The 112,497-nt window shown below is 67.4% G+C and carries 108 protein-coding genes and 1 tRNA gene (1 of these 109 running past the window's edge); 49 read left to right on the top strand and 60 right to left on the bottom strand.

What is annotated here, in order from left to right; genetic code table 11:
* The first annotated feature begins 108 nt into the window (after nt 1-108).
* Complete coding sequence (gene rpmG / locus ABC419_RS12635; RefSeq protein WP_003164451.1) at nt 109-276, top strand: 50S ribosomal protein L33; 168 nt, start codon at nt 109-111, stop codon at nt 274-276.
* A 107-nt stretch (nt 277-383) separates the two neighbouring features.
* Here rpmG and ABC419_RS12640 read toward each other — a convergent pair whose 3' ends face one another.
* Together ABC419_RS12640 and ABC419_RS12645 are read right to left on the bottom strand one after the other, a co-directional pair.
* Entirely contained in the window at nt 384-1,745 is a 1,362-nt protein-coding gene (locus ABC419_RS12640; RefSeq protein WP_412877252.1) for a PleD family two-component system response regulator, read from the bottom strand.
* 3 nt (nt 1,746-1,748) lie between these two features.
* Nucleotides 1,749-2,114, bottom strand: a complete 366-nt coding sequence (locus tag ABC419_RS12645) for a response regulator (RefSeq protein ID WP_125901983.1) — start codon at nt 2,112-2,114, stop codon at nt 1,749-1,751.
* A 126-nt stretch (nt 2,115-2,240) separates the two neighbouring features.
* Here ABC419_RS12645 and ABC419_RS12650 point away from each other — a divergent pair, with 126 nt between their 5' ends.
* From ABC419_RS12650 to ABC419_RS12665, 4 genes are all read left to right on the top strand, one after another.
* On the top strand, nt 2,241-3,509 hold the full coding sequence (locus tag ABC419_RS12650; protein ID WP_412878006.1) for a DNA polymerase IV: 1,269 nt from the start codon (nt 2,241-2,243) through the stop codon (nt 3,507-3,509).
* A 54-nt stretch (nt 3,510-3,563) separates the two neighbouring features.
* Nucleotides 3,564-4,022 carry a RidA family protein gene (locus ABC419_RS12655; RefSeq protein ID WP_200166643.1) on the top strand — a complete coding sequence of 153 codons (459 nt, stop codon included), beginning with the start codon at nt 3,564-3,566 and terminating at the stop codon, nt 4,020-4,022.
* Nucleotides 4,019-5,164: a GNAT family N-acetyltransferase gene (locus ABC419_RS12660; RefSeq protein WP_412877251.1), complete on the top strand. Its 1,146-nt coding sequence runs from the start codon at nt 4,019-4,021 to the stop codon at nt 5,162-5,164. Before ABC419_RS12655 ends, ABC419_RS12660 begins: the two co-directional genes overlap by 4 nt.
* A 102-nt stretch (nt 5,165-5,266) precedes the next feature.
* Nucleotides 5,267-5,572 (top strand): CsbD family protein, encoded by a 306-nt coding sequence (locus tag ABC419_RS12665; RefSeq protein WP_200216085.1) that lies wholly within the window; start codon nt 5,267-5,269, stop codon nt 5,570-5,572.
* A gap of 157 nt (nt 5,573-5,729) precedes the next feature.
* Here the strand turns inward: ABC419_RS12665 and clpA are convergent, their stop codons facing one another.
* The 3 genes from clpA to ABC419_RS12680 form a co-directional block, all read right to left on the bottom strand.
* Nucleotides 5,730-8,033: an ATP-dependent Clp protease ATP-binding subunit ClpA gene (gene clpA / locus ABC419_RS12670; protein WP_412877250.1), complete on the bottom strand. Its 2,304-nt coding sequence runs from the start codon at nt 8,031-8,033 to the stop codon at nt 5,730-5,732.
* A gap of 12 nt (nt 8,034-8,045) precedes the next feature.
* On the bottom strand, nt 8,046-8,375 hold the full coding sequence (gene clpS / locus ABC419_RS12675) for an ATP-dependent Clp protease adapter ClpS (RefSeq protein WP_003164443.1): 330 nt from the start codon (nt 8,373-8,375) through the stop codon (nt 8,046-8,048).
* 173 nt (nt 8,376-8,548) lie between these two features.
* A complete protein-coding gene (locus ABC419_RS12680; protein ID WP_412877249.1) occupies nt 8,549-9,019 on the bottom strand; it encodes a phasin family protein in 471 nt (156 codons plus the stop codon).
* Between the two features lie 268 nt (nt 9,020-9,287).
* On the opposite strand from ABC419_RS12680, the gene ABC419_RS12685 reads away from it, so the two are divergent.
* Nucleotides 9,288-10,697 carry a serine hydrolase gene (locus ABC419_RS12685; protein WP_412877248.1) on the top strand — a complete coding sequence of 470 codons (1,410 nt, stop codon included), beginning with the start codon at nt 9,288-9,290 and terminating at the stop codon, nt 10,695-10,697.
* 18 nt (nt 10,698-10,715) lie between these two features.
* Here the strand turns inward: ABC419_RS12685 and ABC419_RS12690 are convergent, their stop codons facing one another.
* A complete protein-coding gene (locus ABC419_RS12690) occupies nt 10,716-11,288 on the bottom strand; it encodes a DUF2239 family protein (RefSeq protein WP_412877247.1) in 573 nt (190 codons plus the stop codon).
* A gap of 70 nt (nt 11,289-11,358) precedes the next feature.
* The gene (locus ABC419_RS12695) at nt 11,359-11,718 is read right to left on the bottom strand and encodes a phage holin family protein (protein ID WP_125901974.1); all 360 of its coding nucleotides are present in this window, start codon (nt 11,716-11,718) and stop codon (nt 11,359-11,361) included.
* A gap of 113 nt (nt 11,719-11,831) precedes the next feature.
* Between ABC419_RS12695 and ABC419_RS12700 the strand changes: the two genes are divergently transcribed.
* Nucleotides 11,832-12,269 (top strand): HIT family protein, encoded by a 438-nt coding sequence (locus ABC419_RS12700; protein ID WP_412877246.1) that lies wholly within the window; start codon nt 11,832-11,834, stop codon nt 12,267-12,269.
* Nucleotides 12,270-12,273: 4 nt separating this feature from the next.
* Here ABC419_RS12700 and ABC419_RS12705 read toward each other — a convergent pair whose 3' ends face one another.
* Nucleotides 12,274-12,624, bottom strand: coding sequence for a DMT family protein (locus tag ABC419_RS12705; protein WP_046653721.1), 351 nt, complete (start codon nt 12,622-12,624; stop codon nt 12,274-12,276).
* Between the two features lie 51 nt (nt 12,625-12,675).
* Here ABC419_RS12705 and ABC419_RS12710 point away from each other — a divergent pair.
* The 5 genes from ABC419_RS12710 to ABC419_RS12730 all read left to right on the top strand — a co-directional run bounded on the left by ABC419_RS12710 (nt 12,676) and on the right by ABC419_RS12730 (nt 15,179).
* Nucleotides 12,676-12,751 (top strand) — tRNA-Thr (locus ABC419_RS12710).
* A gap of 160 nt (nt 12,752-12,911) precedes the next feature.
* Complete coding sequence (locus ABC419_RS12715) at nt 12,912-13,235, top strand: hypothetical protein (protein ID WP_412877245.1); 324 nt, start codon at nt 12,912-12,914, stop codon at nt 13,233-13,235.
* A 121-nt stretch (nt 13,236-13,356) separates the two neighbouring features.
* A complete protein-coding gene (locus ABC419_RS12720) occupies nt 13,357-13,827 on the top strand; it encodes a GNAT family N-acetyltransferase (RefSeq protein WP_412877244.1) in 471 nt (156 codons plus the stop codon).
* 107 nt (nt 13,828-13,934) lie between these two features.
* Nucleotides 13,935-14,561 carry a TetR/AcrR family transcriptional regulator gene (locus tag ABC419_RS12725; RefSeq protein ID WP_412877243.1) on the top strand — a complete coding sequence of 209 codons (627 nt, stop codon included), beginning with the start codon at nt 13,935-13,937 and terminating at the stop codon, nt 14,559-14,561.
* A gap of 78 nt (nt 14,562-14,639) precedes the next feature.
* Nucleotides 14,640-15,179, top strand: coding sequence for a c-type cytochrome (locus ABC419_RS12730; protein WP_412877242.1), 540 nt, complete (start codon nt 14,640-14,642; stop codon nt 15,177-15,179).
* 79 nt (nt 15,180-15,258) lie between these two features.
* On the opposite strand, the gene ABC419_RS12735 is transcribed toward ABC419_RS12730, so the two are convergent.
* The 4 genes from ABC419_RS12735 to ABC419_RS12750 form a co-directional block, all read right to left on the bottom strand.
* Nucleotides 15,259-18,495, bottom strand: coding sequence for an efflux RND transporter permease subunit (locus tag ABC419_RS12735; RefSeq protein WP_412878005.1), 3,237 nt, complete (start codon nt 18,493-18,495; stop codon nt 15,259-15,261).
* Nucleotides 18,495-19,640 (bottom strand): efflux RND transporter periplasmic adaptor subunit, encoded by a 1,146-nt coding sequence (locus ABC419_RS12740; protein WP_412877241.1) that lies wholly within the window; start codon nt 19,638-19,640, stop codon nt 18,495-18,497. The genes ABC419_RS12735 and ABC419_RS12740 overlap by 1 nt, the downstream gene beginning before the upstream one ends.
* A gap of 109 nt (nt 19,641-19,749) precedes the next feature.
* Complete coding sequence (locus tag ABC419_RS12745; RefSeq protein WP_412877240.1) at nt 19,750-20,538, bottom strand: hypothetical protein; 789 nt, start codon at nt 20,536-20,538, stop codon at nt 19,750-19,752.
* Nucleotides 20,535-21,305 (bottom strand): class II aldolase/adducin family protein, encoded by a 771-nt coding sequence (locus tag ABC419_RS12750; protein ID WP_200166621.1) that lies wholly within the window; start codon nt 21,303-21,305, stop codon nt 20,535-20,537. The genes ABC419_RS12745 and ABC419_RS12750 overlap by 4 nt, the downstream gene beginning before the upstream one ends.
* On the opposite strand from ABC419_RS12750, the gene ABC419_RS12755 reads away from it, so the two are divergent.
* The 4 genes from ABC419_RS12755 to ABC419_RS12770 all read left to right on the top strand — a co-directional run bounded on the left by ABC419_RS12755 (nt 21,304) and on the right by ABC419_RS12770 (nt 23,910).
* Nucleotides 21,304-21,447, top strand: coding sequence for a PIN domain-containing protein (locus tag ABC419_RS12755; protein ID WP_412877239.1), 144 nt, complete (start codon nt 21,304-21,306; stop codon nt 21,445-21,447). The genes ABC419_RS12750 and ABC419_RS12755 overlap by 2 nt on opposite strands.
* 18 nt (nt 21,448-21,465) lie before the next feature.
* Entirely contained in the window at nt 21,466-22,560 is a 1,095-nt protein-coding gene (locus tag ABC419_RS12760) for a DUF2336 domain-containing protein (protein WP_368925016.1), read from the top strand.
* A 31-nt stretch (nt 22,561-22,591) separates the two neighbouring features.
* Nucleotides 22,592-23,371 (top strand): NAD kinase, encoded by a 780-nt coding sequence (locus ABC419_RS12765; protein WP_125901963.1) that lies wholly within the window; start codon nt 22,592-22,594, stop codon nt 23,369-23,371.
* Nucleotides 23,372-23,433: 62 nt separating this feature from the next.
* A complete protein-coding gene (locus tag ABC419_RS12770) occupies nt 23,434-23,910 on the top strand; it encodes an Hpt domain-containing protein (protein WP_125901962.1) in 477 nt (158 codons plus the stop codon).
* A 53-nt stretch (nt 23,911-23,963) separates the two neighbouring features.
* On the opposite strand, the gene spbR is transcribed toward ABC419_RS12770, so the two are convergent.
* On the bottom strand, nt 23,964-25,103 hold the full coding sequence (gene spbR / locus ABC419_RS12775) for a SpbR family protein (RefSeq protein WP_200166615.1): 1,140 nt from the start codon (nt 25,101-25,103) through the stop codon (nt 23,964-23,966).
* A gap of 89 nt (nt 25,104-25,192) precedes the next feature.
* Entirely contained in the window at nt 25,193-25,990 is a 798-nt protein-coding gene (locus ABC419_RS12780; RefSeq protein WP_200166613.1) for a transglycosylase SLT domain-containing protein, read from the bottom strand.
* A 149-nt stretch (nt 25,991-26,139) separates the two neighbouring features.
* Here ABC419_RS12780 and ABC419_RS12785 point away from each other — a divergent pair, with 149 nt between their 5' ends.
* On the top strand, nt 26,140-26,880 hold the full coding sequence (locus tag ABC419_RS12785; protein ID WP_412877238.1) for an energy transducer TonB family protein: 741 nt from the start codon (nt 26,140-26,142) through the stop codon (nt 26,878-26,880).
* Here ABC419_RS12785 and ABC419_RS12790 read toward each other — a convergent pair.
* Both ABC419_RS12790 and ABC419_RS12795 read right to left on the bottom strand, forming a co-directional pair.
* Complete coding sequence (locus tag ABC419_RS12790) at nt 26,877-27,899, bottom strand: NAD(P)/FAD-dependent oxidoreductase (RefSeq protein ID WP_412877237.1); 1,023 nt, start codon at nt 27,897-27,899, stop codon at nt 26,877-26,879. The two genes, ABC419_RS12785 and ABC419_RS12790, sit on opposite strands and share 4 nt — an antisense overlap.
* Nucleotides 27,900-27,951: 52 nt before the next feature.
* Complete coding sequence (locus ABC419_RS12795; protein WP_412877236.1) at nt 27,952-29,796, bottom strand: phosphoenolpyruvate carboxykinase (GTP); 1,845 nt, start codon at nt 29,794-29,796, stop codon at nt 27,952-27,954.
* Nucleotides 29,797-30,005: 209 nt separating this feature from the next.
* Here ABC419_RS12795 and ABC419_RS12800 point away from each other — a divergent pair, with 209 nt between their 5' ends.
* Nucleotides 30,006-30,641 (top strand): DUF938 domain-containing protein, encoded by a 636-nt coding sequence (locus ABC419_RS12800; RefSeq protein WP_412877235.1) that lies wholly within the window; start codon nt 30,006-30,008, stop codon nt 30,639-30,641.
* Here the strand turns inward: ABC419_RS12800 and ABC419_RS12805 are convergent.
* A complete protein-coding gene (locus ABC419_RS12805) occupies nt 30,638-31,129 on the bottom strand; it encodes a hypothetical protein (RefSeq protein ID WP_412877234.1) in 492 nt (163 codons plus the stop codon). The two genes, ABC419_RS12800 and ABC419_RS12805, sit on opposite strands and share 4 nt — an antisense overlap.
* Nucleotides 31,130-31,438: 309 nt before the next feature.
* Here ABC419_RS12805 and ABC419_RS12810 point away from each other — a divergent pair, with 309 nt between their 5' ends.
* Entirely contained in the window at nt 31,439-32,197 is a 759-nt protein-coding gene (locus ABC419_RS12810; protein ID WP_412877233.1) for a pseudouridine synthase, read from the top strand.
* Here ABC419_RS12810 and ABC419_RS12815 read toward each other — a convergent pair.
* From ABC419_RS12815 to crcB, 7 genes are all read right to left on the bottom strand, one after another.
* On the bottom strand, nt 32,187-32,489 hold the full coding sequence (locus tag ABC419_RS12815; RefSeq protein ID WP_412877232.1) for a winged helix-turn-helix domain-containing protein: 303 nt from the start codon (nt 32,487-32,489) through the stop codon (nt 32,187-32,189). The genes ABC419_RS12810 and ABC419_RS12815 overlap by 11 nt on opposite strands.
* Entirely contained in the window at nt 32,486-32,935 is a 450-nt protein-coding gene (locus ABC419_RS12820; RefSeq protein WP_200166605.1) for a hypothetical protein, read from the bottom strand. The genes ABC419_RS12815 and ABC419_RS12820 overlap by 4 nt, the downstream gene beginning before the upstream one ends.
* Nucleotides 32,936-33,014: 79 nt before the next feature.
* Nucleotides 33,015-33,776 (bottom strand): ATP12 family chaperone protein, encoded by a 762-nt coding sequence (locus ABC419_RS12825; RefSeq protein ID WP_200166603.1) that lies wholly within the window; start codon nt 33,774-33,776, stop codon nt 33,015-33,017.
* Nucleotides 33,777-33,785: 9 nt separating this feature from the next.
* Complete coding sequence (locus tag ABC419_RS12830) at nt 33,786-34,472, bottom strand: HAD-IA family hydrolase (RefSeq protein ID WP_200166601.1); 687 nt, start codon at nt 34,470-34,472, stop codon at nt 33,786-33,788.
* 1 nt (nt 34,473) lies between these two features.
* Nucleotides 34,474-35,949 (bottom strand): putative 2OG-Fe(II) oxygenase, encoded by a 1,476-nt coding sequence (locus ABC419_RS12835; protein ID WP_412877231.1) that lies wholly within the window; start codon nt 35,947-35,949, stop codon nt 34,474-34,476.
* Nucleotides 35,946-36,941, bottom strand: coding sequence for an RluA family pseudouridine synthase (locus ABC419_RS12840; protein WP_412877230.1), 996 nt, complete (start codon nt 36,939-36,941; stop codon nt 35,946-35,948). The genes ABC419_RS12835 and ABC419_RS12840 overlap by 4 nt, the downstream gene beginning before the upstream one ends.
* The gene (gene crcB, locus ABC419_RS12845) at nt 36,938-37,336 is read right to left on the bottom strand and encodes a fluoride efflux transporter CrcB (protein ID WP_003164407.1); all 399 of its coding nucleotides are present in this window, start codon (nt 37,334-37,336) and stop codon (nt 36,938-36,940) included. Before crcB ends, ABC419_RS12840 begins: the two co-directional genes overlap by 4 nt.
* A gap of 43 nt (nt 37,337-37,379) precedes the next feature.
* Here crcB and ABC419_RS12850 point away from each other — a divergent pair, with 43 nt between their 5' ends.
* Nucleotides 37,380-37,817 carry a DUF2214 family protein gene (locus tag ABC419_RS12850; protein WP_412877229.1) on the top strand — a complete coding sequence of 146 codons (438 nt, stop codon included), beginning with the start codon at nt 37,380-37,382 and terminating at the stop codon, nt 37,815-37,817.
* 3 nt (nt 37,818-37,820) lie between these two features.
* Here the strand turns inward: ABC419_RS12850 and ABC419_RS12855 are convergent, their stop codons facing one another.
* The 5 genes from ABC419_RS12855 to ABC419_RS12875 form a co-directional block, all read right to left on the bottom strand.
* Entirely contained in the window at nt 37,821-38,315 is a 495-nt protein-coding gene (locus tag ABC419_RS12855; RefSeq protein ID WP_412877228.1) for a CC0125/CC1285 family lipoprotein, read from the bottom strand.
* Nucleotides 38,316-38,393: 78 nt separating this feature from the next.
* Nucleotides 38,394-39,119, bottom strand: a complete 726-nt coding sequence (locus ABC419_RS12860; protein ID WP_003164404.1) for an RluA family pseudouridine synthase — start codon at nt 39,117-39,119, stop codon at nt 38,394-38,396.
* A gap of 57 nt (nt 39,120-39,176) precedes the next feature.
* Nucleotides 39,177-39,620: a hypothetical protein gene (locus ABC419_RS12865; protein ID WP_046653742.1), complete on the bottom strand. Its 444-nt coding sequence runs from the start codon at nt 39,618-39,620 to the stop codon at nt 39,177-39,179.
* Nucleotides 39,621-39,694: 74 nt separating this feature from the next.
* The gene (locus ABC419_RS12870; protein WP_368925037.1) at nt 39,695-40,135 is read right to left on the bottom strand and encodes a hypothetical protein; all 441 of its coding nucleotides are present in this window, start codon (nt 40,133-40,135) and stop codon (nt 39,695-39,697) included.
* A gap of 128 nt (nt 40,136-40,263) precedes the next feature.
* Nucleotides 40,264-41,568 (bottom strand): replication-associated recombination protein A, encoded by a 1,305-nt coding sequence (locus tag ABC419_RS12875; RefSeq protein ID WP_412877227.1) that lies wholly within the window; start codon nt 41,566-41,568, stop codon nt 40,264-40,266.
* 69 nt (nt 41,569-41,637) lie between these two features.
* Here ABC419_RS12875 and ABC419_RS12880 point away from each other — a divergent pair, with 69 nt between their 5' ends.
* A complete protein-coding gene (locus ABC419_RS12880; protein WP_003164400.1) occupies nt 41,638-42,057 on the top strand; it encodes a VOC family protein in 420 nt (139 codons plus the stop codon).
* Between the two features lie 27 nt (nt 42,058-42,084).
* On the opposite strand, the gene ABC419_RS12885 is transcribed toward ABC419_RS12880, so the two are convergent.
* From ABC419_RS12885 to ABC419_RS12895, 3 genes are all read right to left on the bottom strand, one after another.
* Nucleotides 42,085-43,473: a Do family serine endopeptidase gene (locus ABC419_RS12885; protein WP_125901583.1), complete on the bottom strand. Its 1,389-nt coding sequence runs from the start codon at nt 43,471-43,473 to the stop codon at nt 42,085-42,087.
* A gap of 95 nt (nt 43,474-43,568) precedes the next feature.
* Nucleotides 43,569-44,873, bottom strand: a complete 1,305-nt coding sequence (locus tag ABC419_RS12890; protein WP_412877226.1) for a TCR/Tet family MFS transporter — start codon at nt 44,871-44,873, stop codon at nt 43,569-43,571.
* Between the two features lie 94 nt (nt 44,874-44,967).
* Complete coding sequence (locus tag ABC419_RS12895) at nt 44,968-46,203, bottom strand: alkaline phosphatase family protein (RefSeq protein ID WP_412877225.1); 1,236 nt, start codon at nt 46,201-46,203, stop codon at nt 44,968-44,970.
* A 103-nt stretch (nt 46,204-46,306) separates the two neighbouring features.
* On the opposite strand from ABC419_RS12895, the gene ABC419_RS12900 reads away from it, so the two are divergent.
* Together ABC419_RS12900 and ABC419_RS12905 are read left to right on the top strand one after the other, a co-directional pair.
* Nucleotides 46,307-47,206, top strand: coding sequence for an ABC transporter ATP-binding protein (locus ABC419_RS12900; protein ID WP_412877224.1), 900 nt, complete (start codon nt 46,307-46,309; stop codon nt 47,204-47,206).
* Nucleotides 47,203-48,066 (top strand): hypothetical protein, encoded by an 864-nt coding sequence (locus ABC419_RS12905; protein WP_412877223.1) that lies wholly within the window; start codon nt 47,203-47,205, stop codon nt 48,064-48,066. The genes ABC419_RS12900 and ABC419_RS12905 overlap by 4 nt, the downstream gene beginning before the upstream one ends.
* A gap of 117 nt (nt 48,067-48,183) precedes the next feature.
* Here ABC419_RS12905 and ABC419_RS12910 read toward each other — a convergent pair whose 3' ends face one another.
* The 3 genes from ABC419_RS12910 to ABC419_RS12920 are packed head-to-tail and all read right to left on the bottom strand — an operon-like array spanning nt 48,184 to nt 50,179.
* On the bottom strand, nt 48,184-48,669 hold the full coding sequence (locus ABC419_RS12910) for a GNAT family N-acetyltransferase (protein WP_200166575.1): 486 nt from the start codon (nt 48,667-48,669) through the stop codon (nt 48,184-48,186).
* Nucleotides 48,666-49,223 (bottom strand): NADPH-dependent FMN reductase, encoded by a 558-nt coding sequence (locus ABC419_RS12915; RefSeq protein ID WP_200166573.1) that lies wholly within the window; start codon nt 49,221-49,223, stop codon nt 48,666-48,668. Before ABC419_RS12915 ends, ABC419_RS12910 begins: the two co-directional genes overlap by 4 nt.
* Nucleotides 49,223-50,179, bottom strand: coding sequence for a LysR substrate-binding domain-containing protein (locus ABC419_RS12920; RefSeq protein ID WP_125901590.1), 957 nt, complete (start codon nt 50,177-50,179; stop codon nt 49,223-49,225). Before ABC419_RS12920 ends, ABC419_RS12915 begins: the two co-directional genes overlap by 1 nt.
* Nucleotides 50,180-50,294: 115 nt before the next feature.
* Here ABC419_RS12920 and ABC419_RS12925 point away from each other — a divergent pair, with 115 nt between their 5' ends.
* The 8 genes from ABC419_RS12925 (at nt 50,295) to ABC419_RS12960 (ending at nt 55,843) form a co-directional block, all read left to right on the top strand.
* Nucleotides 50,295-51,164 carry a pirin family protein gene (locus tag ABC419_RS12925; protein WP_412877222.1) on the top strand — a complete coding sequence of 290 codons (870 nt, stop codon included), beginning with the start codon at nt 50,295-50,297 and terminating at the stop codon, nt 51,162-51,164.
* Nucleotides 51,165-51,271: 107 nt separating this feature from the next.
* Entirely contained in the window at nt 51,272-51,961 is a 690-nt protein-coding gene (locus ABC419_RS12930) for a hydrolase (RefSeq protein ID WP_412877221.1), read from the top strand.
* 98 nt (nt 51,962-52,059) lie between these two features.
* Entirely contained in the window at nt 52,060-52,701 is a 642-nt protein-coding gene (locus ABC419_RS12935; protein WP_412877220.1) for a hydrolase, read from the top strand.
* A 66-nt stretch (nt 52,702-52,767) separates the two neighbouring features.
* Nucleotides 52,768-53,403, top strand: a complete 636-nt coding sequence (locus tag ABC419_RS12940) for a hydrolase (RefSeq protein WP_412877219.1) — start codon at nt 52,768-52,770, stop codon at nt 53,401-53,403.
* 36 nt (nt 53,404-53,439) lie between these two features.
* The gene (locus ABC419_RS12945; RefSeq protein ID WP_412877218.1) at nt 53,440-54,111 is read left to right on the top strand and encodes a YceI family protein; all 672 of its coding nucleotides are present in this window, start codon (nt 53,440-53,442) and stop codon (nt 54,109-54,111) included.
* Nucleotides 54,108-54,488, top strand: a complete 381-nt coding sequence (locus ABC419_RS12950; protein ID WP_125901596.1) for a DoxX family protein — start codon at nt 54,108-54,110, stop codon at nt 54,486-54,488. Before ABC419_RS12945 ends, ABC419_RS12950 begins: the two co-directional genes overlap by 4 nt.
* Before the next feature lie 48 nt (nt 54,489-54,536).
* Nucleotides 54,537-55,433, top strand: coding sequence for a pirin family protein (locus ABC419_RS12955; protein WP_412877217.1), 897 nt, complete (start codon nt 54,537-54,539; stop codon nt 55,431-55,433).
* Between the two features lie 14 nt (nt 55,434-55,447).
* On the top strand, nt 55,448-55,843 hold the full coding sequence (locus ABC419_RS12960; protein ID WP_125901598.1) for an OsmC family protein: 396 nt from the start codon (nt 55,448-55,450) through the stop codon (nt 55,841-55,843).
* A gap of 28 nt (nt 55,844-55,871) precedes the next feature.
* Here ABC419_RS12960 and ABC419_RS12965 read toward each other — a convergent pair whose 3' ends face one another.
* Entirely contained in the window at nt 55,872-57,887 is a 2,016-nt protein-coding gene (locus ABC419_RS12965; RefSeq protein ID WP_412877216.1) for a TonB-dependent receptor, read from the bottom strand.
* Between the two features lie 279 nt (nt 57,888-58,166).
* Here ABC419_RS12965 and ABC419_RS12970 point away from each other — a divergent pair, with 279 nt between their 5' ends.
* Nucleotides 58,167-60,746: a TonB-dependent receptor gene (locus ABC419_RS12970; RefSeq protein WP_412877215.1), complete on the top strand. Its 2,580-nt coding sequence runs from the start codon at nt 58,167-58,169 to the stop codon at nt 60,744-60,746.
* Nucleotides 60,747-60,770: 24 nt separating this feature from the next.
* Nucleotides 60,771-63,377 (top strand): M14 family zinc carboxypeptidase, encoded by a 2,607-nt coding sequence (locus ABC419_RS12975; RefSeq protein WP_412877214.1) that lies wholly within the window; start codon nt 60,771-60,773, stop codon nt 63,375-63,377.
* Nucleotides 63,378-63,387: 10 nt separating this feature from the next.
* Here ABC419_RS12975 and ABC419_RS12980 read toward each other — a convergent pair whose 3' ends face one another.
* The 6 genes from ABC419_RS12980 to ABC419_RS13005 are packed head-to-tail and all read right to left on the bottom strand — an operon-like array spanning nt 63,388 to nt 71,831.
* On the bottom strand, nt 63,388-64,158 hold the full coding sequence (locus ABC419_RS12980; RefSeq protein ID WP_412877213.1) for a 2,3-dihydro-2,3-dihydroxybenzoate dehydrogenase: 771 nt from the start codon (nt 64,156-64,158) through the stop codon (nt 63,388-63,390).
* Nucleotides 64,155-68,045 carry a non-ribosomal peptide synthetase gene (locus ABC419_RS12985; RefSeq protein WP_412877212.1) on the bottom strand — a complete coding sequence of 1,297 codons (3,891 nt, stop codon included), beginning with the start codon at nt 68,043-68,045 and terminating at the stop codon, nt 64,155-64,157. The genes ABC419_RS12980 and ABC419_RS12985 overlap by 4 nt, the downstream gene beginning before the upstream one ends.
* Nucleotides 68,046-68,054: 9 nt before the next feature.
* A complete protein-coding gene (locus ABC419_RS12990) occupies nt 68,055-68,318 on the bottom strand; it encodes a phosphopantetheine-binding protein (protein WP_024353927.1) in 264 nt (87 codons plus the stop codon).
* The gene (locus ABC419_RS12995; protein ID WP_412877211.1) at nt 68,315-68,962 is read right to left on the bottom strand and encodes an isochorismatase family protein; all 648 of its coding nucleotides are present in this window, start codon (nt 68,960-68,962) and stop codon (nt 68,315-68,317) included. Before ABC419_RS12995 ends, ABC419_RS12990 begins: the two co-directional genes overlap by 4 nt.
* Complete coding sequence (locus tag ABC419_RS13000) at nt 68,959-70,587, bottom strand: (2,3-dihydroxybenzoyl)adenylate synthase (RefSeq protein ID WP_412877210.1); 1,629 nt, start codon at nt 70,585-70,587, stop codon at nt 68,959-68,961. Before ABC419_RS13000 ends, ABC419_RS12995 begins: the two co-directional genes overlap by 4 nt.
* Entirely contained in the window at nt 70,584-71,831 is a 1,248-nt protein-coding gene (locus ABC419_RS13005; protein WP_412877209.1) for an isochorismate synthase, read from the bottom strand. The genes ABC419_RS13000 and ABC419_RS13005 overlap by 4 nt, the downstream gene beginning before the upstream one ends.
* A gap of 140 nt (nt 71,832-71,971) precedes the next feature.
* On the opposite strand from ABC419_RS13005, the gene ABC419_RS13010 reads away from it, so the two are divergent.
* The 3 genes from ABC419_RS13010 to ABC419_RS13020 are packed head-to-tail and all read left to right on the top strand — an operon-like array spanning nt 71,972 to nt 75,293.
* A complete protein-coding gene (locus ABC419_RS13010; protein WP_459562595.1) occupies nt 71,972-72,649 on the top strand; it encodes a response regulator in 678 nt (225 codons plus the stop codon).
* Nucleotides 72,627-74,033 (top strand): HAMP domain-containing sensor histidine kinase, encoded by a 1,407-nt coding sequence (locus tag ABC419_RS13015; RefSeq protein ID WP_412877208.1) that lies wholly within the window; start codon nt 72,627-72,629, stop codon nt 74,031-74,033. Before ABC419_RS13010 ends, ABC419_RS13015 begins: the two co-directional genes overlap by 23 nt.
* A gap of 57 nt (nt 74,034-74,090) precedes the next feature.
* Nucleotides 74,091-75,293 (top strand): MFS transporter, encoded by a 1,203-nt coding sequence (locus ABC419_RS13020; protein ID WP_412877207.1) that lies wholly within the window; start codon nt 74,091-74,093, stop codon nt 75,291-75,293.
* Nucleotides 75,294-75,358: 65 nt separating this feature from the next.
* Here the strand turns inward: ABC419_RS13020 and ABC419_RS13025 are convergent, their stop codons facing one another.
* Nucleotides 75,359-76,276 (bottom strand): LysR family transcriptional regulator, encoded by a 918-nt coding sequence (locus ABC419_RS13025; RefSeq protein ID WP_412877206.1) that lies wholly within the window; start codon nt 76,274-76,276, stop codon nt 75,359-75,361.
* Nucleotides 76,277-76,545: 269 nt separating this feature from the next.
* On the opposite strand from ABC419_RS13025, the gene ABC419_RS13030 reads away from it, so the two are divergent.
* From ABC419_RS13030 to ABC419_RS13045, 4 genes are all read left to right on the top strand, one after another.
* A complete protein-coding gene (locus tag ABC419_RS13030) occupies nt 76,546-78,654 on the top strand; it encodes a TonB-dependent receptor domain-containing protein (protein ID WP_412877205.1) in 2,109 nt (702 codons plus the stop codon).
* 18 nt (nt 78,655-78,672) lie between these two features.
* Nucleotides 78,673-80,094 carry a YncE family protein gene (locus tag ABC419_RS13035; RefSeq protein ID WP_412877204.1) on the top strand — a complete coding sequence of 474 codons (1,422 nt, stop codon included), beginning with the start codon at nt 78,673-78,675 and terminating at the stop codon, nt 80,092-80,094.
* Between the two features lie 287 nt (nt 80,095-80,381).
* The gene (locus ABC419_RS13040; protein WP_412877203.1) at nt 80,382-81,125 is read left to right on the top strand and encodes a response regulator transcription factor family protein; all 744 of its coding nucleotides are present in this window, start codon (nt 80,382-80,384) and stop codon (nt 81,123-81,125) included.
* The gene (locus tag ABC419_RS13045; RefSeq protein ID WP_200166542.1) at nt 81,122-81,376 is read left to right on the top strand and encodes a hypothetical protein; all 255 of its coding nucleotides are present in this window, start codon (nt 81,122-81,124) and stop codon (nt 81,374-81,376) included. Before ABC419_RS13040 ends, ABC419_RS13045 begins: the two co-directional genes overlap by 4 nt.
* On the opposite strand, the gene ABC419_RS13050 is transcribed toward ABC419_RS13045, so the two are convergent.
* Nucleotides 81,373-81,789 carry a winged helix DNA-binding protein gene (locus ABC419_RS13050; protein ID WP_412877202.1) on the bottom strand — a complete coding sequence of 139 codons (417 nt, stop codon included), beginning with the start codon at nt 81,787-81,789 and terminating at the stop codon, nt 81,373-81,375. The genes ABC419_RS13045 and ABC419_RS13050 overlap by 4 nt on opposite strands.
* 197 nt (nt 81,790-81,986) lie before the next feature.
* Here ABC419_RS13050 and ABC419_RS13055 point away from each other — a divergent pair, with 197 nt between their 5' ends.
* From ABC419_RS13055 to ABC419_RS13065, 3 genes are all read left to right on the top strand, one after another.
* Nucleotides 81,987-83,093 carry a sensor histidine kinase gene (locus tag ABC419_RS13055; protein ID WP_412877201.1) on the top strand — a complete coding sequence of 369 codons (1,107 nt, stop codon included), beginning with the start codon at nt 81,987-81,989 and terminating at the stop codon, nt 83,091-83,093.
* Nucleotides 83,090-83,884 carry a LytR/AlgR family response regulator transcription factor gene (locus ABC419_RS13060; RefSeq protein WP_412877200.1) on the top strand — a complete coding sequence of 265 codons (795 nt, stop codon included), beginning with the start codon at nt 83,090-83,092 and terminating at the stop codon, nt 83,882-83,884. The genes ABC419_RS13055 and ABC419_RS13060 overlap by 4 nt, the downstream gene beginning before the upstream one ends.
* A 196-nt stretch (nt 83,885-84,080) precedes the next feature.
* Nucleotides 84,081-87,128: a TonB-dependent receptor plug domain-containing protein gene (locus tag ABC419_RS13065; protein ID WP_289648040.1), complete on the top strand. Its 3,048-nt coding sequence runs from the start codon at nt 84,081-84,083 to the stop codon at nt 87,126-87,128.
* Nucleotides 87,129-87,201: 73 nt separating this feature from the next.
* Here ABC419_RS13065 and ABC419_RS13070 read toward each other — a convergent pair whose 3' ends face one another.
* The 11 genes from ABC419_RS13070 to ABC419_RS13120 all read right to left on the bottom strand — a co-directional run bounded on the left by ABC419_RS13070 (nt 87,202) and on the right by ABC419_RS13120 (nt 101,975).
* Complete coding sequence (locus ABC419_RS13070) at nt 87,202-88,539, bottom strand: purple acid phosphatase family protein (protein WP_368924780.1); 1,338 nt, start codon at nt 88,537-88,539, stop codon at nt 87,202-87,204.
* Nucleotides 88,540-88,552: 13 nt separating this feature from the next.
* Nucleotides 88,553-91,705 (bottom strand): TonB-dependent receptor, encoded by a 3,153-nt coding sequence (locus ABC419_RS13075; RefSeq protein ID WP_412877199.1) that lies wholly within the window; start codon nt 91,703-91,705, stop codon nt 88,553-88,555.
* 97 nt (nt 91,706-91,802) lie between these two features.
* Complete coding sequence (locus ABC419_RS13080) at nt 91,803-92,774, bottom strand: FecR family protein (protein WP_412877198.1); 972 nt, start codon at nt 92,772-92,774, stop codon at nt 91,803-91,805.
* Nucleotides 92,764-93,273, bottom strand: coding sequence for an RNA polymerase sigma factor (locus ABC419_RS13085; protein WP_200166529.1), 510 nt, complete (start codon nt 93,271-93,273; stop codon nt 92,764-92,766). The genes ABC419_RS13080 and ABC419_RS13085 overlap by 11 nt, the downstream gene beginning before the upstream one ends.
* Nucleotides 93,274-93,346: 73 nt before the next feature.
* Nucleotides 93,347-94,036 (bottom strand): winged helix-turn-helix domain-containing protein, encoded by a 690-nt coding sequence (locus ABC419_RS13090; RefSeq protein WP_125901616.1) that lies wholly within the window; start codon nt 94,034-94,036, stop codon nt 93,347-93,349.
* A 10-nt stretch (nt 94,037-94,046) separates the two neighbouring features.
* The gene (locus tag ABC419_RS13095) at nt 94,047-96,716 is read right to left on the bottom strand and encodes a DUF4118 domain-containing protein (protein ID WP_412877197.1); all 2,670 of its coding nucleotides are present in this window, start codon (nt 96,714-96,716) and stop codon (nt 94,047-94,049) included.
* The gene (gene kdpC / locus ABC419_RS13100) at nt 96,713-97,303 is read right to left on the bottom strand and encodes a potassium-transporting ATPase subunit KdpC (RefSeq protein WP_412877196.1); all 591 of its coding nucleotides are present in this window, start codon (nt 97,301-97,303) and stop codon (nt 96,713-96,715) included. The genes ABC419_RS13095 and kdpC overlap by 4 nt, the downstream gene beginning before the upstream one ends.
* Nucleotides 97,303-98,025 carry a TorF family putative porin gene (locus ABC419_RS13105; RefSeq protein ID WP_412877195.1) on the bottom strand — a complete coding sequence of 241 codons (723 nt, stop codon included), beginning with the start codon at nt 98,023-98,025 and terminating at the stop codon, nt 97,303-97,305. The genes kdpC and ABC419_RS13105 overlap by 1 nt, the downstream gene beginning before the upstream one ends.
* Nucleotides 98,026-98,055: 30 nt before the next feature.
* On the bottom strand, nt 98,056-100,134 hold the full coding sequence (gene kdpB / locus ABC419_RS13110; protein ID WP_412877194.1) for a potassium-transporting ATPase subunit KdpB: 2,079 nt from the start codon (nt 100,132-100,134) through the stop codon (nt 98,056-98,058).
* A gap of 19 nt (nt 100,135-100,153) precedes the next feature.
* Nucleotides 100,154-101,866, bottom strand: coding sequence for a potassium-transporting ATPase subunit KdpA (gene kdpA / locus ABC419_RS13115; RefSeq protein ID WP_412877193.1), 1,713 nt, complete (start codon nt 101,864-101,866; stop codon nt 100,154-100,156).
* 16 nt (nt 101,867-101,882) lie between these two features.
* Nucleotides 101,883-101,975 (bottom strand): potassium-transporting ATPase subunit F, encoded by a 93-nt coding sequence (locus ABC419_RS13120; RefSeq protein WP_157677928.1) that lies wholly within the window; start codon nt 101,973-101,975, stop codon nt 101,883-101,885.
* 397 nt (nt 101,976-102,372) lie between these two features.
* On the opposite strand from ABC419_RS13120, the gene ABC419_RS13125 reads away from it, so the two are divergent.
* The 6 genes from ABC419_RS13125 to ABC419_RS13150 are packed head-to-tail and all read left to right on the top strand — an operon-like array spanning nt 102,373 to nt 108,350.
* A complete protein-coding gene (locus ABC419_RS13125) occupies nt 102,373-102,999 on the top strand; it encodes a DUF4129 domain-containing protein (RefSeq protein ID WP_200166517.1) in 627 nt (208 codons plus the stop codon).
* Nucleotides 102,996-104,222, top strand: coding sequence for a DUF4350 domain-containing protein (locus ABC419_RS13130; protein ID WP_412877192.1), 1,227 nt, complete (start codon nt 102,996-102,998; stop codon nt 104,220-104,222). The genes ABC419_RS13125 and ABC419_RS13130 overlap by 4 nt, the downstream gene beginning before the upstream one ends.
* Nucleotides 104,209-105,165, top strand: a complete 957-nt coding sequence (locus tag ABC419_RS13135) for an AAA family ATPase (RefSeq protein WP_200166515.1) — start codon at nt 104,209-104,211, stop codon at nt 105,163-105,165. The genes ABC419_RS13130 and ABC419_RS13135 overlap by 14 nt, the downstream gene beginning before the upstream one ends.
* Nucleotides 105,162-106,478, top strand: a complete 1,317-nt coding sequence (locus ABC419_RS13140) for a DUF58 domain-containing protein (RefSeq protein ID WP_412877191.1) — start codon at nt 105,162-105,164, stop codon at nt 106,476-106,478. Before ABC419_RS13135 ends, ABC419_RS13140 begins: the two co-directional genes overlap by 4 nt.
* A complete protein-coding gene (locus tag ABC419_RS13145; protein ID WP_412877190.1) occupies nt 106,475-107,479 on the top strand; it encodes a stage II sporulation protein M in 1,005 nt (334 codons plus the stop codon). The genes ABC419_RS13140 and ABC419_RS13145 overlap by 4 nt, the downstream gene beginning before the upstream one ends.
* Nucleotides 107,469-108,350 (top strand): RDD family protein, encoded by an 882-nt coding sequence (locus tag ABC419_RS13150; RefSeq protein WP_412877189.1) that lies wholly within the window; start codon nt 107,469-107,471, stop codon nt 108,348-108,350. Before ABC419_RS13145 ends, ABC419_RS13150 begins: the two co-directional genes overlap by 11 nt.
* A gap of 20 nt (nt 108,351-108,370) precedes the next feature.
* Here ABC419_RS13150 and ABC419_RS13155 read toward each other — a convergent pair whose 3' ends face one another.
* From ABC419_RS13155 to ABC419_RS13175, 5 genes are all read right to left on the bottom strand, one after another.
* Nucleotides 108,371-109,342, bottom strand: a complete 972-nt coding sequence (locus ABC419_RS13155; RefSeq protein ID WP_368924771.1) for a DUF7847 domain-containing protein — start codon at nt 109,340-109,342, stop codon at nt 108,371-108,373.
* Nucleotides 109,343-109,621: 279 nt separating this feature from the next.
* A complete protein-coding gene (locus ABC419_RS13160) occupies nt 109,622-110,371 on the bottom strand; it encodes a DUF6683 family protein (protein WP_412877188.1) in 750 nt (249 codons plus the stop codon).
* A gap of 169 nt (nt 110,372-110,540) precedes the next feature.
* Nucleotides 110,541-111,374, bottom strand: a complete 834-nt coding sequence (locus ABC419_RS13165) for a DUF6683 family protein (RefSeq protein ID WP_412877187.1) — start codon at nt 111,372-111,374, stop codon at nt 110,541-110,543.
* 18 nt (nt 111,375-111,392) lie between these two features.
* On the bottom strand, nt 111,393-112,055 hold the full coding sequence (locus ABC419_RS13170) for a hypothetical protein (RefSeq protein ID WP_125901630.1): 663 nt from the start codon (nt 112,053-112,055) through the stop codon (nt 111,393-111,395).
* Between the two features lie 89 nt (nt 112,056-112,144).
* Nucleotides 112,145-112,497, bottom strand: the 3' portion of a protein-coding gene (locus tag ABC419_RS13175; RefSeq protein ID WP_412877186.1) for a flagellar biosynthetic protein FliO. 46 nt of this gene lie beyond the right edge of the window; the window shows 353 of its 399 coding nt (coding positions 47-399); its start codon lies beyond the right edge, outside the window — the gene reads right to left on this strand; its stop codon occupies nt 112,145-112,147.

Below are 112,497 nucleotides of genomic sequence, written 5' to 3' on the forward strand. Positions count from 1 at the left end.
CTGCGACGCCGCTCAACGCGACATCGAAACCGTTGACTTTGAGCCCGTCCTGAGTATGTTCCGCGCCTCTCGTTTCATGCGGCTTTCGCCGTCGCAAAGGTACTTCCGATGGCCAAACCGGCTTCCATCAAGATCCGCCTGAACTCCACCGCCGACACCGGCTTCTTCTACGTCACCAAGAAGAACGCCCGTACGATGACCGAGAAAATGGTCGTCAAGAAGTACGACCCGGTCGTCCGCAAGCACGTCGAGTTCAAGGAAGGCAAGATCAAGTAAGGGCCAACGCGCCCCGGGCCTCTCGGTCCGCTTGATTGCTGGAAATGAAAAACGCCCGGTCCGCCGACCGGGCGTTTTTCTTCGTTTCAAACGACGTCTGCAACCGTTCAGGCCGCGCGTGCGACGACGCGGTTGCGCCCTTGGGCCTTGGCCTCATAGACGCCCTCGTCCGCGCGTTTGAGCAAGGCTTCCGGCGTGTCGTAGACGCCCACTGTAGCGGCCACGCCAACCGAGACAGTAACGCCTAGAAGATCGCCGCCGGCAATCCGGAACGGCGCAGCGCCCACGTCACGGCGAATACGCTCCGCAATGCGATGAGCGTCTTCCAGAGTGGTTCCAGGCATGACGACCACGAATTCCTCGCCGCCGAACCGGCAAGGCAGATCGACAGCGCGCACATTTGTCGCCAGCCGGACCGAGAACTCGCGCAGAACCTCGTCTCCGACATCATGGCCGAAGGTGTCGTTCACCGCCTTGAAGTGATCGATGTCCAGCACCAGCACGGCCACAGGATCGCCGCCCCGCGTGGCGCGCGCCACCAGAGCCTGAATCTGACTGTTCATATAGCGACGATTATGCAGACCCGTCAGCGGGTCGGTAATCGCCATCTCCAGATTATAGTCCAGCTTTTCACGCAGGAAATCGCCGTAGCGTTTGCGCTTCACCTGGGTGCGGACCCTCGCGGACATCTCTTCAGGATCGACTGGACGGGCCAGGATGTCATGCGCCCCAAGGTCCAGCGCCTTCAGCAAGCGCGGTCGGTCATGCGTGTCGATCAGAGCCAGGATCGGAATGCGCCGCGTCGCCTCCTTGGATCGCAACTGGGCGATGAGGCGCAGACCATCGAACCCTTCGGATGAGACATTGACGATGACCAGATCGACCGGTCCCCGCGCAGCGTCCAACCCGCCCTCAAGAGTGATCTCCACTGTCGGACGGTGCTCGACCGACAGCTCGCGCGCGATCATCTCGGCCTGAAGTTCATTGTCATCAACGACCAGTACACGGCCGCCTGAGCCCTTGAGGCGAGCCACGTGGCCCGTGTCCATGCCAACGCGGCGACTGCTCTCCTCGCGCTCGCGCAGTTCGTCCATGACCATCTTGAGGCGCGTCAGGCTCTTGACCCGCGCCATCAGGATGACGTCGTTCAGAGGCTTGGACAGGAAGTCGTCAGCGCCGGCCTCTAGCCCACGAATGCGATCATGACGACCGTCGAGGGCTGTCACCAGCACCACAGGAATATGGCGCGTCTCTTCGGCGGCCTTGAGCCGGCGGCAGGTCTCGAACCCGTCCATGCCCGGCATCATGACGTCCAGCAGAATCAGATCCGGTTGCTCATCCCGGGCCAGACGCAGGCACGAAGCTCCGTCGCCGCACGTCAGGACGTCGTAATACTCAAGAGTCAGCTTGGCTTCGAGCAGGCGGACATTCGCCTCGACATCATCCACCACCAGGATTCGTGCGCTCATCGCCTACCCCAGGTGTTTCCGCACCGTTTCAAGGAAGGAGACGACCGAGATCGGCTTGGAAATGTAGGCCTCGCAGCCCCCCTGACGAATACGTTCTTCATCACCCTTCATAGCAAAGGCTGTAACGGCGATGACAGGAATATGGTTCAGCTCGTCGTCATCCTTGAGCCACTTTGTGACTTCCAGGCCGGAGATCTCCGGGAGTTGAATATCCATCAGGATCAGGTCGGGACGATGCTCGCGCGCCAAGGCCAGCGCCTGCAAGCCCTCGCGGGTCTGCAGGGTCTGATACCCCTGAGAATCGAGCAGATCATGAAACAGCTTCATGTTCAGCTCATTATCCTCGACGATGAGGACCTTCTTCGACATCCGTCACCCGGCTGTTTCGCCAAAAAATCGCGCCTGTGCGCAGGGCTTTTCGCCTTCTTCGAGTGCACTCTCGCCCACGCAGTCTTAAGTTGGGGTGAAGCTGAAGAACCGGAGTCATCCTTGAACCTGAAGGCCGTCTGCCGCGACTGCCTGTGGACCGGCGACCGCAAGGTCGCGCGGTGTCCCGCCTGCGCGTCGCGCCGGGTGATCGCCCATGACGAACTGGGCGATCTGCACATCGCCCACCTGGACTGCGACGCCTTCTACGCCTCGGTCGAGAAGCGCGACCGGCCGGAACTGCGCGACAAGCCGGTGATTGTCGGCGGCGGCAAGCGCGGGGTGGTCTCCACCGCCTGCTATGTGGCGCGGCTGTATGGTGTCGGCTCCGCCATGCCGATGTTCAAGGCGCTGAAGGCCTGCCCCGACGCCGTGGTCATCAAGCCGGACTTCCGCAAATATGTGGCCGAGAGCGAGCGCATCTTCGGCGCTGTCCATCGCCTGACGCCGCTGGTCCAGACCCTGTCGCTGGACGAAGCCTGGATCGACCTCAAGGGCACCGAGCGGCTGAACGGCGGCCCGCCCGCCTTCCAGTTGGCGCGCCTGCAGAAATGGATCGAGGACGAGACGGGCCTCAGCGTCTCCATCGGCCTGGCGCCCAACCGCTTCCTGGCCAAGATCGCGTCGGAGCTGGACAAGCCGCGCGGCTTCTCCGTCATCGGCGTCGCCGAGGCCCAAGGCCTGTTGGCGCCGCGTCCCGTGACCACCCTGCCCGGCGTCGGGCCGGTGTTCGGCCGCACCCTGCGCTCGGACGGCTTCGCAACGATCGGCGACCTGGCCGCCGCCGAGGTGAAAGATCTGGTCCGACGTTATGGCGAGACGGGCCTGCGCCTGCACGACCTCAGCCACGCGCGCGACAGCCGCCCGGTGAACCCGGACCACGACCGACGCGGCATGAGCGCCGAGACGACCTTCAACGACGACCTGACCACGGCCGAAGCGCTGGAGGCCGAGCTGTGGCCCCTGTGCGAAAAGCTGGCCTCCAAGGCCCGCCGCGACGGCGCGGCCAGCCGCGTGGTGGTGCTGAAGCTGCGCAGGACCGACTTCAAGATCGTCACCCGCCGCATCACCTTGGCCGAGCCGGTGCAGACGGCGCGCGCCCTGTTCGCCGCCGGGCGCGACCTGCTGAAACCGGAACTGGGCGTGCCCTATCGACTGATCGGCATCGGCATGGCCGACATCGCCGACGCCCATGACGCCCCCGCCGGCCTGTTCGCCACGGCCGAGACCCGCGCCCTGAAGACCGAGACCGCCATCGACGCCCTGCGCGACAAGTTCGGGGCCGCCGCCGTGGTGGCCGGACGCGCGTTGAAGCGACCAAATGAACGCCCCGGATGACGCGGCCGCCGCGCCGCGCTAAACCCCCTCCACCCTTTCATACGGAGTCGCCCCATGAGCATTCACGCCCGCATCGCTGAACTCGGCATCACCCTGCCCGAGCCCGCCAAGCCGGTCGCCAGCTATGTCTCCTACGTCCGCTCGGGCGAGCAGATCTTCATCTCGGGCCAGCTGTCGAACGACGCCAGCGGCGGCATCAAGGGCACCGTCGGCGTGGACGTGACCCCGGAGCAGGCCGCCGAGGCCGCCCGCCTGTGCGGCATCAACCTGCTGGCCCAGATCAACGCCGCCGTCGACGGCGACCTGGATCGCGTGGTCCGAATCGTCAAGCTGGGCGGCTTCGTCCAGGCAGGGCCGGACTTCGAAGCCATCCCCGGCGTGATCAACGGCTGCTCGGACCTGATGGTCCAGGTCTTCGGCGACGCGGGCAAGCACTCGCGCTCGGCCGTCGGCGTCTACAAGCTGCCGCTCGGCTTCGCCGTCGAAGTGGACGCCATCATCGAGGTGAAGTGAGCTTCACCCTTCAGGTAAACGACCGGATCGCCGCCATAGGCCGGGACGCATGGGACGCCTGTGCGGCCCCAAGCGGCGATCCTTTCGTCTCCTACGACTTCCTTGACGCCTGCGAGGCGTCCGGCAGCGCCGTCCCGTCTGAAGGCTGGGCGGCGCGCCACCTGTCCCTGCATGATGAAGACGGCGCCGTGATCGGCGTCATGCCCCTCTATCTCAAGGGCCACAGCCAGGGCGAATACGTCTTCGACCACAGCTGGGCCGACGCCTATGAGCGCGCGGGCGGGCGTTACTATCCCAAACTGCTGGGCGCCGTGCCCTTCACCCCCGCGAGCGGCCCGCGCTTCCTGAACGCGCCGGGTACAGATGCCGCCACGGTGCGCGAGGCCCTGCTGCAAGGCGCGCTGACGCTGACCCAGCGGCTGGGCGTCTCGTCCCTGCACGTCAACTTCCCGCTTGAGGCCGAATGGCGCGCCATGACCGAGGCGGGTCTGTTGCCGCGCCGGGACATCCAATTCATCTGGCGCAACGACGGCTATCGGAGCTTCGACGACTTCCTGGCCGCCCTGTCGTCCAACCGGCGCAAGACCATCCGGCGCGAGCGGCGCGAGGCGCAGGCCGGTCTCGACATCCGCGTCCTGACCGGGGCGCAGATCACGCAGGCGCACTGGGATGCCTTCTTCGCCTTCTACCTGGACACCGGCGACCGCAAATGGGGGCGGCCCTATCTGACGCGCGACTTCTTCGCCCGCGTCGGGGCCGGCATGGCCGACCGCATCGCCCTGGTCATAGCGTTCGAGGGCGAGACGCCGGTGGCGGGAGCGCTCAACTTCATCGGCCGCGACGCCCTGTATGGCCGACAGTGGGGGACGCTGGTCGATCGGCCCTTCCTGCATTTCGAGCTGTGCTATTATCAGGCCATCGACTTCGCCATCGCGCGCTGCCTGTCGCGAGTCGAGGCGGGCGCGCAGGGGGATCACAAGATCGCGCGCGGCTACCTGCCCTCCCCCGTCTATTCGGCCCACTTCATCACCGATCCGGCGCTGCGCGATCCGGTCGCCCGCTACCTAAAACAGGAGCGCCCAGCGGTCGAGATGGAGATGCACGCGATGACGGCGGAGTTGTCGCCCTATCGCCAGGGCTGATCTTCAGGGCTGACATTTCGTCGCGAGGGGGCGTCCGGCCAGGAACCCTCGGGGGCCGGATGCGCTTGGGGTGTGAGTCTCCTCCTCAACACAGGGATCAACATGACTGACCAACGTATCGAAGGCGTCGCGACTGAACTGAAGGGCAAGGCCCAGAACGGCTTGGGTCGGCTGACCGGCGACAGCAAGCTTCAGGTCGAAGGCAAGATGAACGAGGTGAAGGGCAAGGCGCTGGACGCCTATGGCCGCGTCATCGACGGCCTGGACGGCATGGTGGACAAGGCCCCCGCCGACCTGCGCGATCCCGCTCGCAAGGGCTTGGACTTCGCCCGCCGCAAACCGCTGCTGACCACCGGCATCATCGCTGGTGCGGCGGTGCTGCTCGGCGCCCTGGGTCGCAAACGCTGATATCAAGTCCTTCTCCCCCTGTGGGAGAAGGTGGCTCGCGAAGCGAGACGGATGAGGGGTTGCGGGACGACAAATCCCGCAACCCCTTTTTCACGTCGCAAGACTCCTCATCCGGCCCTGACGGGCCACCTTCTCCCACAAGGGGAGAAGGATAAGATCAGGCCGTTGCTTCTTCCTCTTCTTTCACCGCCGCGCCCTCGGTCGGGGTGATGTCGAAGGCGATCTTGCCGTCCTTCAACTCGACCTTGACGTGTCCGCCGCGGGTCAGGCGGCCGAACAGGATGTCGTCGGCCAGCGGCTTCTTGATGTGCTCCTGGATGACGCGGGCCAGAGGCCGTGCGCCATACAGTTCGTCAAAGCCGTTCTTGGCCAGCCAGTCGGTCGCCTCGTCCGTCAGTTCGATGGTGATGTTGCGATCCGCCAGCTGGGCTTCCAGCTGCATCACGAACTTGGTCACCACCGAGCGGATCGTCTCGGCGCCCAGCGGCTTGAAGGCCACGATGGCGTCCAGACGGTTGCGGAACTCAGGGGCGAACAGGCGCTGAATGGCCTTTTCGTCCTCGCCCTCGACCTTGCCCCGGCCGAAGCCTATGGCCGCGCGCGCATTATCGGCGGCGCCCGCGTTGGTCGTCATGATCAGGATGACGTTCCTGAAGTCGACCTTCTTGCCCACGGCGTCGGTCAGCGTCCCGTTGTCCATCACCTGCAGCAGGATGTTGTAGACGTCGGGGTGCGCCTTCTCGATCTCGTCCAGCAGGACGACAGAGTGCGGGTGCTGGTCGACGGCGTCGGTCAGCAGGCCGCCCTGGTCATGGCCGACATAGCCCGGAGGCGCGCCGATCAGGCGGCTGACCGTGTGGCGCTCCATGTATTCGGACATGTCGAAGCGCTGCATCTCGATGCCGAGGGTGGCGGCGAGCTGCTTGGCGACTTCGGTCTTGCCGACGCCGGTCGGGCCGCTGAACAGGAAGGCGCCGATCGGCTTGTTCGGGTCGCGCAGACCCGCCCGCGCCAGCTTCATCGCCGACGAGACCTGATCGATCGCCTGTTCCTGACCGAAGACGGCGCGCTTCAGATCGGTCTCCAGCTCGCGCAGGGATTCCGTGTCCGACTTCGACACCGACTTGGGCGGGATGCGCGCCATCTTGGCGATGACGGCCTCGACCTCCTTCTGGCCGATGACCTTCTTGCGCTTGGATTCCGGCAGCAGCATCTGCGACGCCCCTGCTTCGTCGATCACGTCGATGGCCTTGTCCGGCAGCTTGCGGTCGGTGATGTAGCGCGCCGACAGATCGACCGCCGTGCGGATGGCCGCATCGGTGAAACGCAGCTTGTGGTGCGTCTCATAGGTCGTCTTCAGCCCCTTCAGGATCTTCACCGTATCCTCGATCGTCGGCTCATTGACGTCGATCTTCTGGAAGCGGCGGACCAGGGCGCGGTCCTTCTCGAAGTGCTGGCGATATTCCTTGTAGGTGGTCGAGCCCATGCAACGCAGGCTGCCCGAGGCCAGCGCCGGTTTCAGCAGGTTCGACGCATCCATCGCCCCGCCGCTGGTCGCGCCCGCGCCGATCACCGTGTGTATCTCGTCGATGAACAGGACGGCGTTGTCGTGGCTCTCCAGTTCCTTGACGACCTGCTTCAGCCGCTCCTCGAAATCGCCGCGATAGCGGGTGCCCGCCAGCAGCGAGCCCATGTCGAGGCTGTAGATCGTCGCGTCCTTCAGGACTTCCGGCACCTCGCCGTTGACGATCTTGCGGGCCAGACCTTCAGCGATGGCCGTCTTGCCGACGCCGGGGTCGCCGACCAGCAGCGGGTTGTTCTTGGTGCGGCGGCACAGGATCTGGATCGAGCGCTCCACCTCGGCCTGACGCCCGATCAGGGGGTCGATCTTGCCGTTGCGGGCCTTGTCGTTCAGGTCGATGCAATAGGCTTCCAGCGCCTCGCCGCCCTGTTTGACGACCGAGCCGTCCTCGGCCTCCTCGGGGCTGGCGCCGCGCACGGAACGGGCTTCATTGGCCCCGGCCTTCTTGGCGATGCCGTGGGCGATGAAGTTGACCGCGTCGTACCGCGTCATGTCCTGCTCCTGCAGGAAATAGGCGGCGTGGCTTTCGCGCTCGGAGAAGATGGCGACTAGGACGTTGGCGCCGGTCACTTCCTCACGGCCGGACGACTGGACATGGATGACGGCGCGCTGGATCACGCGCTGGAAACCCGCCGTCGGCTTGGCGTCGTCGCCGTCGGCCGTGGCCAGGGCGGCCAGGTCCGTGTCGACATAAGAGCCGAGCGCAGCCTTCAGCGCGCCCAGATCGACGTTGCAGGCCGTCATCACGGCCGAGGCGTCCGGATCGTCGATCAGGGCCAGCAGCAGGTGTTCAAGCGTGGCGTATTCGTGCCGGCGCTCGTTGGCGTAGTGGACCGCGCGGTGCAGGGTCTCTTCGAGAGGACGGGAAAACGAAGGCATGGCAGGTTCCTCTCAGTCCTTTTCCATCGTGCATTGCAGGGGGTGCTGGTGGCGTCGCGCCGTCTCGACCACCTGGGCGACCTTGGTTTCGGCCACTTCGTAGGTGAAGACGCCGCAGACCCCGACGCCATGCTGGTGCACGTGCAGCATGATGCGGGTCGCGTCCTCGCGGCTCTTCTGGAAGAACCGCTCCAGCACGTAGATGACGAACTCCATGGGGGTGTAGTCGTCATTCAGGATCAGCACCCGATAGAGCGAGGGCCGCTGAAGTTTCGGCTTTGTCTCGGTGACGACGGCGGCGCCTGCGCCTCCGCCTTGCTCACCTGGCCGTCTGTTAGGCATTCGTGGTCCGTAATCGGGGAGTGTCAAAAGATCAGATAGGGAATGATGGCCTGATTTGTAGAGGCGTCCAGTCCAACCTGCCGTCACGCACGCCCAGTTGATGCCTGAACATGAAAAGGCCCCGGCGTTTCCGCCGGGGCCTTTCAGAAGGCTTGAGAAGCTGAAGGACGCGCTTAGCGGGCGGCCTGGAACTGCTCGACAGCGGCCGAAACGCGCTCGTTGATCGGCTTGAAGCTGTCCTTGACCGAGGCGGTCATGGTCTCGGTCGCCTTGCCGAACTCGGCCAGATAGGCCTCGGCGGCCGACTTGGCCCAGTTGGTCTGCAGTTCGAACAGTTCCTGCACCGAACGAGCCTGCGAGAAGGACTGGGCCGCGGCGACGCCGTCTTCCCAGGACTTCTTGCCATAGGCCACGGCCTGTTGCGACAGCGCCTCGGCGCCCTTCTGGGCGGCGGCGGCGGATTCGACCACGGCTTCCAGGTTCTTCTTGCCGTGCGCGTTGATCTCGCTCAGCGAGGCGACCGACTTGTCGACGCCTTCGCGGAACGCCTTGGCGCCGGCGGCCTGGATGGATTCAGCCTTGGCCCTGGCCTTAGCGGTGGTTTGTTCGACGGTCTTCTTCACGGTCTCAGCGGCGTCAGCCATGGGGAGTCTCCTGAAGCAAAAGGGTTCTTGCGACAGGCGAGCCCATCGCGACAACGGCGATATGGTGCACCTGCGAAAAGACTTCAAGTGAAATTTGTGCGACGCACAATATGATCGCTGATAACCTGCCCTCTGGATGCGGCGAGCGATCACAAGTCTGTTGACGCGCCGTTAACCCTCTCGAAACCGGGGAAGCGGATGTTAGCCTTTGTAACGTGCGTGATCGCAGCCGTCTTCGCGCCACAGTGACGAGGCTAGTAGCTTGCCCATGAACGCCCTATTCCGCCGTCGTTTCCTGGCCGCCCTGGTCCTGGGAGGCATCGTCCTGACGCCGACGATCGGCGTCGCGCCGCCGGAAGCGCAGTCGTCCGATAGTCGGTATGCGGCCATCGTGGTCGACGCCGCTTCGGGTGAAGTCCTGTTCTCGCGTTTCGCCGACGCACGACGCTATCCGGCCTCCATCACCAAGGTCATGACCCTGTATCTGGCGTTCGAGGCGCTGGAGTCCGGCAAGGTCAACCTGAACGACAACCTGACCGTTTCGCCGCGCGCGGCGTCGCAGCCGCCCTCCAAGCTGGGCCTGGCCGCCGGTCAGACGATCAGCCTGGACGACGCCATGCGCGCCACGGCCGTCCGCAGCGCCAACGACATGGCCGTGGTCATCGCCGAGCATATCGGCGGCTCCGAAGGCCGCTTCACCCAGATGATGACGGAAAAGGCGCGCGAACTGGGCATGGAGCAGACCCGCTTCACCACCGCCAACGGCCTGCCTGACACGCGCCAGGCGACCACGGCGCGCGACCTGTCGATCCTCAGCCGCGCGGTCATGCGCGACTATCCGCAATACTACCGCTACCTCGGCCTGCACGACTGGTTCTACAAGGGCCGCGACTACCGCAACACCAACGGCCTGCTGGCCACCGGGCGCGGTTATGACGGCATCAAGACCGGCTTCACCAACGCCTCGGGCTACAACCTCGCGGCGTCGTCGGTGCGCGACGGCAAGCGGATCATCACCATCGTCATGGGCGGCCGCTCGACCAAGAGCCGCAACGACCACGTCGCCGAACTGATGGACACCGGCTTCGAGGTTCAGCGTCGCCGCGGCCAGGGCGAGCGCATCCAACTGGCCCAGGCCTTCTTCGAACAGCGCGGCTATGGCGTCAGCGCCGATCCTTCGCCGCCCATCGCCTACGCCTCCCTGTCCGACGAAGATGGCGAAGGCGTAGGCTCTTCGACCGAGGTGGCCTATGTCGCCGGGCCGCCGCCGCGCAACCTGCCGACCGAGGTGACGCCGCCGCCGTCGGCGCGCCGCGCCGAGAACCGCCCGCCCGAAAACCTGACCGCAGCCCTGAACGGAGGCTCGGCCGCCGCACCGGCGACGCCGGCCCGCGCGACCCGCAACACGCCGACGCGCGCCGCCGCCCCGGCTCCGGCTCCGGCCGGCCGCTGGACCGTCCAGGTCGGCGCCTTCCGCGAGGAAGCCGTAGCCCGCGACTGGCTGAACGACGTCAGCCGCCGCTTCCGCACCCAGTTCTCGAGCGCCCAGCGCGACGTGCAGACGGCCAACGGCTGGTATCGCTCGCGCTTCACCGGCATGACCCAGCAGTCGGCCGAATCCGCGTGCGAAGCCCTGTCCGAGCGCCGCGTCACCTGCATGGTGATCCGCCCCAGCTGATTCAGCGTCCCTGATTTCTCAGCGTCCTTGGCCGTTACGCCATCCAGGCTCGGCTAGGCGACGGGCGTAATCACGCACGTCCGCCGGCCAGGCCTCCGTGCGGGCGTCGAACGCCGTCCAGTCGCCCGCGAACAGCATCCGCACGGCCTCTTCATAGTCCGGCAGGTCGCCCGCCACGGCCGTCATGAAGCGATAGGCCGCCTCACGGCTGCGACGCATCCGATCCGGCGCCTCCGCCTCGCGAAGGGCGGTTTCGACCAGTTTGCGCAAGGCGACCGACGCCCCGCCCGGCTGTGACGCCAGCCAGTCCCAATGGCGCGGCAGCAAGGTGACTTCGCGCGCGGTCACGCCCAGCTTCGGCCGCCCCGGCCCGCGCTTCTCCGGCTCCGGTTGCAGCGGCTCGAGCGGCAGACGCGCCAGCACCGCCGCCAGATCGCCGCGCAGATCCAGCTCCACCGGCCGGGCATCCTCGTCTCGAAAGACCAGAACCGCTCGCCCGGCCTCGTGCGCGACCTTCACCGCTTCTGCGATCTGGACCAGCGGCCCGGTCGCGATCATCGTGTGGCCGCTAAAGGCCGTGCATAGGGGCATAACCCGTCCTCGCTTTGTTGAAGACGAAATTACCCGGACGATATTATCGCGTCAATATTACCCGGACAATTTATGAGCGCCGCTCGTCCATGCCGCCGAACAGAGCCCCGGCGATCCAGCTGACCACGCCGGTGACGATGGCCGCGCCGATCCCGGCCCACAGACCGTCGACGACGAAGCCGCCCAGGAACATGGCCGTCAGCCCGATCATGGCGGCGTTCACCACCAGCAGGAACAGGCCGAAGGTGACGATGGTCAGCGGCAGGGTCAGGATCACCATCAGCGGCCGCACGAAGGCGTTGACCACGCCCAGGATGACCGCCGCCGCGATCAGCGAGCCGGTCGAGGTGAACTCCACCCCCGGCACCAGCTTGGCCGAGGCCCACAGGCCGATCGCCGTGACCACGGCCTGAACGATGAAACCCAGCATGACGCCTCCAACAGAAGAACCTTGACCATATAAGCGCATATCGCGGCGTTCGGCTCCGTGCGTCGGGCAAGTTCGCCTGCTAGGCTGATCGCCCTACCTCGAAGGAGACCCCCATGAGCCTTCACGGCGCCTACGATCCGGACAACATCTTCGCCAAGATCCTGCGCGGCGACATGCCCAGCGTGAAGGTGTGGGAGGACGACGACGTCCTGGCCTTCATGGACGTGTTTCCCCAGTCCGAGGGCCACGTCCTGGTCGTGTCCAAGACCTCGACCGCCCGCAACATCCTGGAGATCGAGCCGCAGGCCCTGACCCGGCTGACCGCCGCCGTCCAGCGCACCGCCCGCGCGGTCGAGAAGGCGTTGAAGCCCGAGGGCCTCAGCCTGATGCAGTTCAACGGCGACGCCGGCGGCCAGACGGTCTTCCACCTGCACTTCCACATCGTGCCCCGCTGGGCCGACCGTCCGATGAAGGGCCACGGCCACGCCCCCATGGCGGACGCCGAGCATCTGAAAACCCTGGCCCAGAAGATCTCGGCCGCGCTGGACTGACCGCCTACAGCGGCCCCTTGAAGATGAAGAAGGCGCCGCCGGCGATCAGGGCGAAGCCGATCAGGTGGTTCACCGTCAGCTTCTCGCCCAGATACATCACCGAGAAGATCGCGAAGACCAGCAGGGTGATCACCTCCTGCATGGTCTTCAGCTCGGCCGCCGAATAGACCTGATGGCCGATGCGATTGGCGGGCACGGCCAGCCAGTACTCGAAGAAGGCGATCCCCCAGCTGATCAGGACCACGATCCACAGCGGCTTGGCCCCGAATTTCAGGTGCCCATACCAGGCGAAGGTCATGAAGACATTGGACAGCGCCAGCATGACGATGGGCGCGAGATAGGGCAGCGAGGGCATTCGATCAGTGTGCTTGCGTCAAACAGATTCCGCCAGCATAAGGCGGGCCACGCCGGTTTAGCTCAGCTGGTAGAGCAGCGGTTTTGTAAACCGAAGGTCGCGGGTTCGATTCCTGCAACCGGCACCACCCTCTCCCGATCAGGATAGGAATGGTCAGGCCCGCGCATCGCGAGATGCGACGCCGTTCTCCGTATCGACGGATCGCGATTCCTCACGCTACCCTCCTCCGTCAGCGCGCGAGGCCTGCGGTCTCCCGCCCCTGATCTTGCCGCCCTGGAGGACGAAGAATGCGAAAATTCACCCTGCTGCTCGCTCTGCTCGTGATGGTTCCGACTGTGGTCGAGGCCCAGGGACGGCGGCAGAGGGTTCCGGATCCCGATCCCCAACTCCGCGCGACCGATTGGATTCCGCTTTCTCAATCGATGACCGAATTGCTGAATGCAGGCTGGAAGATCATCTCGCACGCCCACTATCAGACCGAGGTGTTCAACTCCAATCCCAATATAGAGTCGTTCTCTTTCATTCTCACGAACGGCGACCGATACGTCATCTGCATGATCGACGATCCGGTCATGAACAACACCACCACCAGATGCCGCGCCCTGAACTAACGGAACGCTGAGCTGCGCCCGGCGGGGAGGCGGACGGTCGCCTCCCCTTTTCGCTGCCTCAGACGTCCGGCGTCCATCCGCCGCAGGGCGAAGCATGGGGAGGCTTTGCAATATGCCGTCCATGCCCCCTGAAAACGAAATCACCTTCCGTCGCATCACCTCGGAAAACGTCAGCGAAGTCTGCGAACTCAGCGAAACCCTGTCCCCGACGCAACGCGCCGTGGTGGCCGACAACGGCGTGTCCATCGCCGAAGGCTTCTGTTCGGACGCCGCCTGGTTTCGCGCGGTCTATCTGGACGAGACCCTGGTCGGCTTCGTCATGGTCAACGACGGCGACGAATGGGACGACGGCATCGACTGCGACGGCCCCTATCTGTGGCGCCTGATGATCGCAGGCACGCACCAGGGCGCGGGCGTCGGCCGCCGGGTCGTCGAGATGGTGAAGCAGCGCCTGCGTCGTCGCGGCTACGCCACCCTCTACACCAGCTACGGCCTGGGCGAAGGCAGCCCCGAGGGCTTCTATCGCCGCCTGGGCTTCGTGCCCACGGGCGGTTTCTTCGGCGACGAGGTCGAGGTCTGCGCCACCCTGTAGGGCCAGCGCGACCTGAGTCGTGCTTGTCGCAGAGGGTGGAAGCCGCTAGGCCTTCGTCTTCTCCCCCTTTTCGGCCCGTTTCCATCGCAACTTCGGCCGCCTCCCACATGTCCGAGACGACCAACAAGCTGGGTCACAGGATCCGAACACGGGGCGCCCGCACCCGGCGCGCCCTGCTGGACGCCCTGCGCAATCTGCTGAACGGCAAGCACCTGGGCGAAATCCGTCCGGCCGATGTGGCGACGGCGGCGGGCGTATCAGCGCCGACCTTCTACACCTATTTCGCCTCGGTCGAGGAAGGCCTGCTGCTGCTGTGCGAAGAGGCGGGCGAGGACTTTCAGCGACTGGCCGCGCACATCCACGCCGACTGGTCGGGCGAGCGCGCCTTCGAGGCGGCGCGCGCCTATGTGCTGGAGGTTCTGGGCCTTTGGAGCGATCACGGCCCGGTTCTGCGGGTCGAACACATGCTGGCCGACATGGGCGAGCCCGCCTTCGCCGAGAGCCGCATCCGCCGCCTGCGGCGCCTGCACCTGGCGCTGGAGCGCCGCATCGCCCAGGCCCACGCCAGCGGCCTGCATCCGGAAGGCCTCAACCCCCGCCTGACCTCCTATGAGACGGCGAACCTGGTGGAATCCGTTGCGGCGGGCTTCGAGCTGATGCGGCGCGCCGACACGCCGGAAGCCATCATCGACACCACCGCCCACATCGTGGTGAAGCTGACCACCGGGCGCTGACGCCCTGGCTTGGACAAGCTGTCCATTGCGACGGCGCCCTCATGGGCTAAAGCATGACCCTCGGCCAAGGAGTGCGTCATGTTCCGTCTTTCGTCCTTCCCCACGATCCGCCGCGCGTCCGGCCCGGCCGCCGCGTTGGCTGTCGCGCTCACAGTCTCTCTGGGCCTCGCGGCCTGCGGCCAGGGCGCCGAAGGTTCGGCGACTGGCACGGCCGAAGCCCCCAAGCTCCCCGCGCCGACCGAGGCCGAGAAAGCCGCCTTGCTGGCCTCCCTGCCCGCCCCTTACGACCAGGCGGACCTGGAGAACGGCCGCCGCGCCTTCGCCCGCTGCCGTTCGTGCCACACCATCACGCCGGGCGGGCCGAACATGACGGGCCCCAACCTCTATGGCGTCTTCGGCAGCAAGGCGGGCGCGCGCGATAAATACGGCTATTCCCACGCCATGCGGACGGCAGGCTTCACCTGGGACGCCGAGACCCTGGACCATTGGCTGCAGAACCCGCGCACCTTCCTGCCCGGCAACAAGATGAGCTTCGCCGGCCTGCCCGACGCCAATGACCGTCGTGACGTGATCGCCTTCCTGAAGGTCGAGACGGGGTTCAAGCCGACCGGCGAATAGCGGCGGGGCACGGCTGAAAGCAAAAGGGCGGCGGACCGTGGTCCGCCGCCCTTCGCATGTCACAGGCCTGTCCGGCGGTCTATTCCGCCGGGCTCATGTCCGGCTCGAGGCCGTCGCGCTTCTCCTGCGCTTCCCATTCCTCGATCTTGCGTGCGGTGTATTCCGGCGACTTCGTGAAGCGCGCCAGCACGCCATAGATCACCGGCACCACGAACAGGGTCAGCACCGTCGCGAACATGGCGCCGGTGAAGATCACTACGCCGATGGTCTGACGGCTGCCCGCCCCCGCCCCTTGCCACAGCACCAGCGGCAGGGCGCCGAAGGCGGTGGCGATCGAGGTCATGATGATCGGACGCAGACGCAGCGACGAGGACTCGATGATGGCCTCGCGGATGCTACGCCCCTGATCGCGCAGTTGGTTGGCGAACTCGACGATCAAGATGCCGTTCTTGGCGGCCACGCCGATGAGGATGATCAGGCCGATCTGGCTGTAGATGTTCAGGCTGGAGCCCGCCATCAGCAGGCCGAACAGCCCGCCCGCCGCCGCCAGCGGCACCGTCAGCATGATGACCGCCGGGGTGATCCAGCTCTCGAACTGGGCCGCCAGCACCAGGAAGACCAGCAGCAGGGCCAGGGCGAAGGCCCAGCCCACGGCGCTGCCCGCCTCCTGCTGATCGCGAGCGGCGCCGCCCCAGCGGATATTGGTCACGCCTTGCGGCTGCTTGGCGACTTCGGCGTTCAGGAATTGCACCGCGTCGTCGATGGTCGTGCCGGGGTTGAGGTCGGCCGCCAGGGTGATGGCCCGCTGGCGATCCAGGCGACGACGATCCGGCGTATCGCCCGAGGTCTTGGTCGTGACCACCGCCGACAGCGGCACCAGTTGCGCCGTGCCGGTCGAGACATAGAGCGACTCCAGGTCCGTCACTTCGCGGCGGTTGTCGCGCTCGGTCTGCAGGATGACGTCGTACTCCTGACCGCCCTTGATGTAGGTCGTCGCGCGACGCGAGCCGAACATGGTTTCCAGCGTGCGGCCGATCTGTTGCGAGGAGACGCCCAGGGCGGCCGCCTTCTGCGGATCGACGTCGACCAACAGGCGTGGCGCGTTCGGCTCATAGTTCAAGCGCGGACGCGAGAAGCCGGGGTTTTCCTGCGCCGCCGCCAGGATGGGCTGCAGCCAGTTGTAGATGGCGGCGTATTCCGACCCCGTGACGACCATCTCGACCGAGTTGGAGTTGCCGCCGCCGCGCTGGAAGGCGCCCGGTGTCGAGGCGTTGACCTGGGCGCCGGTCTGGTTGCGCAGCTTGCCGTTCAGCTCCTGAGCGATCTCATCGGCAGAGCGGTCGCGCTCGGCCCAGTCGGCCAGATTCACGACAGCGCTGCCCGAGCTGAAACCGGAACCGCCGAATCCCGGCGCCGAGATCAGGAAATTCGCCGCCTCTCCGCTGTCGCGGTATTCGGCCAGGATAGGCTCCAGACCCAACATGATCTGTCGAGTGTAGTCGAAGCCCGTACCTTCCGGTCCGGCGATCCGCAGAGTTACGCGACCCCGGTCCTCGTTCGGCACCAGTTCATTGGGCAGATGCAGGAAGATGCCTGTGGCTCCCGCAGCGACCAGGACGATCAGGGCCGCCATGCCGCCAACAGCGATCCGCCGGCCCAGCAAGGCGTCCAGCGAAGCCGCATAGGACCGTTTCAACGCATCCATGCCCGCATCCACGCGCCGCGCCACCCAGCCGCCGGTGTGCGCCGGCTTCAGGATCTTGGACGCCAGCATGGGCGACAGACTGAGCGCCAGGAAGGCCGAGAAGGCCACGGCCGCGGCGATGGCGGCGGCCAGCTCCACGAACAGACGGCCGACGTAGCCCGGCAGGAACAGCAGCGGCGCGAACACCGACAGCAGGACCACCGTCGTCGCCACAACGGCGAAGAAGACCTGACGCGCCCCGCGCTCGGCGGCCACCAGCGGAGGCTCGCCGTGGTCCAGGCGGCGTTGAATGTTCTCCACCACCACGATGGCGTCGTCGACGACCAGGCCGATGGCCAGCACCAGGGCCAGCAGCGTCAGCAGGTTCAACGAGAAGCCCAGCGGCGCCAGGACGATGAAGGTCGCCAGAAGGCAGATAGGCGCCACCACCGACGGGATGATCGCCGCCCGCAGGCTGCCCAGGAAGATGAAGTTGACCAGGGCCACCAGCGCCATGGAGATGCCGATGGTGATCCAGACCTCGTCAATGGCGTGCGAGGTAAAGACCGAGTTGTCGGACCCGACCTCCAGCGTCGTGCCGGGCGGTAGGCTGGGCGCGATTTCTTCCATCAGCTTGCGCGCGCCTTCGGAGATCTGCAGATCGTTGGACTGGGCCTGACGAGTCACGGCCAGACCGATCTGATCAATGCCGTTGCCTCGGAACAGACGGCGAGCCTCCGCCGGCGCTTCCTCGATGCGGGCGATGTCCCCCAGACGAGTGACGTAGGCGGCGTTGCCGATCAGGGCGCCGGTGACGCCATTGGTCATGGCCGCCGAAGCGGCCCCCAGGGTGCCGGACGCCTGAGCGCCCGTGGCGGTCGAGGCCGAGCCGCGCGTGCCGATGGGCAGTTGAGCGAAATCGGCGGGGTCGGCGTAGTTGCGCGCCACGCGGACGGTGTAGTCCTTCTGCGCCGATTCAAGCGCGCCGGCGGGCAGTTCGACGTTCTGGTTATTCAGGGCGGTTTCGACATCGGTGACGGTCAGCCCGCGCGCCGCCATGGCCCCCGCATCCAGCCAGATGCGCATGGCGTAGCGTTGCTCACCGAAGATATTCACCTGGGCCACGCCCGGCACGGTGGCGAAACGGTCCACCAGATAGCGACGGGCGTAATCCGTCAGCTCCATCCGATCCATGGTGGTGGAGCGCAGGAACATGATCATGATCGGCTGGCTGTCGGAATCGGCCTTGGCCACTTCCGGCGGATCCGCCTGGTCTGGCAGACGACCCAGCACGCGCGAGATGCGGTCGCGCACGTCATTGGCTGCGTCATCGATGTTGCGGTCCAGCGAGAACTCGATGTTGACGCTGGAACGGCCGTCGCGACTGGTCGAGTTGATGCGCTCGACGCCCTGGATGCCGGCGATCTGCTGCTCGATCGGTTCAGTGATCCGGCTCTCGATCACCTCGGCCGAGGCGCCGGCGTAGTTGGTGCTGACCGAGACGACCGGCGGGTCCACGTCCGGCAGCTCGCGCACGGGCAGGAAGAAGAAGGCCGCAAAGCCGATGACGCACAGGACGATGGCCGCCACCGCCGCAAAGACGGGGCGCCGAACCGAAACATCAGACAGCATCATGGGCGGGCCGCCTGCGGAGCGCGTGCGCCGCCCTTGGCTGGAGCGCTGCGCTGCCGGCCTTCGGCGCCTTCAACGGTGACGGGAGCGCCCGGCTGGATGCGGTTCAGACCCGATGCGACGATGCGGTCATTGTTCGTCAGGCCTGAAACGATCTCGACGAAACCGCCCTCGACGGCGCCGGTCTGGACCTCGACGCGCTGGGCGGTCGCGCCCGCCTCGCCACGCGCGATGCGATACACGAAAGCGCCCTGACCTTCATATTGAACGGCGGCCTCGGGCACGGCCAGGGTCTGGCGGCGGCCCTGATGCACGGCGACGCGCATCATCATGCCGGGACGAATGCGGTTACCGGTGTTGGGGAACTCCGCGCGGGCGATGACCGCGCGCGTCTGCTCATTGACGCGGGTGTCCAGCAAGGCGATCCGGCCGTTGAATGCTTCGCCGGGGAAGGCGTCTGAGGTGGCCGTGATCGGCGCGCCGACCGGCAGGACGCCGAGGTACCGCTCAGGCAGCGGGAAATCGACGCGGACGGCGCTGACGTCGTCCAGGGTGGTGATGACCGAACCGGGCGAGATCAGCGTGCCCGGCGTGACCGTCGTCAGACCCAGAACGCCCGTGAAGGGCGCGCGCAGGATGCGGTCGCCGCGACGAGCTTCCGACGCCGCTAGAGCCGCCTGGGCGGTCTTCAGCGCTGTTTCCGACGTTTCGGCCATGACGCGCGGCGCGACGCCGCGTTCAGCCAGGATACGGTAACGATCATACTCGCGCTGGGCGTTCTCCAGCTGGGCGCGGGCGCGGATCAGGTCGGCGTCTTCCTCGCGCGCCTGAAGTTCGACCAGGGGCGCTCCGGCGTTCACGCGCTGACCATCAGTGAACATGACGCGCGTCACCAATTCGGCGGTGTTTGAGGTGATGTTGACCGAGCGACGGCTGCGCGCCACGCCCAGAACGCGAATCTGGTCAGCGAACTCACGTCTCTGAGCGGTGACTTCCTCGACCACCTGGCCGCGACCGCCCTGGCCTCCCAGTCCCTTGCGATCACCTGCGCCGCCGTCGCTGAACGCGATCTTGGCGACCGCCGCCACGATCATCAGCCCCAGTACGCAGGCCGCAGCGATTATGAAAAAATGGCGTTTGAACACGCGACGCAGTCTCCCCGACAACAAGCGCCCCGCTTAGCGGGTCATCGCCGTTACGCAAATAACGTATCTGTAACGAGGCTATGCTCGGATTCCGTCGCGGAATTTCGCGCTAAAAACGTCGCCAGATTCCGATGACGGGGCCTTGTCCCGCAGGAGTTTCGCGGCCTGCGACGGCGGTGCGCCAACCCGCCTGCAGGCTCCAGTCGCCGAGTCGCCGCACGACCGAGGTTTCCAGCGACAGCCAACGCGCCCCGCCGTCGTCCGCCGCCCCCGCATAGGCCTGACCCAACAGCATCCAGTCAGGGGACAGAGGCGCGCCCGCCGTCAGGTCCAGCCGCGTCTCGTCGGGCAAGCCGGAGCGCCAGCGCCGAGCCGCCTGAGCCTCGATGAAGCCGCCCTGCCCGTCCACGCCGAAATTGCGGGCCGCCAGCAGACGCGCCTCCCAGTCGTGATCGCCTGCGCCGGGCGCAGCGTAGCCGGCGTTGCGGCCCTCGCCGCCATGTGCATAGCCGACATAGACTGCGGCGACGTTGCGCGCGTCGCGATACGCCTGCCAGCGGACGCCGATCTCAAGCGGGCCGCGTCCCTGATAGTCGACGAAGGCGTCGCGCCCGTCCTGCCACTCTCCCTTCATCTGCAGGGTGAAACGCTCATCCAGGCCGTATTCGACCAGAAGGGAGGCCGCGCTGTCACGACGATCGCCTGGCAGGTTGACCCGATCGCCGTCGGGCGAAAAGGCCTCATCCGCGCGGATGCTCTCATACTTGAGAATGGCCTGGCCCTGGCCCTTCGGCAGGTTCCAGGCGCCAGCGCATGCGGGCTGTCCGGTCGCAAGCAGGGTCAGGCCCGCCAGCAGGCCGATCCCCCCTCCCCGAAGTCCGCCCCCCAGCGGCCTCACACGTCGTAACCGGGCGATTTTCGCTGAAGCTGGCGCAGGGCCCCGGGCCAGGCCAGCGAAGAGACGAAGCCGATGCCGCGTCCCTGCTCCTTCGTTTCGGCCTGGGCCGCGTCTGGCGCGATCAGGACATTGTCGCGCCCCGCCGACAGAGCCGCCACCTGCTGAGCGCAGGCGCGCTCCAGGAAGAAGATCCCCACCCAGGCTTGGGCCGCAGTGTTCCCCACCGCTAGGGTGCCATGATTGCGCAGCAGCATCAGGGACTTGTCGCCCAGATCCGCCACCAGCCGCTCACGCTCGTCGTGGTTCAGCGCCAGACCTTCATAGCCGTGGTAGGCGACCTGATGCTGCAACAGGCAGGCGTTCTGGCTGATCGGCAACAGGCCGTCCTTCTGCGCCGCGACGCCGACGCCGTTCACCGTGTGCAGGTGGATGACGAAATGCGCCTCTTCGCGCGCCGCATGAATCGCTGAGTGAATGGTGAAGCCGGCCGGGTTGATAAAGCTGGTCGTGTCTTGGACGATATTGCCCTCCAGATCGACCTTCACCAGGGAAGAGGCTGTAATCTCATCGAAATACCAGCCGTAGGGATTGATGAGAAAGTGATGCTCCGGTCCCGGCACGCGGGCCGATATATGGGTGAAGATCATGTCGTCCCACCCATGCAGCGCCACCAATCGATAAAGGGCCGCCAGCTCGACGCGCGTGCGCCATTCGTCCTCTGACACTCGTCCCTGCAAAGAGGGCGCCCCGCTCATGCCGTCCGCCATGACCACTCCCCTGATCAGCGTTCAGGTGAAGCGTCTCCCCGACAGCCGGCGTCGTCAAGCGGCACGGCGCTTTTCCCAAGACTTCATTAACCCTGCTTTCATCGCGCCGCCCCATGATGCGTTCGCCGCAGAGGCAGGCTGAATTTCCGCGAGGGGCGCCGTGGAGTCCACGACTGTGACGTTCGACGGGCCGGGCGCTCTGCCCTTGAGCAGTCTTGAGCAACTGGTCGATCTGGCGAAAGGCCAGCCGCCCGAGCGCCAACGCGGACTACTGATCGGGGTGGCCGACTTGTACCGCTCGGTCGGCGGGAGCGACCGCGCCCCCTCAGCCTTGGCCGACGCCTTCATCGCCCTGGTCCGAGCGGCCGAAGCCGACATCCGCCGGGCCCTGTCCGAGCGCCTGGCTGACGCCGACTGGGCGCCGCCCGGCCTGGTGCGGATGCTGGCCGCCGACGCCATAGAGATCGCCCGTCCCGTCATCGCCGCCAGTCCGCTTTTGCAGGACGACGACCTGTTGAAACTGCTGGCCCAGACGTCGCTGGATCACCAAGTGCAGATCGCCCTGCGCCCCGGCCTGAGCGTCGCCGTCGCCCGCGCCATCCTCAAGGCCGACGATCCGACCGTGTTGACGGCTCTGGCCTCCAACCGCACGGCGGCGCTGGACGCCGAGGATATGAGCCGCCTGGTGGACCGGGCGCGTGAACTGGCGGCTTTGCGCGCGCCGCTGTCTCGCCATCCGCACATGACGCCTGACCTGGGCGCACGCCTGTATCAGTGGGTGGGCGAGGCCCTGCGCCAGGCGATCATGGAACGCTTCACCCTGGACCCCGCCCGCCTAGCTGAAGCGGCCCGGGCCGCCGCCCGGGAAGCCACGTCCCCAGATATCGCCGCCGCCCGTCTGGTCGCCAAGCTCCAGGCCGCCGACCAGCTTCGCCCCGCCACCCTGATCCGCGCCCTGCGCGATGATCGGCTGGAGGTCTTCATCCACGCCCTGAGCCGCCTGGGAAGGCTAGACCTGGATCAGGTGCGCCGTGCGCTGCGGGCCGACACGGCTCGACCGTTATTTCTGGCTTGCACCGCAGCCGGGCTGGACCGCGCCGCCTTCCCCGCCGTGCTCAGCGAGGTACGACGAATGAATGACGGCTTCCCTCATGACCCTGATGGCGGCGCCTGGCGCCTGGCCGAGCGTTCAGCAGCGCAGGCGGCCTATGAATTCCAGCTGCTGATGGCGCCCGAAGACGGTCGTCCCGTTTGACACGCGGCCTCGGCTCCGCTTGCCTAGGCGCGTGACCCAGCCTTTCCGCCCCACCGCCCTCACCTTCCTGGCCAGCGATCGGCCCGAAGCCGAGGAGGCGCGCCTGAGACTGAGCGAACGCTACGGCTCAGTTCCCGTGACGGAGGCCGAAGTCATCGTGGCCCTGGGCGGCGACGGCTTCATGCTGGAAACGCTTCACAACAACCTGCAACTTCAGACGCCCGTCTATGGGATGAATCGCGGCTCAGTCGGCTTCCTGATGAACGACTATGAGGAAGACGATCTGCTGGAGCGGGTGATCCAGGCGGATCGAACCGTCCTTCACCCCCTGCAGATGGACGCCTGGACCGAGAGCGGCCAGGTCCACAGCGGCCTGGCGGTCAATGAAGTCTCCCTGCTGCGTCAGACCCGCCAGAGCGCCAAGCTGCGTATCAGCATCAACGACAAGGTGCGGTTGGAGGAATTGACCTGCGACGGTTGCCTGGTCGCGACACCGGCGGGATCGACCGCCTATAATCTATCGGCTCACGGGCCGATCATTCCGCTGGACGCGCCCAGCCTGGCGCTGACGCCGATCAGCGCCTTCCGCCCCAGGCGCTGGCGCGGGGCGCTGCTGTCGCACACGGCGAGGGTGCGGTTCGACGTACTGGAGGCCGACAAACGACCCGTCAGCGCCACGGCGGACAACTTCGAGGTGCGGCGCGTCACACGGGTCGAAGTGCGCGAGCGACGCGATATCGCCCTGACCATGCTGTTCGACGCAGGGCGGTCCTATGAAGAACGCGTCATGGCCGAACAGTTCGCCGCCTGAAACGTCACGGTTTTTTAGAACTCTCGCGGCACATTGGATTTTACAGTTCAGGAGTCCGGCCCGTGAGCAATTCTTCCAACGTCTTTCGTCCGCCCAACGCCCTGCGCGCCAAGGTCGGCGGCGGCTTCGGCGGTATCGACGCCAACGCCATCGCCAAGGCCGAAGAGGCCCTTAAAGCCATGTCGGCCCAGTTCGGTCAGTGGCTTCAGGATGAAGTGGCCAAGCTGGATCAGACCCAGGCCGACATCCGCACCAAGGGCTACACCACCGAAACCGCCGAGGCGCTGTATTTCCGCGCGCACGATCTGAAGGGCCTGGGGACGACCTATCAATACCCGCTGGTAACGCGCATCGCCGGATCATTGTGTCGGATGCTGGACGACGCCGACAAGCGGATGAAGGCGCCTCTGCCCGTCATCGACGCCCATATCGACGCCATCAAGGCCGTGGTGCGTGACGAGATTCAGACGGATGAACACCCGGTCGGCCGCGACCTCGCCGAAGCGCTGGAAGCGCGCGTGGCCGAGCACCTGGGTTAAAATCTGCCTCAAGCAGCATCGATGAGAGGGGCGTCCGCTGGGCGCCCTTTCTTCTATGCGGCGCCGATAGCGGCCAGAGCTTCAGGCGCCGGACGATCCAGGCGCTCCATCAGATAGGCCAGATCTTCGCGTGCGGCGTCCGGGCGCTGACTGAGGAAGCGTTCCAGCATACGCTGGCGGAAGGCTTCGCCCGAGGTGTCGCCGCCCTCGGCCTGCAGCACACGCCAGGTGTCGACGCCGGAGCGGAAGGCCTGGAACAGACGTGGCGGCATTCCTGCACGGTCATAGAGCGCCTTCAGCCCCAGCGGACCTGCATCGTGCACCATCAGCCAGGCGCGGTGATGCGGCGTGCCCGCCAGCTCCGCCAGAGCATGCTCGAACAAGGCCATCTGCCCCCGCGCCAGAGCGCGCAGCAGTAGCGACGGCGTCAACGCCTTGCGGCCGTACAAGCGGGCGACGAATTCCGGCAGATCCACAGCCACCCGGGCCTGATCGATCAGATCCACCGTCACCCGCTCACGCGCGAAGTCGGCGAACTGGATGGCGGTTTCCGGCGCCAGGGCGTGGCGCGTGACCAGATGCTCGCGCGCTGCGTCCGAAGCCAGGACCACCAGGCGTTCGGTCACGGACAAAGGCAGCACCTGACGATAGGCCAGGGCCGACACCACCTCGGATGCGTGACCAAAGCGGTCGACCACCAGACCCAGGGCGTCTTCGGAAAGGTCTGCGTTGTCGTTGGCCGCCAGGGCCAGAACCGCTTCCTGTCGCCCCTCGGCGGCCAGGACCGTCGCTACGTCGCGCGGCACGCGTGAACGCGACGCCACAGCCGCCTGACGGACGGCCGATCCGGCGCGCACGATCTCGATCAGGTCGTCATCGGAAAAGGCGGGCGAACAGTTGATGATAGGCAGAGCCACGCTGTCCACATCCGCAGCCAGACGACGCGCCACCTCACGTGGCACCAAATCCGACGCCTTCAGCGTCACGGCCAGGGCCCGTCGCACGAGTTCAGCCGTGTCAGCGGCTAGGACATTGAGTATTTTCCTGGCCGCCGCGCGCTCCGTCTCGTCCAGCACCATGCGATCGATGCTGCGGAACAGCTTGTGGGCCGCCGCCGCGCGATCGTCCTCGACGTCGGACTTGATCAGGCGCCTGATGTCGCTTTCCGTCAGTCGGGCGCGGTAGGCGGTCATGGATGAAGCTCAGAGCGGCGAAGAATCAATCGTCACTCATAGCGTTACATAGTTAAGGCCCCGTTAGGAATAAGGCGGAACGAAGGTCTTCAGCCAGGCTTGTTCGGCGGCGGGCCGTAGGCGCCGCCAAAGCCGCCGCCCGCTCCCCGCCCGTCCTGGCCCAGCAGCAGGGCCAACAGGCTTTGATCCTGCTTCAGACGGTCCAGGCGCGCGGCCAAGGCGCGCTCCTTATCGCCCAACTCGGGAACGGGTTTCACGCTACCGGCGCCGGCGGCGGGCGCGGCCTCGCCTGCTGTGCGTTGCAGATTGGCGTGTACCTCGGCCACCGACGCCGGGCGGCCGTTGCGATAGAAGATGGAGCGGTTCGCCGAGGCCGCCTCGGGGAACAGGGCCGCCGCGCTGGACTGGGGCCGCGACTGCATGGCCTCCATCAACTTGGCTGCGCCCGCCGGACCCAGAAAGTGAGCCGCATACAGGTCGCCGCCGTTCGGCTCACGTCCTGTACGTCCGCGCAGATAGGCCGCGTTCGAAGCTGTCAGTTCCCCCGCCATGGTCGAAGCGGCCTGAGGATCGAAGCGCAGATCCAGCACGACGTTGCGCGCCGAACCACGCACCTGCCAGCGCCCGTCGCCGCCTTGGTAGATCAGATCCGAATACTGGCCGTAGCCGTGCTTGGCGCCGTGCCGCTTCACCGTGCCCAGCCAGGTCTGCTCGATGAACTGGAACAGGCCCGAGGCCGAGGACGTCGGCGCCCGCGCATTGGGGTTCATCGCGCTTTCACGGCGCGCGGTCTTCATCAGGAAATCGAAGTCCACGCCCGTCGAGGTCGAGGCGCGCCGAATGGCCGCCTCCACGCCGCCGGATGATGGAATCGCTTTCACGGTCATGTGTGAACGGTCGCTAACCTCGGTAAACGAAACCTTAACGCAACGCCGCCGCCGTTAACAATTCCAAGCGCCACAATAAGGCCGCAAGCGAAGCGCGAACTTCGTTCCGTGGGTGCTGGGGAGGGCCTGCGACAGGAGGCGCGTAAGTCATGATGATGCGTATCGCCGGGGGCCACGGCGTGGTCAGCCCCCTCGACTTCCAGCAACGCAAGAAGCCCCTGCCCCGATGGGTGTGGGCGATGATCGGCGCCTCGGCTCTGGCGCACGTCAGCGCCGGCGTCTGGTTGTATCAGCAACGCTTTGAACTGGCCGACATGCCGCCCGCGCCAGCCGAGACGCCGCCTACCATCATCGATCTGATCCGGCCGCCGCTGCCGCCCAAGCCAGAGACGCCGCCCAAGGCTTCCCCCGCGCCGACGCCGCCGATCCATCGACCGGCGCAGGTCATGCCCAGCAACGTCGCCCCGCTGGAGGTTCCGGTCGCCCCCGTCGTCAGCCATGACGCCGGCCCGGCCATCAACCTGACGGAACCGGCGGCCGAGCCTTCGACGGGAACTACGGTCACGCCCGAACCGCCGAAGCCCGTTCCCGTCATCACCCAACCCGACTGGGTGCGCAAACCGACGGCGGATCAACTGATGCGCGCCTATCCCTCGGCGGCCGAAGCGCGCGGCGTCGGCGGCGTGGCGGAACTGTCCTGCCTGGTGCGGGTGGACGGCAGCCTGACCGGCTGTTCCGTCACCTCGGAAACACCGGGCAATCAGGGCTTCGGCCGCGCGGCGGTGAGCCTGAGCCGCTACTTCCGCCTCAGCCCGCGCACGGTGGACGGACAGGCCGTCGACGGCGCGCGCGTCACCATGGCCATCCGCTTCGACCTGCCCAAGGACTAAAGGAACCGCGAGGGATGGAGGGTCGGCTCGGCGACGGGCCGGCCCTCTGTCGCGTCTGCGACGGCAGCGCCGACCAACGGCCCCAGCAGCCAGCCGTTGCGGCGCGGCCCCAGCGCGACATGAAGACCCGGCGCGACCTGCCCGGCCATCGGCAGGCCGTCCGGCGTCGTGCCGCGCACCCCCGCGCGCCAGTCGATCGTCAAGGGACGCGGCGTCTGGCCCAGCACCTTCCATGCGGCGGCCAGCATGGCTTCGCAGCGCGCAGCGTCGGGCGTCACCGAGCGCTCGCCCGGCTCCATTGTCGCCCCGATCACGCTGCCCTCGCCCATCGGCGCGACATAGGCGCCCGGCCCGCGCACGACGTGATCGACCAGCCTCTCCTTCACCAGACCAATCTGGCCGCGAATGGGGGTGATGCGGGCGACCACCGCGCACGCTTCGGGCGGCAGGCCCTCCAGCGACGGGTCAGCGCCCGTGGCCAGGATCAGATGATCGGCGCGCACGGCGCCCGTCGTCGTTTCGACCCGCCAGCCCTGCCCGTCCGGCGCCATGCGCAACGCCCGCGCCTCGATCACCGTCAGCCCCTGCGCCAGCGCCGCCAGCGCCTGAGGCGGATCGACTTTCGCATCCTCATGCGTCGTCAGGCGGGCCGAGGCGGCGTCATACTGATGCTGGAAGCCCAGCGCCTTCATCCGCCCCGCCAGTTCAGCGACATCGCCGCCACGCCATTCCGCCAGCTCGCCATACAGGCGCACGCCCGTCGCCTCTGCGAAGGCGGGCCACAGGTCGCGCGCGCGGCGCAACACTCCGGCCACCTCCAGCGACAGGTCGTCGATGGCGCATTCCATGGCGGGCGCGATCATGCCCGCCGCCACGGCTGAGGCGTTGACGCCGCCCGGATCGACCACCGCCACGCGGCGTCCGCGCCGTCTCAGCTCCGCCGCCGCGCCCAGGCCCAAAGCGCCCGCGCCGATGACCACGGCGTCGAAGGAGGGTTCAGGAGAATTGAAAAGGGGCACGGAAAGTCCTTCGACCTCCCGCGCCCCGATTTCAACCGTCGATAGCGGTCTTTTATTCAGCCGCCAGCTTGGCCGCGCGCGCCTCTTCCAGACGCTTGGTCAGGGCGGCGTGCTGGCCCCACAGGGCCTTGGGCAGGCGATCGCCGAACTTCTCGTAGAAGGCGGGGATCAGGGCGGCTTCCTCGGTCCAGACGTCGGCGTCGACGTCCAGCAGGATCTTCAGATCGGCGTCGGTCAGCGTCAGACCCGACAGGTCCAGCGCGGCCTTGGACGGCACGCGGCCGACCGGGGTGTCCACGGCCTCGGCCTGACCTTCCAGACGCTCGACGATCCACTTCAGCACGCGGGCGTTGTCGCCGAAGCCCGGCCAGACGAACTGGCCGTCCTCGTTCTTGCGGAACCAGTTGACGAAGAACAGGCGCGGCAGCTTCGCTGCATCGGCCTTTTCGCCCATCTTCAGCCAGTGGCCGAAATAGTCGCCCATGTTGTAGCCGCAGAAGGGCAGCATGGCGAAGGGGTCGCGGCGCAGCTCGCCGACCTTGTTCTCGGCGGCGGCGGTGCCTTCGGAGGCCACGGTCGAGCCCATGAAGACGCCGTGCTCCCAGTCATAGGCTTCCGTCACCAGCGGCACGGCCGAGGCGCGGCGACCGCCGAACAGGATGGCGTCGATCGGCACGCCGGCGGGGTCTTCCCACTCCGGCGCGATGGACGGGCACTGACCGGCCCAGACGGCGAAACGCGAGTTCGGGTGCGCCGCAGGCTCGCCCGAGGCCGGATCGTGCGACTGGCCCTTCCAGTTGGTCAGGCCTTCCGGCGCGTCCTTCGACAGGCCTTCCCACCAGACGTCGCCGTCAGCGGTCAGGGCCACGTTGGTGAAGATGGTGTCGCGCGTCAAGGTCTCGAGCGCGTTCTTGTTGGTGTTGCGGCTGGTGCCCGGCGCCACGCCGAAGAAGCCCGCTTCCGGGTTCACGGCGTACAGACGGCCGTCGTCGCCGAAGCGCATCCAGGCGATGTCATCGCCGACCGTCTCGGCCTTCCAGCCGTCCAGCGCCGGTTGCAGCATGGCCAGGTTGGTCTTGCCGCAAGCGCTCGGGAAGGCGGCGGCCACGTATTTCGACACGCCTTCGGGGCTGGTCAGCTTGAGGATCAGCATGTGCTCGGCCAGCCACCCCTCGTCGCGGGCCATGATCGAGGCGATGCGCAGGGCGTAGCACTTCTTGCCCAGCAGGGCGTTGCCGCCGTAGCCCGAGCCGTAGGACCAGATTTCCCGCGTCTCGGGGAAGTGGACGATCCACTTGTCGTCGTTGCAGGGCCAGGCCACATCGGCCTGACCTTCGGCCAGCGGCGCGCCCAGGGTGTGAACGGCGGGGACGAAGACGCCGTCGGCGCCCAGCATGTCCAGCGCGCCCTTGCCCATGCGGGTCATGACGCCCATCGACACGGCGACATAGCCGCTGTCGGTGATCTCGACGCCCAGGGCGGAGATCTTGGAGCCCAGCGGGCCCATGCAGAAGGGAACGACATACATCGTCCGGCCCTTCATGCAGCCGTCGAACAGGCCGTCCAGACGGGCGCGCATTTCAACCGGGTCGGACCAGTTGTTGGTCGGGCCGGCGTCGGCGGCGTCTTCGGAACAGATGAAGGTGCGGCTCTCGACGCGAGCCACGTCCTTGGGGTCCGAGGCGGCGTAGTAGCAGCCGGGGCGCTTGGCCTGATCCAGCTCCTTCAGCGTGCCCTTGCCGATCAGATCGGCGACGATGGCGGACTTCTCGGCGGCCGAGCCGTCGCACCAGTGAACACGGTCAGGCTTGGTCAGGGCGGCGATCTGCTCCACCCAGGCGACGAGGCCCTTGTGTTCAGTCGGCGCCGGATGGAGACCGGGAATCGATTGCGTCACGTCTTGCTCTCCTGAAGCTGCGCGCGGCGATCTGTCGTCGCCGTCACGCAATAAGCTGATCACGCTGTGTAACGGGGGCAATGAACCCCAAGGGACGTTAGGTCAACCACTGCACGTTTCATTCCCCCGTTATCCGGCTCGCCCCATCCACATGCATATTTAAATCGTCAGAGCGCGTCCCAAGGGCTATCTCCTTCGGCGTGAAGACGATGGATTCTGTAAAGTCGACGCCGGACGGCTTCCCGAGCGCCCTGATCTCGCCTGCGGCTGAACGCAACAGTGCGGCCATACTGGAGGTGCTGCGCGCCCATCTGCCCGCTCAGGGCCGGGTGCTGGAGATCGCCGCTGGATCGGGTCAGCACGCCGTCGCCTTCGCAACGGCCCTGCACGGCCTGGACTGGACGCCCAGCGATCCCAGCGCGGAGGCGCGGGCCAGCATCGAGGCGTGGCGGATGAAGGCGGGCGCGGCGAACCTGCGCCCCGCACAGGCGGTCGACATGCTGGATGACGCCAGTTGGCCGTCAGAGCCGCTGGACGCCATCGTCTGTATCAACATGATCCACATCAGCCCGTGGTCGGCGGCCCGAGGCCTGATGCGGCTGGCGGAGCGGTCGCTGACACGCCCCGGCGGCCTGCTGTATCTCTACGGCCCGTATCGCGAGGCCGAGGTTCCGCTGGCCCCGTCCAACGCCGCCTTCGACGACAGCCTGAAGGCGCGCGATCCCGCATGGGGCCTGCGCGACCGGGGCGAGGTTGAAACGCTCGCCCGGTCGCACGGCCTGGCCCTGACGCTGCGACGGGCCATGCCCGCCAACAACCTGAGCCTGATCTTCCGCCGGGTTTAGATGGCGGCGACCACAGCCGTCAGTTCGGCGCGGTCGTTCAGCAGGGCGACCTTGCCGTCGCGGAAAGCCGCGCCCGGCGCATCCGCCGCTTCGCCGAAGATTTCAGCCGCCACGGCCACGCCGTCGGCGAAGGCCAGAACCGGCAGGCCCTGCGCCTTGGCCAAGTTCACCAGCGCCTTGACCTGAACCAGGCCGGCTTCGTCCGCCACGCCGCCCGGAACCACCACGCCCTGAACACGACCGCCGCTGATGTCGTCAGCCGTCGCCGTGGCCAGAACGGTCAGCCCGCCCGAAACCAGACTGCCCTCCCCCGTCGAGATCGGGGCCAGCGACACGCCTTCAAAGCGCAGGGCGGTCTCCATGTCGCCCAGTTCGCCGAAATCCATGCCCTTGCGCATGATCAGGCCGAAGCGCAGGCGAGCGGGCGCGGGGCGATTGCCGTATTGGCGGGAACGAGGGGCGGTCGTGGTCTTGCGTTGAGCGTACAAAACGTCTCCTTCGAAGGTTATCGATCAATATTCGCGGACAATTACAAGAAATCGTCCCGCCCTGTACGCCGCAACCGGATCAAACGCGGCAAACGTCGCAATCCGAATCAATCGGAAGCGAATGCGACAAAAACATCAGGGTGACTGCTGATATAGGCTTATGATGCTCAAGGTCAACTTGACGACGTAAAAGTGAACTCAACCGCTCCCAAGAACACCTGAACCGCCCGGCCACAGCTGCGCCCTTGCCTCCATGCGCGAGCGGGCCCTACACAGCCGGTCGCACCGCTGGAGATCTCAAGTCAGGCCATGGCCTTCACCCGCACCTATGACGGCGACGAACCCGTCCGCATCAACAAGTGGCTGGGCCAGACCGGCGTCTGCTCGCGCCGCGAGGCCGAGGGCCTGATCGCCGAGGGGCTGGTCAGCATCGACGGCGAGGTCGTGCGCGACGCGGGCCGCAAGATCGAACCGGGCCAGACCCTGACCCTGAACGACACGGGCGAGGCGGCGCTGGCGGCGGGCGTCGCCATCCTGTTGCACAAGCCGGTCGGCTACGTCTCGGGCCAGCCCGAGCCGGGCAAGGTTCCGGCCGTGCGCCTGCTGACCACGGCCAACAAGATCGGCGAGAGCGAGACCCCCGCTCGCGACGCCTCCCTGCCCCCGGTCGGGCGGCTGGACGAGGATTCGCGCGGCCTGCTGATGCTGTCCTCGGACGGCGTGGTGGCCAAGGCGGTGATCGGGCCGCAGTCCGATCTGGACAAGGAATACCTGGTCCGCGTCGCCGGCGCCGTGACCGAGGCCAAGCTGACCAAACTGCGCCACGGGTTGGAGCTGGACGGCCGCCAGTTGAAGCCCGCCCGCGTCACCCAGATGGAGCCGCAGCGCCTGCGTTTCATCCTGCGCGAAGGCCGTAACCGCCAGATTCGTCGCATGTGCGAACTGGTCGGACTGGAGGTCGTCGACCTCTATCGCATCCGCATCGGCCCGGTGAAGTTGGGCGACCTGCCGGAAGGCCGCTGGCGGATGCTGACGGCCGACGAGCGCGCGGCGCTGATCAAGGGCTGACCGGCGCCGTCATGGCCGCCAGACGGCTCAGTTCGGCTACATGGGAGGCGAAGGCCGCCTTTCCGGCATTCGTGAGGCTGAGCCAGGTGCGCTGGCGGCCGCCCTGCGCCGCCTTGCGGACAACAAGATAGCCGGCCTCCTCCAGCGTCTTCACGTGTTTCGACAGGACGGAGTCAGACACCTGAATGGCGTCGCGCACCACCGCGAACTCGGCTTCGGCGGCGGACAGGATCGCGCATATCTGCAGCCTGCCCGGCGCATGGATCACAGGATCGAAAACCGGCGGCTTCACGACAGGCTCCGCACGTCGATGCGGTACAGGCGCATCCAGACCCTCATGCCGACGACGCCCAGAACCGCCGCCGCCAAACCGTTGGCGAAGGGAACCCAGACGACGCCCTGCACCCGCCCGAACCAGATGCTGAGGCCCATCAACCCCATCAGGATCGCCGCCAGGCCAAAGGCGGCCCAGCGGGCGCGACGCGGAGCATACCCGTTCACCCACACCCCTGTGCGATCCTGCCAGACCCGCATGATCGTCACCAGAATCGCGATCGCTACCACAACGCAGGCCATGCCGATCATGGTGGAAAAGCCCTGCCCCGCCACCAGAAGCCCGCACGCCAGGGCGTAGCCGGCGTCATACCACCAGGGCCAATAGTTCATCTTCCCGAGCGCCTGTTCGCGCGTCTGGCGTATCTGCTCCAGAGCGGCCTTCGCGTCGTGCGTATCTGACATGGGACATCCCTCACTTTCCAGAACGGAAAATGACGACGACTTTCCACTTCGTCAAGTAATGACTTTCCAGATCGGAAAGTTACCTGAGCGCCTCGAACCAGCGCTGCAGCAATGCCGCTTCGGCGCGGTGGGCCTCGGTGCGGGCAGCCGCCTCCTCGTCCACGCCCCAGCGCTCCTCGGTGAAGACCTCGTCCAGACGCGACAGGTCCAACGCTGCCTCGCCCGCCAGCGCCCCGCGCTGAACCGCCAGCCCCAGCACCGCCGAGCCGAACAGTGGAACCGCCGTCGCCAGCCCAGTCAGGGCGAAGTCGTCCATCTCCAGCGCCAGCGCCTCGACCCGCGCCAGCGCCTCCGGCGCCTGCGGGCGATGGATGATCCCCTCGACCGCATGCAGTTCGACGCCGAGTTCGCGCGCGGCCCAGTCGCGCCACGGGCCCCATTCCGTCTGCTGACGCTCGATCAGCCCCGACGGCGTCTCGGCCAGATAGCAGAGCACGTCCGACCCAGCGTAACGGGCGATCTCTTCGGCCACCGGAGCGCGCGTCTGGCTGACCCGGTCGATGGCGGTCGAGGCCAGACGGGTGGCGGGCATGGTCCCCGGCATCAGATGCTCGCCCTGGGCGTTCCACTCGTCGGCCACGAGACGAGCCGCCGCCTCGGTCGGCAGGGCGATGGCGTTGCCGGCCGGCGTCTTGGGCGCGCGGCCGTCCAGCAGGACGACCCAGCCGCCGTCGCGGGCCTCGACCTCGGCGGCCTTCCAGAAACGCTTGATGCGCTCTTCGGACTCACGAAAGCCCTTCTGGGCGGCGACGTTGGGATCAAGCGAAGGAATGTGAGACATGGCAGACTTCTAGGCGAAAAGCTTGGTCGAGGCGAAACGGTCGAGCGCCGCCTCCAGATCAGGAAAATCGGCGGCGATGTGCAACGCGCCCGCAGCCGCCTGCTCCTCCACCGTATGGAAGCCCCAGCCGACGCCCAGCGGATGCACCCCCGCCGCCACGGCCATGGCGATGTCGTGGCTGGTGTCGCCGATCATGACGGTCGAGGCGATGTCGGCCCTGCAGGCGGCCATGGCGGCGCGCAGCATGGCCGGGTCCGGCTTGCCCGGCCCGTCCTCGGCGCAGTGGCTGGACAGGAACAGATCGCTCCATTCAGGCCGCGCCAGGTTGCGGGCGACGCCGCGCCGGTTCTGCCCGGTCGCCAGCGACAGCCGCCAGCCGTCGCGCTTCAGCCGCCGCAGGGTCTGCATGACGCCGGGATAGAGCGGCTCCTCATGCCCCGCCTCATACATGGCGCGGAAGCTAGCCTGAAAGGCGGCGACGAAGTCCGCCAGCTCAGCGTCCGTCAGCGACGGCTCCAGCACATGCAGGGCGTGATGCAGGCTCAAGCCGACGATCTGGCGCACCCGCTCGTAGTCAGGCTCGGGCAAGCCCAGGACGTGGGCCGCCTCGCAGGCCGCGCGATGGATGGAGGCGCGGCTGTCGACCAGCGTGCCGTCGATATCGAAAACGGCGAGCGGAGCGTCGGAAGCGATCATATCAGGCCGGCACGATGTCAAAGGCCATGGTCAGACGGTCCTGATCACCGCCGAAAGGAACCGTTCCATGCCACATGTAGGAAGGAAACAGCACCACTCTCCCCAGCTCGGGTTGGACAAAATGCTCCGCAGCCAAGACTGGAGACGATGCGAAAGGCGGCTGACCGAACCTTAGCCACCCCTGGCGACCCTCGGTTCGCGCTATATCCGGAACCTCGATGTAGCAAGCGGAAGATATCCATCCCTGCGGGTGCACGTGATCGGCGTGATAGCCGTGTGGACGTAGCCGCACTGACCAGCAGCCGGCGATATCGTAGCTATCCGAGCGTCTGGCCGGCAGCGGACCATCGCCCTCCAGCCCGTCAATATAGCGTCGGATCGGACCATCGATCGCCGTGAAAAAAGCGCGGATCGCGGGGTCAGTATTCAGGACCAATGGCGTAGATGTCTGAGATCCGCCTCGCAGGGACTGTCCGACGGGGTGCGTCTTTAAGACGTGATTACGCCGTAGCGCCACGGCCAGATCACGCAGATAGCTGTGCAGATCCGTCCATCCCGGCGGGCAATCGATCCGATCAGGCGATACCAACCGGCTGTAATCATACAGCCGTCGATAGGCTTCATCTCCCGCCAAGCGTAGCGCGACAGCTTCCAGCGCGATCGCGTACTGATTGTCAGGCGTCGCCTGACGCAGAGGCGCTATGTCCTGCATAGCGTCCTGAGGACGACCGAGAGCGAGCAAGGCCTCTGCCGAGGCAGACCGAAGAGGCGCCGCGTCCACGCCCTGCGTTCTGGCCGCTCCGATATGTCGAAGCGCCAGCTCAGGATCGTCATTCATCACGATCTGGGCTGCGGCGAAGTGGCCGCGCGGCGACAGAGCAATGGACGCCAGGACGCGATAGGCGTCCGCCTTTCGATCCGCATACTGGAGCAGTTGAGCCAAGGCCATGCGAAGAACCTCGCTTTGCCCCTGCCGGGTCAGGGCGTCCAGCAGAGGCGCGGCCGAGACTTCTACGTCTTCGGTCCGCATCCACAGCAGATAGGCGAGATCCCGCACCGCATCAGGATAGTCACGACGACGCGAAATAGCGGTGCGATAAGCCTGCTCGGCCTCATCCAGACAATTCTGGCCTTGCAGCGCGCGAGCCAGGACCAGCCAGGTTTCCGGCGCGTCACCGCCCACAGCCAAAGCTCGCCGAGCCGCCGCTTCGGCCTCACCCGCCATGCCCAGGTCACCCAAGAGCGCCGCCAGGTTATGATGCGCCGAGACGCTTTTCGGCGTCATAGCCGCCGCCTGTCGCGCGTCAGGCAAGGCGTCCTTCGGGCGGCCAAGCGCCTGCAGCGCCTGCGCTCGGTAGGCGTGAACCGCAAAGTTCGCGCGACCAGCCTCGATCTCGCGCGTCGCCAGAGCAAGAACGTCCTGGGCATGACCCCCGTCCAACAGGCGACCCAGTTCCTTGTCCAGCACAGCGTTCATCGCATCCGCCGCACGCCCTCGAAGGGGTCTTCGTCAGCTTCGTCCTCGGAGAAGCCGAAATGGTTGAAGCCGGCTTTCATCTCGGGGCTGAGCGGAGCCTCGACGATCAGTTTGCCGCCGCCGGGGTGGTCCAGCTCGATGCGGCGGGCGTGAAGCTGCAGCTTCAGCGGGCCGGACAGTTCGCGCGATTTTTCGTCGCCGTATTTGGGATCGCCCAGGATGGGGTGGCCGATAGCGGCCATGTGGGCGCGCAGCTGGTGCGTGCGGCCGGTGAAGGGGCGCAGCGCCATCCACGCCGCGCGGTGGGCGGCGCGGCTGATGGTGGCGAAGGCGGTCTCGGCCGGTTCGCTCTTGGGATCCTTGGGCTCGGCCGGGCGCATCATCTCGAAGTCGTTGATGCCGGTCTTCTTCAGCGCCATGTCGATCTGACCCGCCGAAGGCTTGGGATTGCCGATGACGATGGCCCAATAGGTCTTCTTGGCCTGACGCCGGGCGAAGGCGCCGGCCAGACGCTTGGCCGCCTCCGGTCCCTTGCCCAGCAGCAGCACGCCCGAGGTGTCGCGGTCCAGACGGTGGACCAGACGCGGCCGGTCCATCCCCTCGCCCCAGGCCGACAGCAGGCGGTCGACGTGCTTGGTGGTCTTGGTCCCGCCCTGCACGGCCAGGCCGTGCGGCTTGTTTAGGGCGATGACCATGTGGTCTTCATACAGCACCAGCGACTTGGCGTAGGCGATGTCGCGCTCGGTCAATTCGTGCAGGTCGCCGGGCTTGCGCGGATTGGCCTCGGGCAGCGGCGGCACGCGCACAGCGGCCCCCGCGGTCAGGCGGTCCTGCGGCTTGACCCGCGAGCCGTCGACGCGGATCTGGCCGCTGCGGGCCATCTTCTCGACCTGGATGTGCGTCAGGTGCGGCCAGCGCCGCTTGAACCAGCGATCAAGACGGATGTCGTCTTCATCCTCGGCGACATAGAGGGTCTGGACTTCGCGGCTCATGCGCCCACTCCGGTAAACAGTTTGCGCGCGATCATCAGGCCGACGAACAGAGCGGCGATGGCGAGAACCACCGAACCCGCCGCATAAACGAAAGCCGAGACGATTTCACGGCGTTCGATCATCAGGGCCGCTTCCAATGAAAAGGCCGAAAAGGTCGTGAAGCCGCCCAGGACGCCGACGGCGGCGAACAGGCGGATGCTCTCCTGCCCCGCGCCCGCCCTCAACGCCAGCCAGCCGACCAGCAGGCCCATCAGAAGACCGCCCGCGACATTGGCGGTCAGGGTCGCCCACGGCCAGGCCGCGCCCGGCGCCAGGCGGCCCACGGCCAGCCCCAGCCCATAGCGCGCCATCGCCCCCAGGCCGCCGCCGATCGCAACCAGCAAGAAACGTGTCATGCTGGCGGCATATACTGTTCCGACCTCATTTGCGAAGGCTGCCATGCACGACCTTGTCCTCGCCATCCTGCATCACCTGCTGTTCCTGGGCCTGATCGTCATGCTGGCGTCGGAGCTGGCGCTGCTGCGCACGGCGCAACCGCCGGTGAAGCGACTGGCCGGACTGGACGCGGGCTATGGGGTCACGGCCCTGCTGATCATTCTGGTCGGGGTCGGACGGGTGATGGGCGGCAAGGGCTGGGCCTTCTATGAAGCCAACCCCTTCTTCTGGGCCAAGATCGCGACCTTCGCTCTGATCGGCCTGATCTCGATCCGGCCGACGCTGGCGATCCTGAAGTGGCGCAAGGCGGCGCAGGCCGCGCCCGGCTATGTCCCGCCGCAGGCCGAGCTGACCGCGGCGCGTCGCGCGGTCGGGCTGGAGCTTCTGCTGCTGGTTCCGCTGCTGGCCTTCGCGGCGGCGATGGCGCGCTGGCCGTTCTAGGCCCTACAGGCGCGGGCGGATGGCGTCCTGAACCCCGCGCGCGTCATAGGCCCCTGGGCGATCGGGGCGCTGGCCGCGCCCCATGACGATCTCCAGCGTGGTCGAGGTCGGCTGCGGCCCGCTGAGGTCGAAGCCCAACCCGACGCCGACGCCCGATGACGACCAGCCGCCGTAACGGCCCGTGCCGGCGCCGATGGAGACGCTGGGCCGCACGCCGCCCGCGCTGTCGGGGCGGCCGTCGATCCAGCGCTGCGTCACTTCGAACCAGTCATAGCCCTGCTCGGTCGTCAGTTGGGCCGCACGGAACAGAGCCATGTCCGCCACCGGGCCGGGCGCGCCGACGCCGTTGTAGCTGACGCGGAAACGGTCACGCTCGATCTGCTGTTCGGAGTAGCCCTGCCCGTTCGGCCCCATCTGACGGCCGTAGGGCGCCAGGCTGGCGCAGGCCGTGAGTGCCAGGGCCGAGACGGCGATCGTGACGATGGCGAGGCGTTTCATGCGCGTATCTCCCACGCCCGAACAGCGCACGGGCGAGCCGGATTGTTCCGCGGTGAAGCTGAACAGGGGATGAAGCCCCTACAGCCCCGCCGCCGCACGCAGGGCCGCGAAATCCTCCGGCTCCGGCGCTTCGACCGTCACGCGGCCGCCGTCGGGATGAGGAAAGCTCAGCTTCGCCGCATGCAGCATCAGGCGCGGCGCCGCGCGCCCGGCGAAGGTCAGGGCGCCGCCATAGCGGACATCGCCGACCAGCGGGCGACCGATAGAGGCCATATGGACCCGAAGCTGGTGCATCCGTCCCGTCTCAGGCGACAACTCGACCACCGCCCCGTCTTCACTAGAAGCCAGGGTGCGATAGCCGCTGGCGGCGCCTTGCGCGCCCGGCGCATCGAAATCCACGACGCGCATATAGCTTTCGCGGCCGATCTCTTCGCGCCGCAGGGCCGAGGTGATCCGGCCGGACTTGGGCTCCGGCGCGGCTGCGACCAGCGCCAGATAGGTCTTCTGGAACTTGCGCATCTGCATCGCCTTGCCGAAGAAACCGGCGGCGGGCTTGGTCTTGGCGGCCAGGATGACGCCCGAGGTGTCGCGGTCCAGTCGGTGCACCAGTTCCGGGCGCTTGCCGTTCGACCGGGCGAAGGCCCACAGCAGGTCGTCCAGGGTGTTGGCCTGGATGCGGCCGCCCTGGCTGGACAGGCCCGACGGCTTGTTGAAGGCGATCAGATGCGCGTCTTCATGCACCACCCAGGAACGGACGGCGGCGATTTCATCTTCGGTCAGGGATACGGGCTGGCGGGTTTTCACCCGCCGAGCCTTTAGCCGAGCGCGCCCCGCTTCGCCATGCCCATCAGGTCTTGGCGATCAGCGGATCAGGCCCTTGCGGCGCGCCCAATGGGCATAGGCGATCTGGATGACGAAGATCAGGGTGACGACCAGGGTGAACGCCACGCCGCCCGCACCGATGACTTCACGCCCGTTGCTGAGCGCCAGCACATAGACGGCGTGCGCCAGCATGGCGATTAGACCCGCGACGAAGGCGTTGAACGCCAGCTTCCGACGAAGCAGCAGCATCAGCGCGCCCAGCAGGCCGCACCACACCGCCACGCCGAAGGCCACATCGGTCCACATCGGCGCGCCGCGCAGATAGGCCACCTGCTCCATCGTCAGCGCGCTCCAGTAGGCGGCGGCTCCCGTCACCTTCTGATACCACTGCCAGACGCCGACGCCGTTCCAGACCACCGAGGCTGCGGCGATGGCCCACAGATGCCACGGCGCCGCCGGACGCTTCGAAATATCGACCATCATTCTTCCCCCCAGGGCCTTGAGAACCGAAAACTACGCCAAAACAGACCGATGCAACAAGGGCTTCCGCCTGCGCCTCAGACGATCACGCCGCGTCGGCCCATCCAGGCGCAATAGGCGGTCTGAACGACCAGGACGGCGATGATGACCAGGCCGAACGCCACGCCGACCGGCCCCATGATCTCGCGCCCGTTGCTCATGAAGTGGATGTAGGCCGTGTCCGCCAGCATGGCGATCAGGGCGACGGCGAACGCCATGGTCGCCTGACGCCGCCGAAACAGCAGCAGCACCGCCGCCAGCAGCCCGCCCCAGAAGGCGACGCCGACCGCGACATCGGTCCATAAGGGCACGGCGCGCAGATAAGCCGCCTCGGCGGGGCTCAGACTGCTCCAATAGGCCGGATCGCCCGTCACCTGCAGCGTCCACTGCCAGACGAAAAGGGCGTTCCACAGAAAGGACAACACGCCGACCAGCCACAGGTGCCAGGGCGTCGATATACGCCGCAGAACATCGACCATCGCCGCCTCCGCAGTTTGCAGGCCCAGCCTACGCCCGACGGGCCGCCACGACAATGAACGCCGTTCACCGATCTTCCACTCTCTCCGTCATCCTCGGGTCAAGCCCGAGGATGACGGCGGTAAGCGCCTTATTCCTTGCTCACCCGCGCCCGCATCGCCGCCCAGCGCTCCAGGCGCGCCTTGACCTTCTCCTCATGCCCCTCGCCCTTGGGCTTGTAGAAGGTGCGGCGCTCCATCTCGTCGGGGAAGAAGTTCGCGCCGGAGAAACCCTCGGGCGTGTCAGGGTCGTATTGATAGCCCTTGCCGTAGCCGAGCTGCTTCATCAGCTTGGTCGGAGCGTTGCGGATATGGGCGGGCGGCATCAGGGAGCCGGTCTCGTGCGCCGCCTTCTTCGCCGCCTTAAAGGCTTCATAGACGCCGACCGACTTGGGCGCAGTGGCCAGATGGACCACGGCCTGAGCCAGCGCCAACTCCCCTTCCGGCGAGCCGAGGAAGTCGTAGGTGTCCTTGGCCGCGTTGGCGACCAGGATGGACAGGGGGTCGGCCTGACCGATGTCCTCGACCGCCATGCGCACGATGCGGCGCGCCAGATAGAGCGGGTCTTCGCCCCCGTTGAGCATCCGCGCCAACCAATAGAGCGCCGCATCCGGGTCCGATCCGCGCACCGACTTATGCAGGGCCGAGATGAGGTTGTAGTGCTCTTCCCGCGACTTGTCGTAGGCGGGGGCGCGTTTCTGAAGCACGCCCGCCAGCGCCTGCACATCGAGCGGCTCCACATCCGTCAGGTCGAACAGCACCTCGGACATGGTCAGCAGATAACGGCCGTCGCCGTCGGCCAGGGCCAGCATGGCCTGACGCGCCTCAGGCGTCAGCGGCAGGGGCTTGCCCATCAAGGCCTCGGCCCGATCCAACAGCAGGTCCAGCGAGGCGTCGTCCAGCCGCTTCAGCACATAGACCTGCGACCGTGACAGCAGGGCGCCGTTCAGCTCGAAGCTGGGGTTTTCGGTCGTGGCGCCGACCAGGGTGACGATCCCCTCCTCCACGAAGGGCAGGAAGCCGTCCTGCTGGGCGCGGTTGAAGCGGTGGATCTCGTCGACGAACAGCAGGGTCTGCTGCCCCGCCGCCCGGCGCATCCGCGCGGCCTCGAACGCCTTCTTCAGGTCGGCGACGCCCGAGAAGACGGCGCTGATCGACTGGTACTCATAGCCCGCCGCCTTGGCCAGCAGGCGGGCGATCGTCGTCTTGCCCGTGCCCGGCGGGCCCCACAGGATCATGGAGCCCAGACGCCCGGCCTCGATCATCCGGCGGATCGGCCCGCCCTCGCCCAACAGATGATCCTGGCCCACCACCTGATCCAGCGCCTGCGGGCGCAGACGATCGGCCAGGGGCGCGTCGGGAGGATGAATGCCGGAGGCTTCGAACAAATCAGTCATGGAACGCTCTAGATAGGCGTTCGTTCGGGCGACTGCACCCGCTACAACGCCTCGTTGAGGAGGAATCGCATGACTGAAGCCAAGCCTGACCAGGGACCGCGCGGCGGGGTGACGCCCCACCTGACCATTCCCTCGCGCGGGGCCGCCGCGGCGATCGAATTCTACGCCCGCGCCTTCGGGGCCGAGGAAGTCATGCGGATGCCGGCCGAGGACGGCGAGCGCCTGTTGCACGCCCATCTGCGCATCAACGGCGGCAGCGTCATGCTGGCCGACGAATTCCCCGAATGGACCGGCGAGGCCGACATCAAGCCGGTCGGCGTCAGCCTGCATCTTCAGGTCGACGACGCCGATGAATGGTGGGGCCGCGCCCTGGTCAACGGCGCCATTCCGGTCATGCCGCTGGAGAACCAGTTCTGGGGCGACCGCTACGGCCAGCTCCGCGACCCGTTCGGCCACCTGTGGAGCATCGGCGGACCGCAGAAGGGCTGATCGCCCCTCTGCGGCGAGCGCCGCGCCTTAGGGCAGGCGTCCCGTCAGGCGGCGGCCGTTGCGGACGATGGTCAGCTCCGAGCCGCGTTGCGCCCGGCCCAGGGCGGCGACCGTGGTGACGGCGCGGCCGTCGATCTGCACCACCAGATCGTTGGGGCGCAGGCCGATGCGGGCCGGGATGCTGTTGCGTTGCAGGCCTGTAACCACCACGCCGCTGGTGAAGGGATCTCCGCCCAGTCGGTCGGCCAGCGCCGGGTTCAGCGCCACGCCCTGAAGCCCGGCCAGGGCGCCCTGCCCCACGACCGAGCCCTGCCCCGGATCGGCGTCGCCCGGCAGGGTCGAGACGCGCGCGTTCAGCGTCTGCGTCCGGCCGTCGCGCAGGACGGTCACGGCCACGGTATCGTTCGGCGAGCGCGTGCCGACGCGGAAGTTCAGACCGCCCTGATCGTTGACCTCGGCGCCGTCGATGGCGGTGATGACGTCGCCCTGCTCGATGCCCGCGCGGGCGGCGGGACCGCCGGCGTAAACGTCCGTGACCATCAGACCCTGCGGCCGATCCAGCCCCAGGCTGCGGGCCATGTCGGAGCTTACTGTGTCGCCCTTGACGCCCAGCCAGGCGCGCTCGACCGACTTGGCGCCGCCGACGGCTGAATCCACCACCCGCTTGACCATGGTGGCCGGCACGGCGAAGCCCACGCCCGTCGAAGAGCCGGTGCGCGAGAAGATGGCCGTATTGATGCCGATCAGGTCGCCGTCCATGTCGACCAAGGCGCCGCCCGAATTGCCCGGATTGATCGGCGCGTCGGTCTGGATGAAGGAGCCGGAATCGCTGATGCCCGTCTCGGTCCGGTTCAGGGCCGAGATGATGCCGTTGGTCACGGTCTGGCCGACGCCGAACGGATTGCCGATGGCCAGGACCAGGTCGCCGACCTGCTGCTGCTCCTGATCGTCGATGCGCAGGACCGGCAGGTCGCCGTCCAGATTCTCGAGCTGCAGCACGGCGATGTCGGACCGCTCATCGGCCAGAAGCACCTTGGCCGGATATTCGCGTCGGTCGTTCAGGGTGACGCGGATTTCCTGCATGTTCTGGATGACGTGGTTGTTCGTCACCACGATGCCGTCCGGGCGCACGATGACGCCCGAACCGATGGAGCCGGTCACGCGCGACTGCGGCCCGCCGCCGAACAGTTCGAAGAAGGGATCGCGTACGCGCTGGACGCCGCGCGCGGAAATATTCACCACAGCGGGCGCGGCCTCACGCACCACGGGGGCGAAGCTGGTCTTCAGCGATCCGGCGTCGCGCGGGGCGACGCGGGGCTGTTCGGCGAAGACGCCTTCCTGCGCCTTGGAGGGCTGCGGCTGGCCGCAGGCGGACAGGATCAGGGCGGCGGCGATGGCCAGTCTGGAAGTCTTCATCTCGTCCCGGTTCTACAAGCTTGGGCGTTGCATCCATTCCGCCTTGGCTTTTCGACAGGATCAAGGCCGTCTTTCAGTCCGGGGCGCGGCGGCGATCAAACGGACGTGACCTCGTCCCGTTCCGCCCGGCGCGCGGTCAGGAAGCCGATCAGAGCGCCCAGCGCCAGCACGACGGAGGCCAGATAGAAGGCCAACCCCGGCTCGGACAACAGGGCGTCGGCCGCAGCGGACACCGCGGGCAGCCCGTGATCCGACAACCAGGCCGCCGCCCGCCCGCCGCCCTCGCCCACGGACACCGAATAGATCCAGCCGAAGAACAGGGGCGAGGCCACGCCGGCGATGGACGCGACGCTCATGTTCGCGCCCTGCAGCTGGCCCTGCTCGCTCTCGCCGACGCGGCGGGTCATCAGGGACTGAAGCGTCGGCATGGCCAGGCCCCACAGGGCGTTGGGGAACATGGCGACGATGAAGGCGACGCCCGTCGGCGCCCAGCCCATCATAGCGATGCCCACCGCCCCGCCGCACAGGCCGAAGATCATGGTCGCCCGATCCCCGAACCGCTTGGACGCGGGGCCAACCAGCACGCCCTGAACGATCATGTCCAGCACCCCGACCATGGCCAGCAAGGCCCCGACCTGCCACGGCCCCCAGCCGTAGCGGAGCCCGGCGTAGAGGACGAAGACCGCCGAAAACACGTGGTGGGCGAAGTAGAGCAGGAAGTTCACGACCGCGAGGCCCGCCAACTCGGCGTGACGCTTCAGCAGGATCATGGCCCCGACCGGGTTGGCGCGGCGCCAGCTGAAGGGCATCCGCTTCTCCAGCGGCAGGCTCTCCGGCAGGATGAACAGGCCGTACAGGAAGGCCACGCCAGACAGGGCGCCCGCCACCCAGAAGGGCACGCGCGGCCCAAACTCGCCCAGGAAGCCGCCCAGAACCGGCCCCAGCACGAAACCGCCCGAGAAGGCGGCGCCGATCAGGCCATAGGCGCGAGCGCGTTTCTCAGGCTCGGTGATGTCGGCCATATAGGCGTAGATGGTGGTGAAGCTGGACGAGGTGACGCCCGCCACCAACCGCCCGACCGCCAGCCACCACAGGTTCGGCGCCAGCGCCATCAACACATAGTCCGCCGCCAGCCCGGCGCAGCTCAGCAGGATGACCGGGCGTCGCCCATACTGGTCCGACAGCGAGCCGATCACCGGCGAGGCCAGGAACTGCATCCCCGCCCACAGAGCCACGAACACCCCGTTCAGCAGGCCCGCGCGCGCGTTCGATCCGACGAACTCCTCGATCAGGTGCGGCAGGACCGGAATGACGATCCCCATGGCCACGATGTCCAGCACCGCAGTCACGAGGATGAAGGCGATCGCCGCGCGGCGGACCTTGGGGATATGCAGGGACATGAAGGCTCGCGGAGGTGGAGCGTCGTTCTAGACGGCGCTCTACTATTCGTCACCCTCGGGCTTGTCCCGAGGGTGACGTGTCTTGGTAGCCTGCTCAGCGCTGCGTCACCGCCAGCGTGTCCTCCGGCCGGCCATCCCCGCGTGGCGCCGTCACGCCCAGCAGGCGGGCCAGGAAGGGCTGCACGTCGACGCTGTCCAGGTTCTGCAGCCGCCGTCCGGCGATGACGCCGGGGCCGTGGGCGATGAAGATCGCCTGCATCTCAGGCGCGGCGTTGTCATAGCCGTGGGCGCCGCCCGGCTTCGTCACCGGTCGCGCGCGGGTCGCCAGCAGCCAGCCCGGCTCGGAGGCGCAGACAATGGCCGAGACGCGCGGGTTGGAGCCCAGAACCAGACGCGCCGGGATCTCGCTCTTGCGCCAGCAGTCCAGGTGCGGGCGCGAGCCCAGCAGCGCCTGCTCCACCTCGGCCTCGCGACCGGCGACAGGGTTCAGGAAGGTGACGGGGCCGCCGTAGACGATCTGCACCGCCTCGGGGTCCACGATATCGTCCAGCACCGTCACCCGGTCGGGCGAGGTCGCCGCCATGCCGTGATCGGACACCACGACCAGGACGGTGTTCTCATACAGACCCCGCGCCTTCAGCCCCTCGACCAGGCGGCCGACGGAGGCGTCGACGGAAGCCATGGCCTCCAGCGTCTGAGGCGCGTCCGGCCCGTGGTGGTGGCCCATGGTGTCGACGATGTCGAAATAGAGGGTGGTCAGCGCCGGGCGCTGGGCGACGGGCAGATCCAGCCAGGTCAGCACCTGATCCACACGGGCGTCGCCCGGCATCGACTGGTCGAAGGGCGTCCAGTAGCTGGGCCGCACGCCGCGGATGTCGGCCTCTGACCCCGGCCAGAACATGGTGGCCGTCTTCACGCCCTGCCGCTCGGCCGAGACCCAGATCGGCTCGCCCTGGTCCCACCAGCGGCGATCGGTGACGGCCTGCTTGTTGCCCAGGGAGAAGCGGCCCAGTTCGGCGTCGACCATGTTGTTGCCGACGATGCCGTGATGATCGGGGTGCAGGCCCGTGACCAGGGTGTAGTGGTTGGGGAAGGTCACGCTGGGGAAGGACGGCTTCATCGGCCCCGACGCGCCCTCGGCCGCCAGTTGCGCCAGCACCGGCGTCGCGCCGCGCGCCAGATAGTCCGCACGGAAGCCGTCGATGGAGATCAGAATGACGTTCGGCGCCTGAACCGTCTCGACCGGCGGCGCAGGCGGCGTGGTGGCGCAGGCGGCGACGACCAGCGTCAGGGCGGCGGCGCGCGCCAGCCCGAACAGACGATCAAACATGTGGGACTCCCGAAATCGACTTTCGGGAACATTGCCTAAGCTTAATCCGCGACAGACAGAAGACGGCTTGCCGGTTTTCCACCACCGGGCCACGCTGCGATTCATGACCAGCGTTATCGAAACGAACGGCCTGACCAAGACCTATGGCGCGGTGCGCGCCCTGGACGGCCTCAGTCTCAGCATACCGCGCGGCGGGGTCTATGGCGTGCTGGGGCCGAACGGCGCGGGCAAGTCGACCCTGTTCCGCATCCTGCTGGGCCTGATCCGGCCCACGGCGGGCGAGGTGCGGGTGATGGGCCAGCACACCGGCGATCCAGCCGTCACCCGACGCATGGGCTCCATGATCGAGACGCCGCGCTATCCGCCCTATCTGACCGCGCGTCAGGCTCTGCGCTGGCTGGCGCTGGCGCATGGGATGGGCGCTGACGCAGAGGTCGATCGCTGGCTGGCGCGCGTCGGCCTGAGCGAGGCGGCGGACCGCAAGGTGCGCGGCTTCTCGGTCGGCATGATGCAGCGACTGGGCGTCGCCGCCGCCCTGATGACCCGGCCCGATCTGGTCATCCTGGATGAACCGACCAGCGGCATGGACCCGCCCGGCATCCAGGAAATGCGCGCCCTGATCCGCAGCCTGGCCGACGACGACGGCGTGACCATCATCCTGGCCAGCCACCAGCTTCTGGAGGTCCAGCGCGTCTGCGACCGCGTGGCCATCCTGAACCGCGGCAAGCTGGCGGCCGAGGGCAAGGTCAGCGACCTGACCGCCTCGGGCGAACGCCTGCGTCTGTCGGCCACGCCCCTGGCCAAGGTCATGGCCGTGCTGGGCGAACGCGGCGGCGTTCAGGACGACGCCGTCATGGCCGACGTGCCGCGCGCCGAGGCCCCTGCCCTGCTGCGCGCCCTGATCGAACAGGGCGTCGACATCGACGAGGCCCGCTGGGTCGGCGCCGATCTGGAAAGCGTCTTCATGACCGAAACCTCTTCGCCTGCAGGAGGCCGCGCATGATGCTGGCCGACGCCATCCGCTCCGAAACCTGGCGCCTGCTGCAGAACCGCACGGCGATGTTCTGGAGCGTCGTCTTCGTTCCCGTGATCTCGCTGGTGCTGGCGATCGCGGCTTTCCTGTTCATCCAGTCCAAGATGGACGGAGTGACGCGGTCCCTGCCGCCCGAGCTGAAACTGACCGCCAGCGGCGTCGATCTGGGTCAGTCGCTGGTCGATGCGGCGGCCGGCTTGGCCCATCCTGGCGTGCTGGCCTTCCTGCTGATCGGCGCCGCCACCGTCTTCGCCGGCGACTACCGCTGGGAGACCTGGCGGTTGATCACAGCGCGAAACACCCGGCCGAACCTGATCATGGGCAAGGTCGGCGCGGTCAAGCTGATGACCTTGACCGGGCTGGCCCTTCTGTTGATCGCCAGCATGGGGGCCGATGTCGCCAAGGGCCTGATCTTCGGACGCGGCTTCACCTTCGGATTCGGCGGCGACGAGGCGCAGACGTTCGGCCTGCTGGCGCTTCTGTCCTATGTACGGGTGGTGCAGTTCCTGTTGCTCGGCCTGCTGGCGGCGACGGTGACGCGGTCCCTGCTGGCGGCGCTGTTCGTGCCCTTGGTCATCGGCGTCGGCCAGTTCTTCCTGGCCAAGTTGAGCCCCCTGTTCGGCTGGCAGATGGGCGATTGGGCGACCATGCTGCTGCTGCCCGGCGACGCCTTTGAGGTGCTGAAGGTCGTGGTTCGCGGCGGGATGGAGGCTGCGTTGGTCCCGGCGGGCGCCGCCTGGCGCGCCGTCGCGGGGCTGGCGCTGTGGAGCTTCGCACCCTTCTTCCTGGCCCTGTGGTGGTTCCAGCGGCAAGACTTGTCGAAGGAGTAGACCCTCTCCTCCCCACTATGTGGGGAGGGGGACCGCGTAGCGGTGGAGGGGTTTAGGGCTGCGGAACCAAGCGGCCCCTCCGTCTCAACGGCTACGCCGCCGACCCACCTCCCCATGTCATAGGGAGGAGAAACCCAGCGTCTTCTCCATGAAGACATCGGCACGGACATAAGGCGTCTCGCGCGGCGGCAGGCGTACGAAGCCGAAGCTGTCATAGAGGGCCAGCGCCGGGCCAAGCGTCGAACTGGTCTCCAGATAGAGGCGGCGCGCGCCCGCATCACGGGCCGCCGCTTCGCAGACCTCAAGCAGGCGCCGCGACAGACCCTGGCCGCGCGCGGAGGGCGAGATCGTCATCTTGGCGACCTCATAGCCGCCGTCATCCATCGCCATCAGGGCGCAGCAGCCGACGACCTGCCCCGCCTGTTCGACAAAGAATATGCGTCCACCGGGCGCCAAAACCTGCCCCTCCGGATCGTTCAGCACCTTTCGATCCTTGGCCTCGACGGCGAAGCCGCCCTCGGCCAGCCAAGCCTCGTTCAGAGCCCGCCAAGCCTCGCGATGCTCCGGCCCGTAGGCAAGTATGACGAACACGCCCTCGGTCACGGCGCGTCCGGGCGGCAGTGGTCGGCGAAACCGGCGACGAAGGCGGCCAGACGACGACGCGCGTCCTCGTCGATCAAACGCCCTTCGGCGTCAAAAGCGTCGCCCGCTCGCGTGACGAGCATCCGGGCCCCGAACCAGGGGGCCGCGCCGAGCGCACGCAGCACCGGCAGCCAGGCGGCCTGGCTCATCACCGTGCCGAAGGGACCGGGCGAGGCGCCCAGCACCGCTACCGGGCGCCCGCCGAAGACGCGCCCGATGTCCGAAGCCGGACGACTCAGCCAGTCGATGGCGTTCTTGAACGGGCCGGGGATCGAGTTGTTGTATTCCGGCGTGAACAGCAGCAGGCCGTCGCAACCGGCGATCAGATCCTTCAGCGCGACCACGGCTTCGGGCAGACCCTGCTCGGCCTCCAGGTCGCCGTCATAAAGAGGGATGCCGTGGATGGTCGCGGCGATCAGTTCCACGTCAGGCGGCGCCGTCTCCTGGGCCGCGCGCAGCAGGGCGCTGTTGTAGGAGGCCGCCCGCAGGCTGCCCGACAGTCCGACCAGACGCATCAGTCCTTCGTCTCCGCTAGTTCCGCCGCAACGAACGGCGTCGGCGTTTCGCCGTGAATTTGCTGTTCGGCGCAACCCTGAACCAGAAAATCCAGCAACAGTCGCACCGACGGCAACAGCCCGCGACGCGAGGGGAAGACCGCATGGACGATCCAGCGTTTCGGGCGCCAGTCGGGCAGGATGTCCACCAGCCGTCCGGCGTCCAGGTCGCGCACGACCGCCACCGTCGGCAGCAGGGCGACGCCCAGCCCCCGCACCGCGCCCTCGTGCAGCATATGCAGGTCGTCCGTGACCAGACGGGGCGCATGGCGGACTGAGGCCGTCATCCCGTCCTTGTGGTGCAGGGCCCAGACGTGGTCACGGTGCGCCGGACCGAAATCCAGACTAGGCCAGCCCGCCAGGTCGGCCGGGCCGGAAGGCGGCGCGAACCGCGCGATCAGATCGGGCGAGGCCACCAGGCGGTGCACGCTCTCGTCCAGCTTGCGCATGACCAGGTCGGTCACCTCCAGCGGCGGCTCGCGCACGCGGATGGCCAGGTCGAAGCCCTCGCCGATGACGTCGACCCGGCGGCTGGTGCTGTGCAGATGCACCTCGACCTCGGGATAAACAGTCATGAAGCGCGCGATCAGCCCGCCCATCTGATAGGTCAGCAGCCCCGGCACGCAGGCGACGCGGATCACCCCGCGCGGCTGGGCGGCGACATTGTCGATCACCGCCTGAGCGGCTTCAGCCTCGACCAGCATGGCCAGGCAGTGGCGGTAGTATTCCTGCCCGACCTCCGTGACCGAGAACTTGCGCGACGACCGCTGGATCAGGCGCGTGCCCAGCTGGTCCTCCAGAAAGGCGATACGTCGGCTGAGCTTGGACTTCTGCATGCCCAGGGCCCGCGCGGCGGGCGCGAACCCGCCGTGGTCCACTACCTGGACGAAGTAATAGAGGTCGTTGAGGTCTCTCATCGTTCTATTGATAGGACGCAGCGAGGCGATTTCGCAATCTGCCCAGGGCTGCGTTTCACCGTCATAAAGCCTCCAACGCGATCGGCGAGGCCCGGTCGCCACAGGAGACAACACCATGAAGAAGGTTCTCGGACGTTACGGCAATGATCGCGGCCACTGGGTCGGCGACGGCTTCCCGGTTCGCTCGCTGTTTTCCTATGACAGCGTCGGCAAGCAGGTCAGCCCCTTCCTGCTGCTCGACTACGCCGGTCCGCACAACTTCGAGCCGACCGACAAACGTCGCGGCGTCGGCCAGCACCCTCACCGCGGCTTCGAGACCGTGACCATCGTCTATGACGGCGAGGTCGAGCACCGCGACTCGACCGGCCAGGGCGGCGTTATCGGCCCCGGCGACGTCCAGTGGATGACGGCCGGCGGCGGCATCCTGCACGAAGAGTTCCACTCGCCCGCCTTCGCGCGGAGCGGCGGCCCCTTCCGCATGGTGCAGCTGTGGGTCAACCTGCCCGCCAAGGACAAGATGACCCGCCCCGGCTACCAGTCGATCCTGAACGCCGACATTCCAACCGTTTCCCTGCCTGACAATGCGGGGACCGCGCGGATCATCGCCGGCGCCATGGACGGCTCGAAAGGCCCGGCCAGCACCTTCACCCCCATCAATGTGTGGGACGTGCGGCTGAACCAGGACGCCGAGACGACGCTGAACCTGCCGGAAGGCCACACGGCCATCGTGGTGGTTCTGTCGGGTCGCGTCACCGTCAACGGCGACCAGCCGGCCGGCGCCGCCGAGGCCCTGCTGCTGGACCGTAAGGGCGACAGCGTGACCCTGCATGCCGATGCGGATGCGACTTTGCTGATCCTGACCGGCGAGCCGATCGACGAGCCCATCGTCGGCTACGGCCCGTTCGTGATGAACAGCGAGGACGAGATCCGCACCGCCATCACGGACTTCAACAGCGGCCGCTTCGGCGACATCCCGGCGACCTGATCCTCCTCACGAAAACGTAAGGCCCGGTCTTCGGACCGGGCCGCAACCCCCAGCCTTTGCCGGACATTCGTCCGAGCGCGGCCCCCTGCCTGAAAGGAAAGACTTCCATGTCCGCTTCCACCCTGCCCGCCAACTTCAACGGCCAGCGTCCGGTCATCGACCCGAACGACGCCGTCATGCTGCTGATCGACCACCAGAGCGGCCTGTTCCAGACCGTGGCCGACATGCCGATGACGACCCTGCGCCGTCACGCCGCCGCCCTGGCCTCGATGGCGACCCTGGCCAAGCTGCCGGTCATCACCACCGCCTCGGTGCCCCAGGGCCCGAACGGCCCGCTGATCCCGGAAATCCACGCCAATGCTCCGCACGCCCAGTATGTGGCGCGCAAGGGCGAGATCAACGCCTGGGACAACCCCGACTTCGTCGCCGCCGTGAAGGCGACGGGCCGCAAGACCCTGATCATCGCCGGCACCATCACCAGCGTCTGCATGGCCTTCCCCGCCATCAGCGCCGCCTATGAAGGCTACAAGGTCTTCGTGGTGGTCGACGCCTCGGGCACCTATTCCAAGATGGCCCAGGAGATCACCCTGGCCCGCGTGGTCCAGGCCGGCGTCGTGCCGATGGACATGGCCGCCGTCGCCTCGGAACTGCAGAAGACCTGGCACCGTGAAGACGCCGCCCAGTGGGCCGAGGTCTACACCCAGATCTTCCCCCCCTACCAACTGCTGATCGAAAGCTACGGCAAGGCTCAGCAGGTCGCGACCGACCACGAGACCCTCGACTCGCAACGCGACTGACCGATGCGCGTCGGCTTCGCCTCGCCCCTTCAGACGGGGCGGAGCCGGCGTCATGCGCGCGCCTCGCCAAGGCGCATCCCCCGGAAAGGAGCCATTCAATGGCGAGCGAACCGATCCGCGATCCGAAGTCGGATCACCTTCTGACCCCCGAAAACTCGGCCTTCGTCATCATCGACTACCAGCCGGTGCAGGTGAACTCCATCGCCTCGATGGACCGCCAGCTGCTGGTGAACAACATCGTCGGCACGGCCAAGGCCGCCGTCGCCTACGGCCTGCCGATTATCCACTCGACCGTCAACGTCGAGACCGGGCTGAACCAGCCGCCGATCGGCCAGCTCCGCAAGGTGCTGAAAGACTATCCGACCTATGACCGCACCACGATCAACTCGTGGGAAGACGTGGAATTCCGCAAGGCGGTCGAAGCGACCGGCCGCAAGAAGCTGATCATGACGGCCCTGTGGACCGAGGCCTGCCTGACCTTCCCGGCCCTGGACGCCCTGCGCGACGGCTATGAGGTCTACGTCGTGGCCGACGCCGTCGGCGGCACCTCGGTCGCCGCCCACGAGATGGCCCTGCGCCGCATCGAACAGGCCGGCGGCAAGCTTATTTCTGTTCCTCAGCTGTTCTGCGAACTGCAGCGCGACTGGAAGCGTTCTGAAACCGTCCCCGCCTTCATGAACCTGTTCATCGAAACCGGCGGCACGGCCGGGATTCAGTTCTCCTACGACAAGGAGGACTGAGGGCCCGTATTCCCAGACACGGGTTCCCATTCTCATCCAACACAATCAAAAAGAGCGAGAGAAACCATGGCTGCCGACGACACCCTGCTGACGGGCGACAACCACGCCCTTCTGCTGATCGACCACCAGTACCTGCAACTGCTGGCCGTGCGCTCCCATCCCAATGATGTGGTCGTGAACAACACGGTCATGCTGGCCAAGGGCGCCAAGATCTTCGACGTGCCGACCCTGTTCACCACGGCCTTCGCCGAGCGGCAGGAGTTGATCCAGGAAATCCAGGCCGTCCACCCGGATCAAAAGCCGATCGACCGCACCGGCCTGAACTCCTGGGATGACCAGCGCGTCCGCGACTGGGTCAAGGCGACCGGCAAGAAGAAGCTTGTCATGGCCGGGCTGTGGACCGAGGTCTGCCTGACCATGCCAGTGCTGTCGGCCCTGGCTGCCGGGCATGAGGTCTACATCGTCACCGACGCCTCGGGCGGCGGCAGCGACGAAGGCCACGAACGCGCCGTCCAGCGTATGATTCAGGCCGGCGCCCGCCCCCTGACCGTCGCCTCCTACGTCAGTGAATTGCAACGCGACTGGGGTCGCGAGGCGACCGCCGCAGACGTGGCCAATCTGTTCGCCGAGCACGGCGGCGGCTTTGGCCAGGGCCTGCGCTGGGAATGGCAACTGCTGGCCCTCAAGGAAGGCACCCGCTGATCCCCGGGCCCGGAGCGGTTCGCCCTTGATCCGCCCATGACCCACGCCGAGGCCGCCATGATTTCCCGAAACGTCGCCGCCCTCGCCCTCTCTCTGCAACTGCTGGGCGCCGCCGCGCCTGCCGTCGCCGCGCCGATGCAGCCGCCCCAGGCCGCCGTCTCCGCGAGCGCCCTGCCTGCCTCCGGCGCCTACAAGATCGACCCGACCCACGCCCATGTCCGCATGAGCTGGAACCACCAGGGCCTGTCGAACCCCGGCGCGGTGTTCGAAACGGTCGAGGGCGTCGTCCGCATCGACGAAGCGAACCCCGAACGCTCCAGCGTCGCGGTGCGCATTCCCGTCAGCGGCGTGGACACCGGCGTGCCGCAACTGGACGCCGACTTCCTGACCGACAAATTCTTCGACGCGGCCCGCCACCCCGACATCACATTCCAGAACCGTTCGGTCGAGCGCGTGGGCCTGGGACGGGCGTTCAAGGTGCATGGCGACCTGACGGTGCGCGGCGTCACCCGTCCCGTGACCCTGGACGCCGTGCTCAACGGCGCGGGCGCCCACCCCATGACCGGCACGCCGGCGGTCGGCTTTGCAGCCACCGCCGTCCTGAAGCGTTCGGACTTCGGCCTGACCGTCGCCCTGCCCATGGTGAGCGATGAGATCAAGGTCGAGATCACCCTCGAAGCCGTCGCGGATCAAGCCGAAACCTCATGACTGACCAATATCTGCTGATCGGCCGCATCCTTCTGGTCCTGCTTTTTCTTCAGAGCGGAATCACCAAGTCCATCCGCTTCCAGGAAGGGTTGGGCGAGGTGCGCGCCAAGAAAATCCCCTTCGCGCATCTGGCGCTGCTGGGCACCATCGTCCTGCAACTCGCAGGCAGCGCCCTGCTGATCGCGGGCTGGTTCACCACGCCCGTCGCCGCCCTGATGGCCTTGTTCACCCTCGCCACGGCTGTGATCTTCTATGACTTCTGGAGCGTGAAGGGCGAGGCCCGCGCCGCCGCTCTGAACGGTTTCTTCGAGCACATCAGCATCATCGGCGGCTTCCTGATCCTGATGGCCGCCGGGCCGGGACGCTTTGTGCTCTGACACAGTGCAGGTTACACTCAACGCCATCTGGGAGCAGGAGAAAGCCCAATGATCGAACTCATCATCGAACAGCGCCGCCGTGACCTGGGAGGGTTCGAAGTCGGCCGCGTCCTGCCCTACGCCAAGCGCCGCACGGTCGGTCCGTTCGTCTTCTTCGACCACATGGGTCCGGTCGACATGCCTGCGGGCATTCCCAAGACCGTCGACGTGCGTCCGCACCCGCACATCGGCATCTCGACCCTGACCTATCTGTTCTCGGGCGAGATCACCCACCGCGACAGCCTGGGCGTCCAGCAGGACATCCGCCCGGCCGAGGTCAACTGGATGACGGCCGGCAGCGGCGTCACCCACTCCGAACGCTTTGAGCGCGCGCGCCGCGAAGGCGCCCTGCTGGAAGGCATCCAGGCCTGGGTCGCCCTGCCGAACGGTCAGGAGGAGATCGACCCTTCCTTCCAGCACGTCACCACCGCCGACCTGCCGACCTGGATCGAAGGCGGGGTCAAGGGCCGCCTGGCCGCCGGCGAGACCATGGGCATGAAGGCCGGCGTCAGCACCTTCTCGCCCCTGCACTACCTGCACCTGGAGCTGGAGCCCGGCGCGCGTTTCCAGACCCCGACCGACCATTCGGAAAGCGCGATCTATGTCGTGCAGGGCCTGGTCGAGATCGATGACGGCCGCCCCCTGGGCAACGGCCAGATGGCGGTGCTGGAGAAGGGCGTCGCCTCGGTCATCTGCGCGCTGGAGCCGTCGACCGTCATGGTGCTGGGCGGCGAGCCGGTGGGCGAACGCTTCATCGACTGGAACTTCGTCTCGTCGTCGCAGGACCGCATCGAACAGGCCAAGGCCGACTGGCGCGCCGGGCGCATGAAGCTGCCGGACATGGACGATCAGGAGTTCATCCCCCTGCCGCCCGATCCGACGCCGCCCGCGCCGGCCATGTCCTGAGCGGAACGCGCAACGTGGCCGTCGCACAAGTCCGCATAGGAACCGCCCGCTACCGGACCACGATCCGGACGGGCGGCGATCTGAAGCATGTACTGACCGCCGATGAGCCGGAACGGCTGAACGGCGGCGACCTGGGGCCTGCCCCCTTCGATCTGCTGATTTCGGCGCTGGGGGCCTGCACCGCCATCACGCTGAAGATGTATGCTGAAAAGAAGGGCTGGCCGTTGGAGGAACTGGACATCCGTCTGGAGTACCTGGGAAGCGAAAGCCCGCCGCGGATCAAACGTGTCCTGACGCCTGTCGGCCCGCTGGATGACGCCCAGCGCACGCGTTTGGCCGACGTGGCCGAACGCACGCCCGTGACACTGGCGATCAAGAACGGCGTGCCGATTCACACCAGCCTGGGCTGACGCCAATCCCGCCGCTGGACCTGCAGGCTCAGTAGGTCCAGCGGACACCCAGGCGCAGGGTGCGCGGCGGGCCGTAGCCTTCGACCCCGGTTCCCGTCTCGGACACCTCGACAACCTCGTCGAACAGGTTATCGGCGGCGGCCCAAACAACGGCGGCGGGCGTCATCCGCCATTCCGCACGGGCGTCCACGGCGACGGCGGCGCCCAGGACGCGACTGTTCAGATCGTCCTCGAACCGCTTGCTTTCATAGCGCGCCTGAACGGCCAGGTTCAGGCGGTCGCTGGCGCGCCAGTCCAGACCCGCCGTCGCGCTCCAGATCGGCGCCTGGGCCGGACGCAGACCGGTCAATTGCGGCGCCGCCGAACCGCCGTCCATGCGAGCGTCGGTGATGGAAACAGCGCCGTCCAGGGTCAGTCGGCCGCCCAGGCTGCGACGCGCCGTCAGTTCAACACCTGTCGCCTCGATGGTCCCGGCGTTCTGGCGTTGACGCAGCACGCCGCCAGCGGGGACAAAGCCCGCGCGCGGGAAAATTCCCGGCCCCTCGCCTATCGTCACATTGACGATGGCGTCCTCAATCCGGTTCCAGAACAAGGTCGCGCCGAAAGTCGCCACGAGCCCCTCATAGGCCAGGCCCGCCTCCACGCCCTGAAGCGTCTCGGGGACCAGGGCGGCGTTCGCCTCCGTCAGGTCATTGCCGACGCGGAACGGGCGGTGCAGTTCGTTCAGGGTGGCGGGCCGGAAGCCCGAATAGGCCGCCGCCCGGGCCGCCCAACCGCCGCCGATCATGCGCCGCGCCGCGAGGCGGGCGCTGACCACCTCGCCCGAGCGGTCAGGGTCGGCCTCGTCGAGGGTCGCCGCGCCGGTCGCGCGATCACGCTCCAGACGGCGGCCGTTCTCATTGCGCCAGCCGTCCAGACGCAGGCCGCCCGCCACCAGCCACAGATCGTCGCGCCATGACGCCTCGCCATAGAGTCCGGCGACCGAAGTCTCGCCCCCCGCGATCCGGTCGCGCGTGAAGGCGCCGTTCATGTAGCGGAAGCGTTCGCGGGTCTCGCCCTCGTTGAAGCGGGCGTCGGCGCCCAGCTCCCATTCCAGTCGCCCGCCCGCCACGTCGCGCGAGGCGCGACGCAGGGCGGCGTTGACGCCCCAGCCGGTCGCGGGCGTTTCATACTGATCATTGGCGGGCGTGGTCGAGTTGCGGTCCGCCGCCACCGCGACCGAACTGTTGGCGAAGTCGCTTTCGCGCCGCCAGGCCTGCAGCCGCCATCCGTAGGCGCCCTCCTGCGGCCGTTTCGCCGCCGTGGCTGACAGCAGGTGGCCGCTGGCGCTGGACCGCGCGCCCTGAAGACCCGAGCCGCGCTCCTCGTCATAGGCCGAAGCGCGCAGGGACAGCCTGGCCGCGCCAAGCGGCGCATCCAGTCGCAGCGCCGCTGCACGGGTCTCGATATCCAAAGGCGTGTCCGCCTTTCCAGCGGCCGCGCCGCGTACGGGAACATAGCCGTCGCTGGTCTCATAAAGGGCTGAGCCGGTCAGACGCAGCGACCCGGCGTCAACACCGACTGCGCCAGCCAGGCGCGCGCCGCCCCGCTCTGCGATTGAGGCGTCCAACACGCCGCCTCGTTCCCGCTCGCGCAGCTGGATCACTCCGGTCAGGGCGCCGGCGCCGTAAGGTCCGGCCCCCGCCCCGCGCACGATGTCGAGACTTTCCAGCGCCTCTGTCGGCAGTTGCGACCACAACACCCAGCCGCCGAAGGGGTCGTTTAACGGCACGCCGTCCAGCGTAACCAACGTGCGCCCGGCGCCCGAAGGGGCGATGGCTCGCAACGAAACGCCCTGTGTCGTCGGATTGGCCGCCAGACTGCTCGTACGCCGGAAGAGGGAAACCGCCGGAACCCCAGCCAGAGCCTCGTCCAGCCGCGCCGCACGATCCAACGCAGCACCGTCCAGCCGGATCACGGAAAAGGCCGCCTCGCCCGCTGCGGGCGGCAAACGCGCCGCTGTGACCACCACTTCATCGATAACCGTCGGCTGTGTCTCGAACAAAGCTCATCCCCCTTGGACCGGCCGCGCCCATACATCTGTTCGCCGCCGCACAAGAACAGGGCGCCGCTCGCTTGGTTGCAAGCCGGATCGACGCGGGCACGAGGAGACCCGCGTCGGCCAAATAGCCGCCCTATCAATAACTTGAGGATTTCTAAATTACGGGCGCGTGATCAACATGCCTTATTGCGCGCCGTTTTTAGCCTCTTTTTGCAGCGCAACAACATGATTAACCCCCCCTTGACCGTCCTGGCGCTTCTTTCGAGCACGAGCCTCTGCACCATGGCGCACGCCCAAACGGCGGAAAGCGCCACGGAAACTCAAACTTCGCACGCCGTGGCGGACGTGATCGTGACCGGCTCCAACATCCGGCGCGCCAACACCGAAGGCTTCAACCCGGTCCAGGTGATCGGCCGCGAGGAGCTGGAGAGCTCGGGCAAGTCGACCACGGCGGACCTGCTTCGCTCGATCTCGGCCAACACCGGCAACGGCTCGAACGAGACGCAGAACAGCGGCTGGTCGTCCGGCGCGGCGGGCATCGGCCTGCGCGGCCTGTCGCAGAAGAACACCCTGGTGCTGCTGAACGGGCGCCGCGTGGCCAACTACGGCTTCCCCGGCGGCGGTCTGTCGGACACCTTCGTCAATCTGAACGCCCTGCCGATGGTGGCGACCCAGCGGCTGGAGGTGCTGAAGGACGGCGCCTCGGCCGTCTACGGCTCGGATGCTGTGGCGGGCGTGACCAACATCATCACCCGTCAGAATTTCCAGGGTCTTGAGTTCGGCGCCAGCTACGGCCTCGCCGATCAGGGCGGACTGGAGACCTCGACCGCCAAACTGGTCGCCGGGCATGGCGACCTGGAGACGGACGGCTACAACATCCTGCTGTCGCTGGAGGCCTATACCCGCAATCGACTGGATCAGGATCAGCGCGACCTGACCAGGTCGGGCATCTACACCGACCTGCCCGGCGGCCGCTGGAACGGCTGGTCGGCCAAGGGGGCGCGCTTCCTGGTCGACGGCAAGTCCGTGCCTTTCCTCGACGCCCAGGGCCAGTGCCCTGAAGGCATGGTGCTGACCGCCAGCGCCCCGATCGACGGCCTGTCCGGCGAGACCTGCGCCATCAATCTGGCGCCGCACACGACGCTGATCCCCTCGACCGACCGCTATCAGGCCTATCTGTTCGGCACGAAGCGCCTGACGCCGCAGATCGAGGCCTTCGGCGAGGTGCTCTATTCCTATGTCGAGGGGGCGTCCCTGTTCGGCTCCAGCCCCTTCTTCACGCTGGAGGGAGGGAGGTTCGCGCTAAACGCCCAGACCGGGCTGGCCGAGCCGGTGTCGAATCTGCTGCCCGCCAATAATCCCTACAATCCCTACGGCGTCGCCACGCCGATCGAATACACCTTCTTCGACCTGGGCCGGACGCTGAAGACCAATGAGTCCAAGTCCTATCGCGCGCTGGGCGGCGTGCGCGGCCGCCATGACCGCTTCGACTGGGAGGCCGCCGTCTTCGCCTCGGGCAGCGACGAGCGCGAGACGGTGTCGGGCGGCTTCGCCCATCGCTGGAACCTGGTCGAAGCCCTGGCCAACGGCACGCTGAACCTGCATGAGCCCGGCGCCACGCCTCAAGCCGTGCTGGACGGCATCCGCCTGTCGACCCTGCGTCCCGCGGAGTCGCGCCTCTATGGGGCCGACTTCAAGATCTCGGGCGAACTGTTCAACCTGCCCGCCGGTCAGATCGGCTACGCCGCCGGGGTCGAGTTCCGCCATGAAAGCCTGGTCTCCAGCAATCCGTGGCAGATCGACGCCGGACTGCAGATCCGCCCGGCCATCGCCGCCGTGGACGGCGAGCGCGACGTCTGGGCCGCCTATGCCGAATTCAACATCCCCGTCCTGAGCAATTTGGACATCCAGGTCGCGGCGCGAGCGGATGAATACAGCGACTTCGGCAGCGCCTTCTCGCCCAAGGCGGGCGTGCGGTGGAAGCCGCTGGAGTGGCTGGCGCTGCGAGCCTCGGCCTCACGCGGTTTCCGGGCGCCGTCGCTGTCGGAGAACTCGGCCTCAACCATGATCTCCTACGGCTCGGTCATCGACCCCTATGATCCCGACCTGCCCAACTCTCGCCAGAGCCCGACCTTCTTCACCGTGGGCAACACCGATCTGGAGCCGGAAAAGACCCGCTCCTACAATCTGGGCGTCGTCTTCACCCCGACGCGTGACACGGCGCTGAGCATCGACTGGTATCAGATCAAGCTCGACAACCTGATCGGCACGGGAAACACCACCGCCATCATCCAGCAGAATGATCCCGCCGACGTCATCCGCGACGAACGCGGCAAGCTGCAGGCCGTCTACAACCGCTATCGCAATCTGTCAGCGCTGGAGACGTCGGGCATCGACGTGGACTTCAGCCAGCGCTGGCGCACCGACGATTGGGGGACGTTCACCGCCTCCAGCGCCTATACGCACCTGCTGGAATACAAGCGGCCGAACGCAGCGGGCGGTCCGTTGCTGGACTACGCCGGATCGAACCGGGGCTCGACCCTGCCGGCGCACAAGGCGACGACGCGGCTGGCCTGGAACCGCGACGTCTTCGACGCCAACCTGACCTGGTATTATACCTCCGGCTATGATCAGGTACCGGTTGTCGGGGGACAATCGCGCGTGGACGCCTATCACCAATTCGATCTGTACGCGGCGTGGTCCGGGCTGGAGCGCGTGACACTCTACACCAAGGTCGAGAACCTGCTGGACGAAGCGCCGCCGCACGACGCCTCCTTCCCCGGCGTCCGCGCCCCCTACGACTTCGGCCAGTACGATCTGCGCGGGCGCTATTTCCGCGTCGGCTTCGACGTCCGCTTCTGATCCCTTGCATCGAGACCTGACATCATGAGCGTTCAACACGCCCGTTCATCCATCCGGCGCATCCTCGCCAACGGCGCTGCGGCGGCGGTCCTGCTGGGCGGCGTCGCCCTGACGGCGCCCGCGCCCGCCCTGGCCCAGAGCGCCTATTTCTTCCCCCAGGCGGCGGCCGGGGATTTCGACCCCGCCATTCCGACGCCCGAAGCCTTCCTCGGCTATCCGATCGGCACGCACTACACCCGCCACGACCGCATCGTGGACTACCTGCGCGAGTTGGCCCGCCTGTCGGACCGGGTCACGGTCGAGGAGATCGGCCGCAGCTATGAAGAACGGCCCCTGCTGTCCGTGGTCATCACCTCGGGCGCCAATCAGGGCCGGATCGACCAGATCCAGCGCGCCCACATCGCGGCGGGCGATCCCGGCGGCCCGGCCGCCACGGCCGACGCCCCGGTCGTCGTCGGCCTGTTCTACAGCGTTCACGGCAATGAGACGTCCAGCGGCGAGGCGGCCCTGCTGACCGCCTACTACCTGGCCGCCGGGCGCTCGCCCGAGGTGCTGGACTGGCTGGACAAGGCCGTGGTCGTCATCGACCCGGCCCAAAACCCGGACGGCCGCGACCGCGCCGCCAACTGGCACAACGCCTGGAAGAACCAGCCCGCCGTCTCGGACCCGCTGGACAAGGAACACGTCGAGGCCTGGCCCGCCGGACGCACCAACCACTATTTCACCGACCTGAACCGCGACTGGCTGGCGGTGACGCAACGCGAGACCCGCGCCAAGCTGGAGGCCTTCCACCGCTGGCGGCCCCACATCCAGATCGACTTCCACGAAATGGGCGCGGGCAGCACCTATTATTTCGAGCCCTCGCCCGCCAGCATGGAAAGCCCGCTGCTGCCACGCGCCAGCTATGAATGGAACGTGACGCTGGCCAGGTATCACGCCCAGGCGCTGGATAGCCTCGGCTCGCTCTATTACACGCGCGAGGTCTTCGACAACTTCTCGCCGGTCTACGGCTCGACCTATCCCGACTTCCACGGCGGGGTCGGGGTGACGGTCGAACAGGCCAGCTCGCGCGGCCTGGTGCAGGACACGGCCAACGGCCCGCTGACCTTCCCCTTCACCATCCGCAACCAGACCAATGTCGGTCTGGCCACCATCCGCGGCGCCGTCGCCGAGCGCGCCGGGCTGCAAGCCTTCCAGCGCGACTTCTTCCGCTCGGCTGTCGAACAGGGACGCCGCCACTCCAGCCAGGCCTTCGTCTTCGGCGATGCGGCCGATCCGGGTCTGACGCGCCAGACCCTAGGCCTGCTGCTGACCCACCACATCCAGGTCCATCCGCTGACCGAGCGGGTGACGCAGAACGGCCGCGCCTATGAGCCGGGCAGCGCCTATGTCGTGCCCTCGGCCCAGCCGCAGTTCCGCCTGGTGCACTCCATCTTCGACCGGACGCCCCCGACCAAGGGCAGCGTCTACGGCAGCACCTCCTACGCCGTCGCCCTGGCCTATGGGCTGAAGAGCGACGGCCTGCGCCGCGTCCCCGCCCACGGGTCCGCCGTGACCGAAGCGCCCGTCGCAACCGGCGGCGTCAGCGGGCCTCAGAACGCCTACGCCTATGTCGTCGACTGGCGCGACCTGAACGCGCCGCGCGTTCTGGCGGCCCTGCTGCGTCAGGACGTGCGCGTCCGCGCCGCGTTCGAACCGCTGACCGCGCGAACGGCGGCCGGCGACAGCGCCTTCGGACGCGGCTCCCTGGTCGTGACCACGGCGGGACAGCCTCTGGACGCCGCCGCCCTGCGCGCCGCCATCGATACCGCCGCGCGCGAGGCCGGCGTGGTCGCCCACGCCGTCTCGACCGGCCAAAGCGTCGCGGGCGTCGATCTGGGCAGCGACAATGTGAAGGTCGTGCGCGCCCCTCGCATCGCCCTGGTCATGGGCGAGGGCGTCAACGCCACCGAGATCGGCGCGACCTGGTTCGCCCTCAGTGAGCGGCTGAACTATCCGGCGACGCGGCTGGACCCGTCGCAACTGGGCCGCGTGCTGCTGGGCGACTATGACAGCATCGTCCTGTCGGGCGGTCGCTACGACAACCTGAGCCAGCCGACGGTGGACGCCTTGACAACCTGGGTGCGGGCGGGCGGCTCACTGGTGTTGTTCGGCAGCGCTGCACGCTGGGCCGCCGCCAACGGCCTGGCCCCGCAGACCGCCTCCGAAAACGAGAAGAAGGCCGAGGTCGAGCGCCGCGACTATGCCGACCGCAGCGCGCTCCTGGGCGAGCAGCGCACGGCGGGCAACGCCCTCTCGGCCGACGTCGACATCAGTCACCCGCTGGCCTTCGGCCTGTCGCGCCGCGACCTGTTCGTGAACAAGGAGACGGACGTGGTCCTGGCGCCCGTGGCCGATCCCTTCGCCAACGTCGTACGGATCGAGACCAGCCCGCAGGTCAACGGCTACCTGCCCGAAGCCCTGCGCGCCCGCTCGGCGGGCTCGGTCTGGGCTCAGGTGAACCCGATCGGGGCGGGCAACGTCGTGCTGTTCGCCGACGACCCGGCCCACCGCAAATACTGGTTGGGGACGGAGCGTCTGCTGATCAACGCCCTGTTCCTGTCGAATCATCTCTCATCTGGACGACGTTGAGCCAGAGAGATCAGGCGCGCAGCGTGGCCCCGCCGTCGACGTAGAGGTCGGTCATTGTGATGTGGGCGGCGCGGTCGGACAGCAGGAAGACCACGGCCTCGGCGATGTCTTCGGGCGTCGCCAGCTTCTGCAACGGGATGCCCGCCTTGAACGTCTCGGGCGAGCCGGCGATGACGCGGGCGGCGCCGTTCTCATCGGCCCACATGCCGGTCTGCATCGGCGTCAGGGTCGAGCCGGGGGCGACAACGTTGCAGCGGACGCCCTTTGGCCCCAGCTCCAGCCCCAGACAGCGGGTGAACATGGTCGCCGCCGCCTTGGACGCGGCATAGGCCGCCATCGCATGACGCGGCACGCCCGCCGCGTTCGAGCTGACGGTGACGAAGGCCCCTTTGCCCCGCCTGCCCATCCGCCGCGACGCCGCGCGGCCCAGATGGAAGACCCCGTCCGCATTGACCGCAAAGACACGGCGCCATTCGGCGTCGGAGGTCTGATCCACCGTCACATTGGACAGGACGCCCGCCACGCTGGCCACCAGGTCGATGGGGCCGTCCTCGGCCTCGATGCGGTCGAACAGGGCCTCGACCGCTGCGCCGTCGGACACGTCCAGCGGCTCGACCCGGACGCCGTTCAGGAAGGCCAGACCCGACAGCGCGGTGGACGGCAGGTCGGTGGCGACCACGCGCGCGCCCTCCTCGACCAGCAGGCGCACCACGGCGGCGCCGATGCCGCCGCCCGCGCCCGTGACCAAAGCCAGACGGCCGGACAGTCCGCTGTCTCTCATCGTGTCGTATCCTCTGCGGCGGTCATGCGGGCGTCCAGCGCCGGGGCGATCAGGGCCGTCGCCGCCGGGCCGGTCAGTTGCGGGTGCAGGAAGGGAACCTCGACCACATCCAGATCAGCGGCGTAAGGGCGCCACAGGCCCGGCGTCAGGTCGCGCTCCTGATGATCCAGCGCCGCGCGGACGTGTGTGGTGCGGCCGCCGAAGGCCTTGTGATGGTGTTCACGCACCAGACGGTTGGTGTCCAGCACCACGCGAATCACCCCGTCCAGCGCCGCCTCAGGCAAGCCGCCCAGCGCGCTGTCGCCCGCCTTCAGGAAGGCGACAATGGCCGCGCGGCTACGCAGCTCGGGATACTGGGTCGGGTCGTATCCGGCGATGGCCAGAAGGGCGCGCATGGCGTCGACCGGATCCGGGTCAGGCTCGGCGCGCCAGCACTCGGCCGGGTAGGAGTCCAGCATGGCCATCAGCCCGACCTTGGCCCCGCGCCGCTCCAGCTCGACCCCCGCCGCCTGGGCGATGATGCCGCCGACGGACCAGCCTGCGATATGCACCGGGCCGGGCGCGCCCAAGGCCAGAATATGATCCACATAGACCGACGCCAGCGCGTCGATCCCATCCGGTAGGGCGTTGGCCGGGTCCAGCGCGGGCGACTGCACGCCCCACACCGTGCGGCGCGGCGACAGGGCGCGCGCCAGCGTCCGATAGCCCCACGACAGCCCCCCCGCCGGGTGGATCAGGAACAGCGGCGGCAGAGCCGGATCGCCCTCGGCCAGACGGATCAGCACGCCCAGCCCGTTGTCGAAGTCCAGCGCCTCGGCGTCGATCAGGGCGGCCAGTTCCGCCACGCGCGGCCGGTCGAACAGGGCGCCCAGCCCCGGATCGCGCCCCAGCCGCTCGCGGATCAGCATCATCAGATGCACCGCCAGCAGAGAGTCGCCGCCCAGGGTGAAGAAGTCGTCGTCGGCGCCCGCCGGTTCGGCCCTGCCCAGCGTCTCGGCGAACAGTTCGGCGATGATTTTTTCGGTCGGCGTCTCGGCCGCCCGGCCTGCTGCGGCCTCGAACACCGGGGCGGGCAGCGCCTTGCGGTCCAGCTTGCCGTTGGAGGTCGTCGGCAGGGCGTCCAGCGCCACGATGGCGGCGGGCACCATGTAGTCGGGCAGGCGCGCGGCGAGCTTCGCCTTCAGGGCGGCGGGATCGTAGCCCTCGGCCGGGACCAGATAGGCGACCAGACGGCGCTCTCCCGGCCGGTCTTCGCGCGCCAGCACCACCGTCTCGCGCGCTAGGCCCGAGGCGATGACGGCGGCTTCTATCTCGCCCAGTTCGATGCGCAGGCCGCGGATCTTCACCTGATGGTCGCTGCGGCCCAGATAGACGACCGCGCCGTCCGCCCGCCTGCGCGCCACGTCGCCGGTGCGATACAGGCGCTGGCCCGGATGGTGCGGGTCGGGGATGAAGCGGTCCTCGGTCAGGTCGGGTCGGTTCAGATAGCCGCGCGCCAGTTGCACGCCGCCCAGATGCAGATGGCCGCCCATGCCGGGCGCCACGGGGCGCAGCCGCTCGTCCAGAATGACCAGCCGCGTGTTCCACACCGGCCAGCCGATCGGCATGGGCCGGGACGTATCCTCCGGACCGGCGGCCCAATAGCTGACGTCCACCGCCGCCTCGGTCGGGCCGTAGAGGTTGTGCAGTTCGGCGCTCACCGTCTGGTGGAAACGGTCGCGCAGTTCGGCGGGCAGTTCCTCGCCGCTGCAGAAGACGTGGGCGACCGCGATCCCCTTGGCCGCCGGATCGGCCAGAAAGGCCGACAGCATGGAGGGGACGAAGTGCAGGTCGGTGATCGCATGGCGGCGGATCAGCCCGGCGATGGCCGCCGGATCGCGGTGCGCGCCGGGCGGGGCCACGACCAGTTCGCCGCCGGAAATCAGCGCCAGGAAGAACTCCCACACCGAGACGTCGAAGGTGGCGGGCGTCTTCTGCAGGATGCGGGTGTGGGCGCCGACGCCGTACTCGGCCTGCATCCACAGCAGGCGGTTGACGATGGCGCGATGCTCGACCAGCACCCCCTTGGGATCGCCGGTCGACCCCGAGGTATAGATGACGTAGGCGGCGTCCTCGCCTCCTTGCGCCACGGCAGGCGCAGCCCCGTCCAGCGGCCAGTCGACAGGCGCCAGCAGGGCCTCGCCGAACGCGCCGCCGATGTCTTCATGGGCCAGGACGACGCTCGGCCCGGCGGCGCGGACGATGGCGGCGATGCGCTCGGCCGGATGCTCCAGATCCAGCGGCAGATAGGCCCCGCCCGCGCGTAAGATCGCGACCAAGGCGATGACCAGCTCCAGCGAACGCGGCAGGGCCACGGCGACGAGGCTCTCACGCCCCACGCCGCGCGCCGCCAGCGCCGAGGCCAGCGCGGCCGTGCGGCGGTCCAGTTCGGCGTAGGTCAGGGTCTGCTCGCCGAAGGTCAGGGCCGGGGCGTGCGGCGTCGCCTGCATGGCCGCCTCCAGCAGGGCGGTCAACGTCGTATCGGGCACCGGGTGGGCGGTGGCGTTGAAGGCTTCCAGTTCGCGGACGGCCTCGCCCGGCGTGGCGATGGGGACTTCGCCCAGGGTCTCGGCGTCCAGCGCATTGGTCAGGAAGGCGGCCAGACGCTCTGCGTGGGCGGCGGCTTCGTCCAGCGTGTAGAGGTCGGGGTTGGCGTCGACCTCCAGCGTCAGGACCGGCGCGGCGTCGCCGCGGAAGGTGAAGCTGATGTCGTCGACCGGACCCGTGCCCAGCACCTTCAGCGTCGTGTCCAGCCCCTCAAAGCGCGGCGGCAGGTCGAACGGCAGGACGTTGACCAGCGGCCCGTACAGGCGCCGCGCCCCGCCGATCAGGCCCAGGTCGCGCCGCAGCTGCTCGCTGCGGTAACGGCCGTGGCGGCGGGTCTTGATCAGGGCCTTGGAGGCCACGATCAGTTGTTCGTCCAGCGGCGCGTCCTCGTCCAGCGTCAGGCGCAGCGGCGGGACGTTCATGATCATGGCGGGCGTGCGCGCCGAGGCGCTGCCCATACGGCCCATCCACGGCACGCCAATCACCGCCTCTTCGGCACCCGAGAAGCGGCGGACATAGGCGGCCCCGATGGCGGTCAGAACGTCGGGCCATGACAGGCGTCCGGCCTCGGCGCGGGCGCGCAGGCGGGCCGTGACCTGCGGCGGCAAGGCGCGCTCGATGCGGTGGAAGCGGTGGGCGGTCGTGGCCTTGCCGGGCGCCAGAGAGGCGACCTCGGGCGCGTCGCCCATGATCTCGCGCCAATACGCCGCGTCTGCCGTGCGCTTGTCCGAGGCGCGATAGGCGGCGTCTTCTTCCCACACCTTGGCGATAGGGTTGAAGACCGGACCTGGCGCCGGGCCGCCGCGCGCGACGTTGTAAAGCTCGGCCACGCGATTGGTCAGCAGGGCCATGCCGAAGCCGTCGGTGGCCAGATGGTGAACGCGCAGGCTCCACAGGAAGCGTTGCGGGCCCATGCGGAACAGGATGTTGGCGGCCAGCGGATCGTGCGTCGGGTCGAGCGGCGTCTCATGGTCGCGGCGCATGGCGGCCATGGCCTCGGCGACCGGGTCGGCGGCGGCGGACACGTCGACGATCTGAAGCAGGGGCCGATGGGTCGGGTCGAGGGTCTGGAAGACCTCGCCGCCTCGCTCAAGGAAACGCAGCGACAGGGCCTCGGCCTCGGCGGCGGTCTGATCGACGGCGGCGCGGAAGGCCTCGACGTCCAGATCGCCCCGGATGTCGAGATAGTGGGCCGTGTTGAAGATCGGGTTGGCCGGGTCCAGCCTCTGGGCGAACCACAGGCCGGATTGAGCTTCCGTCAGCGGGTGTTCCAGCACCGCCGCCATGCGTCCGTCGTCCATGATGTCAGGTCAGGCGTCGTGACCGGCGGCGCGCAGGCGCGCCTGAACCACGCTCCACCAGCCTGCGAGCGTGGTGTGCTCGGCCAGTTCGCTGAACTCCAACGGCACGGCCTCGCTCCACGCCAGCGACAGGTTGAGGGCGCGCAAGGAGTCGACGCCCAGGTCCATCAGATTGTCGTCGTCCAGGATGGAGTCCGGCGTTTCGTGCAGCACGGCGGCGACATCGGCGCGCATGCGCTCCAGCGTCAGATCCTGCGGGGTCAGCTTGGTCATGTCAGTCGTTCCAGAACGCGCGCCGTCGAAAGAGCCACGGCGCAGGTGTCGGCGGCCCAGGCCACCGCGCCCATATGCTTGTCGCGCGAGAAGTCGCCAAGCGCATCGGCGACGAAGAAGGGTTCGATATCGCGCTGAAACGCCTCGGCCGCCGTCAGTTGGCAGCCGATGTGAGCGTAGACGCCGCAGACGATCAGCTGGTCCCGCCCTCGCACGCGCATCAGCGTCTCGAGATTGCTGCGCTGGAAGGCGCTGTATCGATGCTTGACCAGAGGGAAATCGCCCGGCGCCGGGGCCAGTTCAGGCAAAATCTCTTCATGCTCAGGTGCGCGGCTCATGCCCGGTCCCCACAGGTCGGCTTGCAGGCCCCGGTCGCGGCGATCCTGATCGCCATGCTGGGCGGTGTAGAAGACCGGAACGCCCGCCGCCCGCGCCGCCGCGATCAGGCGGGCGATGTTGGCGATCAGGGCGGGCAGCGGCTCTGCGCCCGGCGCATAGGGGCGCATGAAATAGCGCTGCATGTCGTGGACCAGCAGGGCGGCGCGATCACGCTCCAGCGTCCACTGGGCGCGCGAGGCGGGGATCTCCGCCTCGGTCGGCAGGGCGTAGGCCGGGACGGTAGGCAGGCCTTTGGAGACGCTCACGCCTTGCCCTCTTCTTCCAGAATGCGCTGGCGAAGCGCCGCGCGCAGTTCGCGGCGGCTGACCTTGCCCACGGCGGTCACGGCGAAGTCGTCAACGAAGACGATCTGGTCCGGCACCTTGAAGTCGGCGATGTCGCGCTTGCGCATCCAGGCCTTCAGCTCGACGCCGCGCGGCGGGGCGCCGTTGGGGATGATGAAGGCGCAGATACGTTCGCCCAGATAGTCGTCGGGCACCGACACCACGGCGGCGTCGAAGACGGCCGGGTGGGCCAGCAGGTGATCCTCGACCTCCTCGGCCGAGATCTTCTCGCCCGCGCGGTTGATGTGGTCGGTGGCCCGGCCCATGACGACCAGATAGCCCTCGGGCGTGCGGCGCACCACGTCGCCGGTGCGATAGAAGCCGTCGTCGGTGAAGGACCGCTCATTGGCCGCCGGTTCGTTGTGATAGGCGCGGATCGTATAAGGCCCGCGCGTCAGCAGATTGCCCGGCTCGCCCTCGGCCACGGGCGCGCCCGCATCGTCGACGATCAGGATTTCGTCGTCGGGGCTGATGGGGCGTCCTTGCGTCTCGACGATCAGGCTCTCGGGGTCGTCCAGCCGGGTATAGTTGACCAAGCCTTCGGCCATGCCGAACACCTGTTGCAGGGTGCAGCCCAGTTCAGTGCGCACGCGCCGCGCCGCCTCGGGCAGGAACTTGGCCCCGCCGACCAGCAGCACCTGAAGGCTGGACAGGTCGTGGGTCTTCTTGGCCGCCGCCTGCATCCACAAAAGGGCCAGAGGCGGCACCAGTCCGGTGATCGTCACCCCCTCGCGCTCGATCAGGGGAAAGCAGATATCCGGCGACGGCGACGGCGCCATCACCACCGTCGCCCCGACATAGAGGGCGCCCAGATAGCCCGGCGAGCTCATCGGGAAATTATGCGCGGCGGGCAGCGCCGTCATATAGACGCTCGCAGGCGTTAGCCCCGAGATGTCGGCGCTTTCGCGCACGCTGTAGAGGTAGTCGTCGTGGGTGCGAGGGATCAGCTTGGACAGGCCGGTCGAGCCGCCCGAAATCTGCAGGAAGGCCACGTCGGACGGATCGGCGTCGTCCGTCGGCAGGGAGGCCGGATCGGCGCGGAAGCCGTCGAAGGCGGCGAACTCCTCGGCCTCGCCGACCACGATCACATGGCGCAGGTCCGGAACCTCCGCCTGAACGGCGCGGGCCAGGGCGCGATAGTCGAAGCCTTCATGCCGGTCGGCGACGACATAGGCCGACGCCTCGGCCCGCGTCACGAAGTGGACGATCTCGGTCGAGCGGTGCGCGGGCAGCGCATAGACGGGGATCAGCTTCGCCCGGAACAGGCCGAAGATCACGCTGAGGAACTCAGGCAGGTTCGGCAGTTGCACCACCACCCGGTCTCCAGGCTTCAGCCCCAGCGCCAGGAAACCGGCGGCGGCCGTCTCGGCCTTTTGCAGCAGTTCGCCATAGGTCCAGCGCTGCTCCATGCCGACCACGGCCACGGCGTCGCCCTGCGCCTCCGCCCGACTGCGCAGCAGCTGGGAGAAGGTCTCGCCGCGCCAATAGCCCTTGGCCCGATAACGCGCCGCCATGTCGTCCGGCCAGATCTGTTGCAGGGGAATCATACGCTCGCCTCATCCACGCCCAGGGCGCGCAGGACGGCCTGGAACTTACCCGACGTCTCGTCCGCCTCGGCGGCGGGGTCGGAGCCTTCGACAATGCCCGCCCCGGCATAGAGACGCGCCTGATCGCCGCACGTCTCGGCGCAGCGCAACGAGACGTACCATGCGCCATCGCCAAAGGCGTTGGTCCAGCCCACGGCCCCGGCATAGAAGCCCCGGTCATAGCCTTCAAGCGCGTGGATCATCTCGGCCGCCCGGTCGCGCGGCGAGCCGCAGACGGCGGGCGTCGGATGCTGCAGGGCGGCCAGTTCAGCGGCGGAAGTCTCGTCGGGGCGAAGCAGCCGCCCCTCGATGCGGGTGCCCAGGTGCCACATGGTCCGCGTCGACACCAGCGCCGGTCCCGGCGGCGCGCGCAGGTCGCTGCAGTAGGGCGCCAGCAGGTCCATGATGGCCTCGACCACCAGGGCGTGTTCGCGGCGGTCCTTGTCGGAGGCCAGCAGGCTCTGCGCCGCCGCCTCGTCCTGCACCACGTCGGTGCTGCGGCGGGCCGATCCGGCCAGCGGGTGAGAAAAGACGGCCGGGCCGCGCTTGGACGCCAGCAGTTCGGGCGTGGCGCCGACCAGACGGCGCATGGCGCCGTCAGCCCCCTCGCCCAGCGGCGTCAGGAAGCGCGCGGCGGTCGGGTCGGCCTTCAGGTCGCGCCACAGGGCGAAGGGGTCGATCGCGCCGTCGCCCTGAACCTTCAGGCTGCGCGACAGCACCACCTTGTCGACCGGCTCGGCGCCGCCCTGCGAGGCGCGCATGGCCTCAAGCGCCTGCGTCACCGCCGCCTCATAGGCCGCGCGCGAGGGCTCGGGCGTCAGGGCGCGGATCGCAGGGCGCGACGCGCTTGAGGGCATGTCCCAAATACGGTTGGCCGCGCGCTCGGGCAGGAACAGACAGTCGTCGGCGTTGCGGTCGAACGGCAGGGCTCCGACCAGCAGGCGCGGCGATGGTTCATCGGTTTCCGGCGCGACCGGCAGATCGGCGAAGAAGCGGCGCACGCGCGCGCCCAAGGTCGCCGCCGGTCCCGGCGTCAGGCGCTGCTTCAGGCCCGTGGTGAAGAGCCGCAGCTCCGGCGTCGTCAGTCCAAAAGCCCAGTCCATGTCGTCCTTGGGCGCCACCGCGTCATGGCGTTCGGATGCGCCGCCGCCGATCTGAACCGACAGATCGGGCGCGCCCCAGAACTCCGCTACTCTCGACTCCATGCTGATCCCTGCCGCACTCAAGCTGTTGCATATCATTCGCAACAACCGGCCTATAGCCGAGCAACCTTCGCATTGTCTTGCGGCGAGATTAATTCCAAGCCGGTCTGGTCGTTTCGCCGCAGAGGTTTAGAAGGGCGCTCATGCGAATGCTTGTCATTGACGATGATGCCCGAACCCGCGCCTTCGTGGCCGAAGGCCTGCGCCAGCAGGGGCATACGGTCGATGAGGCGGGCGACGGCGAGGGCGGGCTGCACATGGCGATGGAGGGCGAATACGACGCCATCGTCGCCGACCGTATGATGCCGGGCCTGCCGGGGCTGGAAGCGGTCCAGGCCATGCGCGCGGGCGGACTGAAGACGCCGGTGCTGATGCTGACGGCGCTGGGCTCGGTCGACGACCGGGTGGCGGGGTTGAACGCGGGCGCCGACGACTATCTGGTCAAGCCTTTCGCCTTCAGCGAACTGAGCGCGCGACTGCAGGCGCTGGTGCGGCGCCCCCCGCTGGCCGAGGCGACGACGCGGCATCGCGTGGCCGATCTGGAGGTCGATGTGGCCGCACACCGGGCGACCCGCGCGGGCCAGACGCTGGACCTGACGCCGCATGAGTTCAAACTGCTGGAGCGGCTGGCGCGCAACGCCGGTCACGCGGTGACGCGCACCATGCTGCTGGAAAGCCTGTGGGGCTTCCACTTCGATCCGCGCGCTAATCTGATCGACGCCCACATCAGCCGCCTGCGGGCCAAGGTGGATCGCGGCTTCGATCAGGAGCTGATCCACACCATCCGGGGGGTGGGCTATGTCCTCAAGGCCCCGGACTGAACCGCAACGCCCGTCCGTCTGGACCACGGCCAGCCTGCGCTACGCCGCCGCCTTCTCGGCCCTGTTCGGACTAGGCGCGGCGGTGATGATCGCGGGCGTGGACTACGGCCTGATGCGCTTCGCCGAGGCCGAGGTCCGCGACGGGCTGAACCACCAGATGGACGTCATGCGCGCTGACGCTGACCGGCACGGCACGGCCCAGCTGGTGCAGGAGCTGAACGCCGAAGCCCGCAACCGCGACGCCCGCCGCTATCTGTTGCTGGTCGAGGCGCCGAACGGCAGCACCTTCTCCAACGGCCTGACGCGGCTGGCGGTCAATCAGAGCGGTTTCCGCCGCAACCTGCCCAACAAGGCGCGCCCCGCGCGCTGGCCCGACCAGACGCCGAACATGCTGGTGCTCAGCGCCCAGGCGTCCGACGGCGGCCTGCTGGCGGTGGGGCGCGACATCCAGCATCTGGACGAACTGCGCGGCGGCATCCGCCGCTACGCCCTGATGAGCGGGATCGCCCTGATCCTGCTGGCGTTGGCCGGGGGCTGGTTCGCCGGCCGGCTGTTCCTGCGGCGGCTGGAGGGGGTCAATCAGGCGGTGGGCCGCATCATCGCCGGTCAGGATTCGACCCGCCTGCCCGCCGTCGGCCTGGGACGGGAGTTCAATGAGCTGTCGGCCAATCTGAACCGGATGCTGGACCGGCAGGAGGCGGCGCTGACCACGCTGAAGACCCTGTCCGAGGGCGTTGCCCACGAACTGCGCGCGCCGCTGAACCGGGTCCGCAACCGGCTGGAGGATCTGGCCGCCAATCTGGACGACGCCAGCGCGCGCGAGGCCGCCGTCGAGCGCGCGCTGGAGGAGACGGACCAGGTCAGCGCCCTGTTCGAGGCCCTGCTGACCCTGGCGCGGATCGAGAGCGGCGACGCCGCCCTGAAGACCGAATCGCTGGACCTCGCCGTCCTGACCGGCGCCGTGGCAGACATCTACAGCCCGTTCGTCGAGGAGGCGGGCGGACGGATGAGCGTCGCCCTCGCCCCGACCGGAACGGTCGAGGCCGACCCCGCTCTGCTGCAGCAGGCCCTGGCCAATCTGATCGAGAACGCCGTCTTCCACGGCGGCGGACAGATCGAGGTCTCGTCGTCCAGCGCAGACGGCCGGGCGATCATCCGTGTCGCCGACTACGGCCCCGGCGTGCCGGACGCCGAGCGCGAAAAGGTGCTGCGCCGCTTCTATCGCCTGGATCAGGGCGAGAGCAGCCACGCCTCAGGCGCAGGGCTGGGTCTGGCGATGGTGGCCGCTGTCGCGCGGGCGCACGGCGGCGACCTGCGGCTGAAGGACAATCGGCCGGGTCTGGCGGTGGAGCTGGCCCTGCCCGCCGCAATGGCCAAGCCTTAGTTGCAATTCATTCTCAATTAGTCGATCAAGCCGCTCCATGCCGTTCAGGAGCGCCTCATGACATCCGCCACCTCGACCGTCGCGGCGCCCGACGGCGCCTTCAGCCTGAAGCCCCTGCTGTTCACGGCGGGCGTCGGCAGCATGTCGATGATGGCCTTCGTCGCCGTGGTCGGGCCGATGGCGCGACTGCTGGGCCTTCAGCCCTGGCACGTCGGGGCGGCGGTGACGGCGGCGGGCATGGCCTGGATGCTGATGGCCCGCTTCTGGGGTGCGCGCAGCGACGAGGTGGGGCGGCGCAAGGTGCTGCTGATCGCCCTGGCCGGGTTCGCCGTCAGCTATGCGGCGCTGGGCCTGTTCATGAGCGCGGCCCTGGCCCTGGTTCCGGCGGCCATCGTCAGCTTCCTGGGCATGACGGCGGCGCGCACCGCCGCCGGCGCCTTCTACGCCGCCGTGCCGCCGATCTGCGCCGCCGTGGTCGCCGACCACACGGCGCCGCACGAACGCGCCCGCGCCATGGGCGCCGTCGGCGCGGCCAGTTCGCTGGGCATCGTCTTCGGACCGGGTGCGGCGGGCCTGCTGGCCGGTTGGAGCCTGAGCGCTTCCCTGATCATCATCTCCGCCCTGCCCGTCCTGGCCTTCATCGCCGTGTGGCGCTTCCTGCCCGCCGATGCGCCGCACGAGACGCGCAAGAAGGCGGCGCTGAAGCTGGCCGACCTGCGCATCCGCCGCGCCGTGGTCACCGCCTTCGCCGCCATGTGCGGCGTCGTCGTCTGCCAGGTGGTCGTCGGCTTCCTAGCCCTGGACCGCTTCGGCCTGTCGCCCAATGAGGCGGCGCGGACGGCGGGCGTCGCCCTGGCCGTGGTCGGCGTGGTGCTGTTCTCGGCCCAGATGGTGCTGCGTCGATTGAACTGGACGCCGTCGCGCTTCATCCGCATCGGCGGGAGCATCGCCGCCGTCGGCTTCGTCGCCGCCGCCTTCGCCGCGACGCCGCTGCAACTGTGGGCCGCCTATGGCGTCATCGCGGCGGGCATGGGTTGGGTCTATCCCTCGCAATCGGCCCTGGCCGCCAACGCTGTGGAGGCCCACGAACAAGGCGCCGCCGCCGGAGCCGTGGGCGCCGCGCAAGGCCTGGGCGCCGTGCTGGGGCCGCTGGCTGGAACCGTGGCCTATCAGGCGGCGCACGGCGCGCCCTACGCCGTGTCGGCGGTGATGATCCTGATCGCGGCGCTGTGGCCCGCCACGCGCCTCAAGGCCGGCTAGACCATTATCAATGTCTTGAGCGAATATCTGGGTTCACATGTGATCGCATGTGAACCGATTTCGCTCTAGGCGCGCGCCTTTTCGGCCTCAAACCCGGCGGACAGGGCGTCGACCAGCCACTGGGTTCCGGCGTCGCCGTCCGAGCGTTCGTGCCAGACCAGGTGATAATCGAACGGCCGCATCTCCTGCGGCGCCGGGAAGGCGCGCAGGCCGTGCGCCGCCGCGAAAGGCTCGGCCGCGCGGCGCGGCAGCAGGGCCACCGCCTCCCCCGCCTGCAACAGATAGGGGACCAGGGCGAAGCTCTCGGCCCGCACCAGGATGCGGCGCTCGGCCATGTCCGGCAGGTCGTCCGCCACCCAGTCGCCGAAACCGTCCCCCGCCGAGGGAACGACGTGGGGCCAGCGCAAAAGTTCGGCACGCGTCGGCGTCGCCTGATGCACCGGGTGGTCCGGGCGCGCCAGGCCCAGATGAGTCTCGCGGAACAACCAGCGCGACTTCAGCCCCGCGCCTTCGGGGCTCCAGCCCGTCAGCACCAGATCCAGCCGCCCGTCCTCCAGCCGTCGCAGGCTGGCGTCTGACAGAGGCTCGACCGCCAGCTCCACCCCCGACGCCTCATGCTCGATGCGGGCCAGGGCCGGCGTCAGAACGCTGAGCAGGCCGAAGTCGGTGGAGGCCAGGCGGAACACCCGCTTCATCCGACCGACGTCCAGGCCGGGGTCGCGCAGCAGGCTCTCGCCCGCATCCAGCCAGGCGCGCAAGGGACCGGACAGGGCCTCGGCGCGCGGCGTCGGCATCATGCCGCGCGGACCGCGCACCAGCAGGGGGTCGTCGAACTGATCGCGCAGCCGGGCCAGGATGCGACTCATCGCCGGCTGGCCGATGCCGAGGCGTTCGGCCGCGCGCGAGACGCTGCGCTGCTCGATCAGCACCTGAAGGTGCTGAAGCAGGGTGAAATCGACGCGGTGGGGAAGTCGCCCCGACATAAGGCCTCGCTGCGTGACGCCCGACGCGCCGCCCCCGGCTGTATTAAGAACGCCTCTTAATTGCAACACGTTCGCAAGGCCGTTTCGTCATACGCGCACGACGTCTCAGCGCCCGCGCCTTCATGCGCCCCAGCGAATGGCGCCCATGCCGAATCCGACATTGAGACAATATTGCGAATGATTATTAGGAGCGAGCCGCTCGCACGGTCGAGCTTTCCTCCCCTCCCTGGGCGCCTGTCGCCCGCCAACGCACGCCTTTGGGGGCGCAGATGCACCTATCGAAACGCCGCATCGGGCTGGGCCTGATGACCACCACCCTGCTCGCCACATCGCCGGTCCTGGCCGAAACGATTCCGTCCGACCTCTCGAGCGTCGACCCGCAGGCGACCTCCGTCAGCGACGTGGTCGTGACCGCCTCGGGCTCGGCGGTCGACATCCGCAACGCCCCGGCCTCGGTCAGCGTCATCACCCGCGAGGAAATCGAACGTCAGCCGGTCCAGAACCTGGGCGAACTGCTCGGTCGTCTACCCGGCGTGAACGGCGGCATCGGCTCCGAAGGCGAAATGTCCAAGATCACCATCCGCGGCCTGCCGGACAACTACACCCTGATCCTGGTGGACGGCCGTCGCGTCGGCAACGCCCGCGACGTCACCTACCGCCCCAACCTGGGCCGCCAGGATCTGAACTGGATCTCGCCCGACATGATCGAGCGCATCGAGGTGGTGCGCGGCCCGATGTCGTCGCTCTACGGCTCCGACGCCATGGGCGGGGTCATCAACATCATCACCCGCAAGATCGCGCCGACGTGGCGCGGCTCGGCCAACACCAGCTACACTTGGTCCGAGGATTCCAACCGTGGCGACGCCTACCAGTTGGGTGTCAACGTGACAGGGCCCATCACTGAAACCCTGGGCCTGCGCCTGGGCGCGACCTATGCCCGGACAAATCCTGACGAGGTCAACATCTCAGGCGCCAATGGCGCCGGCGGCGTTCTGAACAAGACGCTGAACGGCGTGCTTAGCTGGACGCCCATCGAGAACCAGAACTTCTCCTTCGAAGCCAACTATGGCGTCGAGGAACCGCTCGATCCTAAGCTGATGGTGCCGGGTCGAGATGGCGTCACCCTCGTCCCACAGTGGGGCTTCGGCTCCAAGATCGAGCGTACCAATTTCCGCCTGGGTCACGATGGCGAGTGGTCGTTCGGCGAGACCCGTCTCGACCTCTATCACAACGCCTTCGAGAACAAGGCGATGGGGGAAGAAGGCGGCAACGGCGAGTTCTCCGAATGGATCGTCGACGGTCTGTGGAACTTCGAGAAGAACTTCATCTGGCAGCACAAGTTCGCCATCGGCGCTCAATATCGCCAAGAAGAGCTGACCAACACCGACACCATCGGCAAAAGCCCGATCGACTTTGACGGCAACGTCATCACCGGCGCCACGCTGAAAGGCGATACGGCGGCGATCTTCGCCGAAGACCAGATCACCATTAAAGAAAACCTGCTGCTGACCCTGGGCGGACGCCTGGACAGCCACGACAAGTATGGCGAGCACTTCAGCCCGCGCGCCTATCTGGTCTGGCATCCAACGGAGACCTGGACACTGCGAGGCGGTGTTTCCCAGGGCTTCCGCGCGCCATCCTTGAAGGAAAACAGCGCCGGCGCTGCGACCTATTCCGGCGGCAACGGCTGCCGCGGCCTGGTCGGCATGGCCGCCAAGGACAAGAACGGCAATCCGATCCTGGACGGCGCCGGCAATCCGCTCGTCTACACGAGCGGCGGTTGCTGGATGGCGGGCAACCCCAAACTCCAGCCCGAGGAAAGCACCAGCTACGAGTTCGGCTTCGCCTATGACAGCGGGAGCTATCAGTTCGGCGCCACCTACTTCCACACGGATTTCGAGAACAAGATCCAGTACGCGCCGTTGGGCTATTACCAGGGCCAGTGGTGGACCCGGAACGAGAACGTCCAGCGCGCCCGCACCAAGGGCCTGGAGCTCAGCGGCTCTGCGGCCCTGCCCTATGATCTGACCCTGCGCGGCAACGCCACCTGGATGATCGAGGCCAAGAACCTGGACACCGGGGCCAGCCTGATCACCACGCCGGAATGGTCGGGTTACGCCTCGCTGGACTGGCGGGCGACCGATCGTCTGGGGGTCATGCTGTCGGCTCAGTACACCGGCGAACAGCTGAGCGGCGGCTCGACCCTGACCAACGCCCGCACCGAGTTCGACCTGACCACCGCTTATGAGGCGTCCGACACGGTAACGCTGCGCGCCGGCGTCTCCAACCTCTTCAACGAGAAGGTCAGCGGCACCGCCGGCGACGGCTACTACTCGCCCGGCCGCCGCTTCTTCGTTGGCCTGACCACCCGCTTCTGATCCGGAGAAACTGCGATCATGACCCCCCTACGCAAATCCCTTCGCGGCGCCGCCCTCGGCGCGCTTCTGGCGGCTTCGGCCGTCGCCGTTCCGACCCTGGCTTCGGCCCAGGCCCTGTTCTCGGCGCCCGAGCGCCTGGACGGCGGCCAGGTCGGCTTCTCGTCCGGCGAGCGCGGCAAGCCCGTCCTGCCGGGCGGCCCGGTCGTGGCCAGTGGCCGCGGCTTCCATCCGGGCCAAAGCATCGTCCTGATGTACGGCCAGACGCCGCTGTCGACCGGCCCGATCACGGCCAACGCCGAGGGCGGCTTCGAGGCGCGCCTGACGCTGCCCGCGAACGCCCAGCCCGGCAACCACCCGATCGTGGCGGTGTCGCAGTCGCCCTACAACGCCGTCCTGGCCGATCTGAAGATCTCGCCGAACGTGCCGCTGTCGAATGAAGCGGCCTATCGGATCACCAGCATCCAGCCCACGCGCGGCCTGTACCAGACCACCTATAGCGCCAAGCGCAACGCCGTCTTCGCCACCTCGGCGGTCGGCCGCCCGCCGGTGCGCCAGTCGGAGCTGCTGCGCCTGAACGCCGACACCCTGGCGGTCGAGGCCCGCGTCACCCCGGCCGCCGCGCCGGGCCGCACCGGCCGCGACGGCCAGCCCCAGGACGGCGGCGTCTTCGCCGTCTACGGCGTCGGGGTCGATGACGCCAACGACACCGTCTGGGTCTCGAACAGCCGTCAGAACACGGTGGCCGTCTATCGCCAGTCGGACCTGTCGCTGGTGCGCCAGTTCGAGCCCGGCACGGTCAACCACGCCCGCGACGTCGTCATCGACGAAGAGCACGGCAAGGCCTACGCCAGCGCCACCTTCGAGCCCGAGGTCGTGGTGTTCGACACCGCCGCCCTGACGGTCGCCAAGCGCATCAAGATCGACTCGACCGTGCGCGGCGAGACCTTCTCGGCCGCTAGCGTCTCCTATGACCGCGAAGCGCGCCGCCTGTACGTCGCCTCCAACTCGACCAATGAGGTCGCGGTCATCGACGCCGCCGCCGACACCGTGCTGAACGTCTTCCGCGTGCCCGGCGCGCGCAGCGTGATCGGCGTCTCGCACGATCCGCAGACCGACCGCATCTTCGTCGCGGCCCAGGGCACCGACAACCTGGTGGTGCTGAACGGTTCGGACGGTTCGGTCGTGGCCGACACCCCGGTCGGCGCGGGCGCCCTGAACGTGGTGTTCGAGCCGAAGTCGCGTCGCGCCTTCGTCAGCACCTTCGGCGCAGGCACGGTGACGGTGACGGACGTCGACGGCCGCATCGTCGCCAACCTGCCCGCCCCGCCGGTGGCGAACCACGTCTCGACCGATGGGCGCGGCAACGTCTATGTCGCGGTCAAGTCCGGCTGGACCACGGACGGAAACGACTCCGTGCTGCGCATCCGTCCCGCAAGGTGATGCAGGCGCGCTGACCCGAAGTCGGCGTTGAAAGAAGGGCCCTTGCAATCGCTGCAAGGGCCCTTTCATCATCTGGAAGCGAGCGGCCTGTGAAGTCATCAGAATCGGGAAGCCATCCGTACCACGTCGCACATGGAGGCCCAGGAACGCAGGCCCCACCGACCAATCGTTGATTTAGCGCGTCGAAAGCGCATGCTTTCGGCCACATCCGCCCTAACGGCGACCAAGCCGCATCAAGTGCGACTAGCCTGTCTCCATCAGCATCATCGCCTGGGGAGCGGGAAATCATGGACATCAACGCCGGAAGACGAGACGAACTGCTTGATGTCGCGACCGCAAGCATGCCCGCCGGGACAGGACGCGCACGCGCGTTGCTGCTGATCGATCTGAACGGCGACGAACCGCACGAACTGGGCGGCTATCTGGAACGCCGAGGCTTCCAGGTGATGGAGGTCGGCTCGACCGCCCGCCTGCATGACGATGAAGAACCGCTGGCCGAGACATTCGAGGCGGTCGTGCTGATCGCACGCCTGCCCGACGCAGAGGCGCTGGCCGCCATTCGCCAGTTGAACCGTGCAGACGCGCCGCCCTTGCTGGTGGTCGCGCTCGAAGGCGAAACGATGGAGCGGGTGCTGGTGCTTGAGATGGGGGCCGACGATCTGGTGGGGCGAGAGGCTGAACCGCGCGAAGTGCTGGCGCGGCTGCATCGCCTGATCCGCCGGCGGCCGGAACTGGATTCGGCGCCCCGCCCGACGGCGGCGCATGACTGGGCGCTCAAGCCCTCTCAGCGGGCGCTGATCACGCCTTCGGGCTGTGCGATCAAGCTGACGGGGCGCGACCAGGCGCTGCTGAACGCCTTCACAGACAACGCCGACGGCCTGCTGCTGGAGCGGGACTATCCGCGCGGCCATATCCGCACTGCGATCAGCCGCCTGAAGCGCAAGGTGATGGCCGACGCCGGCGTCGCCTTGCCGATCCAGAACGTCTGGGGTCAGGGCTATCGCTTCGACGCCAATCTGGTGCAGGCATGAGCGCCCTGCGCTCCGATGCGCGTTCAGATGGCGGCGACGACAACGCCCGGCTGATGAAACGCAAGGCCGTGATCACCGTCGAGTACGAAGTCGAGGACTATCTGGGCGCCAAGGCTCAGGAGAGCCGCATCCGTCGCGCGCTGGCCGATCTCAGCCCGGACTTCGGCCGCATCGACATCCGCTTCGCCGATCGGCGGCCGCGCAACACGCCGCGCGCGCCCGCGCCCGAGCGGAGCTGGCCGCGCGACTAAGCGGCGGTTGAGCATTCCGCAATCGTCGACGGCGCGCCGGACGTGCTCGCCGCTCCATCGGCCCCTGGCTCCGCTGCGAGAATGGCGCTGAGCCGGTCCGCCAGCGCATTGCCCTCCGCCGTCAGGGCCAGATGCCGGCTGCGGCCGTCCGTTCCGCGCAACAGCTCCACCAAGCCATAAGCGGGCGCCAAGGAGCCCGGCTCGCCCTCGACCGCCATGGCGCGCACCCCGCGTGAAACGGCGGCGTCGTTTCGACTGCACAGGGACGAAAGTTCGGTCATGCGGACGCCTTCCTGACGCCGGACGTGCAGAAACATGACCAGTTGGCTGAGGCTCAGACCGGGCGCCGCGCGCTCGACTTCGGCCAGGGCCGTCAACAGAGTCTGCGTCATGTGATCGGCGGCGTCGGTCATGCAGCGGCTTCTCCTCGTTCGAGAGCCATTGTGATGCTGAAAATACGCCTCCGACCGCTCCAAACGGCCTGTTGGTCGATTTCATCGTCGCTCCGTCGCGACAGAGAGCGCATTTCGTCGCGCTAAGCGACCGCTTCGCCGCCTCGCCTTTGCGCTTGGCCCGAAGTTGATGCTTCTGTCACCCGACAGGAGAAACGATGACCGAACACGACGACGACTTCGAGGCGCGGCCCTGGCTCTTCACGCGGCTGGACGGCACAGTCGTCGTGCTAACCGTCGTCTTCTGGACCATCAACGCCCTGCAGTTGAGCGCCCGCTCGCTGATTTCTCCGTCCGACTTCAATCAACTGGATGGAGTCGTCCTGGCCCGGCTGGCCAGCCTCGGCACGGGTATAGTGCTGACCCTGGGAATGTGGATCATCCTGCGCCGCCTGACGGAGACCCGCGCCTTCGCCTGGTTCTGGCGCGCTGCGGCGCTGGGCCTGGCGGTCTGCCTGATCCACACCGTGCTGAACGCGACCTATTTCCGATTACTGACGGACTATCACGTCTCCAGCGACGAGTTTTTCCTGCACCCGCGCAATGTGATCTCCACCTACATTTCCTTCCTGTGGCCGATCATGACCTGGTCCGCCCTGTGCGCCGTCATGGTGGCGGGCGACAATCTGCGTCGCCAGCAGGCGCGTACGGCAGAAGCCCAAGCCGCCGCGCAGCAGGCGCAACTGGCCGCCCTTCGGCTGCAGATCCAGCCGCACTTCCTGTTCAACACCCTGAACTCCGTCTCCAGCCTGATCAGCCAGGGCCGTGCCGAGGAAGCCGACCGGACCCTGGTGCGACTGGCCGACTTCCTGAAGCACACCCTGGCCGCCGCGCCGCGCGAATTGGTGCGGCTGGAGAACGAGATCGACAGCCAGGGGCGCTATCTCGACATCGAGGAGATCCGCTTTCCAGATCGTCTGCGCCGACGGCTGAGGCTGGAGCCGGAGGCCATGAAGGCGATGGTGCCCAGTCTGATCCTGCAGCCCTTCGTCGAGAACGCCGTCAAGCACGGCCTGGCCCAATCCCTGTCCCCCGTGATGCTGGAGGTCGGCGCCCGCCGCGACGGAGAGCGGCTGAAACTGTGGGTCGCCGACGACGGGCCCGGCCCCGCCGCCGCCTGCACCAGCGGCCTGGGTCGCAGCCTGGCGAATGCAGGGCGCCGCCTGCACCTGCTGTACGGCCCCGATGCCTCGCTGCGATACGGCCCCGGCGCCGAGGGCGGCTGGCGCGTGGATGTCGAACTCCCGTTCGAGGTCGCCGCATGAGGGTGCTGATCGCCGATGACGAGCCCCTGGCCCTGGCGCGCCTGAGACAGGCCCTGGCCTGCATTCCCGAGGTCGAGCTGATCGCCGCCGCCCGCTCGGGCGAGGAGGCGCTGCAGTTTATTCGCGAGCTGAAGCCGGACGTCGCCATCCTGGACATTCAGATGCCCGGGCTGGACGGCCTGGGCGTGGTGATGCGGCTGCGGGCCGACGATCCCGTTCCCGAAGTCGTCTTCGTGACGGCCTTCACACAGCATGCCGTACGGGCGTTTGAACTGAATGCAGCCGACTATCTGACCAAGCCTTTCGACTTCGAACGGTTGCGCGCCGCGATCCGCCGCGCGCGGGCGCGGCTGGACGCCCGCAACTCGGACCAGCGCTTCACCGAACTTCAGACACTGGTCGCCTCGCTCCAGCAGACGGCCGAACCGTCCCTGCATGAAACCGAAATCTGGATTCGGCGCGCCGACGGCCTGTATCGTCAACCGCTGGACGAGGTGGATCACATCCTGGCCCAGGGCGATTACGTCGAGTTGCACACCCGCGGCGCCGCCTATCTGGTGCGCGACACCATCAGCGCCCTGGAGCAGAGAATCGACCCCGCCCGCTTCATGCGCTGCCACCGCTCGATCATCGTCAACCTGGCCTTCGTCCGGGGAATGCGTCGGCGCGGCGGACGCAAGCTGACCTTGTCTCTTGCCGATGGAAGAGAAATCACGGTCGGACCCAGCTACGTCGACCAGTTATCTCAAGCCATGAACATCAAGCCATGGCGACAGGTCAATTCAGTATAAGTATTTGCATATCTGCAATTTGTATTGTTGTGTCGAAATTGACGCCAGACATCGACATAACATAGATTAGACACATTCCATCGTTGCCCAGGCATACCCCTTGAGTACTGTTTGACTGCTCCAGAGTCGCCAGTTCGACAATGAGCATTCTTACGAACACTCCGCATCCCAAGGATGCGTCGGGAGGGCATTGATCTTGCGAACTCACCTTTTCCGCCGGCGACTGCTGGCCACCACCATCGTCGGAGGGGCGCTGGTCGCGGCCGCGCCGGTCATGGCCCAAGCGTCGCAGACGCCTGACAACGCCGAGCCCACCACGGTCGGCGAGATCGTCGTCACCGGTTCGCGTATCGCCCGTCCGAACCAGGATTCCCCGGTTCCGGTTTCGGTCATCACCGCCCAGCACATCGAGGCCACGGGCCAGATGAACACCGGCGACATCCTGCGCACCCTGCCGGAGGCCGGGGTGTCGACCTTCACCCCGACGACCACCACCTTCTCGACCGCCAACAACGGCGTCACCACCGTCGATCTGCGGAGCCTGGGCGAAAACCGCACCCTGGTTCTGGTCAACGGCCGCCGGCATGTGGCCGGCATCGTCGGCAGCCAGATCGTCGACTTCAACACCATCCCGACCGACTTCATCGACCGCATCGACGTGGTGACCGGCGCCGCCTCGGCCGTTTACGGCTCGGACGCCCTGGCTGGGGTCATCAACATCATCACCCAGAAGGACTTCGAAGGCCTAGAGCTGTCGGCGCAGGGCGGCATCACCGAGCGCGGCGACAACGAGAACTTCAAGATCGGCCTGAAGTTCGGCTCCAACTTCGCCGATGATCGCGGCAACTTCGTCGGCGCCCTGGGGTGGCGGCGGACGGGCTCGGTCTATGGCCGCGACCGCTGTGACCGCGAGATGTGCATCGACGCCGCCGCGACCACGGCGCGCCAGCACAATGTGGGCGTCTTCTCGTCCTTCATCCCGCGCGGCACGGCCCTGGTCCCGCGCGTGGGCGCCGGCAACCTGACCCGCGTGGTCGACGACTCCGGCGCGGTCGTCCCCTACACCAACGCCGGGTTCGGCTATAACCGCTCGGGCGAGCGTCAGCTCTTCGTGCCGGAAGAGCAGATCCGCTTCAACGGCCAACTGACCTACGACATCAACGACAATCACCGCTTCTTCTCGGAGATGTCGATCTTCCACGGCCGCACCTCGAGCGAAATCGAGGGCAACCCGGTCGGCTCGGAGGCCATCTATCAGGACCAGTTCGGCATCGACCAACTGCCTGACTGCCGCGACTTCGACGGCGACGGCGACAACGAGTGCCGCTACGGCGTGCCGATCACCAGCGCCATCGTGCCGACGGCCTTGGCCAACGCCGTGCGCGCCCAGCATCCGGGTATCGCCGACGACGACCTGGTGGTCGGTTTCCGTCGCCGGATCAACGACGTGGGTAACCGCGGCAATGAATCGGAACGGGCGATGGCCCGCCTGGTGCTCGGTTTCGAGGGCGAACTGACGCCCAATCTGAACTATGAGCTGAGCATGAACTACGGTCGTTCGGATTACGACCAACGTTCGAACGGCGACATCATGACCTCCCGCTTCCGCCAGGCGCTGGACGCCGTGGTCGTCGGCGGCGAGACCGTCTGCCGCGACACCGCCGCCCGGGCTCAGGGCTGCCTGCCCGTCTTCATCTTCAAAGAAGGCGGCATCTCGAAAGAAGCGGCAGAATATTTCACCGCCGCCACCAGCCTGGACGCCTATCAGGAGCAGTACATCGTCAACGGCTTCGTCAGCGGCAATGTCCCCAGCGTTCTGCCGGCCGGCGACATCGGCTTCGTCGTCGGCGCCGAATACCGCGAGGAATCGGCCCGCTCGACTCCCGACCCGCTGACCCAGCTGGGCCTGGCCACCGGCAACATCACGCCCGAGACCCGCGGCGCGTTCGATGTCGTCGAAGCCTTCGCCGAACTGCGCATCCCGCTGCTGGCGGACCTGCCGTTCGCGAAATCCCTGGACCTGAACCTGGCCGGTCGCGTGTCCGACTACAGCACCGTCGGTTCGACCACGGCCTGGGCTGCTTCGGTCGAGTATCTGCCGACCGAGTGGCTGAAGCTGCGCTCGCAGTACGCGGTCGCCGTGCGCGCCCCGAACATCAATGAGCTGTTCAATCCCGGCTCGCAGACCTTCCCGCAAGTCGGCGACCCCTGCGAAGGCGTCACCCTGAGCGGCGGTCAGGCAGCCTTCCTCAACACCCGCTCCAACATCGCTGACCCCACGGTCGTCCTGGGCAGCGGCGTCGACGCCTCGACCATCGGCGACGCGGTGGCGCAGGCCTGCATGCTCGACCCGGCGGTGGCCGCGCGTGTCGCCCGTGACGGCGGCTTCGCCCTGACCCAGCCCGAGTTCCAGGGCGTGTCGGGCTTCAACACCGGCAACCCGGATCTGACGCCGGAAACCTCCAAGACCTTCACGGTCGGTTTCCTGTTCAATCCACGCTGGAACGACTGGTGGTCGCGCCTGTCGGTGTCGGCGGACTACTATGACATCTCGATCGAAGACGGCGTCGGCACCTACGGCCGTCAGGTCTCGGTGAACCGCTGCTACGAGAACACGGCGTCGTATGATCCGAGCTCGCCGTTCTGCGGCGGCATCCAGCGGTTCAGCGGCGGCGCCTCGGTCGGCGCCCTGCAGTTCGTCAACATCCGCAACCTGAACCTGGCCGAGATCAACATCGAAGGCGTGGACGTCAAGGCCAGCTACGGCTTCGACCTGAATGACGTCTTCGCCGGTCGCTCGGGCGATCTGGGGCAGTTCGCCGCATCGCTGTCCTACAGCCACCTGCTGGACTTCAGCTCGACCGCCTTCCCGGGCGCCGCGCCGCAGACCTTCGCCGGAACGGTCGGCTCGCCCGATCATGAAGCGATGCTGAACCTTCTGTACTCGCGTGGCCCGCTGCAGGTCTCCATGGGCGTGCAGTATGTCGGCGAGGCGGATGTGGGCTTCTTCAACCCGGCTCTGGAATCGCTGCTGCCGTCGATGACCTTCGTCAACGCCCAGGTGCGCTATGACGTGTCGGAGCGCATCAGCGTCTATGCCGGCGTCGACAACCTGTTCGACGAATACATGTTCGTCGCGGGCACCAACGGCGACATCGGCCAGTCCACCGGCTGGACCACCTTCCCGGAGGTCTATGACGGTCTGGGACGTCGCTTCTACGGCGGATTCCGCTTCAGCTTCTGATCGCTGAACTACCAAAGACAGGAAGGGCCGAGCGCAAGCTCGGCCCTTCTTCAATCACGGACCGCCCTGCGCCCTATCTGAGGGTCTCGACGCGCGCCACGCCGTCTGCGCCTTTTGTCAGGCGGAAGGCGTCAACTTCGCGGCCCGTTGCGGTGAACGCCCGATAGACAATGGCTTCGGGCGAAACATCCAGCGTCTGAAAGGTCTGGGTGCGCGAGGCCGAGTGCGTGGCCCAGCCGAGATCGGCGACCGGGTACATCTTCGGCCCGGCGACCGAGACGACGTAGGTCGAACCCTGGTCGGACGGATGGTCAGGCCCCGGATTGCCCATGCGGCCCGTCCCGATGGCGCCGCGCGCATAGCCGTGGTCGTGGGCCTGCAGCACCAGATCGACGCCGTATTTGTCGATCAGCGGCTTCAGGGCGTCGCGCACCCTGGCGTTGTCCCGATCGGGGTCAATCGAGAACAGGGGGAAATGCAGGAACAGCGCCGTCCAGCGGTTCGGATTGTCGGCCAGAAGCCCGTCCAGCCAGCGCACCATCTCGGCGCGCATGGCCTCGTCGCCGTGGAACAGGGGGGCGTCGACCGAGATCAGGCGCAGGCCCTGATAGTCAACGGTCCAGGCCGTCTCCTTCAGCTTCTCGACGCCCGCCGGGCCGGTTTCCGGCAGGGTGTATTGTCGCCGCCACTGAGGGTTCAGCACCGGGCCGCGGCCATACTCATGATTGCCAGGCGTCGGCATCTGCGGCGTTTGGGCGTAGAGGAAGCCGCCGGCGGCGAACCACTCGCCCCACTCGTTGTCGCTGTCGTGCCGGTTGATCAGGTCGCCGGCATGGATGACGAAGGCGGCGTCCCCGGCCTTGCGGAAGGCCATCCTCAGGGTGCGAGACGCCTCGCTGAGGATGTTGTTCTGCATGTCCCCCATATAGAGAAAGGTGAAGGGCTCAGCCGTCGCCGCCGCCGTGCGGAACTGCAGCCATTCCGACCACAGCATGCCGTCGCCGACCCGATAGGCGTAAACCGCGTCCGGCTTCAGCCCCTTCAGCACCGTCGAGTGATAGGCTGCGTGGAACTGGGACGCCTCGCGCACGGTGATAGTCGCATCGTCGGTGACGGCAGTCACGCGCACCGCTTCCTTGACGAAGTCCGGGCCGTCCTGAGCCTCGGCGTATTCGACATAGCCGATAGCGCCGGGCGCAGTGCGCCAGGTTACGGCCATCTCATGCGCCGGGTCAGCGGTCAGGTTCAGGATGATCCGCTCCGGCTGGGCCGTCGGCGGGACCACCGGCCGATCCGAAGCCTGGGCCGGCAAGGGCTCAGGCCGCAGCGGACGCTCGGCCGTCTGCGCCATCGTCTGTCCGCCCACGGCCGCAAGCGCGGCCCCGAGCATCAGGGCAAAAGTCGCTTTCATGTTCCTGCCCCGATCAAAAGACGTAGGTCAGGCCGAGCGAGATCGACCGGCCGTTCTTGATGTAGGCCCGGCTGGCGCCCGTGCTCGCCCCGGCCGTGTACCAGTAGGTGTGGTTGTCGAAGAGGTTCTGAACCTGCAGCGAGGCGGTCGCCCCCTTCCACAGCTTGCGCCGGACATTCAGGTCCACGAACTCATAGTCTTGCTCATACGGATTGTTGCCGAAGTCCTGGATGCCTTCCAGGAATTCCGACTGGTAGCTGTAGGCGGCGTAGGCTTCCCAGCCGTTGCGTTCCCAGAAGACCTGGATGTTAGCGACCGCCTCGGGCGTCTCCATCAGCGGCAGGGTGTAGCCCTGCGGGTGCCAGGAAATGCCGGTCTCGGCTTCCGAATTCTGAAGCGTCAGGTTGACGCTGGCGCCAAGCGCCGACAGCGGCCCCGGCAGCCAGTGGAAGATTTGCTGGGCGCTCACCTCGACGCCATAGACCCGCGCCCACTTGCCGTTGTTGGGCATGGAGACGGTCACGCCATCGGGGCCGACGTTCACGCCCGCCGTCCCGTCACGGATGTTCGAGGACGAGGAACGGTACAGGAAGTTCTCGATGTCCTTGTAGAACAGGCCCAGCGAATAGGCGCCGGTGTCGCCGTTGTAACGCTCGACCGACAGGTCGTAGTTGATCGCCTTCATCGGCTTCAGGTCCGGGTTGCCCTGCTCGACGGCGACCAGCACCCATTCGTTCTTGGGGTTCAGCTTGCCGTCGCCATCCGGGTCGCTGTCGTAGCCGTACTCGCGCGCCGAGGACATGCGGGCGATGTCGGGCCGGGCGAAGCTGGTCCAGATGGCGGCGCGGACGCGGGTCCGGTCGTCCAGGTCATAGTTCAGATGGATAGACGGCAGAACATTGACGAAGTCGCTCTTGTCCGTAGCGAAGTGCGCGCCCTGAACCTCGTCGAGGATATAGGCGTCGATCTCGTTGTTGGTGCTCTCGACGCGGACCCCGCCGATGATCTGCGCCTGGCCGAAACGGGCCGTCGCCATCAGGTAGCCGGCGAAGATATCCTCCTTGAAGGTGAAGCTGTCCTCGCCGCTCAGCTCAGCGTTGCCGGGGTCGGTGGCGAAGCCGTCGAAGAAGTCGCTGTCACCCGCCATGGCGCGCTGCAGTTCGGCCAGCATGGCGCCGTTGTCGATCACCGTGCCCAGGCGATAAAGACCGGAGTACTCGCCGTCGAACAGGCTGGCGACCTCCTTGCCGTAGAAGCGCGAGAAGTCGGCCAGGGCGCCGCTGGCGTCCAGATCCATGAACTCGCCGTTATAGGTCGAGCGCTTGGAGCTGTAGTATTTGCCGCCCGTCTTGATCGCTTCCAGCCAGGTCGAGACCGGGCGCCATTCGACGTTGAACTGGCCCTGCCACAGCTCTTCCTGAGCCCCGCCGACCTCGCCCGACAAACCAGCGAAGTCATATTGGCTGTTGTCGTGGATCGCCGCCATCCCGGCGTCGTTCAGCACCCATTTGGGGAAGCGGCTGTCGCCGAAGTTGACGACATCGACGCCCTTGTTGCCCAGCCAGCCGTACTTGTCGCTGCGGAACTCCATCTCATAGCTGTCGTCGATATTGTCCTCGGACTTGGCGTAGGACAGGTCGTAATCGACGGTGAAGTCGCCCAGTCGGCTGACGCCGCCCAAGTTGACCGACATCAGCGACCCGGTCTCGCGCGAGCCTTCCCAGAATCGGCGCAGGCGGAAGCCCTGCGGATCCCAGGCCCCCGAGGCGCCGTCCAGCGTATAATAGGAGCGCGTCTTGCGATCCTTGTCGGTGATCCGGCCGTCGCCGTCCTGATCGACGATCTGGGCTGTCGTATAGCCGTAGATGTTCCCCAGCGCGGCGTCCGTGCCGACGATCATGTCCTCGGGACGGGCCAAGCCGGTCATCGCCTTGTCGACCTGGCTCAGGCGGGTCGAGTTACGCCCCGTATCGTTGCGGAAGTTCAAGCGGTTGCCGAATTCGTCCTGAGTGTACTCGTTGAACTGGCCGCGCAGATGAAATTCATGATCCGCGCCGCGATAATCCAGGCTGGCGTTCAGGCCGCGCCGCTCCACCTCGGTCTCGCCGAAGCCCAGATTCATGCCCCGCATGACGAAGCTGTCGGTGTCCCACCCCATGGTCTCGCTGTCAGCGTACCAGACGGGGGGCTGGTTATCGCCGTCCACGCCGTTCTGTTCGAACTGCGACTTGCGGCGCGACCAGCTGCCGGTGACGAACAGGCCCCAGTTGTCGTTGAACTGGCGACCGAACGAGCCGGAAACCTCACCCGACTTCTCGTCGTCGAACTTGTCCAGCATCCCGGCCGAGGCCGACAGGACGCCATAGACCGGGTCATGATCGAAGGCCGTCGGCGTGCGGATATCGATCGTCCCGCCCAGGGCGTCGCCGTCCCGGTCCGGCGTCAGGCTCTTGATGACGGTGATCGAGTCGATGCCTTCCGGCGGCAGAAAGCTGAGGCGGACGCCGCGATAGAAGTTGTCGTCACGCGAACCCGCCCCGCCCATGCGGACACCGTTCATGGTGTAGTTGTTCAGTTCGGTCGACAGGCCGCGGATGGTGATGCGATCGCCCTCGCCCGTCGTATGATTGCGCACGGCGTTGACGCCCGGCAGGCGCGACAGGGATTCGGCTACGTTGTTAGCCGGCAGGTCGCCCATGTCGTCGGCGCTGATGACGTCCGAGATGAAGTCGGCCCGGCGCTTGGCGTCCAGCGAACGACGCAGGCCCGCCGCATAACCGACCACCTCGACCTGCTCGACCTCGAAAACATCCTCGGACACCCCCTCCGCCTGGGCTGTCTGACGCGTCAGGGTCAACACGCCACGCACTTCGCGCGCCTCGACGCCCGCCCCGGCGATCATGCGACGCAGGGCCTCGCGCGGGGTCATAGAGCCGGACACGGCGTTGGATATGCGGCCGCGTGTCAGGGCCGGATCGAAAACGATCTGCAGCCCCGTCTCACGCGACAGCGTCTGAAGCGCGCGGCCCAGATCCTGGGCCGGTATGGAAATGGCGGTCCGCGCCTCGATGGCGGGCGACGACTGCCAAGCGTAGGCGGGCGCGGCGGCGGAGGCCAGAACGGCGATGGCGGCCGCCGTCAGAAGGCTTGTCTTGTGGATGCGCATTCAATGAATCCCCAGCGATCGAACGTGATCGATACGGGGTTAGACGGCGGCCCCGGCAGTCCTGACACCTGTCATGAAAACTTGCTCTGACGGTCGCCTAAGCTTTCGAAATGACGAAGCGGTCCGACCCTTTCCGGGTCAGCGTCAGACCATGCAGCCGCACAATGGCGGCTAGGGCGTTCTCGGGCTGATCATAGGCGAAGCGACCGCTGACCAGGACACGCCCTGCGGCGGGGTCGGCCAGTTCCACCTTAACGCCGCTGGCGCGCTCCAGATCCTGAAGCACGCTGGCCAGGCTGGCCTCGTTGAATTCCAACCACCCCTTAGCCCAGGAAGGGATGTCGGTCTCTGCCTCAGGCCGCATCAACGCCGCTCGCTGAACCACGCCCCCGGACACGGTCGCCCGCTCGCCCGCATGAACGAGCGTGGACATGCCTCGGTTTGAGCGGACCTCGACGAGCCCTTCGAACACCACCACCTCAACTGCAATCCCGTCAGCGTCTGGGCGCTGATCGACATTGAAACGGGTGCCGACAGCAGTGACACGCACGCCGTCCACCTCGACCGAGAAGGGCCGGTCCTTGTCAGGCGACACCTCAAAGAAGCCCTCGCCCTTGAGACGCAGACGGCGCTCGTGATCGCTCAGATCCACTCGCAGTCGACTCTCGCCGTTCAGACGCACGGCCGATCCGTCCGCCAGAATGACGGGCTGCGGCGCGCCATGTACGCCGACTATCGTCTCGCCGCGCGGGGTCAAGACAACCCCTGCCGCCACGACACAAGCCAGCGCCGCCGTCACGCCCGCAAGCGCCATGGGCCGCGAATTCCACACGAAACTGGAGCGTTTCGTCGCGCCGCGCCCGACAGCAGCTCGCTGCGTCGCCCAGATTACGGCGGCGTCGTCCAGCAGTTCCTCATGAAGTCGCAGCAGGGCGGCGCGATCCGTTCCCCCCTCCAGCCAGCGATCAAGCTCCACCTGGCGCTCTGACGACCAGGACCGATCCCGTCGCGCGTCGGCCCACAGGGCGGCCGCCCGATCATCCTTTGAACGGACCTTCTTAGTCGACATGGCGGCCCTCCGCCGTCCGGCGCAGCATCTGGGCCGCGCGACTGTAGTGTTTCTGGACCGCCTCGACCGAAAGCTTAAGATCGCGAGCGATGGCTTCATAGGATTCCTCACCCGCGCGACGACGGATGAAGACCTCGCGCCGCAGAGGGGGCATGGCCTCCAACGCCTTCTGGCATAGCTTCAGCCGCTCGCTCATGTCCAGCGCTTCCAACGGCGTCGCCGCGCTGTCGATGGGATGCTCAACCGCGTCCAGGTCGTCGATCGGCACAGCGCGCGCCCGTCGCGCTCGATCCACCAGAATGTTGCGAGCGGAACGGACCGCATAGGCCAAAGGATCGGTGATCAGAGTCTCGCGCGCCCGCGCCAGGACGCGCACCATCGCCTCCTGGGCCACATCCTCGGCGTCGCCTGCGACCGCCAGCCGTCGTCGCACATAGGCCAGCAGCGCCCGGTTGTGCGTCACCAGCGCCCGTCCGACTTCCTGTTCGTGACTCGTCACACGCCGTCCCCCAAGGCGCGGGTCTATAGTCGATGGACGCGACGAAAAGATCACAAGGCGCGGCTGGCGTACTTCAGACGCTCAGCCGATACCCCACGCCCGGTTCGGTCGCGATCAGGCGCGGCTGGGCCGGGTCCGCCTCCAGCTTCTGACGCAACTGGCCGACCACGACGCGCAGATACTGGGTGTCCTCAGCATGGGCCTTTCCCCAGACGGCGGTCAGCAAATCTCGATGACCGACTACCTTTCCCGCATTACGCGCCAGATGCGCCAGGACGTCGTACTCCTTGGGCGTCAACCGCACGGCCGCAGCCGCGCGGGTGATCAGACGGCGCTCCAGGTCAATGATCACTTCGCCTGCCGTTAGAGGTCCGGTTGCTTCGGGGCGAGACACGGTCTGACGAAGATTGGCGCGGAGCCGAGCCAACAGTTCACCAACGCCGAAGGGCTTTTCAACATAGTCATGGGCGCCCAGGTCAAGAGCCGCGATCTTCTCGGCCTCCCTGTCCCGCGCCGACAGGACGATGATCGGCCCGGCGTAGAACTCGCGGGCGCGAGCCAACACGTCCTTGCCGTCCATGTCGGGCAGGCCGAGATCCAGCACCACGGCGTCAGGGTTCCACAGGGCGATGCCGCGCAAGCCCTCCTGCCCGCTGTCGGCGCGACGCGGCTCATAGCCGGCGGCGTCCAGCGCCGGGGAAAGGAAGCGGTGGATCTGGGGCTCGTCGTCGATGACGAGAATCTGAGGACGAACGGCAGCCATAGTGCGGACTCTAGAGCAGGCTCGGGTGAGTGACGACGGCCTTGGGCAGACTGATCAGAATACGAGTGCCCTTTCCGTCCTGAAGGGGGCTGGCGGCGGCGATACGCCCGTTCATGGCCTCGACGAAGCCCTTGGCGATGGCCAGCCCCAGACCCGCGCCCTTGGTGCGGTCTGACGGCTCCTCCATGCGGCGAAACTTGTCGAAGACGCGCTCCAGTTCAGCGGTCGGGATGCCCTTGCCCTCGTCCTCGATGGAGATGACCACGGCCCCTCGGTCTTCATAGGCGGCAAGTTCGACCGTCGAGCCGTCGGGGCTGTAGGCGATGGCGTTTTCCAGGATGTTCACGAGCGCCTGTTCCAGCAAGCCCTGATCGACCATGACCAGACTGAGCTGGGCCGGGAAGTCGCGGGTCATCCTGCGCTGCCCCAGACGCCGCGCCACCCGCTTGCTCGCCGCGTTCAGCACGTCGCGCACATCGATCCAGTCGGCGCGGATATTCAGGCCCCCGCCCTCCAGCCGGGTCATGTCCAGTAGGTCGCCGACATAGCGGCTGAGACGCTCGGCCTCCTCGCGGATCGACAACAACAAATCGGCGCGCACGGCGGGCGTCAGCTTGTCGCCGAGGTCGATCAAGGTGGTCGAGGCGCCCAGCACCGTCGATAGCGGCGTCCGCAAGTCATGGCTGACCGAGTTCATCAGCGCGCCCCGGAAACGGTCGGTACGGCGCAGGGTCTCGGTCTCGACCGCCTGGCCGGCCAGGTCGGCGCGCTCGACCGCCACCGCGCCCTGATCCAGCAGGGCCAGGGCCAGCTTCTCTTCGTCAGAACCCGGCGACAGGGCGGCGGCCTCGATCCCCGCCACGCCCGCCCGGTCGCGCACGCCTTGCAGAAGCCGGAAGGTCCAGCGCGCCTGAGGCAGGGTACCGGTGCCGTGGCCGGCGGGTTCGCCTTTTTCCCAGGCCCAGCGCGCGGCGGCCATGGCTTCGGCGTCCAGTTCGGGCTTGCCGGGCGCTCCGGCGGTCAGGATCAGTTCGCCATCGACGGGCAGCAGGACGACCGCCCCGGTCCCTGCGGCGGCGGCCGTCTGTTCGGCCAAGATGCGCGCCGCCTCGCTCCGATCACCGATCCCGGTCAGACGCTGACTGGCGGCCAGAAGAGCGGACACCGCCGAGGCGCGACGTTGAGCCGCCCTAGCCTGCTCTCGCACCCGCCCCGCCAACGCGCCAGTCGTCAGGGCCACGCCCCAGAAGACGATCAGGGTCAGCACGTCCGTCGGCGACCCGATGGCGAAGCTGAACTTCGGTTGCAGGAACAGGAAGTTGTAGGTCAGGAAGGCGACCGTCGCCGCCGCCAGGGCGGGCCGCAGCCCATAGAGGGCGCCCGCCGCCAGCACCGCCGTCAGATAGATGACGCCCAGGTCCACACGCTCGAAGGTCCGGTCCAGCAAGAGGGCCAGTCCCGTGGCGGCGACCACACAAGCCGCGCCGACGGCGTAACCACGCCACCCTCCAGCCAGGTTCAGGCGCGCCTCTTTCGGCGACTTGGACGGCGGCTCGATCTCGTCGGTGATGACGTGAATGGCGACGCCGCGCGCCTGGCGCAACAGTTCGCCGGCCAGCGACCGGCCCAGCCACTCCGACAGGCGGCTGTCGCGTCCCTTGGCCAAGACGATCTGGGTGACATGGTTGTTGTGAGCGTGGTCCATGATGGCGCGCACCACGTCGTCGCCGCTGAGAACCACGGTGCGCCCGCCCAGTTGCTCGGCCAGTTTCAGCGCATCGGACAGTTTGCCCGCCGAGCCGACGCCGTGGCGCGCGCCAGACGGCCGGTCGACATGAGCCACGGTCCAGGGGGCATCCATCATCATGTCGGACATGCGCCGCCCTGTCCGTACCAGAGGGCCGGCCATGGCGTCGCCGGCCACCAGGACCAGGATGCGCTCGCCCGCCGCCCACGGCCCGGCCGCCCCCTGTTCGCGCAGACGGGCGGTCAGCTGATCGTCCACCGTCTGGGCTGCGCGGCGCAGCGCCAGTTCGCGCAGGGCCGTTAGGTTCTCGACCTTGAAGAAGTTGTCCGAGGCCAGCCGGGCCGTCTCAGGCACATAGACCTTGCCCTCGGCCAGGCGCTTGCGCAGCTCCTCCGGGGTGATGTCCACCAGTTCGATGTCGTCGGCGCGCGACAGGGCGCTGTCGGGCACGCTCTCGCGTTGGCGGACGCCCGTGATGCGCAGCACCACGTCCGACAGGCTTTCCAGATGCTGGACGTTCAACGTGGTCCAGACGTCGATCCCGGCCTCCAGGATCTCCTCCACGTCCTGCCACCGCTTCGGATGGCGCGAACCGGGCGCGTTGGAGTGGGCGTACTCATCGACCAGCAGCAGGTCCGGGCGGCGCGCTATGGCCGCGTCGATGTCGAACTCCAGCAGGGTCCGTTCGCGATAGGCGATGGGCCTGCGGGCCATGACTTCCAGCCCGCGCAGCAGGCTCATCGTCTCCTTGCGGCCGTGGGTCTCGACCACGCCGACGACGACGTCCTCGCCCTCGGCCTTTCGTCTCCGAGCGGCGCGCAGCATCTCATAGGTCTTGCCGACGCCTGGCGACATGCCCAGAAAGACCTTCAGCCGCCCACGCTTTCGCGGGGCGGCCGGGGCCTGATCCGTAGAGAGAATCGGCGACGTCATCCGCCCGCGGTCGTCAGAAGGCCGAGGCGAGCGTCCAGCGCCTGATTGGTCAGCAGCACATTGACCCGCGGCTGACCCAGTACGCCGAACGTGCGGTCTTCGACATGCTGTCGGATCACTTCACGCACCTGCGCCTCCCCTACGCCGCGCGCCTTGGCGATGCGGGCGGCCTGAAGCTCAGCGTAGGCCGGAGAGATATGCGGGTCGAGACCCGACGCAGAGGCTGTCACGGCGTCGGCCGGAATGGCCTTTGCGCCCGTCTCGCTTCGCAAGGCGTCGGTGTCCGTCTTCACCCGCGCGATCAGATCGGGGTTCAACGGGCCGAGGTTGGAGCCGGATGAGGCCGAAGCGTCATAGCCGTCACCCGCCGCCGACGGCCGGGGATGCAGATACCCCGGCGCGGCGAACGTCTGGCCGACCAGGGCCGAGCCGACAACTCGCCCCTCCTTGTCGCGAACCAGGCTGCCGTTCGCCTGATCCGAAAAGGCCGCCTGGGCTACGCCCGTCACGGCCAACGGATAGCCGACGCCCAGAACGCCGGTGAACAGGGCGATCATGACGATCGCCGGGCGAATATGGTTCAGCATCAGAAGTTCGCCTTCAGGCTGGCGACGACGCGGCTGTCATAGGCGGTGCCGAAGCCGTGCTCGTCAGTGTCGAAATAGCGGACGTCCAGGCCCAGCCGCTCCGTCAGTTGATAGGCCGCGCCCAGGTTCCAGGTCGTGTAGTCGAAGTCCGACGACACCCACTGGCGCCCCAACGTCGCCGAGAGCATCCATTTGTCGGCCGGGCTGATCGCCGCATTAATCTCGGCATAGGTCGCCTCGTCCTCGGACGCGCCGAAGAAGTCCGGCGAATAGTAGATCGCCGCGCCCAGCGTCGCCGGGCCGACCGCGCGCGAAGCGGCGGCCTTCAGCTCGACATAGTCATAGTCTGCGCCGTTCGGCTGGCCGGCGTAGAAGTAGCTGACCACGCCGAAGTCCCAGTCAAAACCGCCGAACGCAGGGCGAACGCCCGCATAGAGGTCGATCTCGGCGTCTCCGGCGAAGGAGACATTCCCGGCCCAGGCTCCAGCGTAGAAGACGCCTTGCGTCGCATCCACCCCGGCCGAGATCGCCGGATCGCCTTCATTCTGGCTGACGCCCCGGAAGACGTAGTCGGTGGCGACGGCGGCGTTGAGGGCCACGTTCTGAGCCTTGGCGTCCGTGGGCGCCGTGCACAGACCCAGGGTGATGACGGCGACCAGACAGGCTCCGCCCACCAGGGCGTTGTTGAGGTCCGAACCGTCGAGTTTCTTACGTTTACGCATGATGGTTTTCCTTGCGCCTCAGGGTCGGCTTCAGGCCAGGCCGAGGGCGGAGATGACGATGTCGATGAGCTTGATGCCGGCGAAGGGCGCGATCAGGCCGCCCAGTCCGTAGATCAGCAGGTTGCGGCCCAGCAGCTTGCCCGCCCCCACGGCGCGGTATTTCACCCCGCGCAGCGCCAGCGGGATCAGGGCGACGATGACCAGGGCGTTGAAGATGACCGCCGACAGGATGGCGCTTTCCGGGCTGGACAGCTTCATCACGTTCAGCGCCGCCAGCGACGGCAGGCCGACCACGAACATCGCCGGGATGATGGCGAAATACTTGGCCACGTCGTTGGCGATCGAGAAGGTGGTCAGGGCGCCGCGCGTGATCAGCAGTTGCTTGCCGACCTCGACGATCTCGATGACCTTGGTCGGGTCTGAGTCCAGATCGACCATATTGCCCGCCTCGCGCGCGGCCTGGGCGCCGGTCTGCATGGCCACGCCGACGTCGGCTTGAGCCAGAGCGGGCGCATCGTTGGCCCCGTCGCCGCACATGGCGACCAGACGGCCCTTGGCCTGTTCAGCCTTGATCAGGCGCATCTTGTCCTCGGGCGTGGCCTCGGACAGGAAGTCGTCGACCCCGGCTTCGGACGCGATGGCGGCCGCCGTCACCGGATTGTCGCCGGTGATCATGACGGTGCGCAGGCCCATGCGGCGCAGGTCCGCAAAGCGCGCCTTCACCCCCGGCTTGACCACGTCCTTCAGGTGGATGACGCCGACCAGGGCCTCGTTCTCGACCACGGCCAGGGGCGTGCCGCCCGAGCGGGCGATGCGGTCCACGGCGGCGCGGAACTCGGCGGGGGCCTCAGCCTCGACCAGCCCCAGGGCCTTGAGCACGGCGTCCACCGCCCCCTTGCGCCACGAGCGGCCGTCCGCTTCGAGGCCCGACTGGCGGGTCACGGCGGTGAACGGGATGGTCTTGGCCCCGGCGGGCATATCGCCCGTCACCCCGGCGTTGCGGCCCAACTCGACGATGGAGCGGCCCTCAGGCGTCTCATCGGCGAGGGAAGCCATGACCGCCGCGCGCATCGCCGCTTCGGGACGGACGCCCGGCGCGGGGATGACCTCGGTCGCCATGCGGTTGCCGAAGGTGATGGTGCCGGTCTTGTCGAGCAGCAGGGTGTCGACGTCGCCTGCCGCCTCCACCGCGCGGCCCGAAGTGGCCAGAACGTTCACCTTCAGCAACCGGTCCATGCCGGCGATGCCGACGGCGGACAGCAGCCCCCCGATGGTCGTGGGGATCAGAGTGATGAAGAGCGCGCCCAGGACGATGGGGTCCAGCTTGATGCCCGAATAGGCGCCCAGACCCAGCAGGGCCGCGACCGCGATCAGGAAGATCAGGCTCAGACCGGCCAGCAGGACCGACAGGGCCAGTTCGTTCGGCGTCTTGCGACGGTCCGCGCCCTCGACCATGGCGATCATGCGGTCGAGGAAGGTCGCGCCGGGGGCCGAGGTGATGCGCACCTTGATCCAGTCGGAGACGACCGTGGTGCCGCCCGTGACGGCCGAGCGGTCGCCGCCGCTTTCGCGGATGACGGGCGCGCTTTCGCCGGTGATGGCGGCTTCGTTGACCGAGGCGACGCCTTCGACGATCTCGCCGTCCGAGGGGATGACGTCCCCGGCCTCGACCAGAACGACGGCGCCGATCTCCAGCTCATGCGCCGGGGTCGGAACGACCATGCCGGTCTTGGGATCGACGATCAGCTTGGCCTTGGTGGTGACGCGGGCGGCGCGAAGACTATCGGCCGCCGCCTTGCCGCGCCCCTCGGCGATGCTTTCGGCGACGTTGGCGAACAGCACCGTGGCCCACAGCCACAGGGCCAGTTGAATGGCGAAGCTCGCCGCCTGTCCCGTCGCCACGGCGGCGACCGCCGAAACGGTGGCCAGGGCCGCGACGATCCAGGTGGCGAAGATCACCGGATTCTTGAGCAGTTTGGTCGGGTTCAGCTTGACGACGGCGTCGCCGAGCGCCCGACCGAGCATGGCCCCGGACAGCCCGCCCGCGATGGGCGGCGAGCTTCTTTGGGACAATGGGGAGCTCGACGGATCGAGCGTGACTTGAGTCATGACATTCATCCGATGAGGATTAGAACCGGGCCACGACCTGGAGCATGTCGAAATGCTCCACGATCGGACCCAGCGAGAGGGCGGGGAAGAACTGAAGGCCGCCGAGGATCAGGATCACCCCGATCAACAGGCCGATGAACAGCGGACCATGCGTAGGCAGGGTGCCGACCGAGGGCGCCAGGCGGGGCTTGGCGACCAGCGCCCCGGCTACGGCCAGAACCGCGACGGCGGGCACGAACCGGCCCAGCAGCATGGCCAGACCCAGGGTAGTGTTCCACCAGGGCGCGTTGGCGGTCAGACCCGCGAAGGCCGAGCCGTTGTTCCCCGTTGCCGAGGTATAGGCATAGAGAATCTCGGACAGGCCGTGCGGCCCCTTGTTCAGCAGACCGGCCAGGGCTTCGGGCAGGACGGCGGCGACGGCCGAGAAGCCCAGTACCGACAGGGGCACGACCAGCACCGCCAGCATGGCGAACTGGATCTCACGCGCCTCGATCTTCTTGCCCAGATACTCCGGCGTGCGACCGACCATCAGGCCCGCCACGAAGACCGCCAGCATGGCCATCAGAACCATGACCGCGATCCCCGACCCGATCCCGCCGGGCAGGATCTCGCCCAGTTGCATCAGGAACATGGTCACGGCCCCACCCAGCGGCATATAGCTGGCGTGCATGGAGTTGACCGAGCCGTTCGAAGCGCCCGTCGTCTGGGCCGCCCAGGCGACGGACGACGGCACGCCGAAGCGAACCTCCTTGCCCTCCATATTGCCGACCGACGTATCGACACCGGCCGCGACCAGAGCGGGCGCCGGCTGGCTTTCAATGACGTAGAGCGCCGAACCCGCCGCGCCCAGCAACAGGACCGCCGCGGCCACCAGGGCGCGCACGTCCTTCTTGGCCAGGACGCTGCGGCCGAAGGCGAAGAAGGCCGCCCAGCCCATCACATTGATGCAGACCGCCGTAATCAAGGTGGTCAGCGGCGTGGGGTTCTCCAGCGGGTGAGCCGAGTTGACGTTGAACACGCCACCGCCGTTGATGCCCAACTGCTTGATCGCCAGCTGGCTGGCGGTCGGGAACAGGCTGATCGTCTGCTGACCGCCCTCCAGCGTCGTCGCCTGGGCCGAGGCCGCCAGCGACTGCACCACGCCCAGCCCAGCCAGCACCACGGCCACGATGAAGGCGATGGGCAGCAGGACATAGAGGCTGGTGCGCGTCAGGTCGGCCCAGAAATTGCCCAGCCCCTCGCCGCGATTGGCGATGAAGGCGCGGGCCAGCGCCGCCGCGATCGTCGCGCCCGTGGCCGCCGAGACGAAGTTCTGCACCGTCAGGCCGACCATCTGGGTGAAGGTCGAGACGGTCGTTTCGCCGCCATAGCTCTGCCAGTTGGTGTTGGTGACGAAGCTGACGGCGGTGTTGAAGGCCAGGTGCGGGCTGAGACCGTCAAACCCCTGCGGGTTCATCGGCAGGGCGCCCTGCAGTCGCAGCAGGCCGTAGAGCAGCAGGAAGCCCGCCAGGTTGAAGGCCAGCAGAGCGCCGACATAGCCCAGCCAGCCCTGGCTGCGCGTGGGGTCAACCCCGGCGGCGCGATAGAAGAGGCCCTCAACCGGCTTCAGCACCGGGTCCAGCCAGGTCCGCTCGCCGTTCCAGACGCGCGACATATAGACCCCGATCGGCCAGCCGAGCATGACGGCGAGGCCGAGGGTCAGGGCGATCTCCGCCCATCCTTGAATGTTCATGAGAAGGCGGCTCCGTTCAGAACCGCTCGGGCCGCAGCAGGGCCGCGACCATATAGCCGGCGATGACCAGGGCGCCGACGCCCCAAAGGACGTTCAGCCACACGGTCACAACCTCCTCAACACAATGGCGAGGGCGGCGAAGGCCACGAAGGCTCCAACGCCGATCACCACGAAAATCACATCGGCCATGCCGACACCTCCAGCTCAACTGAAAACCGGAGAAGACCTCTGACGGGCGTAAAGGGGCCATGCGGAAAGCCGGTCGCCGCATAAGGCGCGCATAAGGCCGCGCTTAGGTCGGGATTAGGCAGGAGGACGCACAGGCCACGCCCTTCACGCCTCTCAGTCAGGCCGAACACATCGCCCGCCGTCTACAGAAGCAGGTCGACCGACTGCGAGCCTGGGTCATGCGTACAGGTTGAAACCTCAGCCCTGGGCAGCCATCCGCAGTTGACTTGAGCTTTTCCGCCTCTATGGCATGAGCCATGGGTTCGAGGAACGTTGGGATGCAGGGGGAGGCTTCGGCTTCTGGCGAAAAGGTCGCCCAGGCCCATGCCGCGTTGCTGAAGGATTCATCGCTTCAGTTCGATCGCGCCAATTTCGACCCCCCGCCTACGCCCGGCTGGCTACGCTGGATCGGTGAAGCCCTAGAGTTCCTGGCGCCTGTTCTGAAGTGGGTGTTCTGGATCGGGCTGGCTCTGCTGGCGGGGCTGATCCTTTACGCCATCGTACGCGAAATCCTGCGGCTGCGGAGACCCGCCGCCAAGCCCGTCAAGCCGGTTGTCCCGATTGAGACTGACTGGCGGCCCGACGCTCAGGCGGCGCGCGACCTGTTGGCCGAGGCCGACGCCCTGGCTGCACGCGGTCAATACGCCGACGCCGCGCACCTGCTGCTACTGCGCAGCGTTCAGGACATCGAGAAGCGCCAGCCGCGCGCCCTGCGCGTGTCGCTGACCTCGCGCGAGATCGCTCGGCTGAAGGCCCTGCCCGATGCGGCGCGGCCTGCTTTCGAGCGAATCGGCAAGGTGGTGGAGCGCAGCCTGTTCGGCGGGGCCGCCGTGGGCGCCCAGGACTTCGCCGACTGTCGTCAGGCTTATGAGGCCTTCGCCCTGCCCGAAGGCTGGCGCGCATGAGCCGTTCCGCCAAGGCGGCCGGAAACGCCTTTTCACCCGTCGTCATCATCAGCGTGCTGCTGGTCAGCGTCGTCGCCCTGGCCGGGCTGGGCGTACTATCGGCCTATGCGCCCGAACTGAAATCCGGCGACGACGGCGGCGGCCACGCCCTGTCTCGCAGCTCGACCGGCTTCGGCGCCATGCCGGTCCTGCTGCGAAACCTCGGCGTGCCGGTGACGATGAGCCGAGGCCGCCTGACGCCGTCCTCGGACGAAAGCTTGCTGGTCCTGACGCCGACTCCGAGCACCCAACCCGAGCAGATCGACGACATCAACCATGCCGGCGCGACTCTGATCGTCCTGCCCAAGTGGAACGCGACGCCCGACCCCAAGCACCCTGGCTGGGTTCGCACAATGGGCTTGCTGCCTGCCCAGACCTCAATTGCGCCGCTGAGCGAACACTTGCGTCAGGGCGCCCGTTTGCAATCGCGCGACGGCCGCGTGAGCGTTGCTTTGAAACGCCCTGACGGCACGCCCCTCGGCGCGCCAGTGGATGTCGATGCGCTGAAGACCCTGTCCGGCCCTGACTGGGTTCCTGTCGTGACGGACGATCAGGATCGCCCCGTTCTGGCCAGACACGCGACCACGCAAGTCTATGTGCTGGCCGACGCCGACCTGCTCAGCACCCACGGGCTGAAGACGCTGAATGGCGCACGCACGGCCGTCGCCCTGCTGGACGTCGTACGGGCGGAGGACGCGCCGGTCATCTTCGACCTGACTCTGCATGGGATGCAGCGCACCCGCAGCCTGCTGCGGTTGATGCTGGAGCCGCCGCTGCTGGGTATGACCCTGGTGCTGGCGGCGCTGGCGGCCTTTGCGGGCTACCAGGCCGTGGTGCGTTTCGGCCCGGCGCGCGAGAGCGGCCGCGCCATCGCCCTGGGCAAGCGCGGACTGGCCGACAATACGGCGGGGTTGGTGCGGCTGGCTCGGCGCGAGCACCACATGGCCGCACCCTACGCCCTGTTGACCCGCGCCGCCGTCGTCCGCGCCATCGGCGCCCCGCGTCGCCTGAGCGAGTCCGAACTGGACGCCTTCCTCGACCGTGTCAGCCGGACCACCGGCGCGCACTCGACCTATTCCGCCCTGGCCGATCAGGCTCGGGCGGCCAAGACCCCAGGCGACCTGATGCGGGTCGCCGTCGCCCTCTATCGCTGGAACCAGGAGCTGACCCGTGCACGTCAATGAGGTGAAGACGATCGCCGAGCGCATCCGCGCCGAGATCGCCAAGGCCGTGGTAGGCCAGGACGGCGCCGTTGATCTGCTGCTGACCGCCCTGTTTGCAGGCGGCCACGTCCTGCTGGAAGGACCGCCCGGCACCGCCAAGACCCTGCTGGCGCAAAGCTTCGCCCGCTCGGTCGGGCTGGACTACGGCCGCATCCAGTTCACGCCGGACCTGATGCCAGGGGACATCCTCGGATCAAACCTGTTCAACTTCCAGACGTCCAGCTTCACCCTGACGCGCGGGCCGATCTTCTGCGAGCTGCTGCTGGCGGACGAGATCAACCGCACCCCGCCCAAGACCCAGGCCGCCCTGCTGGAAGCCATGCAGGAACGCCGCATCACCATCGACGGCCAGACTCATGCGCTGAGCCCGCGTTTCACCGTGGTCGCCACCCAGAACCCGATCGAGCAGCAGGGCACCTATCCGCTGCCCGAGGCGCAGTTGGATCGCTTCCTGTTCAAGCACGTCCTCGACTATCCCGATCTGGAGCAGGAGCGCGCCATCATCGCCGCCCACGGGTCGCGCACAGGCCAGATGGACCCCGTCGCCCTGGGCGTCGAAACCGTGGCCGAAAGCGCCGCCATCGCCGCCGCCGTGGACGCCGTGGCTCAGGTGCGGCTGACGGACGAGGTCGTCGGCTATATCGCCGCCCTGGTGCGGGCCACGCGCGATTCCGCCGATGTGGAGACGGGCGCCTCGCCGCGCGCCGGGGCCATGCTGGCCGTCGCCGCCCGCGCCCGCGCCGCCCTGGACGGTCGCGACTACGTCATTCCCGATGACGTGAAGGAACTGGCGATCCCGGCCCTGCGTCACCGTCTGGTGCTGTCGCCTGCAGCCGAGATCGAAGGCCGTCGCGTCGAGCAGGTGCTGGCCGGCCTGGTGGATCAGGTGGCGGCGCCCCGGTGATCTATCCGACCCGACGTGCGGTGACGGTCCTGGCGGCGGGGGCGCCCGTCGCCCTGCTGGCGGGCGTGCTGACGCCCGTCGGCTGGCTGACCGGTCCGGTCTGGATCGCCGGCGTGCTGCTGCTGTTCGCGCTGGACGCCCTGCTGAGCGGCTCGCGTTCTAGCCTGACGCTTGACTCGCCCGAGCCGGTGCGCGCCGCCGTCGGGCGGCCGGGTCTGGCCGGGTTGACGGTGCGCTTCGCCGCCTCGAGCCGCGCGCCGCATCAGGTCGAAGCCGCCCTGTCGGGCGAGGCCAAACTGGGCGTGGACGACACCCCGCGTCAGGCCGCGGTGCGTGGCCATGTCGCCTCCCTCGCCTTCCCCTTCACGCCCGAACGACGCGGCGACGCGGCGCTGCATGAGCTTTGGGTGCGCTGGCGCGGACCGATGGGTCTGGCCTGGAAGCAGAAGACGTTCCGCCTGGATCTGTCGGCGCCGGTGCTGACCGACCTGCAGTGGGTGCGTGATCAGGCGGTGCGCCTGTTCGCTCGCGACGCCCTGTTCGGGGCCAAGGCCCAGCTGGACATCGGCGAAGGCGCCGAGTTTCAGGCCCTGCGTGACTATCAGCCCGGCATGGACCGGCGCGCCATCGACTGGAAGCAGTCGGCCCGCCACGCCGCCCTGCTGGCCAAGGAGTTCCGCACCGAGCGCAACCACAACGTCATCATGGCCCTGGACTGCGGACGCGCCGCCTGCGAGCCGGTCGGCGGCATGCCGCGTGTCGACCGTTTCATTCACGCGGCCCTGCTGCTGTCCTACGCCGGCCTGCGCTCGGGCGATCGAGCGGGCCTGTTCGCCTTCGATTCCCGCCCGCGCCTATCGACCGGCGCCGTCGGCGGCATGAACGCCTTCCGAACCCTGCAGACGGTCGCCGGCCGCGTCGATTATTCGACGCACGAGACCAACTACACCCTGGCCCTTGCCACCCTGTCAGGACAGCTCCAGCGCCGATCCCTGATCGTGGTTTTCACGGACTTCACCGATTCCACCGCCGCCGAGCTGATGATCGAGTCTCTGGGCCGGTTGCTGAAACGCCATCTGGTGCTGTTCGTCGTCCTGCGCGACGAGGAGTTGGAGGCCCTGGCCGCCGCCGCGCCGGAAACGGCCGAGGACGTGTCGCGCGCTGTCGTCGCCGCCAGCCTGCTGCGCGAACGCGAAACGGTCATCAGCCGCCTGCGCCGCATGGGCGCCCACATCGTCGACGCCCCCGCCGATCAGGTCGGGCCCGATGCGGTCAACGCCTATCTGGACCTGAAGCGGAGGGATCTGCTGTGACTGACGCCCCCCTGCTGAAAAGCCAACGCTTCCGCCAGGCCCGTGAAGAGGACTGGCGCCGCCTGGAGCGGTTGATGGACAAGGCCGAAAAGGGTTCGGCATCCAAACTGACTGATGAAGAGATCCTGGCCGTGCCGGTGCTGTACCGCTCGACCCTGTCGGCCCTGTCGGTGGCGCGCGAGACCTCGCTGGATCAGGGACTGATCGACTATCTGGAGACGCTGTCGGCGCGGGCCTACTTCTTCGTCTATGGGTCGCGAGCGACGTTGCGAGACCGCATGACCGCCTTCTTCCGCCATGATTGGCCCGCCTCGGTGAAGGGCTTGTGGCGCGAGACCCTGGTGTCCGCCGCCCTGATGCTGCTGGGCGCCGTCGTCGGCGGCTGGTTGGTCATGCACGATCCCGAATGGTTCTACGCCTTCGTGCCGGGCGATCTGGCCGGCGGGCGCGATCCGGGCGCATCGACCGCCACCCTGCGCGCCACCCTGGACGGGACGGACAACGCCGACGGCCTGTCGGTGTTTGCGGCCTTCCTGTTCACCCACAACGCCCAGGTCGCCTTGCTGGCCTTCGCTCTGGGATTCGCCCTGTGCCTTCCGACCGGATTGCTGATCCTCTACAACGGCGCGACACTGGGCGCCTTCTTCGCCCTGTTCGCCAGCCGAGGCCTGGGCTTCGAACTGGGCGGCTGGCTGTTGATTCACGGGGTGACGGAGTTGTTCGCCGTCATCCTGGCCGGCGCCGCGGGTCTGAGGATCGGCTGGGCCGTCGCCTTCCCCGGCCGGGCCCATCGCCTGGACGCCGCCGTCCAGGCCGGGCGGACCGCCGGCGTCGTCATGGGCGGGGTCGTCGTCATGCTGCTGCTGGCTGGGCTTCTGGAGGGTTTCGGGCGGCAGCTGATCGCCGACACCGGTCTGCGCTACGCCGTGGCGGGCCTAACAGCCTTGATCTGGGGGCTCTACTTCTATGGCCCAAGACGGGAGATCCCCCGTGTCCGCTGAGGTCGTAAAAGTCGACAAGACCGAACGCCCCTTCGTCACGCCCGAGGGCGTGGACCTGAGGCTGAACATCGGCGACGCCGGACAGCGAGCGGCGGCCTTCCTGCTGGACGCCGGGATCATCATGGGGGTGCTGATCGCCTTCACCCTGGCCCTGATCTTCACCGGCGTCGGCGCCATCGGCGCCGCCGGACGAGCGGGCGCAGAACTGATCGCCGTGCTATGGCTGGTGGTCTTCTTCCTGCTCAGAAACTTCTACTTCACCGCCTTCGAACTGTCGGCCGCAGCCGCCACGCCCGGCAAGCGGGTGATGGGGCTGCGCGTCGCCTCACGCGACGGCGGACGTCTGCGGGCGGAATCGGTGTTCGCGCGCAACGCCATGCGCGAGTTGGAGGTCTTCCTGCCGCTGTCCTTGCTGGTGACCCAGGCGGGCCAGGGCGGGGTCGATAGCTGGATGTATCTTCTGGCCTTCGTCTGGGCGGCGATCTTCGTCTTCTTCCCCCTGTTCAACCGGGATCGGCTGCGCCTGGGCGACCTGGTCGGCGGCACCTGGGTGGTGCGTACGCCGCGCCGCAAACTGACCCGCGACATGGCTGACGACAGATCCGAGCGGATGGCGGGCCACGACTTCACCCTGGCTCAACTGGATGCATATGGAGCCAAGGAGTTGCACGTCCTGGAGTCCGTCCTTCGCACCGGAGAGCGCAAGACCATGCGCGCCGTAGCCGACCGCATCATGACCAAGATCGGATGGGCTCGCGATCAGCATCGGACGGATCGCGACTTCCTCAGCGCCTACTACGCCGCCCTGCGAGGCCGACTGGAACAGAAGCTGCTGATGGGCGTGCGACGCCGGGACAAGCACGACGTCTGACTTCGCCCGATCAGTCCTGGTCAGTCGAAGACGGCGGCCAGAGCCTCAGGCCCGGCCCCTTCCTTGACGGTCCGCAGTTCGTAATAGAGCGCCGCCACGCCGGCCGAAGCGACCACGGACGACAGGATATTGACCAGCACGCCCGAGACCACGTTGACCCAAAGGTTCGGGCTGCCGTCCAGGAAGCTGCCTCCGGTGGCCAGTCCGAGCGCGCCGATCGCCGCCCCGATGATCCACGAAAGAATTACATAGATGACCATCAGACCGAACACGTTCCAGCGATAGCCGCGCGTCAGATCCCGGCTGCGCTGCAAGCTTTCGAACACGCCTCTCTTCTCGACCACCACTGCGGACGATGCGACCGACCACATCACGGAAATGATCACGCCCGGCACGATCAGGGCCAGATAGCCCAACCCAGCGCCCAGAGCGGCGATGATGGCCACGCCTAGCAGGGGCAGGAACATCTTCACGCCCACGTCGAACGCCTGGCCGAAGGATGTCGCCTTGCCGTTGAAACTGTTGACCGCCGCCTTCACCACCATGCCCTGAAGCATGAACATGCCCACCAGATAGAACACCCAGCCCGCGCCCATGGCCAATAGGCCGGTCGGAGAATAGCCGGTCACGAACGACGTCTGGCCAATTCCCATGAGAGTGCTGGGAATACCCACCATAATCGCCGCCGCGCCGAAGAAGATCGCGGCGTTATCACGGATGGTCGAGAAGGTGCGCTGGATCACGCGCCCCAGGTCGAACTGACCGCCCCGATTGACGACCTGCGATGTCCAGGCCGCCGGCGTGGAGGACTGCAAGGCGAAAATCTCGGCCGCCTGCGAATCCGGCATGGGAACGAAATCGACCTTCTGACCGCGCGTCAGCGGCAAGGGCGTCCGAACCTGAGTGACGTTGAACAGGTAACGCGTCGTATCATCGCCCAGGATGGCCCCCATCCCAGTCGCCTGATCGAATGTCAGAACTTCACCACGCACGATCACGCCCCCTCTTGCTTCACCTCCGGCCTAACGTTGCAACGCCAGATTGACCAGTCCCTTTTGACGGAACTTCAAGCGTTCACGGTCAGCGCCGATCAGACCATGAGGTTCTCATCAGCGGTTTCGGCGGCTGAAACGCAATCCCGCCCACAGGGCCGCGGCGGCCAACCCTGTCAACACCAATCCAATTGCCCCACAAGCAGGAAGGCTTGGTGACGACGAGGGGTGCATAATTTCAGACCGGGGATTGGCCTCCGGGCTTTCGCCCTGCCCCTTTCAAGAGGCGGACACCAGGCCCGCGTCAGTCAACTGCAGTCGACGCAGATCAACACCCATTTCGTTACGGAACCGCGCAACAGCCGCATCGCCCAGACGCCGCATCATCGCCTGATCGCCCCGCTGCATCGCATCCACATAGGTCGCCTGTTGCACTAGGAAGTTCAGCATCAGCACCTCGGCCATCTCCTGGCGCCCGGCATCGCCCAGTCGCGCCACGGCGGGCGATCCGCCAATGACGCCACGCACCTGATCGCGCACGGCCAGCGCCTGTGTTCGGTTGTTGTCGCCCTGATTGGCCATGATCCAGTTGAGAATCCAATAGGCCGCCATGGCGTCGGCCAGATCACCAGTGCGCAGACCGTCTTGGCGCACTATGCCCGCCCAGCTGGCGATCGGATCACCGCCCTGAAATGCCGAACGCGCCCGTTCAGCGGCTTCGCGACCGGAAGTCCGCTCGATGAATTCCGCGAACTGAGCACGCACGCGCGTGGAGACGGTCGACGAGGAACGATAGGTAGTCTGAACCGTCGCCCGATGCTCCGGCGCCGTCGCGCTTGCGGCGGCCGCGCCTCGCGACGGCGCGCGCGCCTGGGAAGGCGGCTCCATCATGTTGTCACGCATGGCGGCGTGCATCTGGTTCATCGCGTCAGCCGTCGCGAAGCCCTGAAAAACATAGTCCTGGGCGCGAGCCATCGGCGCGCTTGTCGCCGCATAAGCCATTGCGGCCATGATCACCAAATACTTCACAGCAAGACCCCTAACCCTGACGTCGCCGACGCATCACGGCCCAGATCGCCGCAACGAACAAAGCTCCTGTCGCCAATCCAGCCGCCCCATAGGCAAGAAAGCCCGAAGATGACGGATCATGCGAAACTTCAGACGGGGGATTGGCCTTCGGGCTGTCGCCCTGCCCCTTTCAAGAGGCGGCCGTGAATCCGCTGCCGCCCAACCGCAATTGGCGCAGATTCACGTTCATCTCATTACGGAACCGCGTCGTCGCCGCATTCTGCAGACGACGCTGCATCGCCACATCATTGTCCCGCATAGCGTCCTCATAGGCGACGCTCTGGGCGATGAAGTTCAAGATCAATACCTCAGCCATTTCCTGCTTCTGGGCGTTGTTGAGTCCGCTGAATGCAGGATTGCTGCCCATGATGTTTCGAACCTGAGCCTGTACGCCCTGAACCTGAGACCTGCTCACGGTTCGCACGTCGTTGGCGATCTGCCAGTTCAGCATCCAGTAGGCGGTCATAGCGTCCGCGACGTCGCCGCGCCGCAGGCCGTATTGTGCGACGTGTCGCCCCCAACGGGCGAAGAAATCCTGCTGCTCCATCGCCGCCGCAATCCCGGGGCCGTCCCCGCCCGTCGAACGCACGAAGTCCGCGAACTGGCGCTTAACGCGCTGCGTGACCGCCGGCGACGACTGATAGGTTGTGCGGCCCGTCGCGGCGGCGCGACGTTCCGATGCCGCCGCGCCCGCAGCGACCCCGCCTCGCGACGGAGAGCGAGCATCAGACGACGACTCCATCATGTTGTCGCGCATGGCGGCGTGCATCTGGTTCATGGCATCCGCCGTCGCGAAGCCCTGGAAGGCGTAGTCCTGGGCCTGTGTCTGAGACGCGCAGAGCAGCGCCGCTGCGACCGCTCCCGCCAGAAACACCTGCTTGCCGCTCATCTCCGCCTCTCCACTGCAAAAACGCTCATTCCTCAAAAGCACAACGGCAGGCGATGGTTTCGCCCGCCGTTCCACAAATCAGCCCGTTCAGTCCTAGCCTTGCTTGCGAGCAAGGGTCGAAGCGGATTCGCCGATCGACTTCAGCGCGTTGTTCAGCGCCTGGGACACGAAGTCCAACTCCTTGCCGACAGCCGTCATTTCGGCGGACAGGCTGCCCATCTTGGGCTTCTTCTTCTGGCTTTCAGCGTCGATCTTCTCGCCGATCTCGGCCATGCGCTCCATCTTGGCGTCCAGAACGCTGCCCAGCGCCAAGGCCAGACGCAGCATGAAGCTCTTGCCGTTCAGGCCGCCGGGGATGGCGTTGCCTTCTTCATCGCGGCCGCCGGTGCGGGCCTTCTCCAGGGTCTTGTCGACCAGATCCTGAACGATGTCGTTCATTTGACGCTCGATGCCGCCGGCTTCGAAGGCGCCGCCGCCCGTGGCCTGGGCCAGACCCGCGGCGGATTCACCGATGCTCTGGAAGGCGCCTGCCGTATTGCCCGTCGCCGCTGCGAAAGCGCCGATCGACAGATCAATCACCGACTGCGGAAGGCCCAGAGCCTGACCGACCTGCTGCAGAACCTGCTGGCCGATGGACGACACGACCTGGGTCAGAGCCGCCTGAACCAGCGCCGATGTGCCGCCCGTCGCGACCGCCAGGGCCGCCTGGCTGATGAGGCTGCCGATGTTGAAGCCGCCGCCGCCGATGCCGAACATGATCTTTCTCCGAATAAGTGTGCGTTTCCGGTTCGCCGGCCAGGCGCCTCGCCCGGAAACCCCGACGACCTCACGAAACCACCCGTCCCCTATCCTCGGTAGTCAGGCCGTTCCCCAGCTAGGGACTTCCCTAGCCAACGGCGCAGGCGCGGCGGAACGCGGGCGGAGACGGCCGCCGCCTGAGCCCGCGCAGCCTCGGCGCGGACCGCGTCCTCGGCGATTTCTTCCGCCGTGCGAGCGCGCCGGTCCAGAACGGTGATCCCCCCCGCCGTGACGCCCAGCAGCAGCACTTCGTCGCGCCAGACCACCACCGTCGCCCGCTCGCGTGTTCCCAGCGGCAGCGAACGGATGAAGCGGATCTCGTCGCCGCTGGGCGCGCCGCTCTGGACCTTCTTCAACATGCGGATCGAGAAGAAGGCCAGGCCCAGCACCAGGGCCAAGG

It is taken from the genome of Brevundimonas phoenicis (genome assembly GCF_047237745.1).
In the GTDB taxonomy this organism is placed as follows: domain Bacteria; phylum Pseudomonadota; class Alphaproteobacteria; order Caulobacterales; family Caulobacteraceae; genus Brevundimonas.

What these genes read in the sequence shown, in the direction of transcription:
- ABC419_RS12705 (WP_046653721.1), bottom strand. Translation starts at nt 12,624, where the DNA reads ATGCCCTCGCTGCCCTATCTCGCGCCCATCGTCATGCTGGCGCTGTCC.
- ABC419_RS12920 (WP_125901590.1), bottom strand. Translation starts at nt 50,179, where the DNA reads ATGAGAGACCTCAACGACCTCTATTACTTCGTCCAGGTAGTGGACCAC.
- ABC419_RS12905 (WP_412877223.1), top strand. Translation starts at nt 47,203, where the DNA reads ATGATGCTGGCCGACGCCATCCGCTCCGAAACCTGGCGCCTGCTGCAG.
- ABC419_RS12810 (WP_412877233.1), top strand. Translation starts at nt 31,439, where the DNA reads ATGGCCTTCACCCGCACCTATGACGGCGACGAACCCGTCCGCATCAAC.
- ABC419_RS13005 (WP_412877209.1), bottom strand. Translation starts at nt 71,831, where the DNA reads ATGGAGTCGAGAGTAGCGGAGTTCTGGGGCGCGCCCGATCTGTCGGTT.
- ABC419_RS12885 (WP_125901583.1), bottom strand. Translation starts at nt 43,473, where the DNA reads ATGAAGACTTCCAGACTGGCCATCGCCGCCGCCCTGATCCTGTCCGCC.
- ABC419_RS13055 (WP_412877201.1), top strand. Translation starts at nt 81,987, where the DNA reads ATGACCGAACACGACGACGACTTCGAGGCGCGGCCCTGGCTCTTCACG.
- ABC419_RS13080 (WP_412877198.1), bottom strand. Translation starts at nt 92,774, where the DNA reads ATGTCGACTAAGAAGGTCCGTTCAAAGGATGATCGGGCGGCCGCCCTG.
- ABC419_RS13050 (WP_412877202.1), bottom strand. Translation starts at nt 81,789, where the DNA reads ATGACCGACGCCGCCGATCACATGACGCAGACTCTGTTGACGGCCCTG.
- ABC419_RS12720 (WP_412877244.1), top strand. Translation starts at nt 13,357, where the DNA reads ATGCCCCCTGAAAACGAAATCACCTTCCGTCGCATCACCTCGGAAAAC.
- spbR (WP_200166615.1), bottom strand. Translation starts at nt 25,103, where the DNA reads ATGACCGCCTACCGCGCCCGACTGACGGAAAGCGACATCAGGCGCCTG.
- kdpB (WP_412877194.1), bottom strand. Translation starts at nt 100,134, where the DNA reads ATGACTCAAGTCACGCTCGATCCGTCGAGCTCCCCATTGTCCCAAAGA.
- ABC419_RS12980 (WP_412877213.1), bottom strand. Translation starts at nt 64,158, where the DNA reads ATGAGAGACAGCGGACTGTCCGGCCGTCTGGCTTTGGTCACGGGCGCG.
- ABC419_RS12735 (WP_412878005.1), bottom strand. Translation starts at nt 18,495, where the DNA reads ATGCTGTCTGATGTTTCGGTTCGGCGCCCCGTCTTTGCGGCGGTGGCG.
- ABC419_RS13045 (WP_200166542.1), top strand. Translation starts at nt 81,122, where the DNA reads ATGAGCGCCCTGCGCTCCGATGCGCGTTCAGATGGCGGCGACGACAAC.
- ABC419_RS13030 (WP_412877205.1), top strand. Translation starts at nt 76,546, where the DNA reads ATGCACCTATCGAAACGCCGCATCGGGCTGGGCCTGATGACCACCACC.
- ABC419_RS12890 (WP_412877226.1), bottom strand. Translation starts at nt 44,873, where the DNA reads ATGTCCCTGCATATCCCCAAGGTCCGCCGCGCGGCGATCGCCTTCATC.
- ABC419_RS12895 (WP_412877225.1), bottom strand. Translation starts at nt 46,203, where the DNA reads ATGTTTGATCGTCTGTTCGGGCTGGCGCGCGCCGCCGCCCTGACGCTG.
- ABC419_RS12665 (WP_200216085.1), top strand. Translation starts at nt 5,267, where the DNA reads ATGACTGACCAACGTATCGAAGGCGTCGCGACTGAACTGAAGGGCAAG.
- ABC419_RS12835 (WP_412877231.1), bottom strand. Translation starts at nt 35,949, where the DNA reads ATGAACGCTGTGCTGGACAAGGAACTGGGTCGCCTGTTGGACGGGGGT.
- ABC419_RS13095 (WP_412877197.1), bottom strand. Translation starts at nt 96,716, where the DNA reads ATGACGTCGCCGATTCTCTCTACGGATCAGGCCCCGGCCGCCCCGCGA.
- ABC419_RS12955 (WP_412877217.1), top strand. Translation starts at nt 54,537, where the DNA reads ATGATCGAACTCATCATCGAACAGCGCCGCCGTGACCTGGGAGGGTTC.
- ABC419_RS12750 (WP_200166621.1), bottom strand. Translation starts at nt 21,305, where the DNA reads ATGGCGGACGGCATGAGCGGGGCGCCCTCTTTGCAGGGACGAGTGTCA.
- ABC419_RS12690 (WP_412877247.1), bottom strand. Translation starts at nt 11,288, where the DNA reads ATGCCCCTATGCACGGCCTTTAGCGGCCACACGATGATCGCGACCGGG.
- clpS (WP_003164443.1), bottom strand. Translation starts at nt 8,375, where the DNA reads ATGCCTAACAGACGGCCAGGTGAGCAAGGCGGAGGCGCAGGCGCCGCC.
- ABC419_RS12875 (WP_412877227.1), bottom strand. Translation starts at nt 41,568, where the DNA reads ATGACTGATTTGTTCGAAGCCTCCGGCATTCATCCTCCCGACGCGCCC.
- ABC419_RS13130 (WP_412877192.1), top strand. Translation starts at nt 102,996, where the DNA reads ATGAGCCGTTCCGCCAAGGCGGCCGGAAACGCCTTTTCACCCGTCGTC.
- kdpA (WP_412877193.1), bottom strand. Translation starts at nt 101,866, where the DNA reads ATGAACATTCAAGGATGGGCGGAGATCGCCCTGACCCTCGGCCTCGCC.
- ABC419_RS12755 (WP_412877239.1), top strand. Translation starts at nt 21,304, where the DNA reads ATGACCACTCCCCTGATCAGCGTTCAGGTGAAGCGTCTCCCCGACAGC.
- ABC419_RS12825 (WP_200166603.1), bottom strand. Translation starts at nt 33,776, where the DNA reads ATGTCTCACATTCCTTCGCTTGATCCCAACGTCGCCGCCCAGAAGGGC.
- ABC419_RS12990 (WP_024353927.1), bottom strand. Translation starts at nt 68,318, where the DNA reads ATGACCAAGCTGACCCCGCAGGATCTGACGCTGGAGCGCATGCGCGCC.
- ABC419_RS12780 (WP_200166613.1), bottom strand. Translation starts at nt 25,990, where the DNA reads ATGACCGTGAAAGCGATTCCATCATCCGGCGGCGTGGAGGCGGCCATT.
- ABC419_RS12680 (WP_412877249.1), bottom strand. Translation starts at nt 9,019, where the DNA reads ATGGCTGACGCCGCTGAGACCGTGAAGAAGACCGTCGAACAAACCACC.
- ABC419_RS12985 (WP_412877212.1), bottom strand. Translation starts at nt 68,045, where the DNA reads ATGGACGACGGACGCATGGCGGCGGTGCTGGAACACCCGCTGACGGAA.
- ABC419_RS12820 (WP_200166605.1), bottom strand. Translation starts at nt 32,935, where the DNA reads ATGTCAGATACGCACGACGCGAAGGCCGCTCTGGAGCAGATACGCCAG.
- ABC419_RS12930 (WP_412877221.1), top strand. Translation starts at nt 51,272, where the DNA reads ATGTCCGCTTCCACCCTGCCCGCCAACTTCAACGGCCAGCGTCCGGTC.
- ABC419_RS13040 (WP_412877203.1), top strand. Translation starts at nt 80,382, where the DNA reads ATGGACATCAACGCCGGAAGACGAGACGAACTGCTTGATGTCGCGACC.
- ABC419_RS13000 (WP_412877210.1), bottom strand. Translation starts at nt 70,587, where the DNA reads ATGATTCCCCTGCAACAGATCTGGCCGGACGACATGGCGGCGCGTTAT.
- ABC419_RS13075 (WP_412877199.1), bottom strand. Translation starts at nt 91,705, where the DNA reads ATGCGCATCCACAAGACAAGCCTTCTGACGGCGGCCGCCATCGCCGTT.
- ABC419_RS13125 (WP_200166517.1), top strand. Translation starts at nt 102,373, where the DNA reads ATGCAGGGGGAGGCTTCGGCTTCTGGCGAAAAGGTCGCCCAGGCCCAT.
- ABC419_RS13170 (WP_125901630.1), bottom strand. Translation starts at nt 112,055, where the DNA reads ATGTTCGGCATCGGCGGCGGCGGCTTCAACATCGGCAGCCTCATCAGC.
- ABC419_RS12870 (WP_368925037.1), bottom strand. Translation starts at nt 40,135, where the DNA reads ATGGTCGATGTTCTGCGGCGTATATCGACGCCCTGGCACCTGTGGCTG.
- ABC419_RS12970 (WP_412877215.1), top strand. Translation starts at nt 58,167, where the DNA reads ATGGCGCACGCCCAAACGGCGGAAAGCGCCACGGAAACTCAAACTTCG.
- ABC419_RS13010 (WP_459562595.1), top strand. Translation starts at nt 71,972, where the DNA reads ATGCGAATGCTTGTCATTGACGATGATGCCCGAACCCGCGCCTTCGTG.
- kdpC (WP_412877196.1), bottom strand. Translation starts at nt 97,303, where the DNA reads ATGCTGAACCATATTCGCCCGGCGATCGTCATGATCGCCCTGTTCACC.
- ABC419_RS13060 (WP_412877200.1), top strand. Translation starts at nt 83,090, where the DNA reads ATGAGGGTGCTGATCGCCGATGACGAGCCCCTGGCCCTGGCGCGCCTG.
- ABC419_RS12830 (WP_200166601.1), bottom strand. Translation starts at nt 34,472, where the DNA reads ATGATCGCTTCCGACGCTCCGCTCGCCGTTTTCGATATCGACGGCACG.
- ABC419_RS12880 (WP_003164400.1), top strand. Translation starts at nt 41,638, where the DNA reads ATGACTGAAGCCAAGCCTGACCAGGGACCGCGCGGCGGGGTGACGCCC.
- ABC419_RS12850 (WP_412877229.1), top strand. Translation starts at nt 37,380, where the DNA reads ATGCACGACCTTGTCCTCGCCATCCTGCATCACCTGCTGTTCCTGGGC.
- ABC419_RS12715 (WP_412877245.1), top strand. Translation starts at nt 12,912, where the DNA reads ATGCGAAAATTCACCCTGCTGCTCGCTCTGCTCGTGATGGTTCCGACT.
- ABC419_RS12730 (WP_412877242.1), top strand. Translation starts at nt 14,640, where the DNA reads ATGTTCCGTCTTTCGTCCTTCCCCACGATCCGCCGCGCGTCCGGCCCG.
- ABC419_RS12725 (WP_412877243.1), top strand. Translation starts at nt 13,935, where the DNA reads ATGTCCGAGACGACCAACAAGCTGGGTCACAGGATCCGAACACGGGGC.
- ABC419_RS12645 (WP_125901983.1), bottom strand. Translation starts at nt 2,114, where the DNA reads ATGTCGAAGAAGGTCCTCATCGTCGAGGATAATGAGCTGAACATGAAG.
- ABC419_RS12915 (WP_200166573.1), bottom strand. Translation starts at nt 49,223, where the DNA reads ATGCGTCTGGTCGGACTGTCGGGCAGCCTGCGGGCGGCCTCCTACAAC.
- ABC419_RS12700 (WP_412877246.1), top strand. Translation starts at nt 11,832, where the DNA reads ATGAGCCTTCACGGCGCCTACGATCCGGACAACATCTTCGCCAAGATC.
- ABC419_RS12640 (WP_412877252.1), bottom strand. Translation starts at nt 1,745, where the DNA reads ATGAGCGCACGAATCCTGGTGGTGGATGATGTCGAGGCGAATGTCCGC.
- rpmG (WP_003164451.1), top strand. Translation starts at nt 109, where the DNA reads ATGGCCAAACCGGCTTCCATCAAGATCCGCCTGAACTCCACCGCCGAC.
- ABC419_RS13015 (WP_412877208.1), top strand. Translation starts at nt 72,627, where the DNA reads ATGTCCTCAAGGCCCCGGACTGAACCGCAACGCCCGTCCGTCTGGACC.
- crcB (WP_003164407.1), bottom strand. Translation starts at nt 37,336, where the DNA reads ATGACACGTTTCTTGCTGGTTGCGATCGGCGGCGGCCTGGGGGCGATG.
- ABC419_RS12785 (WP_412877238.1), top strand. Translation starts at nt 26,140, where the DNA reads ATGATGATGCGTATCGCCGGGGGCCACGGCGTGGTCAGCCCCCTCGAC.
- ABC419_RS13020 (WP_412877207.1), top strand. Translation starts at nt 74,091, where the DNA reads ATGACATCCGCCACCTCGACCGTCGCGGCGCCCGACGGCGCCTTCAGC.
- ABC419_RS13025 (WP_412877206.1), bottom strand. Translation starts at nt 76,276, where the DNA reads ATGTCGGGGCGACTTCCCCACCGCGTCGATTTCACCCTGCTTCAGCAC.
- ABC419_RS12950 (WP_125901596.1), top strand. Translation starts at nt 54,108, where the DNA reads ATGACTGACCAATATCTGCTGATCGGCCGCATCCTTCTGGTCCTGCTT.
- ABC419_RS12655 (WP_200166643.1), top strand. Translation starts at nt 3,564, where the DNA reads ATGAGCATTCACGCCCGCATCGCTGAACTCGGCATCACCCTGCCCGAG.
- ABC419_RS12935 (WP_412877220.1), top strand. Translation starts at nt 52,060, where the DNA reads ATGGCGAGCGAACCGATCCGCGATCCGAAGTCGGATCACCTTCTGACC.
- ABC419_RS12945 (WP_412877218.1), top strand. Translation starts at nt 53,440, where the DNA reads ATGACCCACGCCGAGGCCGCCATGATTTCCCGAAACGTCGCCGCCCTC.
- clpA (WP_412877250.1), bottom strand. Translation starts at nt 8,033, where the DNA reads ATGCCTTCGTTTTCCCGTCCTCTCGAAGAGACCCTGCACCGCGCGGTC.
- ABC419_RS13035 (WP_412877204.1), top strand. Translation starts at nt 78,673, where the DNA reads ATGACCCCCCTACGCAAATCCCTTCGCGGCGCCGCCCTCGGCGCGCTT.
- ABC419_RS12975 (WP_412877214.1), top strand. Translation starts at nt 60,771, where the DNA reads ATGAGCGTTCAACACGCCCGTTCATCCATCCGGCGCATCCTCGCCAAC.
- ABC419_RS12695 (WP_125901974.1), bottom strand. Translation starts at nt 11,718, where the DNA reads ATGCTGGGTTTCATCGTTCAGGCCGTGGTCACGGCGATCGGCCTGTGG.
- ABC419_RS13090 (WP_125901616.1), bottom strand. Translation starts at nt 94,036, where the DNA reads ATGGCTGCCGTTCGTCCTCAGATTCTCGTCATCGACGACGAGCCCCAG.
- ABC419_RS12925 (WP_412877222.1), top strand. Translation starts at nt 50,295, where the DNA reads ATGAAGAAGGTTCTCGGACGTTACGGCAATGATCGCGGCCACTGGGTC.
- ABC419_RS13105 (WP_412877195.1), bottom strand. Translation starts at nt 98,025, where the DNA reads ATGCGTAAACGTAAGAAACTCGACGGTTCGGACCTCAACAACGCCCTG.
- ABC419_RS12900 (WP_412877224.1), top strand. Translation starts at nt 46,307, where the DNA reads ATGACCAGCGTTATCGAAACGAACGGCCTGACCAAGACCTATGGCGCG.
- ABC419_RS12840 (WP_412877230.1), bottom strand. Translation starts at nt 36,941, where the DNA reads ATGAGCCGCGAAGTCCAGACCCTCTATGTCGCCGAGGATGAAGACGAC.
- ABC419_RS12685 (WP_412877248.1), top strand. Translation starts at nt 9,288, where the DNA reads ATGAACGCCCTATTCCGCCGTCGTTTCCTGGCCGCCCTGGTCCTGGGA.
- ABC419_RS13070 (WP_368924780.1), bottom strand. Translation starts at nt 88,539, where the DNA reads ATGAAAGCGACTTTTGCCCTGATGCTCGGGGCCGCGCTTGCGGCCGTG.
- ABC419_RS12865 (WP_046653742.1), bottom strand. Translation starts at nt 39,620, where the DNA reads ATGATGGTCGATATTTCGAAGCGTCCGGCGGCGCCGTGGCATCTGTGG.
- ABC419_RS12855 (WP_412877228.1), bottom strand. Translation starts at nt 38,315, where the DNA reads ATGAAACGCCTCGCCATCGTCACGATCGCCGTCTCGGCCCTGGCACTC.
- ABC419_RS12940 (WP_412877219.1), top strand. Translation starts at nt 52,768, where the DNA reads ATGGCTGCCGACGACACCCTGCTGACGGGCGACAACCACGCCCTTCTG.
- ABC419_RS12800 (WP_412877235.1), top strand. Translation starts at nt 30,006, where the DNA reads ATGGATTCTGTAAAGTCGACGCCGGACGGCTTCCCGAGCGCCCTGATC.